The organism is Asticcacaulis sp. P2_B1 (genome assembly GCF_056404915.1).
Genome location: NZ_JBFUDD010000016.1, coordinates 1 through 112986, shown reverse-complemented (window position 1 = coordinate 112986; position 112986 = coordinate 1). Strand labels below are relative to the sequence as shown.

Annotated in this window: 76 protein-coding genes; 29 read left to right on the top strand and 47 right to left on the bottom strand. The window is 60.5% G+C overall.

Going from position 1 to position 112986, the window contains the following annotated elements:
• The 3 genes from AC1DX3_RS22170 to AC1DX3_RS22160 all read left to right on the top strand — a co-directional run.
• The coding region (locus AC1DX3_RS22170; RefSeq protein ID WP_476991530.1) for a HAMP domain-containing protein at positions 1-4476 on the top strand (4476 nt) is incomplete at its 5' end.
• A 37-nt stretch (positions 4477-4513) separates the two neighbouring features.
• Complete coding sequence (locus AC1DX3_RS22165; RefSeq protein WP_476991529.1) at positions 4514-6547, top strand: response regulator; 2034 nt, start codon at positions 4514-4516, stop codon at positions 6545-6547.
• A gap of 69 nt (positions 6548-6616) precedes the next feature.
• On the top strand, positions 6617-10798 hold the full coding sequence (locus AC1DX3_RS22160; RefSeq protein WP_476991528.1) for a hypothetical protein: 4182 nt from the start codon (positions 6617-6619) through the stop codon (positions 10796-10798).
• Between the two features lie 9 nt (positions 10799-10807).
• Here AC1DX3_RS22160 and AC1DX3_RS22155 read toward each other — a convergent pair whose 3' ends face one another.
• The 5 genes from AC1DX3_RS22155 to AC1DX3_RS22135 all read right to left on the bottom strand — a co-directional run bounded on the left by AC1DX3_RS22155 (position 10808) and on the right by AC1DX3_RS22135 (position 16015).
• Positions 10808-12310, bottom strand: coding sequence for a hypothetical protein (locus AC1DX3_RS22155; RefSeq protein ID WP_476991527.1), 1503 nt, complete (start codon positions 12308-12310; stop codon positions 10808-10810).
• A 28-nt stretch (positions 12311-12338) separates the two neighbouring features.
• Positions 12339-13439 carry a hypothetical protein gene (locus tag AC1DX3_RS22150; RefSeq protein WP_476991526.1) on the bottom strand — a complete coding sequence of 367 codons (1101 nt, stop codon included), beginning with the start codon at positions 13437-13439 and terminating at the stop codon, positions 12339-12341.
• The gene (locus AC1DX3_RS22145; protein WP_476991525.1) at positions 13415-13963 is read right to left on the bottom strand and encodes a hypothetical protein; all 549 of its coding nucleotides are present in this window, start codon (positions 13961-13963) and stop codon (positions 13415-13417) included. Before AC1DX3_RS22145 ends, AC1DX3_RS22150 begins: the two co-directional genes overlap by 25 nt.
• Positions 13960-14511 carry a hypothetical protein gene (locus AC1DX3_RS22140; RefSeq protein WP_476991524.1) on the bottom strand — a complete coding sequence of 184 codons (552 nt, stop codon included), beginning with the start codon at positions 14509-14511 and terminating at the stop codon, positions 13960-13962. Before AC1DX3_RS22140 ends, AC1DX3_RS22145 begins: the two co-directional genes overlap by 4 nt.
• A gap of 172 nt (positions 14512-14683) precedes the next feature.
• Positions 14684-16015 carry a tetratricopeptide repeat protein gene (locus AC1DX3_RS22135; RefSeq protein ID WP_476991523.1) on the bottom strand — a complete coding sequence of 444 codons (1332 nt, stop codon included), beginning with the start codon at positions 16013-16015 and terminating at the stop codon, positions 14684-14686.
• Positions 16016-16242: 227 nt separating this feature from the next.
• Between AC1DX3_RS22135 and AC1DX3_RS22130 the strand changes: the two genes are divergently transcribed.
• Entirely contained in the window at positions 16243-17472 is a 1230-nt protein-coding gene (locus AC1DX3_RS22130) for a glycosyltransferase family 4 protein (protein ID WP_476991522.1), read from the top strand.
• A gap of 219 nt (positions 17473-17691) precedes the next feature.
• Positions 17692-32256 (top strand): rhizobiocin RzcA, encoded by a 14565-nt coding sequence (locus AC1DX3_RS22125; RefSeq protein ID WP_476991521.1) that lies wholly within the window; start codon positions 17692-17694, stop codon positions 32254-32256.
• A gap of 102 nt (positions 32257-32358) precedes the next feature.
• Here the strand turns inward: AC1DX3_RS22125 and AC1DX3_RS22120 are convergent, their stop codons facing one another.
• The 10 genes from AC1DX3_RS22120 to ileS form a co-directional block, all read right to left on the bottom strand.
• The gene (locus AC1DX3_RS22120; RefSeq protein ID WP_476991520.1) at positions 32359-33387 is read right to left on the bottom strand and encodes a LacI family DNA-binding transcriptional regulator; all 1029 of its coding nucleotides are present in this window, start codon (positions 33385-33387) and stop codon (positions 32359-32361) included.
• Between the two features lie 208 nt (positions 33388-33595).
• Positions 33596-34519, bottom strand: a complete 924-nt coding sequence (locus tag AC1DX3_RS22115; RefSeq protein ID WP_476991519.1) for a LacI family DNA-binding transcriptional regulator — start codon at positions 34517-34519, stop codon at positions 33596-33598.
• Between the two features lie 115 nt (positions 34520-34634).
• Entirely contained in the window at positions 34635-36137 is a 1503-nt protein-coding gene (locus tag AC1DX3_RS22110; protein WP_476991518.1) for a tryptophan halogenase family protein, read from the bottom strand.
• Between the two features lie 73 nt (positions 36138-36210).
• Entirely contained in the window at positions 36211-39015 is a 2805-nt protein-coding gene (locus tag AC1DX3_RS22105) for a TonB-dependent receptor (protein ID WP_476991517.1), read from the bottom strand.
• A gap of 460 nt (positions 39016-39475) precedes the next feature.
• A complete protein-coding gene (locus tag AC1DX3_RS22100) occupies positions 39476-39796 on the bottom strand; it encodes a hypothetical protein (RefSeq protein ID WP_476991516.1) in 321 nt (106 codons plus the stop codon).
• Positions 39797-39936: 140 nt separating this feature from the next.
• Positions 39937-41832: a DNA mismatch repair endonuclease MutL gene (gene mutL, locus AC1DX3_RS22095; RefSeq protein ID WP_476991515.1), complete on the bottom strand. Its 1896-nt coding sequence runs from the start codon at positions 41830-41832 to the stop codon at positions 39937-39939.
• Between the two features lie 265 nt (positions 41833-42097).
• On the bottom strand, positions 42098-42874 hold the full coding sequence (locus AC1DX3_RS22090; RefSeq protein ID WP_476991514.1) for a methyltransferase domain-containing protein: 777 nt from the start codon (positions 42872-42874) through the stop codon (positions 42098-42100).
• 88 nt (positions 42875-42962) lie between these two features.
• Positions 42963-43523 (bottom strand): DUF3035 domain-containing protein, encoded by a 561-nt coding sequence (locus AC1DX3_RS22085; RefSeq protein WP_476991513.1) that lies wholly within the window; start codon positions 43521-43523, stop codon positions 42963-42965.
• 76 nt (positions 43524-43599) lie between these two features.
• Complete coding sequence (gene lspA, locus AC1DX3_RS22080) at positions 43600-44139, bottom strand: signal peptidase II (protein ID WP_476991512.1); 540 nt, start codon at positions 44137-44139, stop codon at positions 43600-43602.
• Positions 44136-47117 (bottom strand): isoleucine--tRNA ligase, encoded by a 2982-nt coding sequence (gene ileS, locus AC1DX3_RS22075; RefSeq protein ID WP_476991511.1) that lies wholly within the window; start codon positions 47115-47117, stop codon positions 44136-44138. The genes lspA and ileS overlap by 4 nt, the downstream gene beginning before the upstream one ends.
• A gap of 292 nt (positions 47118-47409) precedes the next feature.
• Here ileS and AC1DX3_RS22070 point away from each other — a divergent pair, with 292 nt between their 5' ends.
• The 3 genes from AC1DX3_RS22070 to AC1DX3_RS22060 all read left to right on the top strand — a co-directional run bounded on the left by AC1DX3_RS22070 (position 47410) and on the right by AC1DX3_RS22060 (position 48930).
• Positions 47410-48027 carry a GyrI-like domain-containing protein gene (locus tag AC1DX3_RS22070; RefSeq protein ID WP_476991510.1) on the top strand — a complete coding sequence of 206 codons (618 nt, stop codon included), beginning with the start codon at positions 47410-47412 and terminating at the stop codon, positions 48025-48027.
• A gap of 39 nt (positions 48028-48066) precedes the next feature.
• Positions 48067-48432, top strand: a complete 366-nt coding sequence (locus AC1DX3_RS22065) for a hypothetical protein (RefSeq protein WP_476991509.1) — start codon at positions 48067-48069, stop codon at positions 48430-48432.
• 99 nt (positions 48433-48531) lie between these two features.
• Entirely contained in the window at positions 48532-48930 is a 399-nt protein-coding gene (locus AC1DX3_RS22060; protein ID WP_476991508.1) for a hypothetical protein, read from the top strand.
• 4 nt (positions 48931-48934) lie between these two features.
• Here AC1DX3_RS22060 and ribF read toward each other — a convergent pair whose 3' ends face one another.
• Together ribF and AC1DX3_RS22050 are read right to left on the bottom strand one after the other, a co-directional pair.
• Positions 48935-49930 (bottom strand): riboflavin biosynthesis protein RibF, encoded by a 996-nt coding sequence (gene ribF, locus AC1DX3_RS22055; protein ID WP_476991507.1) that lies wholly within the window; start codon positions 49928-49930, stop codon positions 48935-48937.
• A gap of 1 nt (position 49931) precedes the next feature.
• A complete protein-coding gene (locus AC1DX3_RS22050) occupies positions 49932-50357 on the bottom strand; it encodes a MaoC family dehydratase (protein ID WP_476991506.1) in 426 nt (141 codons plus the stop codon).
• A gap of 239 nt (positions 50358-50596) precedes the next feature.
• On the opposite strand from AC1DX3_RS22050, the gene AC1DX3_RS22045 reads away from it, so the two are divergent.
• From AC1DX3_RS22045 to AC1DX3_RS22035, 3 genes are all read left to right on the top strand, one after another.
• Positions 50597-50983 carry a response regulator gene (locus AC1DX3_RS22045; RefSeq protein ID WP_090644445.1) on the top strand — a complete coding sequence of 129 codons (387 nt, stop codon included), beginning with the start codon at positions 50597-50599 and terminating at the stop codon, positions 50981-50983.
• A gap of 46 nt (positions 50984-51029) precedes the next feature.
• Positions 51030-52013, top strand: coding sequence for a protein phosphatase CheZ (locus AC1DX3_RS22040; protein WP_476991505.1), 984 nt, complete (start codon positions 51030-51032; stop codon positions 52011-52013).
• 122 nt (positions 52014-52135) lie between these two features.
• Positions 52136-52591 (top strand): N-acetyltransferase family protein, encoded by a 456-nt coding sequence (locus tag AC1DX3_RS22035; RefSeq protein WP_476991504.1) that lies wholly within the window; start codon positions 52136-52138, stop codon positions 52589-52591.
• A 260-nt stretch (positions 52592-52851) separates the two neighbouring features.
• Here AC1DX3_RS22035 and AC1DX3_RS22030 read toward each other — a convergent pair whose 3' ends face one another.
• Positions 52852-53727 (bottom strand): TIGR01459 family HAD-type hydrolase, encoded by an 876-nt coding sequence (locus tag AC1DX3_RS22030; protein ID WP_476991503.1) that lies wholly within the window; start codon positions 53725-53727, stop codon positions 52852-52854.
• Between the two features lie 122 nt (positions 53728-53849).
• Between AC1DX3_RS22030 and AC1DX3_RS22025 the strand changes: the two genes are divergently transcribed.
• Positions 53850-54512 (top strand): uracil-DNA glycosylase family protein, encoded by a 663-nt coding sequence (locus AC1DX3_RS22025; RefSeq protein WP_476991502.1) that lies wholly within the window; start codon positions 53850-53852, stop codon positions 54510-54512.
• 3 nt (positions 54513-54515) lie between these two features.
• Here AC1DX3_RS22025 and tipF read toward each other — a convergent pair whose 3' ends face one another.
• The 5 genes from tipF to xseA form a co-directional block, all read right to left on the bottom strand.
• The gene (gene tipF, locus AC1DX3_RS22020; RefSeq protein WP_476991501.1) at positions 54516-55802 is read right to left on the bottom strand and encodes a flagella assembly cyclic-di-GMP phosphodiesterase TipF; all 1287 of its coding nucleotides are present in this window, start codon (positions 55800-55802) and stop codon (positions 54516-54518) included.
• A 133-nt stretch (positions 55803-55935) separates the two neighbouring features.
• Positions 55936-56430, bottom strand: a complete 495-nt coding sequence (locus AC1DX3_RS22015) for a response regulator (protein WP_476991500.1) — start codon at positions 56428-56430, stop codon at positions 55936-55938.
• Between the two features lie 256 nt (positions 56431-56686).
• Positions 56687-57556, bottom strand: coding sequence for a M23 family metallopeptidase (locus AC1DX3_RS22010; RefSeq protein ID WP_476991499.1), 870 nt, complete (start codon positions 57554-57556; stop codon positions 56687-56689).
• On the bottom strand, positions 57553-57768 hold the full coding sequence (locus tag AC1DX3_RS22005; RefSeq protein WP_476991498.1) for a DUF2093 domain-containing protein: 216 nt from the start codon (positions 57766-57768) through the stop codon (positions 57553-57555). Before AC1DX3_RS22005 ends, AC1DX3_RS22010 begins: the two co-directional genes overlap by 4 nt.
• Before the next feature lie 45 nt (positions 57769-57813).
• Positions 57814-59478: an exodeoxyribonuclease VII large subunit gene (gene xseA / locus AC1DX3_RS22000; RefSeq protein ID WP_476991497.1), complete on the bottom strand. Its 1665-nt coding sequence runs from the start codon at positions 59476-59478 to the stop codon at positions 57814-57816.
• 100 nt (positions 59479-59578) lie between these two features.
• Here xseA and AC1DX3_RS21995 point away from each other — a divergent pair, with 100 nt between their 5' ends.
• Positions 59579-61639 carry a hybrid sensor histidine kinase/response regulator gene (locus AC1DX3_RS21995; RefSeq protein ID WP_476991496.1) on the top strand — a complete coding sequence of 687 codons (2061 nt, stop codon included), beginning with the start codon at positions 59579-59581 and terminating at the stop codon, positions 61637-61639.
• Here the strand turns inward: AC1DX3_RS21995 and AC1DX3_RS21990 are convergent.
• Positions 61636-62982, bottom strand: a complete 1347-nt coding sequence (locus AC1DX3_RS21990) for a glycoside hydrolase family 27 protein (protein ID WP_476991495.1) — start codon at positions 62980-62982, stop codon at positions 61636-61638. The genes AC1DX3_RS21995 and AC1DX3_RS21990 overlap by 4 nt on opposite strands.
• Before the next feature lie 142 nt (positions 62983-63124).
• Here AC1DX3_RS21990 and purD point away from each other — a divergent pair, with 142 nt between their 5' ends.
• Positions 63125-64390: a phosphoribosylamine--glycine ligase gene (gene purD, locus AC1DX3_RS21985; RefSeq protein WP_476991494.1), complete on the top strand. Its 1266-nt coding sequence runs from the start codon at positions 63125-63127 to the stop codon at positions 64388-64390.
• Positions 64391-64515: 125 nt separating this feature from the next.
• Here purD and AC1DX3_RS21980 read toward each other — a convergent pair whose 3' ends face one another.
• The 6 genes from AC1DX3_RS21980 to AC1DX3_RS21955 all read right to left on the bottom strand — a co-directional run bounded on the left by AC1DX3_RS21980 (position 64516) and on the right by AC1DX3_RS21955 (position 70972).
• The gene (locus AC1DX3_RS21980; RefSeq protein ID WP_476991493.1) at positions 64516-64827 is read right to left on the bottom strand and encodes a hypothetical protein; all 312 of its coding nucleotides are present in this window, start codon (positions 64825-64827) and stop codon (positions 64516-64518) included.
• A 93-nt stretch (positions 64828-64920) separates the two neighbouring features.
• Positions 64921-66090, bottom strand: coding sequence for a glycoside hydrolase family 5 protein (locus AC1DX3_RS21975; protein ID WP_476991492.1), 1170 nt, complete (start codon positions 66088-66090; stop codon positions 64921-64923).
• A 55-nt stretch (positions 66091-66145) separates the two neighbouring features.
• Positions 66146-67132 (bottom strand): tetraacyldisaccharide 4'-kinase, encoded by a 987-nt coding sequence (lpxK, locus tag AC1DX3_RS21970; protein ID WP_476991491.1) that lies wholly within the window; start codon positions 67130-67132, stop codon positions 66146-66148.
• The gene (locus AC1DX3_RS21965) at positions 67129-68415 is read right to left on the bottom strand and encodes a 3-deoxy-D-manno-octulosonic acid transferase (RefSeq protein ID WP_476991490.1); all 1287 of its coding nucleotides are present in this window, start codon (positions 68413-68415) and stop codon (positions 67129-67131) included. Before AC1DX3_RS21965 ends, lpxK begins: the two co-directional genes overlap by 4 nt.
• Positions 68412-69131, bottom strand: a complete 720-nt coding sequence (locus AC1DX3_RS21960; RefSeq protein ID WP_476991489.1) for a lysophospholipid acyltransferase family protein — start codon at positions 69129-69131, stop codon at positions 68412-68414. The genes AC1DX3_RS21965 and AC1DX3_RS21960 overlap by 4 nt, the downstream gene beginning before the upstream one ends.
• Complete coding sequence (locus AC1DX3_RS21955) at positions 69128-70972, bottom strand: ABC transporter ATP-binding protein (protein ID WP_476991488.1); 1845 nt, start codon at positions 70970-70972, stop codon at positions 69128-69130. Before AC1DX3_RS21955 ends, AC1DX3_RS21960 begins: the two co-directional genes overlap by 4 nt.
• Before the next feature lie 116 nt (positions 70973-71088).
• On the opposite strand from AC1DX3_RS21955, the gene AC1DX3_RS21950 reads away from it, so the two are divergent.
• Together AC1DX3_RS21950 and AC1DX3_RS21945 are read left to right on the top strand one after the other, a co-directional pair.
• Positions 71089-71778 carry a protein tyrosine phosphatase gene (locus AC1DX3_RS21950; RefSeq protein WP_476991487.1) on the top strand — a complete coding sequence of 230 codons (690 nt, stop codon included), beginning with the start codon at positions 71089-71091 and terminating at the stop codon, positions 71776-71778.
• Positions 71779-71865: 87 nt separating this feature from the next.
• Entirely contained in the window at positions 71866-72120 is a 255-nt protein-coding gene (locus tag AC1DX3_RS21945; RefSeq protein ID WP_476991486.1) for a hypothetical protein, read from the top strand.
• A gap of 35 nt (positions 72121-72155) precedes the next feature.
• On the opposite strand, the gene AC1DX3_RS21940 is transcribed toward AC1DX3_RS21945, so the two are convergent.
• From AC1DX3_RS21940 to AC1DX3_RS21930, 3 genes are read right to left on the bottom strand one after another with little or no spacing between them, the layout of a single operon-like run.
• A complete protein-coding gene (locus AC1DX3_RS21940) occupies positions 72156-72395 on the bottom strand; it encodes a DUF4170 domain-containing protein (protein ID WP_476991485.1) in 240 nt (79 codons plus the stop codon).
• A gap of 2 nt (positions 72396-72397) precedes the next feature.
• Positions 72398-73201, bottom strand: coding sequence for an inositol monophosphatase family protein (locus AC1DX3_RS21935; protein WP_476991484.1), 804 nt, complete (start codon positions 73199-73201; stop codon positions 72398-72400).
• Positions 73201-74604 (bottom strand): TldD/PmbA family protein, encoded by a 1404-nt coding sequence (locus tag AC1DX3_RS21930; RefSeq protein ID WP_476991483.1) that lies wholly within the window; start codon positions 74602-74604, stop codon positions 73201-73203. The genes AC1DX3_RS21935 and AC1DX3_RS21930 overlap by 1 nt, the downstream gene beginning before the upstream one ends.
• Before the next feature lie 206 nt (positions 74605-74810).
• Between AC1DX3_RS21930 and AC1DX3_RS21925 the strand changes: the two genes are divergently transcribed.
• Positions 74811-76745 carry a putative bifunctional diguanylate cyclase/phosphodiesterase gene (locus tag AC1DX3_RS21925; RefSeq protein WP_476991482.1) on the top strand — a complete coding sequence of 645 codons (1935 nt, stop codon included), beginning with the start codon at positions 74811-74813 and terminating at the stop codon, positions 76743-76745.
• A 128-nt stretch (positions 76746-76873) separates the two neighbouring features.
• Here AC1DX3_RS21925 and AC1DX3_RS21920 read toward each other — a convergent pair whose 3' ends face one another.
• Both AC1DX3_RS21920 and AC1DX3_RS21915 read right to left on the bottom strand, forming a co-directional pair.
• Positions 76874-78769: a CASTOR/POLLUX-related putative ion channel gene (locus AC1DX3_RS21920; RefSeq protein ID WP_476991481.1), complete on the bottom strand. Its 1896-nt coding sequence runs from the start codon at positions 78767-78769 to the stop codon at positions 76874-76876.
• 142 nt (positions 78770-78911) lie between these two features.
• Complete coding sequence (locus AC1DX3_RS21915) at positions 78912-80447, bottom strand: UbiD family decarboxylase (protein ID WP_476991480.1); 1536 nt, start codon at positions 80445-80447, stop codon at positions 78912-78914.
• Between the two features lie 95 nt (positions 80448-80542).
• Between AC1DX3_RS21915 and AC1DX3_RS21910 the strand changes: the two genes are divergently transcribed.
• On the top strand, positions 80543-81388 hold the full coding sequence (locus tag AC1DX3_RS21910; protein ID WP_476991479.1) for an NAD-dependent epimerase/dehydratase family protein: 846 nt from the start codon (positions 80543-80545) through the stop codon (positions 81386-81388).
• A 50-nt stretch (positions 81389-81438) separates the two neighbouring features.
• On the opposite strand, the gene AC1DX3_RS21905 is transcribed toward AC1DX3_RS21910, so the two are convergent.
• From AC1DX3_RS21905 to AC1DX3_RS21880, 6 genes are all read right to left on the bottom strand, one after another.
• The gene (locus AC1DX3_RS21905; RefSeq protein ID WP_476991478.1) at positions 81439-82641 is read right to left on the bottom strand and encodes a tetratricopeptide repeat protein; all 1203 of its coding nucleotides are present in this window, start codon (positions 82639-82641) and stop codon (positions 81439-81441) included.
• Between the two features lie 6 nt (positions 82642-82647).
• The gene (locus AC1DX3_RS21900; protein WP_476991477.1) at positions 82648-82992 is read right to left on the bottom strand and encodes a VOC family protein; all 345 of its coding nucleotides are present in this window, start codon (positions 82990-82992) and stop codon (positions 82648-82650) included.
• Positions 82989-83666 carry a class I SAM-dependent methyltransferase gene (locus AC1DX3_RS21895; RefSeq protein ID WP_476991476.1) on the bottom strand — a complete coding sequence of 226 codons (678 nt, stop codon included), beginning with the start codon at positions 83664-83666 and terminating at the stop codon, positions 82989-82991. The genes AC1DX3_RS21900 and AC1DX3_RS21895 overlap by 4 nt, the downstream gene beginning before the upstream one ends.
• A gap of 28 nt (positions 83667-83694) precedes the next feature.
• Complete coding sequence (locus AC1DX3_RS21890) at positions 83695-84528, bottom strand: DUF3298 and DUF4163 domain-containing protein (RefSeq protein ID WP_476991475.1); 834 nt, start codon at positions 84526-84528, stop codon at positions 83695-83697.
• A gap of 37 nt (positions 84529-84565) precedes the next feature.
• Positions 84566-85489 (bottom strand): 4-hydroxybenzoate octaprenyltransferase, encoded by a 924-nt coding sequence (gene ubiA / locus AC1DX3_RS21885; RefSeq protein WP_476991474.1) that lies wholly within the window; start codon positions 85487-85489, stop codon positions 84566-84568.
• 235 nt (positions 85490-85724) lie between these two features.
• Complete coding sequence (locus tag AC1DX3_RS21880) at positions 85725-86396, bottom strand: hypothetical protein (RefSeq protein WP_476991473.1); 672 nt, start codon at positions 86394-86396, stop codon at positions 85725-85727.
• A 244-nt stretch (positions 86397-86640) separates the two neighbouring features.
• Here AC1DX3_RS21880 and AC1DX3_RS21875 point away from each other — a divergent pair, with 244 nt between their 5' ends.
• Positions 86641-89553 (top strand): M16 family metallopeptidase, encoded by a 2913-nt coding sequence (locus AC1DX3_RS21875; protein WP_476991472.1) that lies wholly within the window; start codon positions 86641-86643, stop codon positions 89551-89553.
• Positions 89554-89555: 2 nt separating this feature from the next.
• Here AC1DX3_RS21875 and AC1DX3_RS21870 read toward each other — a convergent pair whose 3' ends face one another.
• A complete protein-coding gene (locus AC1DX3_RS21870; RefSeq protein WP_476991471.1) occupies positions 89556-89786 on the bottom strand; it encodes a hypothetical protein in 231 nt (76 codons plus the stop codon).
• A gap of 417 nt (positions 89787-90203) precedes the next feature.
• On the opposite strand from AC1DX3_RS21870, the gene AC1DX3_RS21865 reads away from it, so the two are divergent.
• Positions 90204-93050 carry a TonB-dependent receptor domain-containing protein gene (locus tag AC1DX3_RS21865; protein ID WP_476991470.1) on the top strand — a complete coding sequence of 949 codons (2847 nt, stop codon included), beginning with the start codon at positions 90204-90206 and terminating at the stop codon, positions 93048-93050.
• A gap of 131 nt (positions 93051-93181) precedes the next feature.
• Here the strand turns inward: AC1DX3_RS21865 and AC1DX3_RS21860 are convergent, their stop codons facing one another.
• On the bottom strand, positions 93182-93826 hold the full coding sequence (locus AC1DX3_RS21860; RefSeq protein ID WP_476991469.1) for a GntR family transcriptional regulator: 645 nt from the start codon (positions 93824-93826) through the stop codon (positions 93182-93184).
• Between the two features lie 206 nt (positions 93827-94032).
• Complete coding sequence (locus AC1DX3_RS21855) at positions 94033-94854, bottom strand: hypothetical protein (RefSeq protein ID WP_476991468.1); 822 nt, start codon at positions 94852-94854, stop codon at positions 94033-94035.
• Positions 94855-95003: 149 nt separating this feature from the next.
• Between AC1DX3_RS21855 and AC1DX3_RS21850 the strand changes: the two genes are divergently transcribed.
• From AC1DX3_RS21850 to AC1DX3_RS21820, 7 genes are all read left to right on the top strand, one after another.
• Positions 95004-95597 (top strand): PAS domain-containing protein, encoded by a 594-nt coding sequence (locus tag AC1DX3_RS21850; protein ID WP_476991467.1) that lies wholly within the window; start codon positions 95004-95006, stop codon positions 95595-95597.
• 171 nt (positions 95598-95768) lie between these two features.
• Positions 95769-96560: a polyphosphate kinase 2 family protein gene (locus AC1DX3_RS21845; RefSeq protein ID WP_476991466.1), complete on the top strand. Its 792-nt coding sequence runs from the start codon at positions 95769-95771 to the stop codon at positions 96558-96560.
• A 107-nt stretch (positions 96561-96667) separates the two neighbouring features.
• The gene (locus AC1DX3_RS21840; protein ID WP_476991465.1) at positions 96668-97279 is read left to right on the top strand and encodes a hypothetical protein; all 612 of its coding nucleotides are present in this window, start codon (positions 96668-96670) and stop codon (positions 97277-97279) included.
• Between the two features lie 157 nt (positions 97280-97436).
• Complete coding sequence (locus AC1DX3_RS21835) at positions 97437-99197, top strand: type I secretion system permease/ATPase (protein WP_476991464.1); 1761 nt, start codon at positions 97437-97439, stop codon at positions 99195-99197.
• A gap of 4 nt (positions 99198-99201) precedes the next feature.
• Positions 99202-100611: an HlyD family type I secretion periplasmic adaptor subunit gene (locus tag AC1DX3_RS21830; RefSeq protein ID WP_476991463.1), complete on the top strand. Its 1410-nt coding sequence runs from the start codon at positions 99202-99204 to the stop codon at positions 100609-100611.
• 112 nt (positions 100612-100723) lie between these two features.
• Positions 100724-106396: a hypothetical protein gene (locus tag AC1DX3_RS21825; protein WP_476991462.1), complete on the top strand. Its 5673-nt coding sequence runs from the start codon at positions 100724-100726 to the stop codon at positions 106394-106396.
• 73 nt (positions 106397-106469) lie between these two features.
• Entirely contained in the window at positions 106470-108128 is a 1659-nt protein-coding gene (locus AC1DX3_RS21820; protein WP_476991461.1) for a calcium-binding protein, read from the top strand.
• A 54-nt stretch (positions 108129-108182) separates the two neighbouring features.
• Here AC1DX3_RS21820 and hfaD read toward each other — a convergent pair whose 3' ends face one another.
• The 3 genes from hfaD to hfaA are packed head-to-tail and all read right to left on the bottom strand — an operon-like array spanning position 108183 to position 110950.
• Positions 108183-109451, bottom strand: coding sequence for a holdfast anchor protein HfaD (hfaD, locus tag AC1DX3_RS21815; protein ID WP_476991460.1), 1269 nt, complete (start codon positions 109449-109451; stop codon positions 108183-108185).
• Entirely contained in the window at positions 109381-110454 is a 1074-nt protein-coding gene (gene hfaB / locus AC1DX3_RS21810; protein ID WP_476991459.1) for a holdfast anchoring protein HfaB, read from the bottom strand. Before hfaB ends, hfaD begins: the two co-directional genes overlap by 71 nt.
• Positions 110455-110461: 7 nt before the next feature.
• On the bottom strand, positions 110462-110950 hold the full coding sequence (hfaA, locus tag AC1DX3_RS21805; RefSeq protein WP_476991458.1) for a holdfast anchoring protein HfaA: 489 nt from the start codon (positions 110948-110950) through the stop codon (positions 110462-110464).
• Positions 110951-111177: 227 nt separating this feature from the next.
• Between hfaA and AC1DX3_RS21800 the strand changes: the two genes are divergently transcribed.
• Together AC1DX3_RS21800 and AC1DX3_RS21795 are read left to right on the top strand one after the other, a co-directional pair.
• Positions 111178-111876, top strand: a complete 699-nt coding sequence (locus tag AC1DX3_RS21800; protein WP_476991457.1) for a rhomboid family intramembrane serine protease — start codon at positions 111178-111180, stop codon at positions 111874-111876.
• Between the two features lie 102 nt (positions 111877-111978).
• Positions 111979-112410: a CBS domain-containing protein gene (locus AC1DX3_RS21795; protein WP_476991456.1), complete on the top strand. Its 432-nt coding sequence runs from the start codon at positions 111979-111981 to the stop codon at positions 112408-112410.
• Positions 112411-112986: the final 576 nt, after the last annotated feature.

Genomic DNA, 112986 nt, shown 5'->3' with positions numbered 1-112986 from the left:
GTCAACGCCATGGTCGATCAGCTCAACTCCTTCGCCGCCGAAGTCACCCGCGTCGCCCGCGAAGTCGGYACCGAAGGCAAGCTGGGCGGGCAGGCCGAAGTCCGCGGCGTCGCCGGCACCTGGAAGGATCTGACCGACTCCGTCAACTCCATGGCCGGTAACCTGACGGGTCAGGTGCGCAATATCGCTGACGTTACCAAGGCCGTCGCCGCCGGCGATCTGTCGAAAAAGATCACGGTCGACGTCAAGGGCGAAATCCTCGAACTGAAAAACACCGTCAACACCATGGTGGACCAGCTCAGCTCGTTTGCCTCCGAAGTCACCCGCGTGGCCCGCGAAGTCGGCACCGAAGGCAAGCTGGGCGGCCAGGCCGAAGTCCGCGACGTGGCGGGCACGTGGAAGGACCTCACCGACTCCGTCAACATGATGGCCGGGAATCTTACGGGCCAGGTGCGCAACATCGCCGACGTCACAAAGGCCGTCGCCTCGGGCGATCTGTCGAAAAAGATCACGGTCGACGTCAAGGGCGAAATCCTTGAACTGAAAGACACCATCAACGCCATGGTGGACCAGCTCAACTCGTTTGCCGCCGAAGTGACCCGGGTCGCCCGCGAAGTCGGCACCGAAGGCAAGTTGGGCGGCCAGGCCGAGGTCAAAGGCGTGGCCGGCACCTGGAAAGACCTCACCGACTCCGTCAACTTCATGGCGTCGAACCTGACGTCCCAGGTGCGCAACATCGCCGACGTCACCACCGCCATCGCCAATGGCGAACTGAAGCGCAAGATTACCGTCGACGTGAAGGGCGAAATCCTCGAACTGAAAGACACCATCAACACCATGGTGGACCAGCTCAGCTCATTCGCTTCCGAAGTCACCCGCGTCGCCCGCGAAGTGGGCACCGAAGGCAAGCTGGGCGGTCAGGCCGACGTGCAAGGGGTCGCAGGCACCTGGAAGGACCTCACCGACTCGGTCAATTCCATGGCCGGTAACCTGACCGGTCAGGTGCGCAATATCGCCGACGTCACCAAGGCGGTGGCCGCCGGCGACCTGTCGAAAAAGATCACGGTCGACGTCAAGGGCGAAATCCTCGAGCTGAAAAACACCGTCAACACCATGGTCGATCAGCTGCGTTCCTTCGCCTCCGAAGTGACCCGCGTCGCCAAGGAAGTCGGCACCGAAGGCAAGCTGGGCGGCCAAGCCCGCGTCGAAGGCGTTTCCGGCACCTGGAAGGACCTCACCGACTCGGTCAACATGATGGCCGACAACCTGACCTCCCAGGTCCGCGGCATCGCTAAGGTCGTGACCTCGGTCGCCAACGGCGAGTTGAAACGCAAACTGACCGTCGAGGCCAAGGGCGAAATCGCCGAACTGGCTGACACTATCAACTCGATGATCGATACGCTCGCCACCTTCGCCGACCAGGTTACCACGGTCGCCCGCGAAGTCGGCGTCGAAGGCCAGTTGGGTGGCCAGGCCAAGGTGCCGGGCGCCTCGGGGACCTGGAAGGGCCTGACCGAAAACGTCAACCAGTTGGCTGCGAACCTGACCACCCAGGTCCGCGCCATCGCCGAAGTCGCCACGGCTGTCACCAAGGGCGATTTGACGCGCTCCATCACCGTTGACGCCCAGGGCGAAGTCGCCGTTCTGAAGGACAATATCAACGAAATGATACGGAATCTGCGCGACACGACGCAGAAAAACACCGAACAGGACTGGCTGAAAACCAACCTCGCCAAGTTTTCGCGCATGTTGCAGGGCCAGCGCGACCTGACCAATGTCGGCCGCATGGTGCTGTCGGAACTGTGCCCGGTCGTCGATGCGCAACAGGCAGAATTCTACGTCTTGGACAACCGCGTCGACAGCCAGAAACTGACCCTCCTCGCCAATTTCGCCTCGAAGGGCACGACCGACATCGGCAAACAGATCGATCTCGGCGCCGGCGTGCTCGGCCAATGCGCGCTCGAAAAACGCAAGATCGTGCTCAACAATCTGCCAGAAGACTATATGGGCGGTGATGCCTACGCCATCTCGTCGGGCCTGGGCTCGGCGCCGGCGCGCAGCGTCATGGTCCTGCCGTTGATCTTCGAAGGCGAGGCCAAGGGCGTGCTCGAACTGGCCTCGTTCGAAGGCTTCAATCCGTCCCACCAGGCTTTGCTCGACCAATTGACGGAATCGATCGGCATCGTGCTCAACACCATCGAAGCTAATATGCGGACCGAGGATTTGCTGACCCAGTCGCAATCCCTGGCGCAGCAGCTCCAGACCCGTCAGGAAGAACTGCAGCAGACCAACGAAGCCCTGCAGGAAAAGGCTCGCCTGCTGGCCGATCAGAACCAGGAAGTTGAACGCAAGAATTCCGAAGTCGAACAGGCCCGCCAGGAACTGGAAGACAAGGCCAAGCAACTGGCCCTGACCTCGAAATACAAGTCGGAATTCCTCGCCAACATGTCGCACGAACTGCGTACACCGTTGAATTCGCTGCTCATCCTGTCCGATCAACTGACCAAAAACCCCGAAGGTAATCTGACCCCGAAACAGACGGACTCCGCTAAGACCATCCATTCCTCCGGCACCGACCTGCTGATGCTGATCAACGACATCCTCGACCTCAGCAAGATCGAGTCGGGCACGGTCGTGGTCGAAAGCGGCGAACTGCGCCTCGACGACCTTAACGGCTATGTCAAGCGCACCTTCAACCACATGGCGGAATCGAAGAATATCGAATTCTTCGCCCGCTTCGATCCACACCTGCCGAAGTCGATCTTTACCGACGCCAAGCGTCTGCAGCAGATCATCAAGAACCTGTTGTCGAATGCCTTCAAATTCACCCATCAGGGCCAGGTCACCCTGGCGGTGGCGCCGGTCGACAGCGGCTGGTCGTCGGACAATGAAGACCTCAACCGCGCGCCGGAAGTCCTGGCCTTCTCGGTCACCGATACCGGCATAGGTATCGCCGCCGACAAGCAGATGATCATCTTCGAAGCCTTCCAGCAGGCCGACGGTTCGACCAGCCGCAAATACGGCGGCACGGGTCTTGGTCTCGCCATCTCGCGCGAACTAGCACGGCTGCTCGGTGGTGAAATCCGCCTGATGTCGGTCCCGGGCCGCGGTTCGACCTTTACCCTTTACCTGCCAGCCACCTACGCGCAACGTCCGCGTAAAGCGCTCACCGAAGCCATGGTGCGTATGGAGCTGCCGGTGACAGCCAAGCTGAGCCTGGCTCAGGCCGAGCCGACGAACGCCGACCCGGCACCAGTTGCCAATGAGGTTGGCGATGACCGCGCCTTTATCCAACCGGGCGACCAAGTCGTCCTGATCGTCGAAAACGATCTTGGCTTTGCCCGTTTCCTGCTCGATGTCGCCCGCGAGCGCGGATTCAAGGGGCTGGTGACCTCGCTCGGCGCCTCGGCCCTGGCCCTGACCCAGGATTACAAGCCCGATTGCATCCTGCTCGATATCCACCTGCCTGACATGCAGGGCTGGCGCGTCATGGAGCGTCTCAAGAACGACATGGCCACCCGTCACATCCCGATCTGCATCATCTCGACCGATGAATCGCGCGATCGCGCACTGACTTCCGGCGCCCGCACCTTCGTCACCAAGCCGATCCAGAACCACGAGGTGCTCGACGAACTTATGGTCTCATTGTCGGCGTACCTTAACCGCCGCAAGCGTACCTTGATGGTCGTCGAACCCGACGCCATGCGGCGCGAGCAGATAGCGCGTACTCTGAAGATCGACGGCATTGACCTGATCGAGGCTAGCGGCGCCGCGGCGGTCAAAAAGCTGCGCAAGTCCCCGCCCGACGGCCTGATCCTCGGCTCCGGCGCGGGCGATATCGCCGCCGACTTGATCCTGCACGGCGAAAGAGACGACGCTATCGCCAATCGCATGCCGGTGATCCTGTTCGGCGATGTCAACGGCAGGGGCGGGCTCGACGACGCCATGATGAAGCGCCTGGGTTCGGTCTTCCCGGTCAGTCATGTTCAATCGAACGACCGCCTGCTCGATGTCGCTTCGCTGTACCTGCATCGCCGGGTCGACAGCCTGCCCGGTACGGCCCAGGCGGCCCTGGCCGACCTGCACCAATCGAACAAGCTACTGGTCGGCAAGAAGGTGCTGATCGTCGACGACGACGCGCGTAACATCTTCGCCTTGACCAGTGTCCTGGAAGAGCACGACATGAACATTTTGTCGGCCGACAATGGCCGCGACGCCATCAATATCCTGATGGACGATCCGGATGTCGATATCGTCCTGATGGATATCATGATGCCGGAAATGGACGGCATGGAGACCATCCAGGAAATCCGCAAGGTGTCGCGGTTGAAGAACCTGCCGATCGTCGCCGTCACCGCCAAGGCGATGAAGGGCGACCGCGAAAAGTGCATCGAAGCGGGGGCCTGGGACTATCTCTCCAAGCCGGTCGATTCCGAGCAAATGATCACCGTGTTACGTGCCTGGCTGCATCGCTGATGACATCTTGTACAACCAATAACGCAGGACGTGCGTCATGACGAACCTGCTTCCCGTGACCGGTCCTGCGCCGGAAATGATCCTGCTGGTCGATGACCGGCCGGCCAATCTGCTGGTCTACACGACCGTGCTGGAGGAGTTGGGTCAGACCCTGGTGACGGCATCCTCGGGCGAGGAGGCGCTGAAGCTCGTGCTCAAGCATGACTTCGCCGTTATTCTGCTCGACGTCAACATGCCGACCATGAACGGCTTCGAGACGGCGGCCCTGATCCGCAAGCGGCGCAAGTCGGCCATGACGCCGATCATCTTCCTGACAGCTTTTACCGACGAGATGAATATCATCCAGGGCTACGAATCGGGCGCCGTCGACTTCATGCCGACGCCCGTAGTGCCCCAGGTTCTGAAGGCCAAGGTCCGCGTCTTTATCGAGCTGTCACTCATGCGCCGCCAGGCCGCTTTACAGGCCGAGGAACGGGCCCGGCGTGAGGCGGCCGAAGAGGCGGCGCAGAACTTCGCCTTCCTGGCGCGGGTCAGCGAGGCTCTGGCGCGTTCGCAAAGCCGCGATGAATTGATGCGCGCCCTGGTGCATCTGCCCGTGCCCGACATGGCCGACGCCGCCCTGGTGTGGTTTAAAACGGATGGCCAGCCCGACAGTATCGAGTGGGCTTCGGCGGATGGCACCCTGATCGCGGCGCCGTCCGTGCTGGACCGGTTGGAGCCGGCCGTGACGCGCGCCATGACCGAAGGCCGGTCCGGCATGTTCGCCGACGCCGTCGGCGGTGGCATGGCCTATGCCCAGATATTACCCCTGATCGTACAGGGCGAAACGCGTGGTGTCCTGGTCCTCGGCACGCGCCAGATCCAGATTGCGGTAACGGCGCTGGCGACAGACCTGGCCTATCGCGCCAGTGTGGCGCTGGAAAACGTCATGCTGATGGACAAGATCCGTGAGGCCGACCAGCGCAAGGACGAGTTCCTCGGTATGCTGGCTCATGAATTGCGCAATCCTCTGGGCCCCATCTATAACTGCCTGCAATTGCAGAAGATGTTGCCGCCCTCGGATCCGCGCATGGCCTCGATGCGTGACACCATGGACCGCCAGGTTCGCCACATGGGGCGGCTGATCGACGACCTGCTCGACGCCACCCGGTTGGCCCACGGCAAGATATTGCTGCGCAAGGAACGCTGTGACCTGAATGCGATCGTCGCCGAGACGGTGGAAGATTATCGCAACATGACCGACGCCAATGGTGTTGTCGTGCGACTGGTGACCGGCGACCGTCCGGTCTGGGTCGACGGTGATCCGACGCGGTTGCGCCAGGTTGTCGGCAATCTGCTGCATAATGCCAACAAGTTCAGCCAGACAGATGGCACAATTACTGTGCAGATTTCCGCCGAGGCCGCCGGGATGGCGCGGATCAGCGTCGCCGACACCGGCATCGGCATCGAACCCGCCATGTTGGCCCACGTCTTCGACGTCTTTCGCCAGGCCGACCAGGGGCTTGACCGCGCGCGGGGCGGACTGGGACTGGGGCTCGCTCTGGTCAGGGGACTGGTGCGCCTGCACGGTGGTCAGGTTGAAGCACGCAGCGATGGCCTGAATAAAGGCGCCGAATTCCGCATCCAATTGCCGATGCTGAGCCGCGGCAGCAACAGGCCCAAGCCGTTGCACACGGAAGATACGGCCAACGGTTTGCGCATCCTGGTTATCGACGACAATCAAGATGCCGCCGAAAGCATCCAGATGTTGCTCGGAGAAATCGGCCACGAGGTCGAAATCGCCTTCGAAGCCCTGACCGGACTGGCGGCCGCGCGCAGTTTTGCGCCCGATGTTATCTTGTGCGATATCGGCCTGCCCGAGATGGACGGCTATCAGGTCATCCGCCGTATCCGCGAGGACGCCCAATTGCGTGGCTGTTTCGTCGTGGCCCTAACCGGCTACGGCCGCGACGCCGACCGCGGCCGCGCCATGGAAGCAGGATTCGATCTGCACCTGACCAAGCCGATCGATCTCGTCATGCTGCGCAACGCCCTGACCCGGGCGAAATATTGCCTCGACCGGACGGCTTGAAGAGGAATCAGTCTTTGCGCGGGCCCCGTCTAATGCTACCGTAACGCTACTTTATTATTGGGGGGAGCTATGACGCATATTATCGGCACGACCGGCAATGACAGGGATGATACCGCATTGCACGGCAGCGACGACGACGACCTGATCGAAGGCCTGGCCGGCTACGACGACCTCTATGGCGCCGGTGGCAATGACACCCTGGATGGCGAGACCGGCGTCGACCGGATGTATGGCGGCGCTGGCAACGACACCTACTATGTCGACAATAAACACGACACGGCTGTCGAACTGCACGGCGAAGGCAGGGATACCGTCTACAGCTCTGTCGCCTACACTATCGGCGACAATATCGAAAAGCTGATCCTGACCGGTATCGGCAATACTTCGGCGACCGGCAATTCCGACAACAATATCCTGATTGGCAATAGCGGCAACAACAGGCTGAACGGAGGGGCGGGCGCCGACGCCTTGGGTGGCGGACTGGGCAATGACACCCTGGACGGCGGCAAGGGGGGCGACGTCATGAAGGGCGGCGCCGGCGACGATCGCTACTATATCGACAACAAGCTGGATGTCGTCACCGAATATGCCGGCCAGGGCAGCGATACGGTCTATATCAACGGCACCTATACGCTTGGCCTCAATATCGAGAATCTGACCCTGAGCGGATCCGGCGACCGTTTTGGCACCGGCAATGCACTCGACAATATCATCACCGGCAATGCCGGCAACAATACGCTGGGCGGCGCCGACGGCAACGACGTCATCAACGGCGGCAAGGGCGCCGATACCATGCGCGGCGGTATGGGCGACGACGTCTTCTATGTCGACAATGCTGGCGACACAGTGACGGAATATAGCAGCCAGGGCACTGATTCGGTTTTCAGTTCGGTCAGGTTTGCACTCGGTAACAATCTCGAAAACCTGACTCTGACAGGTGTGGGCAATATCGCCGGGACAGGCAATGAGTTGGACAATAGCCTGAGCGGCAATGCTGGGGACAACGTGCTGGAAGGTGGTCTAGGCAACGACTTGATCGACGGCGGCGCCGGCTTCGATTTCGCCAGCTATGGCGGCAGTACGGTCGGCGTGAGGGTTGATTTGCGTATTGCCGGTGCCCAAAACACCCACGGCGCAGGACAGGATACCCTGACCTCGATCGAAGGCCTGACGGGCTCCGACTTTGCCGATATCTTGAATGGCGGCGACCGGACGCCCGATGGCACGACCCTGGTGTCGGCTAATGCCAGCATTCTGACCTCCGGCGGTATGGTCAGTAATGCCAGGCTTGCGCCGGACGGTGGCAGCGCCTTGTTCAGCACCTCGGTCAAGTTGGTCGCCGGTGATCCAACGGTACAAAGCTATGTCTATGTCTATGTCCGTGACCTGACAGGTGGCGACCTCGTCTCCGTGGCGACCGATTCCGCTGGTCAGGCCATGGCGGGTTACGCCGTTGACGCAAGCTATGGCTCGTCACACCAGGTCATTTTCAGCTTCCATGGTGACTCTGCCGGCGACAGTGGCGTCTACAGCAAGGATCTGGCAACCAGAGAATTGAAGCAACTGATGTCCGGCGGTGCTTATGATGTGACGCTTTCATCCGACGGCACCAAGCTCTATTTCCTCACCTCGGCCAGCCACTCCAGCCATGATACCAACGGTGCCGCGGATCTGTATGTCCGTGACCTGACAACGGGTGCCTACCGCCTGGTCTCGGCGGATGCATCCGGGCAGGCCCATACCGGGTTTCAGCTGACAAGCCCCGAATCCTATACGGTTTCGTCCGATGGAAGCTATGTCGCTTTCTATTCGACGGCGACCGGCCTGGCGGACGGAGACCATACCGGTACGCCCAATATCTTCCTGAAAAACATGGTGACGGGCGATATCAAGGTCATAGCCCCCGGTGGCCAGGTGAGCCCGGTTTCCGCTCTTTATTATTACAGCCGTGCGCCGCTATTTTCACCGGACGGCACCAAGCTTCTGTTCGTCAGTGACAGCCCGAATCTGGACCCCGATCATCCCGGCAACATCATGCGGGCCTATGTCCTGGATGTCGCCAGCGGCGCGATTACTGATGTCAGCGGCGACTTTATAGGTGGGCTGGATAGCGCTGTCTGGGCCGGCGATTCCAACCATGTCGGCCTCATCGGAAGGACCTCCGGCAACGAGAACGTCAATGCCGCGGACTCTTCGGACATCGTCGTTAAGGATCTGACGACCGGACAGTACCACCCCGTTACCTTCGACATCGGTCGCTACGATTACATTTCGCCCTTCCACGGAGGCGTCAGTTTCTCGGCGGATGGCCGTTATGTCATTTATGGTGACACCCAGGTCTATGTCCACGACAACACGATTCCGGCGACCCAATATCACGGCGACGACGTCTTAAATGGCGGCGCCGGTAACGACAAGCTTTACGGCAATGGCGGCGACGACCGGCTCTACGGCGGCGCGGGTAATGACCGCCTGGATGGCGGCGTTGGCCGGGACCAGCTTTTCGGCGGCGCCGGCAACGATACCTATGTGCTCACCCCGACCTATAGTGTGGATGGCCCTATCAACGACACCATCGTCGAGGCGGCGGGAGAGGGCATCGATACCGTCCTGGCCGAGACCAGCTATACCTTGAGTGACAATGTCGAAAACCTGATCCTGGCGCCGGGTCTCTATACCAATTATAACGGCACCGGCAACGAGCTGAACAATGTGCTGACCGGCTCGGACGGGACCAATGTCCTGAAGGGACTGGCCGGCGATGACACACTCTATGGCCTGGGCGGCAACGACACCCTGGACGGCGGGGCCGGGAAGGACATTCTGATTGGCGGGCAGGGCAATGATAGCTATCTGGTTCACGATCTCGGCGACACGATTGTCGAGGGGCCCGGCTATGCCGAAGGCTACGACACGGTCACATCCATCGTCGATTTTACCCTCAGCGATAATATTGAGAACCTCATCTTGCTCGACAGCGATCCCGATGTTCCAGGGGCCGCGGCCCCCATCCACGGCACGACGGGGAATACCGGCGGTAATATAACCGGCAACGCCGCCGACAATATCCTGACCGGCTATGCTGGCAATGATATCCTGTCAGGCAACGACGGCAATGACGTCCTTACGGGCGGCGGAGGTGACGACACACTCTCCGGCAATAGGGGTAATGATGAGTTGCACGGCGGCGCGGGTGTCGACACGCTCGACGGCGGCGACGGCAACGACACCCTTACAGATAATGGTACGGATGCCCCACGTGTCGGCGCGGTCAACGACTATCTGCTGGGTGGTGCCGGCGATGATAGCCTGCTGTCCTACGGCAATGATGACTATCTCAACGGTGGCATCGGAAACGACCATCTCGAAGTCCAGGCGGGTGCCAGCCAGTTGTGGGGCGATGAGGGTAACGACACGCTGATCGGCGGCACCGGCAATGATTACCTGTATACAGGTAATGGCGACGACACCGCTCACGGCAGCGGTGGCGATGACTATATCGAAGGTTATTCCGGCGCGGATACGCTCGACGGCGGCGACGGAAACGACCATATCATCAATACCGCTTTGGGTGACGGTCTCGACACCATCACAGGCGGCGCTGGCAACGATTTGATCGAGCTGTTTGGCGATCATAATACGGTCGATGGCGGCGACGGCATGGATGAAATCCACAGCAGCGGGGGCAATTGTTCGCTGGCGGGCGGTGCGGGATCCGACTTCATTACGGCCGAGTCCGGAGTGAATACCGTCTCAGGCGGTGCCAGCGATGACATCATCTACGGCGGCACGGGTAACGATACGCTGACCGGTGATGATGGTAATGATCTCATCTGGGGCGGCGGCGGCCAGGATGTGGTTGACGGTGGCGCCGGCGACGATGCCTATATACTGACAGCCAACAGCGGCCGTGCCGGCGGCGTCGATAGCGGAGGTAATGACTATATCCTTCTCGGGCCGAATATCGACATCAGCGATCTCCTGATCACAACCGTTGGCGCCCTGACCTATTACGGCCTGAAGGATTCCGGGTCGGCGAATACCGACGCCAGCAAGGCGCAAAACTATGTCAGCTTCGCCACGGGTTCGATCGAAGGCCAAAAAGTGTGGACCGATGTCTTCACGCCGAACGCGGCGGCACAGGACGACGGAGCCGACTCGGCAAAAGCCATCGTTCACGAAACCGCCCACACCACCATCATGTCGACCACCTGGGATTATGTTCAGGCCCACGACTGGCTGTTCGGTTGACGTCTTGCGTCAATTGACGCCGTTGACCTTCAGATCGGGCTTGACCGTTGTCGGCACGATGAGTTGAGTCAGCGGCGGCAGGCTGAACGTCACGGTCTTGCCGAAACGCGGGTCGCTGGCCGGTACGCCTGTGGGAATGACGGTGGCCGTAAAGACCTTGCCGTAGCAGGCTGCATTTTCGGCTACGGTCAATGGGACATCGAAACTGGCTTGTCCGACCGGCGCCGTCATATCTCCCGAGCGCGAGGTGAAACAGGACCGGCCCGCGGCGGAATCGTCGATCTGGTAATGGAAGACCTGACCCGCCCGGGTCGCCTGATACGGTGTGACGATCAGGCGGTGGCTGGAATTCAACCGGCCCACGTTTGGTGAGTAGACGCCCGAGGCCAGGGTCTTGACGCCGTAACCTGGTGTCGATTGCACGATTAGTCGCAGGGCCGATGAGGTTGAACCCGGATTGAGCGCGATCTCCCAGGTGTAGATGCCGACCAGCTCGGTCATGACCGTGACGGGCAGGTTGAACTGGCTGAACCGGCCGTTAATGGCGTGCTCTTCACTATAGGCCAGGCGCGCCAGGGCAGGCCCGGTGCCGGTTTGTGTCAGGCTGACATCCTTCTCGATAAGTGGAAATGTGTCGTCGATGGCCCCGCTGCCTTCGTAGGTATAGCCGGCAATCACCGGACGGCTGAAACAGGTGGCGACATGGCCTGTGCGATTTTGCGGCAGGGTCAGAGTCAGGACGCGCGGATTGAGCCCCGTGCGTGCGCTGCCCAGGCCGTCGATATCGCCGCAATTGCCGATCGTGTTACGGAAATCGCTGCCCCGCAGCCGAGCCGGAAAACTACTGCGCGTATCGCAGGTGGCGCCCATATTGATAAAGGCCGTGCACGCCTGGTTCAGCGTGTCCGCCAGAAAATAGCCGCCGATGCGGCAGATGGTATCGCCGGCCAGCAAGCCTTGCTGACAGCGATTGACGGCGTCTTGCAAAATGGCGGCATCCCGCGCCTGCATCTCCGCCTGGGTTAGTTGCACCCCATCCGTCAAGTTCTGCTGCTCCCAGTCGAGCTCGCTGACCACCAGGGGCACGGCGCGGATCGGCACGGTTTCGCTGCCGATGTGCAAGGTGCCGGAATTTGCCGAGCTCACCGCGGGCAAATGCAGGTCGATGACGACCGAACCGATATTGCCGCAACCGTGCGCTGCGTTGACACCACCGCCGTGGCCGTCGACACGCTTGGCCCAGGCGCCGGAGATCCCGGTGGTACTGGCATTCGGCGAGAAATCGATGCCGTGACCGAAGACTTCATAGCGCACCGTGCCGGAACCGGCGAAGCGGGCGACCGGATCACCGCTACGCCAGATGGCGAACGGGTCGCGTTCCTGGGGTTGGGCGCAGTTGCTGTCGGGATCGCTGCGGGCCGGCGCGATGGTTTCGACGCTGGCCTGGGCGGTGGCGGCGCAGGTCAGGGCGCCGAGGCCTGCCAAGACGGCAAGCAGATGGGATTTACGCATGACTGAGCTCCTTGTGTGAAAAGCGGATTTAGGGCAGCAGCAGGTCTTTGACGATTTCGCCTTCGTCGCGCGGCAGTTCCGGCCACGTCAGGCGCGCGTCCTCGCGGCGGGCGTGGGTGAACAGGCGGGCATGTTCCAGTTGTCGGGTGATGGCGGCCATGTCGCTGCCGGGCGCCACGACCGTGTCCCAGAAAGCGATCAGACGTTCGACCTCGACCGGCCGCGCCCAAGCCCGGGCGGCGAAGGTGCGAACGGGCGACGGCGTCACCAGGATCAAGACGGCGTCGCGCTTGTTGGTGGTAATGCGCTTATTGAACAGGGAGCCGACGATCGGCGCGTCGCCCAGCACAGGCGTCTTCGACAGGCTGGAATCGCGCACGCTTTCCGACAGGCCGGACAGGATCAGGGTCGAACCAAAATCGACCTCGACCGTCGTGCTGACCGTCTGGCGCCAGGTGTTGAGCGACTCGTTGAAGGTGCCGGCGGGTTCGGCGGACAGAAACGACCGCGTCACCTCGATTTTCAACTTGGTCCTCCCGGCGTCGATCTCCAAGGGCGTCACCTTGACGTCGGTGCCGATGTCGATGTTTTCCAACGTCGCGACATTGATGCCGCCGATGGCGACCTTGGCAGAACGGCCGACGAAGAAATCCGCCGGTTCGCCGCGATAGGCGGTCAGCATGGGGCGTGCGACGACCTGGTAAGACTGACCGAAGCGATTGAACAGGTTGAGATTATAGGTCAGTTGCGGGATGGTGATAGCGTCGGTAATGGTCCGTGACACACTGCCGGCGCCGTCCGTGCTCGACTTGGTATGCTGGTTCTGGAAACCATACTGCGCCTGCAAACCGTCGAGCAGATTCATGCCGATGCTGTCTTTTTGCGAGGTCTGGGACAGGATAATGGCGACATCGACCGAAACCTGGTCAGGCGTCGCCGTTGCGATGTCATCCGTGTTGGTGACGGGTTCGCTGTCCTGGGTGCGGGTCAGGTCATTGATCCGGCGCAGGACGGCCGGCGCCTCCGTCGGGTCGAGCGCGCCGAACTCGGTGTACAGCGAACGCGCGGTGTCGGCGTGACCCACCGCGGCATGGGCCAGCACCGCTATGCGCAGAGCGTCCTTTCGCATAGCCGCATCCAGGGCGGCTCGGCGCTGACCGCCGCCAGCTGCGGGTCGCCGGCCATATAGGCGCTGGTCGCCAGGGCCAGCAGGGCGCGGGCGTCCTGCGGACGAGTCAGCACGGCCTGGGCGAAATAGGCTTCGGCGTCGTTATAGCGGCCACGGTCATACGCCGCTTTACCGGCCAGCACCGCCGCCCAATAGGCGTCCTGACCGCCGCGCAGGGCCAGATCGTATCCGGCGGCCGCGATGTCCAGCGTCTCCGGATCGCCGCCGGCCGATCGTTGATAGGCCAGGGCCAGCAAGGTCTGGCGGTTGGCGTCGCTCGGGTTGCGCGCTGCCGCGTCCCCGAAACCGCGCAAGGCGGACGGCGTGTCACCGGCGAGCAGGGCGGTGGCGGCCTTGCGCACGACGTCGCCTTCGTTCCCGGCGATGGCCGAGGTCGCAGCTGGCGGAACCGAGGCGCAGGCCGTCAAGCCGGCCATGACCAGCGCGAATACCGGCAGCCGGACCGAAACAGGGTGTGATGTCATGGTTGGCCCTCCAGGGTCCAGACGGCGCGAAGGCCGGGGGCGTCGAAGCCGAAAGTGTGGGTGCGGGAGTCGTAGTCGCATTGCCAAAGGTTGAAGAACGGATCGCCGGCGATAGCGAAGCGCTGCCCGTTCCCGACGGGCCCCGTGGCAACGGGAGTGGCATTGCCGGCCCCTTGATAGATCTTGAAAAAGGCGGCCGCGCGCGTCGTCCCGTTGACGATTTGATCCAGGCCGCCGGCGGCCGTAATCAAACGGTTGAAATCGACCGGCGCGACGGTGCGTAGGCTGTGCGAGCGCGCCGCCAGCTTGGCCTGATAGATGCCCTTGCGACGGGCGTGGACCTCGGTAGCGACTCCGTTGACAGCCAGGATGAGAGTCTGGATGGTGCCGAAATCGGCTATGGTGCAGATCGCGGTCTGGCCGGATTGGAGCACGGATTTGATAGCGGTATGACCGGTAAAGGCCGGGGCGGCATCACCGTCGGCGGGCAGGCTCGCCGACAAGACCGTCACCGCTCCCAGTAGGCGTCTGCGTGTCCATATGGTCATTTTGCACCCTGCCTTTCCGCTGGCCGGGCCATGTCGCAGCCGGCTTTTCAGCGAAATGAGGGTGGGCGACTTTCGTCCGTTTGCCCATGTTGCAACTTGTTGCAAACAGCGGTTTATCGCCGTCGGGCAGGGTCGTAATTGGCGGCGTCGCAAGTGGCGGCAGGCAGCGGGCCTATTCTATCGGCGGGCTCTTGCGTCTCTGGATCAGGCGGCCGATCTCTTTATCGTCCATCCACAGCCGGGTGATGTGCGCGGTGACCCCGGCGCCGCCCCAGGTTTCATGACGTTGCTCGGCCTTCGTCAGGAGACCCAGGGTCAGCTGGCGATCCTGGGCGACCGAGGCGAGGAAAACCGGCCAGCGATGGGTGCGGCGCGTGCCTTGGGCGATCTCGGCCATCGGCCGCGCCATCAGCAGCCGCTGCACCTCGTCGGCGCCGGCATCGAGGGCGACGCGCAGATCGGTCGCATGTCTGGCCAGGCTTTCGTCATGACGCAGGCGGGCAAATTCCGCCAGTTCCTGGACGTAACCGACATAGTCACCGTCGGCGAGGTGCATGATCCCCAGGGCGTCGTGAATAACGGCAAAGTCGGGATGGCTGCGCGCCAGGTCCTGCAGGCTTTGCCGCGCCTCGACCTCGTTGCCGGCCGACCACTGGGCCCAGGCCAAATCGGTGCGTATGGCTACGGAACCCGGCTCAATCAAACGCGCCGCAGTCAGTTCACGCAAGGCGGAGACATGCTGGCCGTTATCGGACAGGATATTGCCATACCAGAAATGGCTTTGGGCGTCCTTCGGCGCCAGGGCGATGGCCCGGCGGAAGGCCTTGCCCGCGTCCTGGGGTTTGTCCTCCCACCAATACAGGATGAAACCCTGGGCGCGCAGGGCGCCGGGAGATTGCGGATCGAGCCGCAAGGCCTTGTCGACGGCAGCCTTAGCCTTGGGGAAGGCCTGGCTGTCGCTGAGCGTACCGAATTCGCGTGACAACAGATAGGCATCAGCCAAACTGGCCCATGCTGGCGCGAAATTGGGCTCGCTGCGTGTCGTCGCCTCCAGAGCGGTGATGGCGCGTTGCAAGGCTTCTGGGGTGCGTTGGGCGGAATCGTCGCGCGCTTGCAGGTAAAGGGCGCTGATTTTCGGATCGGAGGGCAGGTCGCGCGAGGTCGCGTGGTGAGGCGTATTGATCGTTAGGACCACCACGGTCGCGATCACTGCCAGCCCGAGCGCGGCAGCACCGCCGATCAAGCGTTTGTGGGCGGTCAGATAGGTGCGGATCGGCGCCAGGGGGGCAGGCGGTTCGGAATGACTGTCGTCGTCGAGGCCCGATTGCGTGCCCGCCCAACGATCAAGCTCGTCTTTCAGTGCATAGACGGTGCCGGTCTTGCCACCGGGTAGCCGCCGCACGGGCAAGCCGCGGGTCCGCGCCCAACGCATGACCGTGGTGCGGTCGCGGCCGAAATGGGCGCCGACAGCTTTCCAACCATCTATGCGATTTGACGACGTCATAACGCGGAATCCCCGGATTCACCGCAGGATAGGTTTTGCGTCGAAAAAATACAAACATGAAATCACAGTGTTACCTTTTCGGCCTCCGCACGCAGCGGGCAAGTGCCCGCCGCGCACGTTTGCGCGAGCCATGCGGCATTTGAGCTGAAGAAAAGCGCAAATCGTCATTCTTCATGACGGTTTGTGTAACTTGACAAGGCGGTGAACTCAGGGGCTATTTTCCGCTCATGAAGCTGCTGTTTATCCACCAGAATATGCCGGGCCAATTCAAGCATCTGGTGCCCTTGCTGGTGAATGCCGGCCACGAGATCGTCTTTCTCACCAAACAGAAGACGCTGAAAATCCCGGGCGTTCGCAAGCTGGTTTACACGCCGCACCGCACGGCGCGGGCCTCCACACACCATTATCTGCGCCAGTTCGAGAACGGCCTCCTGCATGGCCAAGGCGTGGCGCGCCTGTGTCAGCAATTGGCGAGGGAAGGTTTCCGCCCCGACCTGATCATCGCCCATCCCGGCTGGGGCGAGACTCTCTTCGTCAAGGAAACGTTTCCCAAGGCGCCGCTGCTCAGCTATTGCGAATTTTATTATACGGCTTCGGGCGCCGATTTCGGCTTCGATCCGGCCAATAAGGTCACGCTCGACGATCAGTGCCGGGTGCGCGCCCGCAACGCCCACCTGCTGCTCAGCCTGGAACTGGCCGACCGCGGCTGGAGCCCGACCAAGTGGCAGAAATCGCGCCACCCGAAAGCCTTCCAGGACAAGATCGCCACCATTTTCGACGGGATCGACACCTTCATCGCCAAGCCCAATCCTGGCGCGAAGCTGCGCCTGCCCAATGGTCGCATTCTGACGCCGGCCGACGAGATCATCACCTATGTCGCGCGCAATCTCGAACCCTATCGCGGCTTCCCGACCTTTATGCGTGCACTACCAGAGCTGCTGAAAACGCGGCCGAACGCGCAAGTCCTGATCGTTGGGGGTGAGGGCGTCTCTTACGGCTCGGCCCCGGCAGAAGGCGGTACGTGGAAAGAGGCTATGCTGCGCGAAACCGGTCCCGTGCCCGATCGCGTCCACTTCCTCGGCCATCTGCCCTATGATGCCTTTATGCGCGTCCTTCAGGTGTCGTCCGCGCACATTTATCTGACCTATCCTTTCGTTCTGTCATGGTCCTTCATGGAGGCGATGGCGGCCGGCTGCCTGATGATCGGCTCGGACACTGCGCCGGTCCGCGAAGTCCTGAAACATGGCGAAAACGGCTGGCTGACCGATTTCTTCGACCCGGCCAGCCTGGTCGAAACGGTCGCCATGGCCCTTGAAAGTCCCCATCGCGCCCGTATCCGCGGCGCCGCGCGCGGCACCATTCTGGGCCGCTACGATTTGCAAACCTGCCTGCCGCAGCAGCTGGAACTGATCGAGCAGATGAGCGGCAAGTTGATCCTGCCGCGCGCCGCCAACTGACCTGCGGGGACATTATACCGTAACGCCGGTTGGCGCGAAAAGCCCGGGAATCCGGCGTCACACCCCCTGTTCAAGGGATGACAAGTCGCCACATTACAGCATTTGTAAAGATTAACACGTTGTTAATCCCCATGAATTTGTGGGATGACAAGGTTACGTCGCGTGTCGGGATACGCGACGAACGCCGCCGTGAGCGCGGGGGATACAGGCAGGGACATCATGGTTGACATCATCGGCACCGAGTTCAACGACAACCTTTCCGGCACGGACCAGGATGACGCCATCCGCGGCAATCAGGGCGATGACCAACTGGCCGGCGGCGCCGGCGACGACGCCTTCATCTTCGCCGTCGGCGACGGTCACGACACCATCATTGTCCAGGACTACGCCAGCGGCGACACCGACGGCATCGTCATCGAGGGCGACCTTACCCTGGCCGACGTCTGGTTCGAACGCACACAGTCCTATAACCCGAACTATGGCACCACCTATTTCGACCTTGTTATTCACTATGGTTCGGCCGGCGACACCATCACCTTGCGTGGCCAGTTCAACAACCAGATCTTCAACACGACCGGCTATAACGCCATTCAAACCCTGACCATCGGCGGCCAAACCTATAGCCTTACCGATGCTCTGAACCTGCGCGGTGACAACAACAACAATCTGATTCAGGGCGAGGGCGGCAATGATACGCTGACAGGCCTGGCGGGCGGCGATCAGCTCTATGGCTATAGCGGGAATGACGTCCTGGACGGTGGCGCCGACAATGATCAATTGTACGCGTCCGACGGCAACGATACTGTGACCGGCGGCACCGGCGACGACAATCTCTTCGGTGGTGCCGGCAATGATCGCTTCATCTTCCACATAGGCGACGGCCACGACACGGTCAATGTCCAGGATGCCAATGGTGGCGATGCCGATGTCATTGAAATCAATGGCGATCTGACCATTGCCGACGTTTGGTTCGAACGCACCCAATCCTACGATCCCAACTATGGCACGGCCTATTTCGACCTGGTTATCCACTATGGTCCGAACGATGACACGATCGTTCTCAATCGCCAGTTCAAGAACCAGATATTCAATGCGACCGGCTATAATGAAATCCACACCCTCATTATCAACGGCACGTCCTACAGCCTGACCGACGCGCTCAATCTGCGCGGCAACGATAGCAACAACCTCATCCAGGGCCAGGGCGGCAACGATACGCTTAGTGCCGGTGGCGGTGACGACCAGGTCTACGGCTACGAAGGCAACGATATCCTGAACGGCGAGGCCGGCAATGATGCCGTCGTGGCGGCTGGCGGCAACGACACCCTGACCGGCGGCACAGGCAATGACGGTCTTTACGGCGGCGCTGGCAACGACCGCTTTATTTTCCATGCCGGCGACGGTCAGGACGCCGTCTACGTCCAGGATGCACTCAATACCGATACCGACGTCGTCGAGATCCAGGGCGACCTGACCATAAGCGACGTCTGGTTCGAACGCGTGCAAAACTTCAACCCCAATTGGGGCACGGCCTATTTCGATCTGGTCATCCACTATGGCTCGAATGGCGATACGATCCAACTCAACGGTCAGTTCAACAATCAGATTTTCAATACCACCGGCTATAACGAAATCCGCACCCTGATCGTCGGTGGGGTCGAATATAATATCGTCGACCATCTGCATTTGCGCGGCACCGACGGCAATGAGCTGGTCCAGGGCAATGGCGGCAACGATACCCTCGATGCGCTTGGCGGCAACGATCAGGTTTACGGCTATGAAGGCAATGACATCCTCAATGCCGGTTCGGGAGACGACAATCTCTACGGCGCCGGCGGCCAGGACACCCTGACTGGCGGCACTGGCAATGACGGCTTATATGGTGGCGCCGGCAATGACCGCTTTGTCTTCCACGCCGGCGACGGCCAGGACGCCGTCGACGTGCAAAATGCCGCGGCCGACGACAATGACGTGGTCGAAATTCTCGGCAATCTCACCATCGATGACGTCTGGTTCGAGCGCGCCCAGTCCTTCAACGGCAATTACGGTTACGCCTATTTCGATCTGATCATCCACTATGGTTCGAACGGCGACACCATCCGCCTGAACGGCCAGTTCAACAACCAGATTTTCAATACGACCGGCTACAATCAGGTGCGCACCCTGATCGTCGGCGGCATCGAGTACAGCCTGACCGGCGACCTCAACCTGCGTGGCACCGAGAACGGCGAGACCGTCCAGGGTAATGAGGGCAATGACGTCCTCAATGCGCTCGGTGGCAACGACTATCTCTATGGTTATGGTGGCAACGACATCGAAAACGCCGGCGCCGGCAACGACGTTATCTACGGCCACGCCGGCAATGATACGATCGACGGCGGCACCGGCAATGACGCCCTCTACGGCGGCGCGGGCGATGACCGCTTCACCTTCCATGTTGGCGACGGCCAGGACTATATCGGCATTCAGGATTTCGCTACCGGTGACGTCGACACGGTCGAACTTCAAGGCCCACTCACCATGGGCGACGTCTGGTTCGAGCGCGGCTACACCTTTAACGGCAATTACGGCTACGGTTATTTCGACCTCATCGTCCACTATGGCAATGACGGCGACAGCATCACCCTGGCCGGCCAGTTCAACAACGACTATTTCAACACCACAGGCTACAACAAGATCGACAATCTCGTTGTTGGCGGCACGACCTACCACCTCAGCGACGGCCTCAACCTGCGCGGAACGACGGGCAATGAGGACGTTACCGGCACCGCCGGCGAAGACACCATTCAGGGCCTCGAAGGCAATGACCGCATGTACGGTCTTGCCGGCGACGACATCATCTTCGGCGGTCTCGGCAACGACAGCCTCTATGGCGGCGACGGCATCGACATAGCGGTCTATGACGGCCAGGAGTCCGACTACACCATTACGGTCAATGGCAATGTAACGACGGTCGTCGACAATCGCGACCATTCGCCCAACGGCACGGATATTCTCTACGATATCGAGGTCATCCAGTTTGCCGAACAGGACGCCGGCACGGGTTCCGTGACACGCATCGGCACTAACGGCGATGACGTGCTCACCGGCGGCAATTTCGCCGACACCATCTATGGCTATGAAGGCAATGACAGCCTGACGGGGCTGGACGGTCGCGACATCATCGGCGCCGGCGACGGCAATGATAGCGTCGACGGTGGCGCCGGCAACGACGTCATCTACGGCCAGGCCGGCAATGATACGTTGGCCGGCGGTGACGGCGACGACTTTATCGCCGACGACGGCGGCCGCAACACGATAACCGGCGGTGCCGGCGACGACGTCATCCGCGCCAACGGCGACATCGACGGCGGCGATGGCAATGACGTCATCAACGGCGCCTGGTACGCCAGCACGACGGCAGGCGATCACATCGACGGCGGCGCCGGTAACGACACCATCACCGGCAACAGCAATAATAGCGACAGCGCCAATACCCTGAGCGGCGGCGACGGCAACGACAATATCACCGGCGGCGGTTACGCCGACTCGCTGGACGGCGGCATCGGCAGCGATACCTTGGCAGGTGGCGCCGGCGAAGACACCTACAGCGGCGGCACCGGCAATGACACGATCGACGACGGCAGCGGCCGCAGCACGATTTCGGGCGGCAGCGGCGATGACCGTATCTGGGCCAATGGCGACATCGCTGCCGGCGACGGCGACGACATCGTCTACGGCAACTATTACGGCGGCACCGGCGCGGCCGGCGACAGCATCAGCGGCGGCGACGGCAATGACAGCCTGTGGGCCAGTACCCATAATAGCGGAGGCGTTAATGCGATTGACGGCGGCGCCGGTGACGACCAGATCAGTGGCGCCGGTTACGGCGACTCCATAAGCGGTGGTACCGGTGATGACGTCATCACAGCCGGCGGCGGCGATGATACGGTCGATGGCGGCACGGGCCTCGATTTCCTCTACATCAACGGCAATCGCAGTGATTTCACCCTTACACGCGATCCCGATACCGGCATGATCACCCTTGTCGACAATCGCGACGGTTCGCCCCAGGGCACGGACACGATGTCTCACATCGAAGTCATCCGCTTCAACGACTCCGATGTCACCTACGAAGGCCGCGTCCTGACCGGCACGACCGATGCCGACACCATCGATGGCTCGGCGGCCAATGATACGATTTCGGGCCTTGACGGCAATGACGTTATCCGCGGCCGCGGCGGTGCTGATTCCATCGACGGCGGGGCGGGCGACGACAATGTCACCGGCAGCATCGATGGCGATACCATCGCAGGCGGCGACGGCAACGACTATATCAACGCCCTAACAGGCGACAACAGCATTGCCGGCGGCGCCGGTGCAGACACCATCTATGGCGACAGCGGCAATGACACCGTGTCCGGCGACGACGGCAATGACTATATCGCGGGCTATTACGGTCACAATGCCCTGAGCGGCGGTGGCGGCAACGATACCGTCTATGGCTCGGGTGTCCTCGATGGCGGCACGGGCGACGACTACCTCAATGCCGATTACGCTGTCGATTTCGGCGCGACCCTCACAGGCGGGGCCGGCAACGACTACCTCGTCGCCACGCAGAACAATACCGCCACGGCCAACAGCCTGGACGGCGGCGACGATAACGACACCCTGATCGGCGGCAACCAGGGCGACAGCCTGTCGGGCGGCGCCGGCAACGACACCATCTATGGCTATGGCGGCAATGACACGGTCGATGGCGGCACCGGCCTCGACATCTACTATGTCAGCGGCAACCGCGCCGACTACACCCTGATCGAAGACGGCGACACCGGCACCATTACCCTGACCGACAATCGCGACGCGCCCAATAACGGCAGCGATGTCCTGACCGGTATCGAGGTCATCCGCTTCAGCGACCAGGACGTTTCCTATCAGGGTCTCGTCATCCCCGGCACTACCGATCCCGATACACTGGAAGGCTCGGCCGCCGGCGACACCATGACCGGCCTCGACGGCAATGACGTGATCCATGGCTATGGCGGCGCCGACAGCATAGACGGTGGCGCCGGCAACGACACCGTCTATGGCGGGCTGGGCAAGGATACCATCGACGGCGGCGCCGACAACGATCAGCTCTTGGGCGAAGCAGGCGACGACTCCGTTTCAGGCGGCGACGGCAACGACTACATTTACGACTATAGCGGCATCAACACCCTGGCCGGCGGCATCGGCAACGACGGCATCTCCGGCGACGGCTCGCTCGACGGCGGCGACGGTAATGACGTCCTGTCCGGCGGCAGCGGCGACGACACGATTGCCGGCGGCGACGGCAATGACGCCATCTATGCCTATGGCGGCAATGACAGCGTCGACGGCGGCGCCGGGCTCGACACGGTTTTTGTCAGCGGATCGCGTTCGGACTTTTCGATTTCGCTCGACGAGTTGACCGGCACGATCACCCTGACCGACCTGCGCGATGGCTCGCGCTATGGCACCGACGTCCTGAGCGGGGTCGAACTGATCCAGTTCGACGACGATGCCATCAGCCTGACCGGTAATGACGGCATAGATACCATGGGCAGCGTCTTCTCCGACACCATCTACGGCACGACCGGCAACGACACCATCAGCGCCGGCGACGGCGGCGACCATGTCGAGGGCGGCATCGGCAACGACCTGATCGACGGCGGTGACGGCCAGGACGTCCTTTATGGCCAGCAAAGCGACGACACGATCAGCGGCGGCGCCGGTAATGACTATATCGAAGGCAATACCGGCAATGACAGTCTGTCGGGCGATGCCGGCAACGACCAGATGCACGGCGGCGACGGCCTCGATGTCCTGGCTGGCGGCGACGGCAACGATGCGCTGTACGGCGAGGTCGGCAATGACAACGTATCCGGCGACGCCGGCGACGACTATATTTCTGATAGTAACGGCGACAATACGCTGTCCGGTGGCGAGGGTAACGACACCCTCCTCGGCACAGGCTCCCTGTCCGGCGGTCTCGGCAATGACACTGTCACCGTCTATTCCGGCACCGGCAATGGCGACGGCGGCAACGACACCCTGACCGGCAGCAGCGGATCCGAGACCCTAAACGGCGGCACCGGCAACGACAAACTGTCGGGCCTGGGCGGCGGCGATCACCTCAATGGCGGTGACGGCAATGACGTCATCCTCGGCGATTCCGGCCAGGACGGCAATGACACCATTGACGGCGGCGCAGGCTATGACGTCGCCTACTATACGGGCGCGATCTCCGACTACACTATCACCACCCTGTCCGGCGTCACCACGATCACCGACAACCGTGACGGTTCGCCCGAAGGCACGGACGTCCTGACCGGTGTCGAGCTGCTCATCATTGGCGATGTCGAATACGACCTGACGGCGCCGGCTGCCGGGCAGTACGTGCCTGGCACCTCGGCCGACGACCTGCTGTCGGGCGCGGGTTATAATCTTGACGGCAATGACACCATCGACGTCCTGTCCGGCTTCGACCACGTCCAAGCCGGCGCCGGCAACGACATCGTCTTCGGCCGCATCGGCAATGACGTCCTCGAAGGCGACTACGGCGCCGACACCATGATCGGCGGCAGCGGCGACGACACCTTGCTGGGCGGTTCCGGCAATGACGTCCTCTATGGCTCCGACGGCAGCGCCGGTGGTTACAGCGACAATGCCGACGGCAATACCGACGGCCATCCCGATTTCGACCGCGACTCGCTGGATGGCGGCACCGGCAACGACACCCTGATCGGCGGCAATGGCGAAGACGTGCTGAGCGATTGGTCCGGCACCAACGCCCTCTATGGCGGGGACGACGGCGACAACCTGGCAGGCACGGGCTTGCTAGACGGCGGCGACGGCAACGACAATATCACCGGCTCCGGCACCCTGCTGGGCCAGGCCGGCAACGACGTCATCGACGGTTCCGGTACGCTGGACGGAGGCTCCGGCAACGACGTCATCTACGCCCGCGCCGGCGCGACCGCCCTGGGCGGCGATGGCAATGACCAACTTTACGGCCATCCCTACTATGGCGGCAATGAAACTTTCGACGGCGGCGCCGGCGACGACACCATCAACGCCTATTACGGCGATGACAGCGTCGATGGCGGTGACGGCAATGACGTCATCGAAGGTTCGTACGGCCACGATACCCTCAACGGTGGCGCCGGCAACGACACCATCTCCGACGTCGATGGCGCCACGATCGATGGCGGCGCCGGCAATGACGCCATCACCGGCGGCTATGGCACCGACTCCATCCTCGCCGGCAGCGGCAACGACACCATCAATGCCCGCGACGGCGATGACAATATCACAGCCGGATCCGGCGACGACCTGATCACGGGCGGCGCCGGCAGCGATATCATTGACGCCGGCGACGGCTACGATGTCGTCACCTTCGCCGGTGCGCGCACCCTCTACAGCGTTGTCAGCGACGGTTCTGGCGGCTATTTCGTCGTCGACAACCGCGGCACGGACGGCGCCGACCACGTCACAGCGGCTGAAGTCCTGCGCTTCTCGGATATCGACTTGGTTGTCACCGCCGCCAATGCCGGCATGATCCTGACCGGTGGCGTAGACGCAGCCACCCTTCTTGGCACCGGCTTCGACGACAGCATTTCCGGCGGCGCCGGCAACGAAGTCATCGGCGGCCAGGCCGGCAATGACATTCTCAGCGGCGGCGATGGCTTCGACACGGTCGATGGCGGCGCCGGTTATGATCGCCTCGATGGCGGCGCCGGCTCCGACGTCATCTTCGGTGGCACAGGCGAAGACACGCTGGACGGCGGCATCTCCGGCCGCGATACCCTGGACGGCGGCGACGGCAATGACACCATTTCCGGCGGCTCGGACAATGACGTGCTGACGGGCGGGGCCGGCGACGACTCCATTATCGGCGGCACAGGGGCGGACTCCGTCGATGGCGGCATCGGTAACGACACCATCACGGCCAATGGCACGGTCCACGGCGGCGCCGGCAATGACAGCCTCGAAGGTGGCGGCGCCCAATCCGGCGACGACGGCAATGACGTCCTGGTCAGCAGCACAAACGGCTCCGACACCCTTGACGGCGGCGCCGGCAATGATGCGCTCTTTGTCTATAACGCCACAGGCTTCGGCGGCGATGGCAACGATACGCTGAGCGGCTATCACGGCTCGACCGGCACGTCGGGCAACGAATATCTCGACGGCGGCATCGGCGACGACGCCCTGTTCGGCTATGGCGGTGGCGATACCCTGATCGGCGGCCAGAACGACGACAGCCTGACCGGCGGTGGTGGCAACGATATCCTTTATGGCGGTTCCGGCTCCGACAAGGGCTACTTCTCCGGCCGCATCGCCGATCACACGGTCAGCGTCGACGGCAATGGTAATGTCCGCATCGAAAGCGCCGACTATGTCGTCAGCTACCATGTCGACGAAGACGGCTTCGTCACCGACGGCGCCCTGGTTTCCGACAAGCGCGGTATCGACGGCCAGGACATCGTCTATAGCGTCGAACTGCTGGTCTTCTCCGACGGCGATCTCGAACTGCGGCCCTATAGCAATGTCGGCCTGACCATTATCGGCACGACCGGCGACGACATCCTCATCGGCGACATCGGCAACGACACCATCGACGGCCGCGACGGCAATGACCGCGTCATCGGCGACGACGGCAATGACAGCCTGACCGGCGGCCTCGGCAACGACGTCCTGTTCGGCGACAGCGGTGGCGACACCTTGTCCGGCGGCGACGGCAGCGACCACATCTACGGCGGCGAAGGTGCCGATAACGCCCAGGGCGGCGCTGGCGACGACACGATCGACGGCGATCACGGCGGCGATATCCTCGCGGGCGGCGACGGCAATGACGTCATCACCGCCGGCACGGGCGACGATTCCGTCACCGGCGACGACGGCAATGACACGATCGACGGCGGTTCCGGCAATGACTCCGTTTCCGGCGGTATTGGCGACGACTATATCACCAGCAACGGCGGCACGGCCGCGGGCGATGGCGGCAACGACTATCTCTACGGCTCGGCCACCCTGTCCGGTGGTGACGGCGCCGATACCATCTACGGCTGGACGCTTGCCCACGGCGACGGCGGCAACGACGCCCTGGCCATTGTCGGCGGCGGCACGGGCGACGGCGGCGACGGCAATGACGTCCTGTCGGGCTGGGATCCGTACAGCTATAGCGACGGCAGCCAGACCCTGAGCGGCGGCGCCGGCGACGACACCATCTACGGCAATTTCAGTGCCGACTCGTTGAGCGGCGACGCCGGTAATGACGTCCTCGACGGCGGCCAGGACGACGACCGCATCGACGGCGGCAGCGGCCAGGACACCCTGATCGGTGGCGGTGGCAATGACAGCCTGGCCGGCGGCGACGACAGCGACACGGCGGCCTATGGCGCGGCTCGGGTCCTCTATTCCGTCATCAAGGACGGCGAGGGCGGCTACATCGTCGTCGCCAATCGCTCCGGCGAAGGCCAGGACGGCCTGACCGCCATAGAGACCGCGTCCTTCAGCGACCAGATCCTGGCGCTGAACGCCTCGACGGCCGGCGACATCCACATTGGCACTACGGGATCGGACTCCTTAAGTGGCGGCGCCCAAGACGACAGCCTGGTCGGCAGCAGCGGTAATGACTCTCTCTACGGCCTGGCCGGCAACGACCAGCTCGAAGGCGGTGACGGCAACGACGTCATCTCCGGCGGCGACGGTTATGACGTTATCTCCGGCGGTGCCGGCAATGACCAGGTCCTGGCCGGCGACGGCGAAGACACTGTGTCCGGTGGCGCGGGCGACGACGCCCTGAGCGGCGAGGGCGGTAACGACACCATCTCCGACAGCGAAGGCTGGAATAACCTGTCCGGCGGCGCCGGCGACGACGTCATCCGTGGCAATGGCGACATTCATGGCAACGACGGCCAGGACCTCATCGAAGGCACCGGCCACCTGTTCGGCGATGCCGGCAATGACGTCATCAATGTCTACGGCGCCTCGACGGCGCTGGGCGGCGACGGTAACGACTCGATCTCGCAGGTCTGGCCTTACGACAGCAACCAGGTCATGTCGGGTGAAGCCGGCGACGATGTGCTCTCGGCGGGTTACGGCTCCGACACCCTGTCGGGCGGCGACGGCAATGACGTGGTCGGCGGCGGTGGCGGTGACGACAGCATCACCGGCGAAGCGGGCAATGACAGCCTATATGGCGGCAATGGCTACGACGTCCTCCAAGGCGGCGACGGCAATGACCGCATGGACGGCGGCGAAGGCGACGACCGTCTCGAAGGCGGCTTAGGCACGGACAGCTTCTACGGCGGCGGGGGTAACGACAAGCTCTACGGCGGCGGGTCGTCCGGCGCGCCCGACACGGCCTATTACAGCGGCAACCGCAACGATTACACGGTCATCGAATCCGGCGGCAAGATCGTCGTCACCGATAATCGCGGCGGCTCGCCGGAAGGCGAAGATACCCTGTACGGTATCTACAACCTGGTCTTTGCTGATGGCGACTATATCGGCACGCCGAACTTTGGTTACAGCTATGCCGGCTCGTCCCTCGGCGACATCATCTCCGACCATTCCAGCAGCGGCGTCACCTCGAACCGCCCGGGCTCGATCGACGTCAGCTCCGGTGATGACATTATCCATGGCTTTGGCGGCGACGACGTCATTTCCGGCCTGGCCGGTGCCGACCAGATCTGGGGCGGTGACGGCAATGACACCGTCTATGGCGGCACCGAACCTGACATCATCTACGGCGAGGCCGGCAATGATGTGCTCGACGGCGGCGACGAAGACGACCTGATTTCCGGTGGTGACGACAATGACGTCCTCACCGGCGGCGGCGGCGAAGACGCCCTGTCCGGCGATGCCGGCGGCGACGTCATTCACGGCGGTGACCAGGACGATCGCATCGACGGCGGCGCCGGTAACGACTCGATCTACGGCGACAACGGCAACGACATCATCCACGGCGATGCCGGCGATGATGTCATCATCGACCTCAGCGGCGCCAATCTCATTGCCGGCGACGACGGCAATGACACCATCACCGCGTCGGGCGATATCTCCGGCGGCATTGGCAACGACGTCATCACCGGTGGTGCCGGAGACGACACCTTGGCCGGGGACGAAGGCGACGACACGATCACCGACCTGTCCGGTGACAACACCGTCAGCGGCGGCGAGGGCAACGACTCCATTGTGGCCAGCGGCACGCTGTCGGGCGGCGCCGGCGACGACACCCTCCAGGGCGCGGCGTCCAGCGACAGCATCGACGGCGGCGACGGGCAGGACAGCCTGATCATCGCCGGCAACCGCGACGACTATTCGCTGATCGCCTCCGGTGAAGGCTATATCCTGGTCGATCACGCCACCGGTGCGGCCGACACGATCGCCAATATCGAAACCCTGGTCTTCGACGACACCACCCTGACCTCGTGGCTGGGCGGCGAGATCATGACCGGCGCCGACGCCTCGGAAAACCTGCCCGGAACCTCGCTCGACGACTCGATCAGCGGCGGCCTCGGCAATGACACGATCGGCGGCGGCAACGGCCACGACCGTCTCGACGGCGGCGAGGGCGATGACGATATCGACGCCGGCGCCGGCAACGACTACGTCCAGGGTGGCGGCGGCAACGACTCTATCGAAGGCGTGGGCGGCAATGACACCCTGGCCGGCGGCGCGGCGACCGACACCGTCAATGGCGGCGCTGGCGCCGACACCATCGACGGTGATGATGGTGCCGATATCCTGCACGGCAATGACGACAATGACGTCATCCACGGCGGCTTCGGTAATGACGACATCCACGGCGACAATGGCAACGATACCGTTGACGGCGGCAATAATGACGACACGATCGACGGCGGCGCCGGCAACGACAACCTGACCGGCGGCCAGGGCAATGACAGCCTTTTCGGTAGCGACGGCGACGATGTCCTCAGCGATGCCTCCGGCAGCAACCGTCTCGATGGCGAAGCCGGTAATGACACGCTCGACGGCTCGGGCGTCCTCAACGGCGGTAACGGCGACGACCGCATCGATGTCCGCAGCGGCGAAGGCCACGGCGGCGGCGACAATGACAGCCTCTACGGCCACGACCTCGCCGACAGCCTCTATGGCGACGACGGTAATGACGTCATCGACGGCGGCGGCGCTGCCGATACCATCTTCGGCGGCAATGGTTCCGACAGCCTGTCGGGCGGGGCTGGAAACGACTCCATCTCCGGCGAGGCCGGCGACGACCATATTACCGGCGGCTCTGGTGACGACACCATTGACGGCGGGGACGGCACGGACACGACCCATTTCGCCGGCGCCCGCGACCACTACACCGTGGCCGCCGACGGCAATGGCGGCTATGTCATCGTCGACAACTTCGCCGACCAGGGCGAGGATCACGCCGTTAATGTCGAGTATCTCGCCTTCGACGACATAACGATCGACCTCGCGACCGCCAATATCGGCATCATCTATAACGGCCAGACGACGCCCGACCACAAGATCGGCACCGATGCCAACGACACCCTGCGCGGTTTCGGCGGCGACGATACGCTCGAAGGCGCCGGCGGCAATGACTCGCTGATCGGCGATGACGGCGCCGACCGCTTGATCGGCGGCGACGGCAATGATCGCCTCGACGGCGGTTCCGGCATCGACACGATGCTGGGCGGCAAGGGCGCGGACACCTATGTCGTTGACGACAGCCACGACGTCGTCGACGAAACCATCGACAACACGGTCGACGACCAAGCGGTCGACACGGTCCTCGCTGATACCGACTACACTCTTGCCGACCGTGTCGAAAACCTCACCCTACAAGGTGTGGCCAATCTTAACGGCACGGGCAATGCCCTGGCCAACACGATCCTCGGCAATATCGGCAACAATATCCTCGATGGCGGGACCGGTGCCGACACCCTGACGGGCGGAGCCGGCAACGACACCTATATCGTCGACACCGGCACGGACGTCGTGGTCGAACTGGCCTCCCAGGGCACCGACACGGTCCTGGCCTCGGCCAGCTACACTCTGGTGGCCAATGTCGAAAACCTGACCCTGACCGGCAGCGGACATATCGACGGCACCGGCAACGCGGCGGTCAATATCCTGCGCGGTAATTCTGGCAACAACGCGCTCGACGGCGGGGCGGGTGCCGACACCATGTACGGTGGCTCGGGCAACGACACCTATTATGTCGACATTACCGGCGACCTCGTCATCGAAGACAGCCAGACCGGCACCGACGATGGCGGCAACGACACGGTACGCTCGCAGATCGGCTACACCCTCGGCGCCTTTGTCGAAAACCTGGTCCTGCTCGGTTCAGCCAACCTCAACGGCAACGGCAATAGCGACGCCAACAGCCTGACCGGTAATACCGGCAATAACGCCCTGAAGGGCTGGGGCGGCAATGACATCCTCAATGGCGGCGCCGGTATCGACATCATGACCGGCGGCCTCGGCGACGACACCTATTATGTCGACGACGTCAACGACAAGGTCGTCGAAACCACCGGTCAGGGTACGGACAGCGTCATCGCCTCCGTCACCTACACCCTGGCTGGCCAGCAGATCGAGAACCTGACCCTCACCGGTGCGGCGGCGCTCGACGGCACCGGCAACAGCCTGGTCAACACGCTGACGGGTAATGCCGGTATCAATCGCCTCTATGGCCTGGCCGGCAATGACACGCTCGACGGCGGGGCAGGGGCCGACATCCTCACCGGCGGTACGGGCGACGACACCTATATCGTCGACAATGCCGGCGACTCCGTCGTCGAAGCCAGTGGCGAAGGCACGGATACGGTCCTGTCTTCGGTAACCTACACCATCTCTGGCGCCCAGGTTGAGAACCTGACCCTGAGCGGCAGCGCCGACATCGACGGCACCGGGAACAGCCTGAACAACCTCCTCACCGGCAATAGCGGTATCAACCGCCTCTATGGCCTGGCGGGCAATGATACGCTCGACGGCGGCTCGGGCGCGGATATCCTGACTGGCGGCACCGGCGACGACACCTATGTCATTGACAATGCCGGCGATACGATCGTCGAAGCTATCGGCCAGGGCACCGACACCGTCATGGCGTCCATCACCTTCAACCTCAATGCCCTCCAGGTCGAGAACCTGACCTTGACCGGCAGCGCGGTCGACGGCACCGGCAACAGCTTCAACAACAGCCTGACCGGCAATGCCGCGGTCAACCACCTCTACGGTCTGACCGGTAACGATATCCTGGATGGCGGGGCAGGGGCCGATGTCCTGACCGGCGGCTTTGGCGACGACACCTACTATGTCGACAATGCCGGCGACAGCGCCGTCGAGGTGAGCGGCCAGGGCACCGACACCGTCTTTGCCTCGGTCAGCTTCACCCTGGCGGGCCAGCAGCTCGAAAACCTGACCCTGACGGGGACGGCGGCGGACGCCACCGGCAACAGTCTGGCCAACAGCCTGACCGGCAATGCCGCCGCCAACCACCTCTACGGCCAGTCGGGCAACGACATCCTCGACGGCGGCGCCGGGGCCGACATCCTGACGGGCGGGCTGAATGCCGATACCTTCGTCTTCGGCCTGAACAGCGGTCTCGACACGATCAGCGATTTCACCGCCGCGCAGAACGACATGATCGACCTGCATGCCTACAGCAATGGCGTGCAGAACGGCGGCGGCGTGGTCATCACCCAGGACGGCAACGACACGCGCATCGATCTCGGCGGTGGCAATGTCGTCGTCGTGGCCCACAGCCACGTCGCCGACCTCACCGGCCATATCGTCTGGTAGGGCCCAAGCGCAATCCAAAAAATGCCTCCCATTTTTTGGAAATATTGCGCGTTAAAACAAGAGATTAGAGCGAAATGACTGCCTATCTAAAGTCATTTTGCTCTAGGACCGCTTGGCGCCGCACGAGGCGCGCACCACGATCTCGGTCGGGATGCGCGTCGTCGTCACCTCTTCGCCCTCGATCAGTCCGGCGACGCTGTCGACCAGAACCCGCCCGGCCAGTTGCGTATTTTGCCGCACGGTCGACAGCGACGGCCATACGGCATTGCCGACCCACAGGTCGTCGAAGCCGATAATTGACACGTCTTCGGGCACCTTCAATCCCTGGCTCATCAGATGGCGCATCGCCCCCAGGGCCAGCATGTCGGTCGAGGCAAAGATGGCGTCGAAGGCCACGCCCGACGCCAGCAGCCGTGCCGCCGCCTCGGCGCCATCGTCCAGGGTCAACTGGCTATCGATTTCCAGGGCCGGATCGTGGGCGATGCCCGCCTCGTCCAACCCGCGGCGATAACCTTGCAGGCGCTCGATGAATTCCCAATGATCGCTGTGCAACTTGCCAATATAGGTAATACGCTTGCGCCCCAACCCGGCCAAATGCTGGACCGCGCTCCACGCGCCGCCCTCATTGTCGCTGACGACACAGACATTGCCGGCCGCCGTCCGGTTCAGCCCCCAGACGACCCAATTGTCGTCGCTATGGTTCTGGCTGCGGAAATTGTGCGCATAGGTCTCGAAATTCTTGGTCCCCAGGAAGATGATGCCCTCGGCCGGCCGCGACAGACTGTAGGCGCCCCACTCATTGTTTTCGTGTTGCAGCGAAATGACCAGCTCATAGCCTTTTTCGGCGGCATATTTGATGATCGACCCGACCATGGGCAGAAAGAAGGGATTGATATTGCTGTCCTGGCTGTCCATGTCTTCGAGGATCAGCAGGGCCAGGGCCTGGATCTTGCTCGACCGCAGGCGCTGAGCGCTGTGATGGATCTTGTAGTGCAGCTTTTCGGCGGCCTCCAACACGCGTTGCCGGACATTGTCGCTGACCAGGGCCGAATGGTTGAGGACCCGCGATACTGTCGATTGCGATACCCCGGCATAGGCGGCGAGGTCGATCGAAGTCGGACGTCTGCTCATCTTACTCCCCGGTACCGCAACAGGATGCAGGACCTGCCATACAGGAACCGCCTCTATTGTCTTCATTATCGGGGAAGCCTAACTCAACGCTTGAGGAAAACAATGAGAATACGTATTCACGGCATGGCGGGCGCGGCTGTCGGGGCCCGTGCACGGATGAGGGCACGAGGTCTGGACGGTATTCGGGGCTAAAGCACGCAACGATAATCTAAATATTGAGATGAATCGGGAAACGCTCGATGGCCCGGCATTGGCCGCCATCTTGCCGTAACAGGTGCGATAACACGCTGCGCGCGGCCACAGTGGTATCGATCGACACGGTGGCCAGACCCGGGACGGCGCGCAGAACCTGGCTGCACACTACGACGGGAACAGCCAGCGCCGGCAGCCGCGCCGCCCATGACGGACCGGGCTCCCGGGCGATAAAGACGGCGTCGACACCGTCGCCCGAAGCCGGCAGGTCGTGCCGCACCAGGCCCGGACTGAAGCCCAGGCCGGCATCGGTCAGCGCCGTCAGATAACCCATGAAGCGCTGTTGCATGACCATACCTGCGATATCGCCGACAAAGGCGATGCGTCGGCAGCCCTGGGCAGCCAGATGCGCCGTCGCCCGGACGCCGCAGGCAAAATCATCGGGGCCGCAACTGTCATAACGCGCGTCGTGGCCGCCACTGCCCCACACCATCACGCGGTGATGGGCCGCCAGGCTGTCCAGGGCCGGACCCAGGTCGTCGCCGAGAAAAAGGAAGGCATCAGCGTCTTTCCGGCGCAGGACATCGGCCAAATGCATGTGGTCGTGCGGCCCCAGGTGCGACAGGAGCAGGTTGCACGTCAGGTCGCCGGCGGCGGCGAAGAGACCGTACAGGATGGCGTGATGGTCGCGGCCGTCGCCGAACGGCACCATGACGGCGACGGTCCGCGTCGCTTCGCGCAAGGCCTCCGGCATGGCGTGGACCGCCGCATAGCCGTGGTCGCAGGCCACCTGCCATACCCGGCCCTTGGTCACGCGGTTGATCAGCGGCGAGTCGTTCAGCGATCGCGATACCGTGGCCACCGACACCCCGGCCAACCGTGCCAGGTCGGACATGCGCACCTTGTGCGCGGTCGCGATGTCGACGGTGTCCACGGACATGGCGGGTGGTATCTCCTCAACAATGAGGGGCCAGTGTCCGCCATACCGGCCCTGGAAAAAACCCTCCCGTGGCTTGTGGGTACGTATTCACGCACGCGCTGAGTACGTATTCACGTCATAACGCTCGGCAATGCCGGGCGATAAACTGTTCATGGCTCGGCAGCCGACGCACCTCATGCGCCAGGATGGTCTTGATATTGTCGAGATAGCCGGCGCGATCGCGCGGTGAAATCGTCTGAACGAAGGGATGCACGGCCTTGGGGACGATGCCCTGGCCCCACAAAACCTGGAGCCAGCTCGCCAGCTGAAATAGGTCGTGCGGTGTCGGCTGGATGACGGCGGCCTCGCGGAACAGCTCGATCTTGTGCATCAGACTGTCGGGTACGGACATATGGCGGCAATCGTCCCAGAAGGCGTCACCCTCGCGCGCATTGGCATGGTAATGCAGGATGATGAAGTCGCGGACAAAATCATATTCCTGAATGGCGTTCTCATTGTAGGATTTGCGTAGCCGATCATTGCTGCCGGCATGGGGAAACAGCATGATCAGCCGTTCGATCGCCGTCTGGATGAGGTGAATCGATGTCGATTCCAACGGCTCCAGGAACCCGCTCGACAGCCCTATGGCGACGCAGTTTTTGTTCCACAATTGCCGCCGCCGGCCGGTGACGAAACGGATCGGCCGGGCGTCGGCCAACGGCTCGCCGTCGACATGATGGACCAGAATATCGTGCGCTTCGTCGTCCGACATATGGCTCGACGCGTAGACGTGACCGTTGCCTGTACGATGCTGCAACGGAATCCGCCATTGCCAGCCGGCCGCGTGGGCCGTTGCGCGCGTATAGGGCGTGAGCGGCCCGGCACTGGCGCAGGGCAGGGCCAGCGCCCGGTCGCACGGCAGCCAGTGCCGCCAATCCTCGTACCCGGTCTTCAGCGCGCCTTCGATCAACAGGCCGCGAAAACCCGAGCAATCGACAAAGAACTCACCCGCGATCACCGTCCCGTCGGCCAGGGTCACCGACTGGATATCGCCGCTGTCACCATCCTGCGCGACATCGACCACCTTGCCTTCGCGCCGCACGACGCCCAGCTTTTCGGCGTAGCGGCGCAGAAACGCGGCATAGAGTCCGGCGTCGAAATGAAAGGCGTAATTCAGGCCGTGCAGCGGCGAATCCGCAATGGCCGGCAACCGGTCGAAACGATTATGCACGGCCGCCTGGTAATTGAAGCTGTAATCCCACAGATCGCCCGGCTTGCCGGCAAAATGGTCGTTCAGCCAATAGTGATGAAACGGGATATAGCCCAGGTCCTTACCCAGCGGCCCGAAGGCATGCATATAGGCGTGGCCCTTATGGCGCCAGTCGCGAAACTCGATCCCCAGCTTGAAGGTCCCGTGCGTTTCGCGCACGAAGTCGTCTTCTTCGATGCGCAGCATGGCGTTGAACAGGGAAATCGGCGGGATCGTGGCTTCGCCGACGCCGATCGTGCCGATGTCGTCGGATTCGATCAGGGTAATCTTCACGCGCGGCCCGAACGCCTTGACGAGACCCGCCGCTGTCATCCAGCCCGCCGTGCCGCCGCCAACGATGACGAGTGATCTGATCTCGGATGGTGCCATGCGGCTCTCGCTTATCAATAAAAAAGGCGCCCGCCGGGAAATCCCGGCAGGCGCCCAAGGCTGAGCGCAACACTCAGTAGAATTTGTAGCCGATGCTCAGCATGTAATCGGCCCCGTAATTCTCGTACTTGATGATGTTCTGGGTCTGGCCCTTGCCGGCATAGATGACAAAGGGTTGATCCGTCAGGTTGTAGCCCGAGAAGTTGACCGAGAAGCCCTTCAACGGACCGTTGTCGAAACTGTAACCAATCTGGGCGTCGACGACCTTTTCGGCGGCGATCCATTGCGATCCCAGCGAACTGTCGAAGTTCGGCACCTGACCTAGCCAGGCGCTGCGTGAGCGTTGGCTGACCCGGGCCGAGAAACCGTGCTTGTCATAATAGACGGTGGTGTTGATGACGCGCGGCGACAGGCCGGGCAGCGGGACCTTATTGACGCCGTCGGGCGAAATCTCCGACTGGTTATAGGCGCCGCTGATGACGATGCCGAAGCCGTCGAGAGCCTCGGTCAGCAACTCACCCGGGATCGAGGCGGTCAGTTCGAAGCCCTGGACGTGTCCGCCTTCGCCATTGGCCTGGGCGCCGGTATAGCCCATGCGGTTGGCGTCGGCCTTGGTATAGGTCGTGCCGCCCTGGGCCGCCGGCAAGGCGACTCCGGCAAAGCTGCTGGCCACATCCTTGTAATAGATGTAGCTGGTCAGCTGCTTGTAGTAGAGCGCGGCCGAGACATAGCCCTTGCGGCCGAAATACTTTTCGAACGAAATGTCGAAAGCATTGGCCTTCCACGGCTTCAGATGCGGGTTGCCGCCGCTGGCCGACCAATAATAGGGCGTCGTCCCCTTGGTGTAGGGCGCGGCCGTATCGCTGGCGACCGAATAGCTGACGCCGCCTGCCATGTAATCCATGGGGGGGCGGGCCAGGGTCGACGCCGCGGCGAAACGCAAGGTCATGTCGTCGGCCAAAGCGAAGTTCAGGTTCATGCTGGGCAGGATATCGGTATATTTATCACCGTCCTTGACCGTCGAAACCGGCAGTTCGTGGGTCACCGGATCGGGACCCGGTGTGTAGCCTTCGGTGACGCGCTGATCGGCGCCTTGCGACTGCACGCCGATATTGCCGGTCAGCGGCACGCCGAAGAGATGCGTGTCGATATCGGCCTTGACGTAGAAGACGCTCAGCTTTTCGTCCATGTCCCACGACTGGGTGATGTCGAATTTCCGGTCACCATCGCTGGCCAAGGGATCGACTCGGGCGTCGGTGACGCTCCAGAAACCGCTGCGGTAAAGGCCGAGCGCGTCATAGGAGATCATGCCGTGCGAATTTCCGAGGAAGTCGGTATTGACGACGCCGGTGCGATAGGCGTCCGGGACCACCATGGCCGGGCCGCCCTTATTGATCAGCATGCCCTGCCACTGATACTTTTTCTTGGCGCGGTCGGACAGGTTGACGCCGAACGTAACGCCGCTGAACGGACCGCTGCCGATGGCGCGCGTCGCCGCCAGTCGAACGGCCTTGATTTCGTCATCGACCGTCGGCTTGCCGAGATAGCCGGCGCGAGTATTCGGACCGCCCCAACCGCCCGGGTCGGTCAGGAACACCTTGCTGAAATCGCTGTAATCGAGCGAGGTATGGACATTGGTGAAACCGTCGGACGAGGTGTCGAAGACGAAATTGTCTTTGACGACCGAGCCGGCGGGACCGGTGCCGGCCGTCGATTCCAGGCGAAGATCGGTGCGGTGGACCTTTGAATCGCTGATATCGGCATCCAGCGACCATTGGTCGTTGAGCTTGTAGGCGATATTGACGCCGAAATTGTCGATCGTGGCGTGGCGCTCGTTGTTGTAGTTTTCGATGACCGTGGTGACGCCGTCGAACTCACCGGTAACGATACGGCCGTCCTTGACCGTATAGCCCGGTGACAACACATTGCCGGACCCCCAAACCGTGCCGTATTCGAGGCGACGAATGGTCTGGATTTCGGTGAAATCGGAATGGAAGGCATCGACCGTGACATGTAACTGGTCGGTGGGCTTTAATTCGAGGGCGCCGAAATAGGAGGTGCGGTCGTAGAAGGACGATTGCTGGCCCGACTTGTCGCCGCCGATAACGATATTGCCATCGCTATAGGTCGGATAGCCCCACGGTTCGTGGGTTTGTGCCTGGTAGGGCGCCTTGGTGTGGGCGACGCCCAAGGCCAGACCGATGGTCTTGTCGGCGAACTGGTCGATATAGGTGATGTTGTAGCGGTCGCCCTGGGTCGGTTGTGTCGGCACGACCGCCTGAGTGCTGTTCTTCTCAATCTTGTAATTCATCGACAGGGCCCGCTTGCCGTAGGCCAGCGGGCGGACGGTTTCCAGGTCGGCCGTACCGGCAATGCCCTGATAGGACATGCTGGCGTCTGGGGTCTTGAACACCTTGACCTGGCTGATGACCTCGGACGGATACTGATCGTACTCGACCGAGCGATTGTCGTTGGTCGAGGCCTGTTCGCGGCCGTTCAGGGTGGTCACCGTGAAGTCGGGCCCCAGGCCGCGGATCGACAGGGTCTGAGCGCGGCCCTTGTCGCGTTGCGCAGCAATGCCGGGCAGGCGGCCGATCGATTCGGCGATCGAGTTGTCGGGCAACTTGCCGATATCTTCGGCCGAAACGGCTTCGATGATCGACGAGCTTTTTTTCTTGGCGGTGATGGCGTCCTGGATCCCTTTGCGGATACCGGTGACGACGACCGTGGTCGAATCGTCCGTCGTCGGCGCATTGGCCGAGGTCGCGTCCTGGGCGAAAGCCGGTGCCGAATAGGCTGTAGCCGCAACCAGTGCCAAAGTCCCCACGCAGGTTAACAGACCGTTCCTGAAGGTCTGTTTAGAGTTTATAATTGTCATAACGTTTTTCCCTTAGGTGTTGATGCGGCAGGAGGAAATCCAGCCGCAATCGTGCGGTTGTTACCGCTAGCGTTGCTCAACCCTTACCTCTCTGAAGCGGAGGTCTATGACGAGTTTTTTACATGGAAAATTTTCGTTTACAATATTACGAAAGATAAAATGATGATCATAATGTAATTTGGCATGTATGAGTGTTAAAAATGTTACAATAATCTGTAAAATCTATTAGTTAGCGCTAACAATATTATATAAATTACGATATTTATGACGATATAGTCGCGTTTACGTGTCGACTATACTGAGTCTCTTGGAGATATATTCGGCAATACGATTCGTAATTACCGAGGCCGCGACAAAGCAAGCCGCTTTGTTCAAACTTATCGAACAAAGTTATGCTTGAAAAAACCCTGTAAATTTTAATGGGTACGTATTCATGACGGTCAGCAGGGCGCCCGCGTACCTAAAGCGCTTGGCCGTGTGCGCCGTATTCGAACGTCTTGGCAAGATAGGCATAGCCGAGCGGCGCCGTCACCGCGGCATTGACCAGGCGGGCGCGGCATTCCTGGTAGGACAGCTGATCGAGTTGGAAATAGAGCAGGTTGGCGCGGACGAAATAGCCGAGCTCGGCGACCTGATAATCCTCACGATGTTTCATGCGTACGGCAATGAATTCGATAATGTCGAGCGCGATATCGTCGCCGTCCAGGCCTTCCATTTTGAAGGTGACCATAAAGGCGGCCATGATGGCGTTGGTGACGTTGGTGTTGCTGTCGACGATCATGTGRCGATGCTCCTTCCCCTGAAGCGTCGCAGAAAGGCGATTAACAAGCCATGCGTTTGACAGAGCGAAAAGAAAGGGAGCTATTAGCGCAAAGTGGCGATCGGGCCGGTGTCTTGCCCGGTTGATCTCTTTCGCGCGTTCTAGCGGCGGCCGAAAAGCCGCTCGATATCCTTGAGCTTAAGCTCCACATAGGTCGGACGGCCGTGATTGCATTGGCCGGAATGCGGCGTTGCCTCCATCTGGCGCAACAGGGCATTCATCTCGTCGGCCGTCAGCCGCCGCCCAGAGCGCACACTGTGCCGGCAGGCATGATCGCCGCAGATTTCCGCCATGCGTTCTTTCAGTGCCAAAAGCTCGCCATGCTCGCTCAGGTCGTCCACCAGATCGCGCACCAATCCGGCAATATCGCAATCTCCCAAAAGCGTCGGCATATCGCGGACCAAAACGCTGGTCGGGCCAAAGGCTTCGAGCATCAGTCCCATGGCTGCCAGGTCGTCACTGCGCGCCATCAGGCGGGTGACTTCCTCGCGCTCGAGATCGACGATTTCCGGGATCAGCAGGCTTTGACTTTGCACGCGGCCTTCGGCCATGGCCTGCTTCATCTGTTCGTAGACGAGGCGTTCGTGGGCGGCATGTTGATCGACGATGACCAGGCCGTCGGCGGTCTGGGCGATGACATAGGTTTCGTGAATCTGCGCCCGCGCTGCGCCCAAAGGAAACGCTTGTGACGGAAAGGCCACCGGCTCGCTGATCATGGGCGGCAGTTGCGTCAGAACCTCGCTAAAGGCTTCGGCCATACCTTGCAACTCATAAGCAGGCATCTCCTGCCTGGGAGGCGCATCGGGCAAACTTTCGACGCGCGCAGTCGGGGTAAACGGCGTCTCCATAACCGGGCTGAGATAGGGACGGACCGCGGCGATCTGCGAAGCGGTAGGTCGGTTCAGACCGAGCAAGGGCTGAAAGACGTCGCTGCGAAAACCGCTGATCGCCTGATGGGCGACGGTGGTTGAGGCGCGGTGGCCGGCCGAGGCGAGGGCGTGTTTAAGCGCGCCGATAATCAGGCCGCGTACCAGGGCTGGATCGCGAAAACGCACCTCGGTCTTGGCCGGGTGGACGTTGACGTCGAGCTCCTGCGGATCGATTTCGATGAACAACGCCGCCAACGGATGGCGGTCGCGCGCCAGGAAATCGGCGTAGGCGGCGCGCAAGGCGCCGGCCAGCAACTTGTCGCGCACCGGGCGATTGTTGACGAAGAGATATTGGTGCATGGCATTGCCGCGCGAAAAGGTCGGCAGGCCGGCATAACCCGTCAACCGCACGCCTTCGCGCGCCTGGTCGATCAAGATGGCATTGTCGGCGAAGTCGTCACCGAGAATCGCCGACAACCGTCGCAGGCGGCCCTCGAAGCCGGGATGTTCACCGTACAGTTTCAGGGTGCGCTTGCCGTCGAGTTCGAGCGAAATGCCGACGCCCTCATGGGCCATGGCCTGGCGCTTGACCTCCTCGGCGATGGCCATGTTTTCCGAGCGCTCGGATTTCATGAATTTCAGGCGCGCCGGTGTGGCGTAGAACAGGTCGCTCAGTTCGATGCGCGTGCCGTGGTCTAGTCCGAAGGCCGCCGGCTTGATGGGAGAAATGGCGCCGCCATCGACGCGGATACTCAGCGCCTGGCCGTCGCGTGGTTTCGACGTGATGTTGAGGCGCGCCACCGAGCCCATCGAGGGCAGGGCCTCGCCGCGGAAACCGAGGGTGCGGATATGTAGCAGATCCCACGTCCCGTCGTCCTGCGGCTTGAGCTTCGAGGTGGCGTGACGCTCAATCGCCAATTCCAGATCCTCCGGCCCCATGCCCGAACCGTTGTCCTCGATCAGGATACGCGACAGGCCACCCATGGTGGCGCGGATGTCGATCTGGCGGGCGCCGGCATCGATGGCGTTTTCCATCAGCTCCTTGACGGCCGAAGCCGGCCGTTCGACGACTTCGCCGGCGGCGATGCGATTAATGGTGTCCTGGGGCAGGCGCTGGATCGAGCTCATGCCGTCAATATAGGCGGAGTCGACACGAATGTCATGCTGAGGCAGATTTTTACCACCGATCGCCGCAGCGACTTTCGCCGCAGCGACTTTTGTCGCAACGTTTCGAACGGCGACGTTTGCGGCAAGAGCTCATTCGGAGCACTGGTGTTCTTGGCTTAAGGCCTCTGCTACTCCGATTCTCGTCAGCAGGTGTGTCGTCGCCATGAAAAACGCGGACCGCCGAGCAGCGATCCGCGTTTATTCGTGTCATGCGTGGCCGTAAACCCTACATAGGTTTGCGGAACACCAAGGCCATGCGGTCGGTCTTGCCGCGTACAGTCGGGTCGAACACTTTCAGCGTATGGTCGTCGGCCGGATTGGCCAGGGCGTCGCTGTCTTCGACCAGTTCGAAACCGGCGGCTTTGAAATCGGCCAGGACAGTGGCTTCCTCAATGCGGTGCAGGCTGTTGGTCTGGGTAGCGCCGGCGCCGTCGACGGTTTTATGGTCGGTCAGGATGATCAGGCCGCCGGGCTTCAAGGTCGAGGCCAGGTCCTTGAGCAGGGCGGCGGAATCGTGGCCCGGCTCGTTATAGGTGTCGTGATAGATGGTGCCGATAAAGATGGCATCATAGGGCTGGGCCGGAACCGGCACCTTGTCAAAATCGACCACCAGCAGGTGCAAATTGGGGCGCGCCGTGGCCAGAGCCTGGCGGGCCGCGTCATCCTTGGGATCGATCCAGGCCGGAGGATTTTGCGAATCGACGCTGCCGCCGCAGACCGCCGCCGACAACAACATGGAAGCATAGCCACCGCCGGCGCCGAGATCGAGGACATGATCGCCGGGCTTGATATTGGCCAGCACGAAGCGTGTTTCGCTCAGGCGCGACTCGTCCTTGCTGCGCTGGCTGTCGGGCCGGTCCGTCTTGGCCATGACCGCTTGAACGCGGGTATCAAGAGTGGCGTCCGCAGCGCATTCTGGAGCGGTAGATTGCGCGAAAGCGGCTGGGGCGAGCGCCGCCAGCGACAGCGCGAGGGTGAGAGCAAGTACACGCGTCGATACCATGGGGCGTCTCCTGAAATGAAAAAAGGCGCCCCGAAGGAACGCCTTTTTCGCCATATCGGCAAGTAAACTAAAGTTAATCTTGCGAGCTCTAAAGGCCAGGCAGCTTGAAGCGCTTCTCGGCCTTTTGCGAAATAATGATCGGTTGATCGCCGGTCAGGGCCTTGACGCGTTCGGCTTCGGCCGCGGCATCGACCGGGGTCGACTCACTGCCGATATTGGTATTGTTGGCGGCGACCGAGGTATCTTCCTTCTTCTTCCAGAACATGACCTTGTCGGCGAAGTTGGGTTCCTTGTAGGTCAGGTCGCCGAATTCATCATCGACGACATAACGGGCCAGAGGGTCGGCCTTGTTACCGCCGGCCTGGGCAACGAACAGCTGTTCGCCCTGGCTGCGATTGACGGCATCGCGTTGACCCAGCAGAGCCTGGCGCGCGGCGCTTTCCGGCTGCAATTCTTGCGGGCGGGGCTCACCTGGTTCGGGCGGACGCAAGGCATAGTCCGGTGGCACAACCAGCGGCGCCTTGGTGACGACGCGAAATTCGTCCGGCACCACCTTGTTAAGGCCCAAGGCATTCTTGGTGGATTGACAACCGGCCAGGCTCAAGCCCGCCAAAACCATCAAACCCACGCTCACGCGTACCGACTTCATCCTGTGCTCCAATTTGCCCCACCAGACTTGCGCCCGGTCAGGGAGTCATAGTTGTTTTATGTCCGCTTGCCAAGACTTAGCTGGCGGTCGTATTTTTGGCCGCCTGCTCAGACCGGATGAAATACCAGATCAGGAGCGCGACGCCGATACAGATGGCGCTGTCGGCGACATTGAAGACCCACGGAAAGACACGCGTCCCCGAAAAGTCGAGAAAATCGACGACAAAGCCCAGACGAACCCGATCGATGGCATTGCCGATGGCGCCGCCAATGATCAAACCGAGGGCCAGGGTCAATAACGGCTTTTTTTGCGTCCGCACGAAGTCAGCGAGAAGGACGGCCATACCGATTTGAAATAGTGCCAGAAACCACCGCCCGAAACCGTCCGAGTGCAGCAAGCCGAAGCTGATGCCCTTGTTATGGACCATAGTGAGATTAAAGAAGGGCAAAATATTGACCTGATCGCCGAGCTCACGAAGATTCAAGGGAAACAGGACCAACCACTTCGATACCTGGTCCAGGACAACGATCGCGAGGGCCAGTAACAGACCGCGGATACCCAGCGGCGTGGTCAGGGGGGTGAAGTGGGCGCGCAGCTTATCCATTATGATGTTCATCCCCCATTCTTCCCTCTACCGTCAAATGTCGCGACAGCTTCCGCGTCTCGCAGGCTGAGATCGGGGTAGCGCGGATCGTGGCCGACCTCGGGCAAAATGCGCCACGAGCGTTGGCATTTTTGTCCCGCAGCGAGGGCGACGTCGACGGCGATCATGGGCACGCCATCGAGACGGAAAGCGTGTTTCGGCGCCGGATCGAGCGTGACACTCGCCTGAGACGTGCGGAATACTTCGGCGGCGTCGATATCCTCGAAAGCTTCGAAGGCCTCATTGTCGGCGATATAGACGGTCGGGTCGGCTTCGAGCGCCGAGCCGATGACCTTGTCGCGGCGCTTTTCTTCCAGTGCGGCGGTGACCACCGACAGCACGCGCTCGATGCGCGACCAGCGCGACGCCTCGGCGAGATTATGCCAGGTCTCGGGCACGGGCTCCAGAACGCGGAACAGGTTGGCGTTTCCGTCACCCAAAACTCCAGCATGGGCGGCCCAGGCCTCTTCCATGGTGAAGGTGAGGATCGGCCCCAGCCACAGGGTGATGCGTTCGAACAGGATATGCATCACCGTGCGGCAGGCGCGGCGGCGCAAGGCCGAAGGCATGTCGCAATAGAGGCTGTCCTTGCGGATATCGAAATAGAGCGCCGACAAGGTCTGGATGCAGAAATCTGCGACCGGACGGACCACATCGGCGTAATTATATCGGCCATAGGCGTCGCGCACCTTGGCGTCGAGCGCATGGACCTCGTTGAGGATATAGCGCTCCAGTGACGGCATGTCGGCATAGTCGACGGCTTCATCGGGCGTGAAGCCGTGCAGGGCGCCCAGCAGGTAGCGCACCGTGTTGCGCAGTTTGCGATAGGCGTCGACCGTGGTTTGCAGGATTTGCTTGCCGATGCGCAGGTCTTCGGAATAGTCGGCAAAGGCCACCCACAGGCGCAGGATTTCGACGCCGGACTCCTTGGCGATGTCCTGCGGCGCCGTCACATTGCCCTTCGACTTCGACATCTTCTCACCCTGTTCGTCGAGGACGAAGCCGTGGGTCAGGACCGCATTATACGGCGCCCGGCCGCGTGTGCCGCACGACTCAAGCAGGGACGACTGGAACCAGCCGCGGTGCTGGTCCGAGCCTTCGAGATAGAGATCGGCCGGCCAATGGGTATTGTTGCGGCCTTCCAGGGTGAAGGCGTGGGTGCAGCCGGAATCGAACCAGACATCGAGAATGTCGATGATCTTCTCATAGTCGTCCGGATTGTAGTCCGCTCCAAGGAAATCGGCATCCGGCCGGGTGAACCAGGCGTCGGCGCCGCCTTCACCTATCAGATCGATGATGCGCTGATTGACGGCTTCGTCCTTCAGCGGCTCGCCGGTTGCCTTGTCGACGAACATGGCCAGAGGGGTGCCCCAGTTGCGCTGACGGCTGATCAGCCAGTCAGGGCGCGTCTCGACCATGCCGCCGATACGGTTCTTGCCCGAAGCCGGGAAGAACTCCGTGTCGTGGATGGCGCGCAAGGCCGTATCGCGCAGGCCACCGGGTTCACCTTCATTGCCCATGCGGATAAACCACTGCGGCGTGTTACGGAAGATGACCGGCGCCTTGGAGCGCCAGGAATGCGGATAGGAATGGTCGACGCGACCGCGCGCCAGCAAATTGCCGGCTTCGATCAGCTTGTTCATCACGGCCGGATTGGCGTCGCCGAACTTGCCGGCCTTCTTGCCTTCGGTTTCCAGCACCTTCATGCCGGCGAAGAGAGGCACATGCGGGAAATAGGCGCCGTCGGGATCGACCGTGTCCGGGATGTCCTTCAGCGAGAAGCCGGATTTCAGCCAGATATTATAGTCGTCGGCGCCGTGGCCGGGCGCGGTATGGACGAAGCCCGTACCGGCGTCGTCGGTAACGTGGTCGCCCGCCAACATCGGAACGGCGAAACCGTAGCCCGGGTCAAGATCGGCCAGGGGGTGGCGCAGGGTCAGGCCGGCCAGCAGGTCGGGGCTTAAGGTCGTGACTTTGCGGGACTCAGTGACATTGGCGGCATTCAGCACGTCTTCGGCCAGCTTTTCGGCCACGACCAGCTTGTCGCCGGCCTTGACCCAGGGTGCGAAACCCAACTCGGCTTCGGATTTCACGCCGGTGACGTCGTAGACGGCGTAGGCGATCTTCGGGTTGAAGCTGACGGCGCGATTGGCCGGGATGGTCCACGGCGTCGTCGTCCAGATAACGACCGCTGCGCCTTCCATATCCTGGATCTGCTGCAGGATTTCGGGCGAATTCGACGCCTTGCCGCCCTTGATCGGGAACTTCACCCAAATGGTCGGGGAAACATGCGGATGGTATTCGATCTCGGCGTCGGCCAGAGCCGTGCGTTCGACCGGCGACCACATCACCGGCTTGGAGCCGCGATAGAGTTGTCCCGACATCAGGAACTTGTGGAACTCGCTGGTGACCTTGGCTTCGGTGGTGAAATCCATGGTGGCGTAGCGCGCTTCCCAATCACCCAACACGCCCAGCCGTTTGAATTCCTCGCGCTGCGAGACGATCCACTTGGCGGCATAGTCGCGGCACGCCTTGCGGAATTCGGTGGCAGGAACCTCATCCTTCTTCCGGCCCTTGGCACGGAACTCTTCCTCGATCTTCCATTCGATCGGCAGGCCGTGGCAATCCCAGCCGGGTACATAGTCGACATCGTAGCCCAGCAGGAACTTCGAGCGGACGACGAAATCCTTGAGGATCTTGTTGAGCGCGTGGCCGATGTGGATATTGCCGTTGGCATAGGGCGGGCCGTCGTGCAGCACGAACAATGGCGCGCCGGCGGCCTGGCGCGCCTTGCGGACGGCATGGAACAGGTCTGCGGCTTCCCATTTCGCCAGCATTTCGGGCTCGGCCTTGGGCAGGCCGGCGCGCATGGGGAAATCGGTTTGCGGCAGGAAGACGGTCTCGCGGTAATCGCGGGTGCTCGTCGGGTTCAGCGTATCGGATTCGGACATGGAGATGAGGTCTTATATAACGGTGTCGGAAAAAGGGCGCGGGTGATTATCCCCGGCACAGGCGCTTGGTTCAGCCCCGTACCGGGCCGGAAATTCGTATCATATAAAGCCCTGACATCATCATGGGTTTGGCTTTATCAGACACGCCCCGCAGTGGCTAGATAAGAATTGGCAGCGTGTAGATAAGAATTGAAAGCACGATCCGAAAACGGCCTTACCGCTTGACCGGAGTCAAAGCCTGCTGGCAGGTTTTGGCGCAGACCGGTCTAAGCTATACAGTGTGGAGGTCAATATGAGCAAAATCGATTTTAAAACCGAATATAAGTCCATGTACAGCGCACCCAGCAGGGACTTCGTCCTGATCGAGGTGCCTTCGTTGCGCTATCTCATGTTCGACGGCCGTGGCGATCCCAATGTGGCGCCCGAATACCGCCATGCCATCGAGGCGTTGTATTCCCTGTCCTATACGCTGAAATTCATGAGCAAACGGGCCTTCGACCGCGACTATGTCGTCGGTCCCCTGGAAGGCCTGTGGTGGTCCGACGACATGGGCAGCTTCGCGTCAAGGCAAAAGGACAAATGGTCGTGGACCATGATGATTCTGCAACCTGACTGGATCACGGCCGAGCACCTTCAGGCCGCCAAGGCCGAAGTCCTGATGAAAAAGGGCCTGCCGGGCGTCGAAACCACTCGGTTGGAGGTTTTGGACGAAGGCCTGTGCGCGCAGATCCTTCATATCGGTCCCTACGATACCGAAGGACCGGTTCTGGCGCGATTGCACACAGAGTGGCTGCCGGCCAATGGATTGCGCGAAACCGGCCACCATCATGAAATCTACCTCAGCGATCCGCGCAAGGTCGCGCCGGAAAAACTCAAAACCATCCTGCGTCAGCCGGTCGCGCGGCTCTGACATCTGGACATGATGCGCGCCTGACGGCATGTTGACGCCATGCGTTTGAATATCCTCCGTACCGTGGTGGCCGTCATGTTCGTTGTGGCCTTCGTCAGCCGGGCCGGAACCGGGACCGATGCCGCCCGTCGTTCGCACTGCGCCGCCATCGGCTATGAGCTCCGGGCACGCGCCGCCGCCAAGGCCGCCGATATCAAGGCCTTTGACAGCCGCAATAAGCTCTCGGCCAAAAATCAAAAGACAGCCGGGCAATGGAAGGTCTATCTCGATCACCTCGATGCCATGGGCAAGGTCCTGATCGATAATTTCAGCGATCCCCATCCGCCGGCCACGGCCGATCGCGCCTGGGCGCAAAATATGGATCTGGTGCCCCTGACCCATGCCGGAGAGGCCTGTACGGGCTAAATCTGGGCGTGGTCCATTACAAATATCGACAGGTCGCAAACGCTGCTCGACGACCGTGAATTCACGTGGCAGGTCTGGCCTACAGCCATGGAGGTCGTTATGCCGAACCCGTTGAAATACACCGTCCTGGGCGCTCTTGCGTCCGCTTGTCTGCTGTTTGCCGCGTTATCAGGGCCGGCCCAGGCCGACCCAGACCTCAGCCCGGCCAACCGATCCCACTGCGTAGCGCTCGGCTTCGAACTGGGGGACCGCGTCGTTGCCAAGCAGAAGATGCTCGCCGACTTCAAGGCCCAGGTCGGCGCCACGCCGACCGACGAGCAAAGCGCGACGATCGCGGAGATCGCCGACTATATCGATGACTTCGACACGATGAGCGGTGGCTTGATCGCCATCTATTTCGACGGGGCAAATTTTCCGTCCGATGAAGATCTTGCAGTCGCCAAGACGCTCGATATCGGCCCGCTTCTCGATCAGGCCACCGCCTGTATCGTGACCTGACTTTCTATTTGAACCACGCTCGCGCCTTGGCGGCGTCATTCTGGATTTCCAACTTCATTTCGTCGAACGAGTCGAACTTCGCTTCTGGACGTATAAAGTCGAGCAAGGCCGTTTCGACAATTTGGCCATAGACCTCTTCATTGAAGTCGAAGAGATAGGTTTCGAGCAATTCGACATCGCCGCCGACCGTCGGCCGTACACCGACATTGCTGACCCCGCTGACAACCCGTCCATCGCCGAAGCGAGTTTGCGTGACATAGATGCCGTAGCGTGGGCGCTGATAGTCCCCGAGCGTCATATTCAGGGTCGGAAAGTCGATCGTGCGGCCCTGCTTGGCGCCGTGGATGACTTCACCGAGATAGGCCTGAGGGCGGCCGAGAATCGTCGCGGCCGTCGCGGCATCTCCTGCTAGCAGGGCGTCCCGCACCGCCGAGGACGATAGCTTGTGGCCTTCGGCATCGGTCTGGCATGGCAGGATGTCCGTGGTGAAGCCGAAGCGTTCGCCGAACGCCACCAAGTCGGCGGCATGCCCCTGGCCGCGCTTGCCGAACTGGAAGTCGAAGCCGGCGCTGACATGCGCCAGGCCAAATCCGTCACGCAGAACAAGGGCCGCGAAATCTTCAGCGCTGAGACCGGATAGCTGGCTATCGAAGCGAATAACCAGAGCATGTTCGACGCCCATGGCCTCAAAAGCCCTCACCTGTTGCGACAGGCGCATCAGGCGGAACGGTTCGCCATCGGGGCGGAAAAAAGCCTGCGGATGCGGATCGAACAGAATGACCGCCGCCGGTACGCGACGCGCCCGAGCGACAGCAATGGCTGATTCGATAACATGTTGGTGGCCGACATGGACGCCGTCGAAACTGCCGATCGCTGCGGCTATATCGCGTGGCGGCGTTACGCCCGCCACGCTCAGGCCGCCGTCACCGCTGACCGTCATCACGGAGGTGGCGATACGGTCGGGGCGCAGGGCAGGGGGCAGGGCGTCGAAGGGAAACACTTTAGGCCGGTCTTTTCGGAGCAATAACCACGGCGGTTCCGTCCAACATGGTCTTGTTGCGGACTTTTACAACGGTCGAAAGCGTCACATGGCCCGATTTGGCATCAATGTCCGTGATGGTGACGATCACCGTGGCCTCGTCGCCGGGCCGTACAGCGCGTTTGAAGTTCAAGGTTTGCGAGACATAGATCGAACCGCGGCCGGGCAGGTCGGACGCCAGGGTTGCCGAGATATAGGCGCCCAGCAGCATGCCATGGGCGATGCGGCCCTTGAATGGTGAGGCGGCGGCAAAGGCTTCATCGACATGAACCGGATTATGGTCGGTCGAAACGTCGGCAAAAGCGCGAATAGCGGCATCGTCGACAACAAATATGCGTGAAGCCGTCTGTTCCAGGGACAATTCGTCGAGATAAAAGGCGTGGGTCATGGCGCATGCTCTAATTCAAGGGGCAGGGCCTGCCAAGCAAATCCATGGCCGTTTTTTTCAACTCACTGCTTATTTTCACTATATTTCGTGGTTAATATAGGCTAAATCATTGATTTAACATAACAAATATTCCAATCTGTCTTAACCTGATTTTATCGTGTTTGTCCCATTATGGGCCTTGTCATTAAGGAAGGGGCTGCGTTTTGCAGACCCGGTGAAAAAAGTGGGGCGTTACACACATGGCCATCGATATGTCCATGCCGGTCCTTGTCGTCGACGACTACAAGACTATGCTGCGGATCATTTCCAACCTGTTGAAACAACTGGGTTTTGAAAACGTCGAAGAAGCGTCGGACGGCACCGAAGCGCTCGACAAGATGAAGAAGTCGTCTTATGGACTGGTCATTTCCGACTGGAACATGGAGCCGATGACAGGCTACGAACTGCTGTTGAAGGTTCGCGCCGACGACGGTTTGAAGCGTACGCCGTTCATCATGGTCACTGCTGAAAGCAAGACGGAAAACGTCATTGCAGCTAAGAAAGCCGGTGTTAACAATTACATTGTTAAACCTTTCAATGCGGCGACTCTGAAGCAAAAGATCACCGCCGTTCTCGGCGATTTCTAAGCAACCGCAATCGTTCGACACGAAGCCTGATACAGTAGGAATATCCATGGCCCAGCCAGCATCAAAGAGGGACGCAAGCGACGACTTCGACGGGTTTGACCCGGCGCAGGTCGGCGAGCTTGAGCCCAAGCTCGTCAATCTGATGCAGCAGTCCGAGGCCCTGGTCGCCCTGATGCGCGGATTCTTCCAACAACTCGACAAACGCCGTTCGGAAGAGTTCAAGATCATTGCCGGCTATATTGCCAAGGCGAAAGAAGAGATCCGCGAAATGCGTCCGCACGACATTTCGCACGAACGCATCCCGACGGCCGGCGCCGAACTGGAAGCCATTACCCGCGATACCGAAAACGCCACGCACACCATCATGAACTGTGCCGAAGCGATTATGGGCGCTGACATCAGCGATCCCAAGGCCTACAAGACCATGGTCGATGACGAGGTCATGAAGATCTTCGAAGCCTGCTCGTTCCAGGACATCACCGGTCAGCGCGTATCGAAGGTCGTCAATGTCCTGAAGCAAATCGAGGAGCGCGTCGGCCGTTTGGCCAATACGCTGGGTGTCGACGACAAACCCGTCCCCATGACGGCCGAAGAACAACGCCGCCACGACCTGCTGCTCAACGGTCCCGCCATCAACGGGCCCGAAACCAAGCAGGACGCCATCGACGCCATGTTCGACGAAGCGCCAGCCTATGCCCCGCCGGTCAAGGCGGACGCCCTGGCCGCCAAGCCAGCACCGGCTCCCGCGCCTGTCGCGGCCGCGCTGGCTCCAAAGCCCGTTCCCGCACCGGCACCCGTTGCTGCAGCTCCGGCCCCGAAACCCGTTCCGGCTCCTGCTCCGGCGCCAGCGCCTACCCCACAGGCCAAGGCCCCAGAACCTAAGGCCCCAGAACCTAAGGCCCCAGAACCTAAGGCTCCCGAACCAGAAGTTTCCAACTCCCAGGACGATATCGACGCCTTGTTCGACATGTCGCCGGAAGAGTTGAACAAGACGAACAGCCAGGACGATATCGACGCCCTGTTCGACTAACGCCCGATAAAAAGCAAAGCCGCGGCAACGCTCGTCAGAAGCGCGTGAGACATTTGTGATGGTGTAAGAGAGGGTTGCAAACTGTGTTTTGCGACCCTCTTTTGCTGTCTGTACTGTGATGCATGACCTTAATCATCCGTCCCGTTGAAATTGCCGATTTCAAGCCATGGCTTGTCTTATGGACCGGCTATAACAAGTTTTACGGCCGTTTCGGCCCGACCGCCTTGCCTGACGCGGTAACGCAGATAACCTGGCAGCGCTTCTTCACACCTTCCGAGCCGGTCTACGCCATGGTGGCCGTGATGGATGGCGAAGTCGTGGGCTTGGCCCACTATCTCTTCCATCGCTCGACCTCGGCTATCGACGACAATGCCTATTTGCAGGACCTGTTCACCGCCGAATCGATGCGCGGTCGCGGCGTGGCGCGCGCCCTGATCTCCGGGGTTTACGCCGCTGTCCAGGCGCACGGCGTCAATCGGCTCTACTGGCACACCCACGAAACCAATCTGACGGCGCAGAAACTGTACGACAAGGTGGCGCAAAAGACCGGCTTTATCGTCTATCGGCATGCGACCTGACGTCCCATCTTCGTAGACACCGCGGGCGAGATTCGGAGTAGATGTGGCCTGATTCACGGGCAAACCGACACTCCGAATAAACTATGGCCCCGCAATCGTCAGTATTATTATACCTTATGGCCATTGGCCGAATTTGAGTGCATGGGCCAGCGGCGACGCCCTGGCGTCGCGAATGCCGGTCGTCTGCAGCCGACCGATCTCCATTCGGAGTGCCGGTTTCGCGGCGAATACGGCCTGAGCTACTCCGAATCACGCCGTCGCTAGGAATTCCAACGCAGGGCATCGGCGACATATCTGGCCTCCGCTGTTTGGACATCCAGCAAGGCCTTCAGCAGCAACGGATCCAACACGCCCTCTGCATTGGTCGCCTCGGCGACATGGATGCCGGCGGCGATAAAGACCAGATCCAAACCCTGGCCGTTGGCGCCCAACACATCGGTTGGCAGGCCGTCGCCGATGGCCAGGATACGCGACTTGTCAGCAGGCTTTCCCAGCTTCGCCAGGGCATCGTAACACAGCTCGTAGATCGGCGGGTACGGCTTGCCAGCCATGATGACCGGTCCGCCCAAACTGGCATAGAGGTCGGCCAACGATCCGGCGCACATGATGATCTTGTCACCACGCTGGACGATCTTGTCGGGATTGGCGCAGATCATAACCAGCTTGCGCGCCGCCGCCAGGGTGAAGGCATGCTGATATTGGTCCAGCGTATCGTTCTCATCATCGAACGGCGACGAACACGAAATAAAAGCGGCAGTCTCCGCCGTGCCTGTCAGGTCGATCTCGATACCGGCATAGAGGTTCTTTTCGCGCGGATCGCCGATGCGCCAGGCCGGGCCTGTCGGGGCGAACTTGCGCAGATATTCGCGCGTCGCGTCGCCCGAGGAGATGATATCGCTGTAACTGTCGTCGTGGATATCGAGGCTGGCCAATTGCAGCACGAGGTCGTCGTGTGGCCGCGGCGAGTTCGAAATCAGAATCACCGGTCCGCGCTCGGCCTTGAACTTTTTTAGCGCTTCGATCGCGGTCGGGAAATGCTGGCGGCCGTTATGGATGACACCCCAGATATCGCAGAACACGGCATCATAATCGGCGGCAATATCGGCGAGGCCGTTCAGCAGGATGGGGTGGGACATTTGGGTTTCCGAACAGTTTCGACTGGCTGTCTAGCGGCTTGCGTTAGTCAGGGAAAGAGCTTTAAAGGCAGATCGGAATTATCTGAATGATTGATGCGCCAGTCCCAATGTAAGAATCATCAATGACCAAAACGGAGGCGACGATGAAAGAGACAAAATTACAGACTTTGACCGACAGAAGAAAAGCCGCTCGTTGGCCAGGGTTCGCGAACATCGGAGATTTTCATCAGGGGAAATATGACTGCAATTTTGTATCACCTTGGACAAAGTCTGCTAGTAACTTTGATAGTGGCATAATGCTTATTGCCCAGGACTGGGCGTCCGCTGATTATTTAAACGGCCCATTCCGGCCCAAAGTTGCAGAACTAGGATATGATCCAAGCTTGGAGACAAATATTAATTTGCAGGAATTAATGGCGCGCCATTTGTCGGTGAAGTTTGCCGATACTTACGCCACGAACTTATTTCCGTTCGTCAAAGTTGGTGGCATGAGTGCCAATATTCCTGCATCGGCTTACCGACGTGCAAGCATTGAATTCTTAGCACCACAAATTGAAATAGTTGCGCCAAGAGTTGCCATTTGCATCGGTTTGCCAGCATTTCGTTGGGCTTGTGAGGCTATGGGTAAGCCACGTCCTATCAACATGGCTGACGCTATTGCAAATCCAATAACAGTGAGGGGAACAAGACTTGTTGCCGTGGCTCACACAGGTCGTCTTGGGATGAATAATCGAGGACGTCAACTCGTTGAACAAGATTGGACGCGCCTAAAAGAGCTACTTTGACTTTTAAGCCCGGCGTCTTGCCATTGGCATGGTCGATTTAATAAAGCCCGCCGGCGGGTCGGTTTCGGCCAGCACCTGCTCCTTGATGGCGCGGGGTTCGCCGAACAGGTGACCCTGAGCATAGCCGATTTCGATATCGAGAATATCGACGACCTGGCGCTCGTTCTCGACCTTCTCGGCGATGACCTCGATGCCGTACCGCGCCAGCAGACCGGCATAGTCGCCGGCATGGATGTCCTTGAGGAACTTCAGCGCCGGCTTGCCTTCGATATCGAGCAGTTGTTCCAACAACAGGTTGGCGCCGATCTTGACATAGCGGACGTCCGAACGATGCAGATCCTGCAGGTCAAAGTCGATGCTGACGACCTTGTCGATCGAGAAGCGGAAACCGAGATCGGCCAACTTGGCCATGTTGCGAGCTTCGATCGAACCGCGCGTCGAGAACGCATCCTGACCCAGTTCGAAGATCAGCGCGCCGGCCAGGTCGCGGTTTTCGCTGAGGAATTCAAGGAACTGCGGGAAGAAGGTTTCGTCGCGCAAGGAGGTCAGAGAAATATTGCAGAAGATGCCGATGCGGCGGTCCTGCTTGGCCAGGCGGCGCACGATCTGGACGCAGCGGAACAGGAGCAGGTTGTCGATCGACGGCACAAGGCCCTCGGCATCGGCGACGGTCAGATATTCCGCAGGCATCAAGACGCGACCGGTCATGTCGCGCAGGCGTGAGAAGCTTTCATAGAAGATGGTCTTGCGCTGGGGCAGGGAAACGACCGGTTGCAGATAGAGATCGACGCGGTTTTCCGTCAACGCCTCGCGGATCGTCTCGATCAGGGCCAGAGCCTGAGCTTCCTTGTGGTTCAGGGCCGGCGAACCATGCAGCGGCACGACGACGGGGCCGGCCTTCCACTCGTTCATGCGGTCTTCGATGCTTTCGCCCAGCTTCTTGACCAGGTCTTCCAGCATGCGGACTTCCGAGGTCAGCTCTTCCGAGCGCGAGGTGCGCTGGTTCTGTACGCGGTCGGCCAGTTCGATCATGTCCTTTTGCGTCGAGTCGATGGCGTCGACCATCAGGCGATGGGCGTCGCGCACCAGGTCGATATCCTTGACGATGCGGCGTTCGGCCAGTTGCTGTGAAGCATAGGCATGGAAAGCCAGGCATAGGGCGAGTGTCCCGACCATGGCGGCAATGGCGGTATTGCCGTCCGAAGCGCCATTGAAGATCACGACACCAACGACGCCACTGATGACGATATAGGTCAGGAAAAGAAATACCGAGGTCGTCAGTTTGCCCATGGGACTTTCCGGTTTGCGCATTCCGCGCAGAGAATCACTGCGTGACTATCGCGTGATTTGAGCGCTGAGCAAAGAGGGGCGTTAAGACTTATGAACAGAAGTTTAAAGTTAACGGTGTGCAGGTCCCGAGAACTTAAAACATACCGTCGGTATTGCGGCGATAGGGACCGGCATAGGCCTTGTCGGTGATACGCCGCCGATCCGGGCCGAAATAGCTCTTGCAGCGAATAAACGGTCGCGGCCGCATGATGACCGAATCGATGCGGCTGAGCAGGGCACGCGCCGTCAACGGCTTGACGACGAATTCATTGACGCCGGAATCGCGCGCCTGCATGACACGGGTCCGCTCGGAATGCCCTGTAATCATGACGATCGGCAGGTAGGGATTGGAACTGTCGCTGGCGTTGCGCAGCATCTTGGTGAACTCGACACCGTCGATCGGATCCATGTTGAAATCGACCAAAGCGATATCGGCAGGATATTGTCGCAACATATCCAGCCCTTCGGCCCCGTCGCGCGCCTCGCGCACGTTACGGATTCCGGACCCCTTCAGGATGGCGCTGACGATTGAGCGCATATGCTGGTTGTCTTCAATCAGAAGGATTTTCAGACTGCTGTAGTCGGCCATGGCTGGATCGGATTTTCGCTTAAGGGCGGAACGCGGGGCACAGGTAAAAGGTGCCGTGGCACGTAATCCTGTTATTGATAGATAACCATACCTTTTCAAGAAAATATTTTCCGTCGCGCGAAGTTTTCCCGACGACTTCCAATTGGACCTTACGGCAAGTTACAGAAAATATTACCTTTGTCGTCTTTGCAAAGGGTTGCAAACGCAATGGAAACGCCCGCCGCCTGACTTCAGGTGTGCGGTATTATAAGGCTATTCAACGAACCATCAAACTGGGGTCCATGTGGCGATCCAGCCACTTCAGTCGCCAGCACAGGTGCGGTCCCGTGGCGCGTCCCTTGGCGCCGACCTGGCCGATGTTTTGACCCTGCACGACCGTGTCGCCCTTCTTTACGCTGAGTTTGGATTGATGCAGGTACATGGAAATCAGGCCCTGACCGTGATCGATCAGGGTCAGGCCGCCTTCAAAAAACATGTCGGGCTCGGCCAGGACGACCAGGCCAGCCTGGGGCGCACGAATCGGTGTTCCGGTCGGCGCGGCCATGTCGAAGCCCATATGCGGACTTTTCGGCACGCCATTCAGCACACGTTGATTGCCGAAATGTCCGGACACGACATATTTGGTCAGTGGATAGATAAAGCCGCCCTTGAAAGCATCGCCGGCCGTGTGGCTGGCAAAAGCGACATTTTTCAAAGCAGTGTCGCGGGCGATCCGCGCCAGGACATCGGGATCGGTCGGCGTCACGGTTTGCGGCGGTAATCCGTCGACACGTTGAACGTCATAGGTCATGGCGGCGATTTTCAGCACCGCAGTCTGTTTGCCCGCGGGACTGCGGACCTCGATCGTGCAGGTCGTACCGGCGTCGCGATCGAACCCGGTATAAAACCAGCCGGCATCCGACGTATAGCCGCGCAGCGCACCGTCGACCCACAACTCGGCCTTGGGCGCAGCCTGGCCAACACAGTAACCGCTTTGGACGAAGCGGCCCTTGAGATTGAAGGGCAGGTTTTTCGTCTGGGCCTGATCGTCAGCCGGTACGGTCTGAGCGAAAACCGGGGATGCGATCCATGCCGCCGCCGCGCCAACTCCAAATGTCAGGACATGACGGCGGTCGTGAGCGTTCACTTATGCGCCGCTTTCCACGCCTGGGTCGCTTCCTCCGGACCGGCATAGGCTTCTTGAGTGCGCGGGTTCCAATAGCGCAAGGCGCCGAGCGGAATACGCTTGCCCGTCACGGCGCACAGGACGAACTTGCCCGGGCGCATAATGGTGTAATCGCCGTCGCCATAATGCAGGACGGCCTGATCGGGCAGGGGCGGAGGAGAGTGCATGTTCATCACGCCAAGTTAGGACGATTGTCGGGCATAATCAAGGCGGGGCGCTTAGAACAGGCTGCCTTGTTGCGGTGAAGGCGGTTTGGGTTTCGGCGGCGCTGCCGGCTTGGGTTTGGTTTCCGGCGGCGGGCCGTCCGTAATCTGGGCGCCGGCATTGCCGTCCTTGAAATGCAGAGAGACCGCGTCGCCGGCGTGCAAGGACTTGGCGGAGGTAATGAGGGCACCATCGGCGGCGTGGATACGCGCAAAACCGAGATCGAGCGGCCGGTCGGGATTGAAACTGATCCGAAGTTGATCGAGATTTTTCAAGCGCTCGGTCTTTTGCGTCAAGCCACGCACCATGGCGTCGCCCAGGCGACGAGTCAGATCGGGTATGGGCAGGGCGCGCAGGTCCACGAGCCGACTGACGCTACTGTGCAGACGGCGACCCAACTCGGGAAGGCGCTCGCCCTTGGTTGTGGCGACGCGCCGCAAAGCCTCCGCCAAACGGTTGCCAAGAACAGGTAGCCGCGCATGACTTTCGGCCTGGGCCAGGTGACGGGCAGCGGCACGATTGAGGCGCGCCGCCAATTGCGCCAACTGATCGCGCTTCAACGTCTGCGGTCGCTCCAGCAGCCCGGGCCGAAACCGCGCGGCGGTACGACCGAATGCGGCGTCGTGAGCATTGAGATTGCTCATCAGCCCGCCACCCAGGCGATGACCGGCATAGTCGAGGCGTTGTTGCGCCGTGTTGATCAGGTCCTGCGGCTTGGGCAGGGCGCGTGCCAGCATGGTCAAGCGCTCGCGCCGGTTCTCCAGCCATCGCGACATGGTTGCCTGGCGCCGGCGTTCCAGATCGGCGGTGAAAGCGCGCAACTCCCCGATCACCGGTGTGGCGATTTCAGCGGCACCCGTCGGAGTCGGCGCCCTGCGATCGCTGACATAGTCGATCAAGGTGGTGTCGGTTTCGTGCCCGACGGCCGAGATGATGGGAATGGTGCAGGCGACAACGGCGCGCGCCAAGGCCTCGTCGTTGAACGGCCATAAATCTTCGACACTGCCGCCGCCGCGCGCCACAATCAATACGTCAGGACGGGGCAGGGCCGGGTCGTTCTGAAATCCACGTAGAGCCRCAATCACCTGGGGCGCGGCGGCGTCGCCCTGGACGACGACCGGCCAGACGATGACCCGACACGGCCAGCGGTCGCGGATACGGTGCAAAATATCGCGGATCACCGCGCCGGTCGGCGAGGTGATGACACCAATGGTGCGTGGCGCGAACGGCAGGGGCTTTTTCAGCCCGGGCGCGAACAGGCCTTCGCCATGCAGCTTTTGCTTCAGGCGTTCCAGCTGCGCCAAAAGTGCGCCAACACCGGCAACCTCCATGGCTTCGATGACGATCTGATATTTCGACGAAGCAGGAAACGTCGTGATGCGGCCGGTAACGATGACCTCCAGACCGTAGTCGGGCTGGGTCTGCAACCTGCTGATGTTGCCCTTCCAGATGACGCCATCAATGGCGGCCTTGTCGTCCTTGAGCGTGAGATAGACGTGGCCCGAGGCATGGCGCGTCACCTTGGAAATCTCGCCGCGCAGCCGAACGTGGTCGTAGGCGTTTTCGAGGGTGCGCTTTAGCGCGCCGGCCAGTTCCGAGACGGAATAGGCGGCGGCATTGCTGGTATTGGGACCGCCATCGGCGGGCGAATCGATGGGTGTCAAAAGGTCGTCGGACATGCGGCGGAGTTTACCTGATTTTTGCGCGCCGTTCAGGCTTTCTTTATCGCCTTGAGGTAAAGTGCACGCCAGTATTACGTGTGCCAGCCAGGTTCAAGCCATGCCTTTGTCCTCTTCCGACGCCAAACGCCGCCGCGCGCTCCAGGAACTGGCCATTCTCGATACCGACGCCGAACCGGCCTTCGATCAGATGACGGCCTTGGCGGCCGACCTGTTTGACGCGCCGATCGCTTTAATCTCCCTGATCGACGACGACCGGCAGTGGTTCAAGTCTCGCGTCGGCCTGGACATCCCGTCGACACCGCGCGACGTCTCGTTTTGCGACCACGCCATACGCCACAATCACGTCATGGTCGTGCCCGACGCGGCGATCGACAAACGCTTCTTTATCAATCCTTTAGTCACTGGCGAGCCGCATATCCGCTTTTATGCAGGGGCGCCGTTGCGGTACAACGACGCGCTGATCGGCACCCTGTGCATCATCAGCCCGAACCCGCGTTACGATTTCGACGACACTCAGGTGCGCCGCCTGAAGAAGATCGCCGAAAGCATATCCGCGGCCCTTGTCTTGCGCCAGGAAGCCATGGCCAACAAGGCCGCCATTCGCAAATTGCAGGAAACCCAGCGCAAGCTGGAGCTGATGGAAGAGGCCGCCGGCGTCGGCTACTGGCATATCGACCTCGTGCGCAACGAAGCCTTCTGGTCGCGGGGTGTCTACGCTATCCACGGCCTTAGCCGCGAAAGTTTTCAGCCCCAGATCGCCACCGGGATCGAGCTCTTCCATCCCGACGATCGCGCGGAACTATCACGCTGCATCGGCGAAGCGGCGGCCAATGGGGGCAATTTCACTTTCAAGCTGCGCCTGATGCGCGCCGATGGCGAAGAACGCATCGTCTTCGCCACCGGTGGCGCGGAATTAGGGGAAGATGGCAAGCCGGAGTTTCTCTTTGGCACCCTGGAAGACGTCACCGAAAGCAGCCAGATCGAGAATACCCTGCGGGCGGCCAGCGAAACCGCTGAAGCGCACCAGCAGGCCAAGTCCGACTTCCTGTCCAATATGAGCCATGAAATCCGCACGCCTTTGACGACGATGATCGGCTATTCGAACCTGCTGACCGGCGTCAAGGACCTGCCCAAGGACGCCCAGCACTATATCGGCCGCATCAACAAGGCCGGCAAGGCGCTGCTCGCTCTGGTCAATGACGTGCTCGACTTCTCCAAGCTCGAGGCCGGTCAGGTGACACTGGATCCCCAGCCTACCCAGATGAAGACGCTGACGACCGACGTGGTCGAGGAATTCCAGATCCTGGCCCAATCCAAGGGCTTCGCCATCGAGCTCGACTATGACGCCGCCTCGCCGGTATGGCTGTCGATCGACGACGTCCGTATCCGCCAGGTCCTGTACAATCTGGTCGGCAATGCCTGTAAGTTTACGCGCCAGGGCCACGTCAATGTCGCGGTCACCGCGGCCGGCGGCCGGCTGCGCGTCGAAGTCCGCGACAGCGGCCCGGGCCTGACCGAAGACCAGCAGGTTCAGCTGTTCAAACGCTTCAACCAGGTCGACAACAGCATCAACCGTAAATATGGCGGCTCCGGTCTTGGCCTGTCGATTTGCTACGAAATCATCCAGCTGATGCAGGGGCGGATCGGTGTCACTTCAGAAATAGGCCACGGCAGTTGCTTCTGGTTTGACATTCCCGTCGCCCTGGCCGCGGCGCCGGCCGTCGTCGCGTCGGCGGAATATCTTCAGCCGGTCTTCCTCGAAGACCGCCGCGTGCTCATCGTCGACGACCACCCCATCAATCGCGAACTGATTCGCCTTTTGCTGAAGGACTACGGTCTCGAAATCTACGAAGCCTGCGACGGGTCCGAAGCCGTCGACCTGTGCATGCGGATGCGGTTCGATCTGATGTTCATGGACATCCAGATGCCGGTCCTGGACGGTATTGCGGCGACCCGGGCCATTCGCGAGCAGTGTCCATTGAATGCTCGGACGGCCATCGTCGCCCTGTCGGCGCGTAACCAAACCAAGTTGTCGGAAGACATTCGCGGCCAGGGCTTTACCCACGCCCTGTCCAAACCGATCGACATGCCGCAATTCTACGCCACCCTGCATCGCTGCCTGGAAGGCGACCAGGAGGTTGAACGCTACGCAGGTTAGGCGCGTGTAATCTGATAAAGCCCCGATGCGTGCGGGGCCAAGTCGAGGCCGAACTTGTCGGAAAATACGCCCAAATCCTTGTGTGCCCACAGGTCGCGGACGCGCCACTTGCCCTTCAAACCTAATTCCCACCACAAGACATAGCGATTGCGCACGGTATCTTCGGTGTTGAACAGGGCGAGATAATAACTGCCCGGCTTTTGCGCTCTGGCCGTCCAGAAGGTATATTCGTCTCCATCGTTTTTCTGGGCATGGAAACGGTTATGAGAACTGGTCTGGTTGACCGCCAGGACCTCGTCATTGGTCAGCAGGTCGAGCGTCGGCTGATCGAGCACGCGCAGATCGCCCCCCATGATCAACGGTGACCGCGCGATCGACCACAGGGTCATCAGGGTGCGCTGTTCATCCGGTGTGAACTTGGTATCGCGCTGCCCGAGCGCCAGCCGTCCCAGCGGCAACATATCGGCATCCGGCCAGTGACCGGGAATGCGGTATGGGTTCCATTTTTCCAAACGCCCGAATTGATCGCGGAGCAACTTCCAGTCATCCCAGAAATCGTCGGAAATTCGCCACATCTGGGCGTATTGCTGGACGTGTTTTGCCCACTTGATATCGGTCTCGCCTGGAGACAGGCTGAGCACCATTGGCCGGCCGGAAGCCGCGATCGCCGCATGCGCCGCCTCGATTTCACGATAGTGGTCGGCGTAAACGCGGCTCATATCGTCCATCTTGACGAAATCGACACCCCAGGATGCAAACAGGGCAAAGACGGAATTGTAATAGGCTTGGGCGCCGGGCTTGGTCATATCGACACCGTACATGTCGGCGTTCCAGGCGCAGATACTCGACGTATCGACGATGTCCTTGGCGTGCAGGTCGGTGCCCAGGATCGGCAGATTCTTTTCGACCGCCAGACGCGGAATACCGCGCATCAGGTGGACGCCGAATTTCAGTCCCAAGGCATGGATCTGGTCGGCGAGCGGCTTAAACCCGGCGCCGTCGGCGGCGGAGGGAAAGCGATTGGGCGCTGGCAGCAAGCGGCCATTGCCGTCCATAGTCAGGGGGGCGCCACTGTTGTAATCGTAGCCTGTCGCCGTCGGCTCGTACCACTGGATATCGACGGTGAAGACGGAATAGCCATGCGGCAGCAGCTTATCCGCCATGATATGCGCGGTTTCGAGCGCTTGAGCTTCGGTAATGGTTGTGGCGAAGCTGTTCCAGCTGTTCCAGCCCATGGGCGGCGTCGGTGCCAAAACGGTGGACGGCGCGGCAAAGGCCGGCAAGGCGGTCGCGGCGGTGAGGGCGGCTGTGGCTTGCAGTAGGCGGCGGCGTGTGGCGGTCATGGCGTTTCCCTGGATATTGTCAGACTATTACCCGTTGTGGCGGGGAAAGCAAGACGGGTTATGACTTTGGGAGCCGCGGTCGGGCAGGCTACGTGACCATATAGTTGTGGATTTTTCGGTCGATTCTGGCTAACGCAAGCCCATGAACATTCTGCTGATCGGTTCGGGCGGCCGCGAACATGCCCTGGCGTGGAAGATCCAACAATCGCCCCTTTGCGACAAGCTGGTCATTGCGCCTGGCAATCCTGGCATGGCAGCGCTTGGCGAATGCTGCGACATCAAGGCGACCGATGTTGAAGGCCTGGCCAAGCTGGCGCGTGAAATGATGGCCGGCCTGGTCGTCGTCGGTCCGGAAAACGCCCTGGCCGAAGGCATAGCCGACGCCATGGCGGTCATGAACATCCCGTGTTTTGGTCCCAAACGTAAAGCAGCGCAGTTGGAATCATCCAAGGCCTTCACCAAGGCTTTTTGCGCCCGCCACAGTATCCCGACCGCTCAATCGGAAACCTTCGACAATGTCGCGGAAGCGCGCGCCTTCCTCAAGACCTATGCGCCGCCCTATGTCATCAAGGCTGACGGTTTGGCGGCTGGCAAGGGCGTTGCCATTTCGCCGGATTACCAGGACGCCGTCGCCGAGGTCGAGGCGATGCTGGGCGGCCGTTACGGTCCGGCCAGCTCCCATATCGTTATCGAAGAGTTCATGACCGGCGAGGAGGCCTCGGTCTTCGCCCTGTGCGACGGCGAAACCGCCATGCTGTTCGGCTGGGCTCAGGACCACAAACGCGCCTTCGACGGCGACACTGGTCCCAATACCGGCGGCATGGGCACCTATAGCCCCGCACCCGTGGTGACCAAGACCGTCCTCGACTTGACCCAGAACGAAATCCTCAATCCAACTATGGCGGGCATGAAGGCTGAGGGCATGCCCTATACCGGCGTTCTCTATGCCGGTCTGATGATCGAGGAAGGTTTTCCGCGTCTGGTCGAATATAATGCTCGTTTCGGCGATCCGGAATGCCAGGTGCTGATGCTGCGTCTGAAAAGCGACCTCGTGCCCTATTTGCTGGCGGCCGCCAAGGGCGGGCTGAAGTCCATGCCGGCGCCAGAATGGTATGCCGATCCAGCCGTCTGCGTCGTTTTTGCCGCCAAGGGCTATCCCGATAGTCCGCTGTCGGGCTCCATCATCCGCGGCGCCGATCAGGACTTCGGCCGCGACGTCACCGTCTTCCACGCCGGCACCAGCCGCGATGAAAAGGGCGTGCTGCGCGCCGCCGGCGGCCGGGTGTTGAACATCTGCGCCCGTGGCAAGACCCTGCAAGAAGCCCGGGATAAGGCCTATGCCGCCATCAGCCAAATCGACTGGCCGGGTGGGTTTTATCGCACCGACATCGCCTGGCGCGCCCTCTAATCTCTCTCTTTTGGCGATAGGCGTCGCAGTCGTCGCTAGCGGGTATGAAGTATACCCGCGTCGCTAGCCGACTAGCCTCTCATCCAAAATAGAGGCTTAGAGACGACGGTATAAGAGGAATTCGCCTAAGCCTCGATCATGTAGGTGTAGGGCTTGCCGCGCGACTCCGGTTCCCAGCCATCAGCGATAGCCTTGGCGATCTGGACGGCGACATCTTGCTTTGACACCTTGGGGCGCTGGGCATGGCGGCTCGGCTTGGGGAAGGGATATTCCAGCAGAAGCGTCTTCTGCGGATTTTCCTCATGCTGGACGGCAATGCAAAGTCCCTTGGGACCATCGACCGACGCCCATTGGGGCTCGCGGTGAATGTGCCAGCGGTAGGCGACACCATCGACCTTGGCGACGTCTTCCATCGATCTTTTAGCTTTTGCGACCATGCGGGGCTTATCTTCCGTCAGGCTCGACCTGTCCAGCCGAAATGCAAAAAAGGCGCCGAAATGGCGCCTTTTTCACGGAGTTTATTGCCAAATTTACGGATTGACGACGGCATTCTTGAGCGGTTCGACCCAGCCCTTGCCAGCGTCGTGGATGCCGAAACCCTCGCTGCCTTCGTAAACCCACAAGGCTCGGGCGAAGCCGCGATCCGCGGCCGCCTTTGACACGGCCTTGGTCCAGGCGACGCGGTCGTCCATATTCTTGTTGATCTTGGCATAGCTGCCGTATTCGCCAAGGAACATCGGCCGGTTATTGGCCTTCGACCAGGCAGTCACCTTATCGAACACGGTGTTTATCGCCGCCATCTGATCGGCCGTTCCGGTCCAGCGCACATCATGCATTTTTTCAATTTCCGGCCCAGCCCAGTTGGCGCCCTGATGGGTGAATTCCATTGGCGAATAATAGTGGAAGGTGACGATAAGGTGCTGATCGGTCGCCGGCAGTTTCAAGGTGTCGAGCTGATCGGCGCTGTTCCACATTACGGGACCGACAATGATGTTACGCGTCGGATTGGTTTCGCGCACCATGGCGATCAGATCGGGCAACCAAGCGTTCCAGATTTCGGCGTCGACCTTACCATTCGGCTCGTTCAGCAACTCGAAGATGACATTGTTGGGCGCGTTACGATAACGTTGCGCCAAATCGTACCACACATTTGGCAACAGGACGGCGCAACCGTCGGCATCCTTGGCGCATTCGTTATAATTGTGCTCATCGAGAATGATGTTGAGGTGATTGGCGGTCGCTAGGTCGATCAGGTGATCAAGGCGTTCCAGGTAGCGCGGATCGAGATTGCCCTGGGTGTCGACGATGTGGGTAAAAGCAAACAGGGGCACGCGGATGGTGTGGAAGCCGGCCTGGGCGATCAGGGCGACGTCGGCGTCGCTGAAACGGCTCTTCTTGCCGGCCCAGTAAGGATCTTCGCCTTCGAACAGATTGACGCCGGCGCCCATTTGCGCGACCTGGTCGGCGGGGGCGATCGGCGCGAACTTTACGTCATTCGTGTAGGGCTTGAAGGTCGAGGCGTCGGCATTTTCGGTAAAGCCATTATAGCCTTTGATCTGGTCCATGGCATTGTCCGCTTCGCGGCCAGCCGAAAGTCCCGGGCCATCCTTGGTGATCGGATTGCCGACATATTGCGCCATAGCGGCAGGGGCCAAGGCGGTGGTGGCCAGAAGGGCGGCCACGGTCAGGATTTTGAACATTATCTTCTCCACTGATTATTTCTTGTTTCGTTAAAACCTAGCCGCAAGTCTCGACTTAATCAAGGCTGCCAGCCTCTCTTAACGTGCGCTGGAAGCCATCTCCGTCGTCAAACCGCGCTGTAATCGGCAAAAAGGCTACTTTTTGCCGCCATTCGGCATCCAGCTTGACCCAATCCTTTTGCGTCGTGATCATGGGGAGGCCCAGTTTTTCCAACGCTTTCAGTTGCGATACCGGTACGGCAGCGTGGTCGGGAAACGCCTTGAAATGGACCACGGTAAATCCCTGGCCTTTCAGGGTGGCTTCGAATTTCCACGGTTTGGCAATGCCGGCGAACGCCGTGACAACGCCTGTTTGAGTGGGCTTTTCAACCGCCAACCGAGCGATGAAGACCGGCTTGTCGCCGAGCAGGGCCAGCAGGTCCGGATCCGGTTGCGTCTCCTTGTCCGGCAGCCACAGGACGCAGATATCGGCGCGCGCCAGGCCTTCGTCCAGGGGCTCGCGCATAGGACCGTAAGGGACGATGCCGCCATCGCCGAATGGCCATGCCTCGTCCGCCTTATCGCCGTCGATGACGAGAATATGCAAATCTTTGGCGATCTTCAAATTCTGGTGAGCGTCGTCGACGACGACGACCGGCATGTCGCCGGCTTCCAGTGCGCGTAGTCCCGCGGCACGATCCTTGGCAATCATGAAGGGATAGTCCTGGGCCAGCATCAGGGCTTCGTCGCCGACCTGACGGGCGTCGTCAGTCGCTGCCACGCGAGCTGGGCCTTCGACCGACCCGCCATGGCCTTTCGACAGTCCGACGGCCTTGGGCGCCAGCAAACGCAGGATCTCGCCGGTCACTGGCGTCTTGCCGGAGCCGCCTAGGGTGAGATTTCCGACGCTGATGACAAAGAGTGACGATCTGTAGGGCGTGGCATGACGCTGTTTAGTATCGTTGACGGCCTGCCATAGCCAGGCCAGTGGCTTGAGCGCCGGCCGCCACCATGGGGCGCCACGGGCCTGTTTGCGGTAATACCAATCGGGCGTGCGGATCATCTGGCGTCCACCTTCGGCAGCAGGGGCTCAAGCGCTTGCCATATTGTATCGAGCGTGCCGGCCTCGCGCTGGCTGACGGCAAAGGCGCGCCTATCGGCTTCGGTGACGGCCTGCGGATTTTGCCGGAGTTGGCCGATGAGGAATTTCAGCTCTTCCGGACCCTGGACGCGGAAGGCGGCGCCATCCTGCAGCAGGTCGGCGAAAATGCCTTCCCAGTTACCGATGTCGGGGCCTGTCACAACGCACTTGCCGACGCGGGCGGGTTCAAGCGGATTATGACCGCCGATACCCTGCATGAAGCTGCCGCCCATGATGGTCAGGTCGGCGCGAGTGAAAAACAGGCCCAGTTCGCCCAAGGTGTCGGCGAGATAGATCTGCGTGTCTTCGGTTATCTTGTCGCCATTCGTCCGCTGAGCCGGACGGAAACCGATAGCTTGCAGATCGAGTCGGATATCATCGGCGCGTGCCGGGTGGCGCGGTACGATGATCAGCAGGTCGCCGGCGATCAGGAAAGATTCCAAAGATTTGGAAATAATGACTTCCTCGCCTTCGTGCGTGCTGGCGGCGAGAAAAACATAGCGTCCTGTGGTGGCTGCACGCAGGGTGTCGAGGTCGGTGGCCTTGACAGGCAAGGCTTTGCCGATGGTCTTGAGGTTGGCGCGGGCACCCAGGCGTGCCGTAACGCTGTCGCCCATGGCGCGCAGACGGCCCTCGCTGTCGCCGTCCTGAGCCATGATCAAGGCATAGCCCGTCAATAATCGCTTCATGGAATTGCGAAATGTCTGCCACCCCCTGAAGGTCTTTTCGGTAATGCGGGCGCTCAGCAGAACATGCGGGACATGCCGGCGTTCCAAGTCGCTCAGGAGAGTCGGCCAGATGTCGCTTTCGATAAAGATGGCGAGGGACGGTCCCCAGTGATCGAGGAAGGCGGCGACGGCCTGGGGCGTATCGATGGGCGCGAACTGGTGGGTGACACCAGCCGGCAGACGCTGGGCCAATATGTCGGCCGAGGTCGTCGTCGCCGTCGTGATCATAATCTTCAGGTCGGGCCGTTCGGCGCGGAGGCGTTCGATGACGGGCAGGGCGGACAGGCTTTCACCGACACTGACACCGTGAAACCAGACCAGGGCGCCATCCGGCCGTTCGGCGCCAGTCTGGCCCAGCCGTTCGCCGACGCGTTCGGGATGCTCCTTGCCCTTGGCGACCCGGCCGGCGAGCAGGCGCGGCGCGAAACCATGGACGATGGCCATGACTTTTCGATAAAGCGCCAGCGAGAAGGTCATTGCGGTGTCAGGCCCAGCAACCGGTCGGCCTCCTGGGTGACGCCGGTCAGTGTTTGCTCTGCCTGCACACGCAGGATTTCCATCTGGTCTTCATCGGTATCAGCCGGTATCGCCGGCAGAACGCCCCAGACCATGGCGCCACGGGTAAAGGGACGAGGGATACGCATGCAATCCCAGGTCTTGAATTCGATGAAGTCCTTTGTCGATTGCCCCAGTACGACTAGCGGCGCGCCACTCATTTGCGACAATTTCAACGAGCCTTCGGTCATGACGCGGGCGGGGCCGCGCGGACCATCAGGCGTCATGGCGACGCAACGGCCGCCGGTTTCGGCCGTGCCGCGGATCCAGCGGATGAGATCACGGAAGGCGGCCGCACCGCCTTTTTGCTTTGTCGGATCGGACTTCTTGGCCGACGAGCCGCGGATGGAGTGGTAGCCGAAACGGGTGTTGATCTTCACGCTGACGTCGCCGCTCTTCGACATCGAGGCCAGGACGCAAACAGGCTGGGCGCGGTCGCGCGGCCAACTGGCGTGGCCAAGATGCAGACGTCCGTGCCAGAACATCAGGACCACCGGTCCCTTGCCGGCCCAGATGGTTTCGACGGCGTCCTGGCCGATGATTTGCCAACGTGTCGTGCTGTAACAGAATTTGAGATAACCGACGATGATCGAGGCGATCAGGGTCTGCATGAAATCGGATTCGAGCAGCTTTTTCACAGGACCACCTCCGGTACGACGATCGGCTGTTCGAATTGGGTTTCCGCGAGGCGGGCATAGAGGCCGCCGGCCTTGACCAGGTCGTCGTGCCGGCCCCGCTCAACGATCTCACCACGATCTAGGACGAGGATTTGGTCGGCGTGGCGGATGGTCGACAGGCGGTGAGCAATCATGAAAGTCGTCCGCCCTTGCATCAGGCGTTCCAGGGCATGTTGGACCTTGATCTCGGATTGGGTATCGAGTGCCGATGTGGCTTCATCCAGCAAAAGCAGCGGGGCGTTTTTCAAAAAGGCACGGGCGATGGCAATCCGTTGCTTTTGCCCGCCGGACAGGCGGGAACCGGCCTCGCCGGCGCGGGTATTGTAGCCGTCGGGCAGGGCGGCGATGAAATCGTCGGCCGCGGCATCCCGGGCGGCCTGTTCAATATCGGCCTGACTGGCGCCGGGGTTGCCATAGGCGATGTTGGCGCGAATGGTGTCGTCGAACAGGAACGGATCCTGGGTAACCAGGGCGATGCGGCTGCGCAAAGAGCGGATGGCGATATCGCGATGGCTCAGCTCATCGAAGCGGATGTCGCCACTGCTGAGGTCGAAAAAACGCGGGATTAGATTTAGCAGGGTCGACTTGCCCGAACCCGATGGTCCGACCAGGGCAATGCTTTCCCCGGCGCGGGCGGTAAACGAAACGTCCTTCAGCACCGGCGCATCGCCATAGCTGAAACTGGCATGCTCGAACGTGATGGCCTTGAACGCACGCGGCAGGACTTTAGCATCCGCGACTTCGGTGATTTCCGGCTGGATATCCAGGGCGATAAACAATCGCCGTGCCGCTGTCATGCCCTGGGTGAAGGTGCCCTGGACGCCGGCCAATTGGCGCAGGGCCTGGCTGGCCGTGCCCAGCGCCATGATAAAGGCGAACAGGCTGCCGGCGGTGATGGCACCGCTTTGCGCCCGCCAGCCGGCATAGGCCAGCAGGCCGGCCAGCAGTAGTCCCGTCAGGACCTCGGTGACGATCGGCGCCATGGATCGGGCATTGGCGCCCTTGATCATATGGCCTTGCCGGCGGGCGATGACCGAGTCGACACGCGCCTCTTCGGAGGCTTCCTGGTTGCTGATCTTGACAATCTTGACCCCGTCCAGGCTTTCCATGATCGCGGTCGACAGGCTGGAGGTTTCGGCCATGGTGCCTTGGGCCGCCTTGCGTGTCAGTTTGAGGTAGCGTCCCATGACCGAAGCGACGATGGGGCCGGCGATCAGGACGGCAATCGTCATGGTCCAGTCATAGATAAACATGGTGGCGATGCCGCCGACCACGATCAACCCCGCCTGGACATATTGCACCACACCGGTCGAGGCGGCGTCGCGCACCAGGTCGGCATCGTAGAGAACCGAAGACAGATACTGTCCTGAATGGGCCGTTTGCAACCGTCCGAGATCGGCCCGGACCAGGCGGGAAAACAGTTGTCCCTGGATTTTGCCAACCAGCGAATTACCGAGCTTGTTGAGCGATCGCGTCAGGCCGATCTGGCCACCGCAGCGAATCAAGGTGGCGATGATAATGACCAGCGGCACGACCCAGAGCGGATGGGCCTTGAGATAGGCCCGCAAGCCTGTGGAAAAGAGCTTTAGCGATGCGTCGGTCGACGAGGCGTGAAACAACAGGTCGATCGACGGCCCCAGCCACCATGCGAGAAATGAGGTCGTTACGGCGACGATGACGGCACCCAGGACGGCCATACCCAGCAGGCTCTTCTGAGGCGCCAGATATTGCGCCCAGACGCGGGCGATCAGCGCTTTCGTGCTCATCTCGGGCGTTAGGGAGGCTGGCGGCGTGTCGGTCATACAGTCTGTCTGGAAAAAGCTTTGCGAGCGTTTATATAGGCTTATGCGGCAAATGTGTAAGCATGTCGCCTATTTATGTGTTAACAGCCCACGCCTAAACAAGTCCTGAGGTCCCTTTGAAACTGCTGCCCAAAAAATCGCATAAAAAGCCGTTCAAGACGGGGACGGCCTGGGAGCGTTTCGGCACCTATCTGCACTACCTGTGGGCCGACCACGCTTATTTGCGATTAGGCTTCACCAATGCCCACTGGATCGACAAGGATATGGTCCGGACCAACCAGCCGTGGCCGTTTCAGTTGGAAGAGTGGAAGAAGCAGGGCGTCAAGACTGTTATCAATCTGCGCGGCGGCAAGGGCTCGTTCTACTATCTCGAAAAACACGCCTGCGAAAAACTCGGTCTGGTCATGGAAGATTTCGGCCTGACTTCGCGCAGCCTGCCGACCGCCGTCGAGATCAAGGCCGCCAAGGATCTATTCGACCGTATCCAATATCCGGCGCTGCTGCATTGCAAGTCGGGTGCCGACCGCGCCGGTATCATGAGCGTGCTCTATTGCCACTTCCATCTGCATCAGCCGATTGCCCAGGCCAAGGAACAACTCAGTTTCAAATATCTGCATATGAAGGGCGGCCATACCGGCGTGCTCGACTATCTGTTCGAAGTCTATCTCCACGATATCGAGCCGACAGGTGTGTCATTCTTCGACTGGACCCAGGGGCCGGACTACGATCCCGTGGCGCTGAAAAAGGCCTTCAAACCCGATTTTTGGGGCACGCTGATGAGCGACAAGGTCTTGCGCCGCGAATAGCTTTCTTATCTTCCGCCGCTAATCGCGTACGGCACCCTTGCAGCCGATCGGTTACCGTTGTGTCACGATCACACAAGGAAACGTGACATGGCCACCACTCTCAATCAACCCTCATCGGGCAGCAACGGCGTCGTTATTATTCTCGCCGTCATTATCATTGCGATCGCCGCCGTCGCGGCGGTCTGGCTGATGCAGGATCACCGCAGCGGCGCCGAGCGCGTCGGCGACGCTATCGCCATCGCACCGCAAGGCCTGGGCAAGGCTGCCAAGAAGTTGGACGACCAACCGCCGGGCAAAAATGTCGAGCGCAATCTCGACGATGCCGCGCAAAAAGTTCAATAAAACAAAAGGCCGGTGCGAAAACACCGGCCTCCGTATTAATGGGTATGGTCGTCCGGGTGATCAGGGTCGATCAGCTTGTGGGCATGGATGACGAAATAACGCATCAAGGCGTTGTCGACCGTCGATTGCGCCTTGGCGCGCCAGGCCCGGACGGCCTCGGCATTATTGGGGAAAGCGCCGACGAATTCGACCTTTTTCAGGTCCTTGAAGGTGGTGCCGGACAGGTCGGTCAGTTCGCCGCCGATGACAAGATGCAGAAGTTGTTTTTGGCTCATATTCAAACTCTCAGTGGGGTCTTTAAATGCGCACAGCGTCTGATAATATCCGGAAATAAGGCTGGGCCGGAACAGATCAGGCTGGGTTTCAGGCTGTCGATAGCATTGAATCCATAAGGATTGCCTAAATGGTCGGAGACGATGGCGCCGGCTTCCTGAGCGATCAAGGTGGCGGCGGCGACGTCCCAGTCGCGCTTCGGCGTCAAGGCTATGGTGAAGTCGGCGCGGCCGCAGGCGACCGATACCATGCGGTAGGCGACCGATGGCCGCGAATGGACCGACAGGCGCGGCCACGGCATGGCCCAGATGTCCTTGCCGAAGACGCGTGAGTCGCCGAGGACCTCGGAATCTTCCAGCACGGTCCGATCGCTGACCTGGATGATCGCCTCGTTGAGATGGGCGCCGGTCCCAAGGCCGGCGCTGAACATTTCGCCGGCGTCCGGCGCATAGACCACAGCCGCCACCGGTTTGTTGGCCTCGATAATGGCCAGGGCGATGGTCCAGTAAGGGCTGCCCTTGGACAGGCCCATCGTGCCGTCGATCGGATCCAGCACGAAGGTCCGCATCGAGGTCAGGCGCTCGGCGTTGTCGGCCTCTTCCTCGCTTTGCCAGCCATAGTCCGGACGCGCTTCCAGCAGGGCTTCCTTCAGCCACAGATTGACTTCGGTATCGGCATTGGTGACGATCGAGCCGTCGGACTTGTAGCTGGTGATCAGGCCGTGCGCCTTGACGTGCTGCGCCAAGGCGCCGGCACGGCGAACCTTGTCGATGATCAGCGCAAGATCGGACACGGCGTGAAAGCCCATTATTTGCCACCCAGGCTTAAGCCATCGATGAACAATGAAGGTACGTCGAGCGAGCCCTTGATTTCCAGGTCGTTGGCCGGAACCAGGCGTTGGTATATCTCGATCAGGTTGCCGGCGACGGTCATTTCGTTGACCGGAAAGGCGATGACGCCATTTTCGAACCAGAAGCCCGAGGCACCGGCGGACCAGTCGCCGGTATCGGAATTGACGCTGGGGCCGAACATCGAGGTGATGACGACGCCTTTGCCGGCTTCGGCCATCAGGGTTTCGGGCGATTTCGTACCATTGCTCAAGGTGACATTATGCGTTGAGACGCCCGGCGCGCTGGCCAAGCTGCGCGAGGCATTGCCGGTCGAAACCATATTCAGTTGTTTGGCGGCGGCGGTGTTGAGCAACCAGGTCGTCAGGACACCGTCCTGGATAAGGGCGCGTTTTTGCACGGCCACGCCTTCGTCGTCGAACAGGCACGAGCCCAGGCCGCGCAGGCGCAGCGGATCATCGACGATCTGAACCGACGAATCGAACAGTTGCTGGCCCAGCTTGTCTTTTAAAAAGCTGGAACCGCGAGCGATGGCGGAGCCGGAAATGGCGCCGATAAATTGACTGATCAGCGAGCGCGATACACGTTTGTCGAAGATCACCGCGGCTTTTTGCGTATCGATCTTGCGCGCGCCCATGGCGGCCAGGGCGCGTTCGGCACCGATGCGGCCGGTATCGGCGACATCGGGCAAGTCGGCGGCATGGCGGACGCTGCGGCCTTCGCCGTCGCGTTCCATATTGCCCTCGGCATCGGTGGCGATGAAGCGCCCGGATTGATAGAACAGGCTGGTCTTGTGCGAGCCCGAGAACCCGCCTGACGTGAGCATGTGCCACATGTTTTGGGCATAGCCGGTGCTGGCGGCATCGCTTTGCAAGGCGCCGCCCTGGGCCAAGCCGCTGGCTTCGATGTCGAGGGCGCGTTGCTGCAGGGTTTCGGGCGTCATGGTCGAGGCGTCGAACAATTGCAAGTCGACAGCGTCGCCGCGATAGAGCAGGGCTGGGTCGGCGAGGTCGGCATAGGGATCGTCGGGCGCCAGGCGCGCCATGGCGACGGCGCGTTCAACCAGGCGGTCCAGGGTCGGTTTGGAGAATTCGGAAACCGAAACAACCGCCTGCTTGCGGCCGACGAAGACGCGCAGGCCGAGGTCGCTGTTTTCGTCGCGTTCGACGGTCTCGATCTCGCCCTTGCGGACGCCGACACTGAGCGAACGCGACACGGCGAAGACGGCTTCCGCGACATCGGCGCCGGCCGACTTGGCGGCGCGGATCAGGTCGTCGAGACGTTGAACATCGGCGTCCTTGACGAGGTCGTCGGCGTTGGCGGATCGAGGGGCGGATTCGGGGTCGTTTCGCGTTTGCAACATGAAAAATCTATAGGCCCGCGCAAGCTATCAAGGCAAGTCTCGTTTGTGACAAATTGATAGCGCTTTCGCGTGACGGCGATCTTCGGAAAATGCGAATGAAAACCCTGACAGGTCTGAGCCGTTTAGCGAAATGTTCAGGTGTATGGGCTAATTCTACCGGTACTCCGCGTTCAGGAGACGACCCAGTACCCGACCAGGAATTGTCTATGTTGTCGATTGTCCGCTCGCTTCTCAACAAGGCGAACGAAATCAGGGATGTCGCGGCCGGCGGATATCGCCTCAGTATCCAGGAGGAAGTGCAGGCGCTCGGCACGGTCAACCGCCGCTATCTCCTGGTCGTCGGCAGTTATTTCAGCCTGATGTTCGGCTACCGTTTCCTCAGCGAAACCGGTATTAACCTGGCTATCATGGCAACGGTCACCGCGGCGACGGCCCTTGCCTGTTTCGGCTTCTACCTGCTCTATGTCCGCAAGACCGAGGATCTGTGGCGGTTGGAATTCGCAAGCCTGATCGTCAACCTGCTGATGCTGGCCAATCCCGTGGCATTCCAGACCCTGCATTACGAACATCAGCGCATGGTCTATTTCCTCTTCCTCTGTGTCATGTACGCCATATCCGGTGTATCGTTGCGGGTCCTGATCCCCAGTGTGCTGATGGCCGTCATTGCGGGCGTGGGCCTGGCCTGGGTCCATGAGCAGGCCAATATCACACGCTATTTCTGGCTATCGATGGGCGGGGCCGCGACGGCGCTTGGCATGAGCGCCATGGTGCGGCGCACCCTTTTCCAGGCGGTGCGTGCCCGCGCGACGGCCGACCGGCTGCGCGCCGAGGCCGAGATCATGGCGGATTGCGATGTCCTGACCGGCCTGCCCAATCGCCGCAGCTTTTTCCGTGAAATGGAGGGCGCATTAGCCGGCGTTAAGATCGGTCAAGCCTTCGATCTGGCGCTTATCGATCTCGACGGTTTCAAGCCGATCAATGACATTTATGGCCACAGCGTCGGCGACACCCTGCTGATCGCCGTCGGCGACCGCCTGCGCCTGGTGTGCGGCAAGCGGGCCTTTGTGGCCCGCATGGGCGGCGACGAATTCGCCATCATCCTGAAAGGCGCCGCCGACCAGGACGAGGTCAAGGACTTCGGCGCCCATGTTTGCGACGCCCTGCGCGAAACCTATAATCTGGGTGGTGTGACCGCCAATATTTCCGGCAGCGTCGGTTTTGTCAGGTGTGATTCGGCCGAGCTGACGGCCTCGCAACTGCTGGAGCGTGCCGACTATGCGCTCTATTTCGCCAAGCAGAATCTGCGCGGGGCGCCGGTGGTTTTCACCGAGCGCCACGAAGCCGAGATGCGCGATTTCAGCCTGGTCGACCAGACCCTGCGCAGCAGCGACCTGCACAGCGAGCTATCGATCGTCTTCCAGCCACAATTCGACGTTGTCGACAATTGCACGATCGGGTTCGAAGCCCTGGCGCGGTGGGACAGCGCCCGCCTGGGTCCGGTGCGCCCAGACATCTTCATCAAGGCGGCGGAACGGTCGGGCCTGATTACCCAGATCACTATCCTGCTGCTGGAAAAGGCATTGCATCTGGTCAAGCGGTGGCCGGAAGATACGCGCGTTTCGTTCAACCTGTCGGCGCGCGATTTACGGTCGGGCATATCGATCGCCAATATCTGCAAGACCGTGCGCGAGTCGGGCATCGATCCCCGCCGTATCGAATTCGAAATCACCGAAACCGCCATGCTGACCGATTTCGAGCAGGCCTGCGAAGCCCTGATCAAGCTGAAGGCCATGGGATCGCGCATCGCCATCGACGATTTCGGCTCGGGCTATTCGTCGTTTTCCTATATCCACCGTCTGCCGGTCGACAAGATCAAGATCGACCGCAGCTTCGTCATTCAATTGTTGAAGCACGACTCGGCGCAGAAGATCATCAAGACGATCATCGACCTGTGCCACAATCTCAATCTCGATTGCGTTATCGAAGGCGTCGAAACCCAAGCCGAACTGGCGAAGCTGCGTCAGGTGCGGGCGCGTTATATCCAGGGTTATCTGTTCAGCAAGCCGATTCTGGCGGATGATGTCCTGGCCTATATGGCCGCGGAAACCATGCGTTTGGGCGAGGCCCGGCGAGCGGTTTAAGCGATCGCCTTATGCAGTAGTCAAGGCGCTGCATAGCACTACGGATCTCGTTGAATTTGTTAATTTTTCCAGGATTAATGCAGTGCCGTGCCTAGCGGTAATAGGGTGCCTCATACCGGCACCTGTTGTCAGTCCTGAGCCAGGACGATGATCTTGTCTTGGGCGGTATAGGTATGCGTGCCTGATTTGGTTGGATTGATGACCACACCGCCCATATTGCGCGGATCGTCGGCGCCGGCGCGCACGCAGCGGTGACCGATGGCGACTTCACCACGGCGCCGCGCCGCTTCGGTGATCGTATAGAAGCTTACCGGCGTGCCGAGCGCGACATAGTCGGAGGCGTCGCGCATATAGATTTCGGAACCGTCTTCGTCGAGCAGATCGTCGAAAATCGCCGCCATGTTGCGATTTTCCGACGCCTGGGCCAGCATCAGGCTGATCAGCTTGTTGCTGACGACGAAATCGTCGGCGCGCGTGACTTCAGCGAGCTCGCGGTTGCGTACGTCGATCATTTCGCTGACGACGCTGATGTGACGCTTGGCCGATTCGGCAATTTTGCGGATATGCAGCAGGGTCACCAGGGTGCGGGTATCCGCGGGTTGCGGCGCCATGGTGTCGCTGTAGCCGAGCACGAGGACGTGGTCGAAGCCGGCTATGTCCAGGGCGTTGAGGGCGGCGCGGTTGCCTGTGTCGACAAGGCAGAATTCGAGTTTGAGATTCTCGCTGACCTTGATGTTGGGGTAGCCATGCAGCTCGGGTGTGTCGGCGGCGATGACCAGGACCGAGCCCTTGGCGACATAACGCGACAGTTCATGGGCAATGATGGCGCCGCGGCGGTTCCAACCCAGAATCAGGGTGCGCTCGGGTTTCTTTTCGATCGGAGCGGGTTGGGCGATGGCGGCCGGATCGGGTTCGGCGGGGGCGCTGAGGCGGATAGAGGCGTCGTCTTCGGCGATGATGATCAGCCGCTCATCGGCGGCTATGACGGTGTTCATGTCGGGGTTCAAATGCACGACGCCGGCGGTATTGCACAGGCCGATGGGCGTGCAGGATTCATAGGCGGCGACGATCTCGCCGAAGGTTTTGCCGACCGCAGCCGGTTGTTCCATCGTATAGATTTCGCAGCCGTCGAAATCGAGCAATTCCGAATAGACCGCCGACAAACCGGATTGACGGCTGCTGTGGACGACGATGCGGGCGATCAGGTCGTCGGCCAGGACGACTTGCAATTCGTCGCCGCCTATGGCGCGCGCCACCTCGACATTGGCGGCTTCGCGAATTTCCGCGGCGATCTGATACGGCGCCTGGCGCCGTTTTGGGTGGTTGACCAGAGCGAGGACGGACTTGATCACCTGGCTGTCGGGATCGTCGCCGTCGGGGGACAGGACGATGACGGAGCGGCAGGTTTGGGGGTTGACGATGTCGAGATCGTAGAGGTCCGTCGGATCGCCGGAGCGGCAGATAACACGCGTATTGCCGAGATCGGCCAACTTGGTCTTGATCTCGTCTTCCATCACGACCTTGTCGATATTGGCCAGGATAACGATCGACGGACGGCGGCGGCTGCGGTTGGCAACGACCAGTTCGGCAATGATATCGAAGATTGACGACGACCAGTTGAGAATGATGGTCTGGTCTTGCTCCAGCACACGCGAGCGGCCCTTGCGCAACTCGTCGAGTTTGCTTTCAATGCCGGAACTGAGCACGCCGATCAGGGCGGAGAAGACGAAGATGCCGCCGATCGTCACGGCAAGGGAGACCAGGCGGAAGGGCCAGCCGACATCGCCGCCGATCGTGCCGGCATCCATGGTGCGCATAAGGAATTGCCAGGCGCCTTCGACGAAGCCGAGCTTGTCGCCGCCGTCGGGGTGGATGCCGGTGACGACGAGCAGCGCGGCCGCCAGGACGATGATGAAGGCGGAAATGACAGCCAGCCAGCCGATCAGAGCGATCGGGCCGGCCGCCATGCTTTTGTCGAATGCGTAACGCAGGCGCTCGCGCAACCCATAAGAGCGATGTGGCATATTGTGTCCCCGGTCATGATGGGTACGCGACGCGACCCACTGTTACAGGGTTAGGGCCTACAGCAGTTCCCGATCCTCGCGCAAGGGGCGTCGTTATTTTATAGCGGCCGGGCGGCTTTTGAATTGGTTGAGCTTTTTCGCTCTATTTCGACCAAATCGGCGCGCCGTTGCCCGGCAGGCCCATCTCGGTCCACTTGGCCGAAACGCGGTCGATAACCGCCTGCTCCATATAGAGTTTCTCGCCCCATTCGCGGTGGGTTTCCGGCGGCCATTTGTTGGTGGCGTCGAGGCCGATTTTCGAACCGAGGCCCGATTCCGGCGAGGCGAAGTCGAGATAGTCGATCGGTGTGTTTTCGACCACGGTGATGTCGCGCGCTGGATCCATGCGCGTCGACAATGCCCACATGACGTCCTTCCAATCGCGGGCATTGATGTCGTCGTCGACCACGATAATCCATTTTGTGTACATGAATTGGCGCAGGTAGGACCAGGCGCCCATCATGATGCGCTTGGCATGGCCGGGATAGGCTTTCTTCATCGAGATGACGGCGATGCGGTAGGAGCAGCCTTCGGGCGGCAGCCAGAAATCGACGATTTCCGGGAACTGCTGCTGGATCAAGGGGATGAAGACCTCGTTCAGCGCTTCGCCGAGAACACTGGGCTCGTCGGGCGGACGGCCGGTAAAGGTCGAGAGATAGATGGGATCGCGGCGCATGGTGATGGCGCTGATCTTGAAGACCGGGAATTTTTCGACGGAGTTATAATAGCCGGTGTGGTCGCCATAGGGGCCTTCGTCGGCATAGTCGTCGAGCAGGACATGGCCTTCGAGAACGATTTCGGCGTGAGCCGGCACCAGCAGGGGCACGGTCTTGGCGGGGACCAACTCGGCTTTCTGGCCGCGCAACAGGCCTGCGAACTGATATTCGCTCAAGGTATCGGGCACGGGCGTGACGGCGGCGAGAATCAGGCCGGGATCGGCGCCCAGGACGGCGCAGGCGGGCAGGGGTTCGCGCTTGCCCTCTGCTTTCCAGCGGCGGTGATGTTGGGCGCCGCCGCGGTGGGCCAGCCAGCGCATGATGGTGGTGTCCTTGCTTAGCACCTGCATACGGTAGATGCCGAGATTATAGTCGTCCTCGCGCTTGTCCGATGGCCCCTTGGTGACGATCAGCGGCCAGGTGATGAGCGGCGCAGGTTCGCCGGGCCAGCAGCCCTGGATCGGCAGCTTGGTCAGGTCGATCTGATCACCCTTGAGCACGACTTCCTGCACCGGCGCGGTTTTCATCGTCTTGGGGCGCATGCTCATGACGGTCTTGGCGAGCGGCAGCATGTCCCAGGCGTCTTTGAGGCCGCGCGGCGGTTCCGGTTGGCGGAGGAAGGCCAGCAGTTCCCCGACTTCGCGCAAATCGGAGGGCAGGCTGCGTTCCTTGCCATCCATGGTGACGCCCATGGCGACTCTTTTGACGTTGCCGAACAGGTTGACCAGGACTGGCATAGGGGAGGGGGTGCCGTCGGCCAGGGTGACGTTTTCGAACAGGACGGCCGGGCCCTTGTCGCGCAGCAATCGCGTCTGGATCTCGGTCATTTCGAGATGGGTCGAGACGGGGGTTTTGACCCGCACCAGCTCGCCGGCGGCTTCCAGCTTCGTCATAAATTCGCGGAGGGATTTGTAGGCGGACATGCTGAGACTCTGATCGGTTGGATTGCGAGATGACATACGGGGGAAATGCTTTTAAGACCAGAGACAAACCGACGCAGCAAAGGGTTTGGACACGGATGGACGATAAGGCCGGCATGTTGGTTATCGGTGCGCGGTCGTTGATCGGTCGGAGGCTGCGGGAGATGGCGCCGGAAGCCGTGTTTACGTCACGCAAAGCGTTGGATGGTCGCAGCCTGGTCTTGGATACTGAGCATCCGGAGGCGTTTCAACCTGGAACGAAGTTCGACACGGTGATCATGTGTGCGCCGGTGTGGCTGATGACGGCCGATTTACTGGAACGCTTGTACTTGCTTGGCATGCGGCGGTTGGTGGCGTTTTCGTCGACCAGCGTTTCCACCAAGGGGGAGTCGGCCGAGCCTGCTGAGCGCGAGGTAGTGGCGAAGCTGTTGGGCGGTGAAAACGCGATCAAGGCGTTCTGCGCGGTCATGGGCGTGGCCTATACCATCCTGCGGCCGACCCTGATCTATGACGAAGGCCTCGATGAGAACGTATCGGCGATTGCCGCAACGATCCGCAAGTACGGATTTTTCCCGGTGTGTGGTCAGGCATCCGGGGTGCGGCAGCCGGTTCATGCGCTGGACCTGGCGGGAGCGGCTTTGCAGGTTGTCGGGGTGAAAGCAAGTTATAATAAAAGTTATAACTTAAGCGGCGGGGAGAAGTTGGCTTATCGCGATATGGTCATACGTGTGTTCAAAGCTATGGGAAAACAACCGTTTATCGTGGTTGTACCGGAAATTTTGTGGCGCCTGGGTTTTATCGTTCGCAACCTGCTTGCCCCGCGCAACGCGTTGAAGCGCAACATCCATATGGTGTTGCGGATGAACCAGGACTTGCGGTTCGATCATGGCGAGGCGACAAGGGACTTCGGTTATGCGCCTGGGAAGTTCGAACCGAAGTTTTAAAAAGGTCTTTTGCCGACGCTACTACCAACGCTGGCAGTCGGGCAGGAAACTCAGCGCTTCCATTTCATTTGCAGGCGCAGGATCTTGCCGGCATAGCGGGCCTGCCAGTCGGTCTTGTTGCCGGAGTTCTGCAGCTTATTGGCCGCGAACATCAGGACGGCACCGAAGCCAAGGCCAGTGGGGCTTTCCTGGACCAGGACGCAGTCGTCGAATTCGCCGATCTTGGTAAAGCGGCACTCGGCTGTGGCTTCACCGTCCTTGCCAGCGTCCTGCGCCGCTGCGGGATAGGAATTGCTCATCAAGGTGTTGAAATAGCCGGCCATGTCCTGGGTCAGGAAGCGCGGATCGACGCCGTCGACGGCGTAGAAGATGGTGTCGCGCGGGATCTTGGCTATGGTAATGATATTGGCGGCGAGATCCGAGCGTTTGACGTCAGGATGGCTGTCGAACCAGGCTTTTGCGTCGGCGTTGCCGTTACGCGCGGCGATATCGTAGAGCCGGGCGGCTTCTTTTGCATCGGCGTCGACGCCCTTGCCGGTGTCATAGGCCGCGGCCATGGCCATCACCGCCGGCATGGAACCGGTCTTGGCGGCCTTGCGGTTATAGTCGAAGGCGGTGGCGTCGTCTTCGGGGACGAGGTCGCCAGTGGCATAGATGGCGCCCAGCTTTTCCTGGGCCGGGCCGCTGCCACGATCGGCGGCATAGCCTAAATATTTCAACGCCATATCGCTGTTGGGCATGATGGTCAGGCCGTCGGCATAGGCCAGGCCGACGGCATAGATGGCCGGCAGATCGCCCTTGCGCGTCGCTTTCCAGCAATAGGGCAGGGCCTTTTGCCAATCGGGATCGACGGTCGGATCCTGGGTATAGGCATTGCAGATATAGGCGATGGCTTCGACGCGGCCCTGATCGGCGGCCTTTTCGGTCCACGCCAGCGCCTGGGCGAAATCGGGATTGACGCCGCGGCCGAGGCGATAGAACTGCGCCAGGTCGTATTGCGATTGGGCGTCGCCGGCCTCGGCCGCCTTGGCGATCCAACGGGCGCCTTCGGCCTCGTTCTTTTTCTGCTCGAGATCGCCGTTCATATAAGCCCAACCGAGTTGCGCCTCGGCCGTGACCTCGCCATCGGCGGCGCGTTTACTCAGGTCGGCGAAGATTTCCTTGGGCGTCGGCGCGAGATTGGCAATGGCGGGCGTAGCGGCGACGAAGACCGCAGCAAACATACCGAGAGACAGGCAGGTTTTACCCAACATGGACGCCTATTTATCCGACCAGACGGCCAGTTCATTACCGGATGGATCGCGAAATTGAAAGCGGCGGCCGCCGGGGAAGTCGAAAATCGCTGCGGTGATTTCGGCGCCTTGGTCGGTTACGGCCTCGAGCGAGGCTTCGAGATCGTCGCTATAGAGGATGACGAGCGGCTTGGCCGGGGCCGCCATGGGATCGGCCTGGAAACCGCTGTCGATCCCGGCATTGGTCGGCACGGTATAGTCGGGACCGTAATCCATGAATTCCCAGCCGAAGGCCTTGCTATAAAAGTCCTTCAGGGCCGAAGTATCGCCCGCTGGAAACTCGATATAGTCGATTTTGTGATGCGTCTTCATGGATTTAACCTCCAAACGCTGGCCGGTTTATGGGCGGCGTCCTCTATATCGGCATTGGTCAGAATATCGTAGTCCGCGACGCGGGTCAGGCCTGTCTTCGGGAAGTAGCTGCGATGCGGGTCGCCGATATAGACCTCGATACCTTGCTGAGCGGCGCGGCGAAAATATGTCAGCATGGCTTCGGTCATCGCTTTTTCGTAGCAGATGTCGCCGGCCAGGATGATATCGGCGTCGGGGAGCGGGCCAGCCAGCAGGTCGTCGCCGGTGAAGGACAGGGTGGCGTGGTTGAGGCCGCCATTGAGGGCGACGGCGGCGGCGCAATACGGATCGATGTCGTTGCACAGCACCGTGGTGGCGCCGGCCTGGAGGGCGGCTATGCCCACAAGGCCGGACCCGCAGGCGATATCGAGCACGCGGCGGCCGGCGACAAGCGATGGGTTTTCGAGGATGTAGCGGCCAAGCGCTTGGCCGCCTGACCAGGCAAACGCCCAGAACGGCGGGGCCAGGCGTTCGCGCGCCAGATCCCGTTCGGTCATCAGCCATAGAGGTGTGACCTCGTCAGCCTGGTAGAGCTGGATGGATGGGAGTGAGGGGACGGCTAAGGGGCGGGTATTGGCAACGATAAAATCCCTGTGTTCGGGTATGGCGGAGGCGGGGTTTTGGATGGAAACCAATTGGTTCTCCTTATGCCTCAGCACCTTGCTATCTCGCCTGGTCGCTGCCGGGATCGGGCAGGGCGACGTCCTTGACGGCATCGCCGGCGAATTGGTCGGCATAGTCCGGGGCGATCAGGCCCTGAAGCTGCGCCTGCGGGACGCGGATTTCGTACGGCCCTTCGGCATAAGGAGCAATCTCGGACGGCGCGAACAGGGCGTCGATGGCGCCGATCTTGCCGGAGACGGTCGAGGGAATCAGGATGATATGGCTATCGGCGATCTTGGGGCAGGAGAGGCCGTCATTGGCCTGGCTGACCGGTTGTCCGGCGCGTTTGGAGCGTTCGGCCTCGATCTGTTTACAAACGTAGGTGTCGACACCGCGCAGGTCGGCGCCGGAAGCGAAGAGCTTGCCGGTATTGATAAGGTCCTTGGCGGTTTTGTCCCATAGAAGGGCCTGGAAGGTGCTGTTGGGGTGGGCGCCGCCCTGGAAGTCGTCTTCCTCCGCATAGAGGGACAGGAAGCGCGGGCTTTGGGCCGAGATTTTCCAGCTGATGGCATGGGAGTAGGCGGGGACGTCGATGCCGTCGGCGCTTTGTTCGGCGCGGTCCTTATGGGCGGCGTCGATAAAGGTGGTCAGGGTCTGGACGCCGTCATTGTAGAGGCGGGTATGCAGGTCGGGGTAAAGCTTGATCGGTTCGGGCAGGGTCAGGCTGACCTGGGCGTCAGGGTCGCTCTTGGCGAAGCCCAGCGGTGCCACGGTCGCCGGCGGCGTATTGCTGGCGGTCTTTTTGTCCTTCTTGTGGTCGCAGGCGCCGAGCGCCAGGACGGCCAGGCTTAGAAGCGCCAGACTGGGGACAAATATCGACTTCGTGTGCGCCATAGGGCTACCTTAAAAGCTGATGTTCAAAAGCTGACAATCAAAAGCTGACATGAGCGACCAGAAGGCTGAAGAGCCAAAGCAGGCCGGCGGTACGGTTGGATTTGAACAGGTTAAGGGCCAGGCCGTTGTCCCCGAGTCGCAGCCGCAGAACCTGCATGACAAGATGCGCACTCACCAGCAAAAGTCCACCGAAAAACAGCCCTGAGACGTGCGCTGCCATGCCTGCTGTTGCCGTAAGGACAACAGCGATGGCGTAGAAGACGGCGATGCCGGGGCGGGTGCGGTCGCCCAGCGCTCGAGCGCTCGATTTGACGCCGATCATGGCGTCGTCCTCGATGTCTTGCAGGGCGTAGATGGTATCGTAGCCGATCGTCCAGAAGATCAGGCCGATATAGAAGACGACGGCGGGCCAGGTAAGCGTGCCGGCCACGGCGGCGACGCCCATGGGAAAGCCCCAGTTGAAGGTGATGCCGAGCCAGGCCTGGGGCCACCAGGTAATGCGCTTCATGAAGGGATAGGCGGCGACGAGGCCGAGCGAGACGAAGCCCAGTATGATGGCGAGGGTGCCGAGTTGAATGAGGATGCCGAGGCTGATTAGCGAACAGAGGGCGACGAAAAGCAGGGCTTGCTTCGGGCTGATCTGGCCGGCGGGAATAGGGCGGGAGCGCGTGCGCTCGACCTGGGCGTCGAAATCGCGATCGACGAAATCGTTATAGGCACAGCCAGCGGCGCGCATCAGGGCTGAGCCGATGGCGAAGAGCAGGAGCTTGTAGAACGGGAAATCGTGGAGGTCGCCGGTGGCGAAAGCCAGGCCCATGGCACCCGGCAGAAAGAGCAGCCAGATACCGATGGGACGGTCGAAACGGCCCAGGCGCAGCCAAGGCCGCAGAGGCGGAGGGGCGTAGCGATCCACCCAGTTGAGGGCGGCGGCATCGGGGAGAGGGGCAGCGGACTCGGTCATGGCGGTGGTTTAAGCCGCGTTAAGCTAAAGGTCGAGGGGGAAATGCGGTTTTGGTCTTGAAGCGCCGGCGCTTCTGGTTGGCTTTAAGTAAGAGGTTTATCCACAGATTAGCACAGATAAGTGGGACGCTACCGCGTCCCTGCCGTGGCACGGCCGGTTGGTGTCGATGGTCGTGCCGACGACTTATCAACGCTGAGCTTGTCAATACCCTAAGAGGGTAAGCCGGCAGATGCGGTCATTCTTTTGCGCTCAAAAGTTCGACGACCGCTTGCTGGTCTACGCCTAAGAGGTCGGCGATTTCGGCGTAAGTGATACTCGGCCTTTCTCGTTTCAGGTCGTGAGCCGTCCAGATTAAGGAACGCGAAAACGGATCGGCAAAGCGACAGGCCTTGCCGAGTTGAAGACCGTGTTTGAGAACGCTTTCGTAGCTCAGAAAATCAGCGGGCCATGAGTGACGCTCGATTATATCGCGCACCTCTTCGTCGTTGAGTCTTTTGAGGAAGTAATCGTCGTAGATGCGCTCTTCCGCGGCCATCACCCAGTATTGTCCACAGGTCTTGCAGCGCTCCAGCGACAGCCACCAGAGGGGCGTGCTGTGGCGATGGACTTCACAAACACTGGCAAAAAATCTCTTTTCCTGGCCATCCATTCCCATGGGAATGATGGCTTTATCGGCTACAGCCAGGCATTCGCAGGTAAGCGCCGGGCGAAGCAGGGCCTCCAAATCACGAGAAATATCAGCAATGACGAAAGGTTTGCGATAGTCGGCGGATAGCAGTACGAGGCTTAGTTCCGGGCCTAAAAGGGCCTCCGGTGCAGTATGAGCGTAAAGCCAGGCTTCGAACTCGGGAACCTCAAGATCGCCACGGACAAATCGCCAGAGGGTTTCGTGTTCAATAGCGTTCATGGGCAAGGTTTATCGTTTTTCGCCAAGCCAAACCAGCGCCAATTGCGACCTGAAGGTTTGCAAGGAAGGGGAGGAAGTGGGAGCCGCGTCCCCGCCTGAGCTTAGCGTGAACCGGCGTTCGAGAGCGTCAGTTTCGGGTCCAGGGCCTGCGGCCCTGGTTAAGGAAATTTAATTTTTCGGGTTTGGCCTTTATTACGTCGCGGAAATGGGCAAGTGTCGGCGTCTGAATTTGGAGCCGTCATCTATGTCGCTGAAAAAGCCGTTCGTTTCCGCCCTGATCATTGTCGCCCTTTGTACGACGGCCTTGACGCCGATCGGAGCCTGGGCCCAGAGCTTTACGCCGCAGACGCCGGACGTCAGCCAGGGGCTCGATTTCGCGCAGAACCATTCCGACATCAAGCCGGATCCGGCGGTGCGCTTCGGCAAGCTGCCCAACGGCATGACCTATATCATCATGCGCAATGCGACGCCGCCGGGGACGGCCAGTATGCGGTTGCGCATCAATGGCGGCTCGATGATGGAGAATGACAGCCAGCAGGGTCTGGCGCACTTTTTAGAGCACATGGCGTTCAACGGTTCCAAGAACGTGCCCGAAGGCGACATGATCAAGATTTTGGAGCGCCACGGCTTGGCATTCGGGCCGGACACCAATGCGCATACCGGTTTCGGCGAGACGGTCTATGAGCTGGACCTGCCGCAGGTCGGCGACGACGATGTCGATACGGGGCTATTTTTGCTGCGCGAGACGGCGGGCAATCTGACCCTGGACGACGGGGCGATCGACCGCGAGCGCGGGGTGATTTTGGGCGAGGAGCGCACCAGCGCCAGCCCGGGACTGCGCGCCTATATGAAGTGGTCGGCCGACAGCTTCGGCGATCAGGTCTATCCGCATCGTCTGCCGATCGGCAAGGTCGATGTGATCAATACGGCGAAGCGCGATCGGTTCGTCGATTTCTACACCAATTTCTATCGCCCGGAGCAGTCGACCCTGGTGGTTGTCGGCGATCTCGATCCGGATGCCGTCGAAGCCAAGATCAAGGCCAAGTTTTCCGATTGGAAGCCGGCGGCCGGGCCGATCCGCGTCACGGATTTCGGCGCCTATAAGCCCAAGGGGCTGATGGCGGATACCTATGTCGAGTCCGGGTTGCGCGACAGTATCAGCATGACGTGGGAACAGCCGATCGATAATCATTACGATACGCTGGCCAAGTCGGCCGAGGACCTGAAGGATTCGATCCGCCTGGCCATCGTGAACGATCGGTTGGACCGCCAGTCGAAGCTGGCCGAGACCAGTTTTGCGGTGGCGGGTGTCGGACACGGCGATATCGAACATACGTCGACAGAAACGCAGCTGGATATCACGCCCAAGCCCGGCAAGGACAAGGCGGCGCTGACCGAGGCCTATACGACGGTGCGTCAGTTCGTCGAGTTCGGCGCCGATCAATCGGAACTGGACCGGATACTGACCAATTACGAGGCGGCCTATAAGGCGGCGTTGCAGGGCGAAAAGACGCGCGCCAATCGTTCGGTGGCCGAGGGGTTGGTCGATTCGGTGGCGGAAAACGATGTGTTTACGTCGCCGACCCAGGACTATGCCTATTTCCAGCAGTTGAAGCCGTCCCTGACCCTGGCGGCGATCAATGAGGGCATCAAGCCTTTGTTCAGCGGCGACGGCCCGTTCCTGTGGCACGAAAATACCGAGCTGGGCGATCTGGACAAACAGGGATTGCTCGACACCTATAATGCCGTGCAGTCGGCGAAGATGACGGCCGCCGAAGCGCGCGCCGACAAGCCGTGGCCCTATACCGAGTTCGGCAAGGCGTCGGCCGTGGTCAAGCGGGTGGAACTGAAGGACATCGGGGTCACGCAGCTGACCTATGCCAATGGTGTCGTGGCGACGATCAAGCCGACCAAGTTCAAGGAGGACGAGGTCAACGTGACGGTGAGCTTTGCCGGCGGACTGAAGGCGCTGTCGCCGGCCGCCAATCCGCCGGTGTTCGCGGCGACGGCGGGCGATATTTTCGATGGCGGTTTGGGCAAGCTGACGGCGTCGGAAGCCAAGGACAGCCTGACCGGCAAGATTGTCGGCGTCAGCTATGGTTTGGGCGAGGACGCGGCGACCTTGTCCGGCGGTACGACGCATGGCGATTTCGCCACCGAAATGCAGGTTTTGATGGCTTTCACGACCGATGCCGGCTATCGCGCCGACGCCTTCGAGCGTTTGAAGTCGTTCATTCCGAGCTACTATACCCAGCTCAATTCATCGCCCCAGGGTGTGTTCCAGATGAATTACGGCAAGATCATGCATGCGGGCGATCCGCGCTTTGTCATGCCGAGCCAGGACGATTTCCTCAAGACCAGTAATGATCAGGTCAAGGCCTTGATCGATCGTCAATTGAAGACAGGCCCGGTCGAGGTCACGATCGTCGGCGATATCACCGAGGCCGAGGCCGAGCTGGAAATCGCCAAGACCTTCGCGACGTTACCGCCGCGCAAGGACACGCCGTTGCCGGCGGACGGTCCGGTGGTCAAGTTCCCGACGACGAACCTGACCCAGGTGTTCGAACATCATGGCCGCGCCGACCAGGACCAGAGCTTTATTGCCTGGCCGACCGGCGACCTGTTCTCAGATATGCAAAGGGCGCGGACAGCGCAATTGCTGTCGGATGTCCTTACCTTGCGGTTGACGGACGTGGTGCGTGAAAAGCTGGGCATCGCCTATAGCCCCTATGCCACCAGTTCGGCGTCGCTGGCCTTCAAGGGCTATGGTTATATTGCGGCTTCGGCCGGGGTGAAGCCGGAGAACGACCAGGCGTTTTATGACGCCGTGGCGGCGATCGTCGCCGATCTCAAGGCCAATCCGATMAGCGACGACGAACTGTTGCGGGCGCGCAAGCCGGAGCTGGACCGTCTGGCCAATGACGTGACGACCAATGCATATTGGGCCGGCGTCTTGCCGGGCACGGCGCGCGATCCGCGCCGTATCGAGGCGATCCGGACACGCAAGGTTCAGTTGATGGCGGTGACACCGGCGGACCTGCAGAAGCTGGCGGTGGATTATCTCGACATGGCCAAGGCTGTGCGTATTCAGGTCAAGCCGGCAGCCGATGCGACGCCGGTCGATCCTTCGGCTCCGGCAGAGCCCGCGGCACAATAGGACTACGGTTTTTCGAGTGTGGGCTTGCCTTCGGAGGCGATCGCAGCCCTCGTGGCCTTGACGCGATCGCTTTCGCTTAATGCGCGGGGCCGGTTGTTGCCGGTTTCCAGCAGCTTTTCGTCCGTGCCTTCAGGCGGGAAGGGATCGGCATGGCCGGCGTTGGCTTGATGTTCGCCGGTTCGCGCGACCTCTATGGCCGTGTCTTGGGGCTTGGTGTTATGGCTGTCGTTCATGATCGCCTCCTGCGCCCTAATGTAGCGGCGTAAGCATAAGAAGCGCGTTGCCAATTTCACCCCACATTGCAAACAGCCGGTAAGCCGGTTCGGCAAAAACCCCGTCTGCGGATGCAGGCGGGGTTTTGCATTAGCGCCGCCGGAAATGGCCGGGCAAGGCGCAAAAGCGGTCGATACGGTACGAATTTGTGGTATAATTGATACATTTTAAATCATCGTATACAATATCATATTCATTCGTATACGATACGTTTGACTCTCCCGATCATCCCTGCTTCACATTGTTGTCATGTTTCGCAAGCGCGAAATTGGTCATTTTTTGTGTTTGTTGTGTGAAAAGGGATAAATATGTCTAAGACGTACAAACTTCATGCCTTTAGATGCGGTGCAGCATTGGCGGCCATGATGGCGGGCTTGATGTCCACGGGCGCCTACGCCGAAGAAACGGCGCCTGCCGCTTCGCCCGAGCCGGCTGCGGACTCGCCGACTGAAGTCGTCGTCACTGGCACACGCATCAAACGCCCCAATCTGAAGAGCTCGAGCCCGATTACCTCGATGGATTCGAAAGAGGTCCAGCTGCAAGGCGCCCTGCAGATCGAAAACGCGCTTAACCGCCTGCCGCAATTCCTGGCCGACGCCAATGAAAACGTCTCGAACGGTTCCAACGGCACGGCGCAGGTCAATCTGCGCGGCCTGGGTTCCAGCCGCAACCTGGTCCTGATCGACGGCCAGCGCTTCCTGCCGACCGAGGCGGTCGATCTGAACTTCATCCCGTCCTACATGGTCGAACGTACCGACATTCTCACCGGTGGGGCGTCGTCGGTCTACGGCTCGGACGCCATTTCCGGCGTCGTCAACTTCGTCATGAAGAAGGATTTGGACGGTTTCCGCGTCGATGCCCAGGTTGGCGGTGCGCAAACCAATAACGACAATACGGCCCTGCGCACCCTAGTCGGCGACCGCGGCTTCGATGTGGCGCCGGCGAATGTCTGGGATGGCGCCAAGGAGAACTTCAACCTGGCCTATGGCAAGAATTTCGGCGACGGCCGGGGTAATATCACCGCCTATGCCGGCTATTTCCATGCCGACGCCGTCACCGAAGCCAGCCGCGACTATTCCGCCTGCGCGCTTGGCCTCGACGACACCGCGGCTTCGGGCTTCTTCTGCGGCGGTTCGTCGAACAGCGCCTATGGCCGTTTCATTCTGCTCAGCGGGGACAATTCCGGCTCGAGCTACGCCAACAATCCGGACGGCAGCAAGTCCTTCGTGCCGTGGTCGAGCGCCTACCAGTTCAACTATGCGCCGACCAACTATATCCAGCGTTCCGATAATCGCGTGACGGCCGGCGCCTTTGCGCACTACGATTTCAGCGACAAGTTCCAGCTGTACGGCAGCGTCATGCTGATGCAGGATCACACCTATTCCCAGATCGCGCCCAGCGCCATCTGGCTGGGGACGACCTTCGACATCAATTGCGATAACCCGCTAATGAGCGACGCGCAAAAGACGACGATCTGCGGCTCGACCACCTCCACCGACACGGCTCAGTCCCTGATCGGTTACCGCATGGCCAATTCCGGCCTGCCGCGCCGTGACGACCTGATCCACAAGGACGCCCGCCTCAATATCGGCTTCAAAGGCGACCTGACCGACAATATTTCCTACGATGTCAGCTACATCCAGTCGGCGATGTTCTATAACGAAACCTTCCTGAACGACATCAACCAGGAGAAGGCCGCCAAGGCCTTGCTGGTCAAGACCGTCGGCGGCGTCGCCACATGCGAGTCGGTGATCGACGGTACGGATCCGGACTGCGTGCCGGTCGATATCTTCTCGACCGCCGGGCCTTCGGCGGAGTCGCTGGCCTATCTCTCCGACCCCAGCGAGACGCGCGATACCCAGCGCCTGAACGTCCTCAGCGCCAATATCAATGCCGATCTGACGAAGTACGGCATCAAGTCGCCCTGGGCCGACGACGGCCTGGCCGTTGCCTTCGGTGCCGATCGCCGCATCGAGACCCTGAACTTCGTCGCCAGCGAACTGGCCCTGCAGAACGGCTCGCAAAACTCGGACGGCTACACCGAAAGCAAGGAAGCCTATACCGAACTCAACTTCCCCATCATCCAGGACAAGCCGTTCGTCAAATCCTGGCTGATCGACGGCGCCTACCGCTACACCAAGTACGCCGCCCATTCCTCGCTCTATGAGTCGCCGGAAAAGACCCTGGAGACCTACAAGATCGAAACCCAGTACGCGCCGGACAATAATGTCATGTTCCGCGCCAGCTTCAACGTTGCGTCGCGCGCGCCGAACATTTCCGAGCTGTTCACCCAGCAGGGCCAGAGCCTGTTCTCCGGCCAGGATCCTTGCGGTTCCGCCATGACGGCTACCCAGGCCCAATGCGAATTGTCCGGCGTCACGGCGAGCCAGTACGGCAGCGCCGTCCTCGATTGCCCCGCCGACCAGTGCAATTACCAGTATGGTGGCAATCCGAACCTGGACCCGGAAAAGGCCAAGACGCTCACCGTCGGCGTGGTTTATACGCCGACCTATATCAGCGGCCTCAGCGTCAGCCTCGACTATTTCAAGATCAAGGTCGACGACTATATCGGCATTGTCGATCCGTCGTTCAGCCTGGATCAGTGCCTAACGACCGGCAGCAGCTTCTATTGCGGCATGGTCCATCGCAGCTCGATCGGCCTTATCTACGGCACGGACGGCTATATCGTCGCTACCAACGTCAATACGGGCTATCTGAAGACCTCGGGTGTCGACCTGACCGCCGATTATCTGTGGCACAGCCCGATCGGCAAGCTCGCCTTCTCGTTTGGCGGTTCCTACCTGATCGATCAGATTACCCAGCCCCTGCCGGGTGTCGACACCTATGACTGCAAGGGGCATTACGGCGATGTCTGCGGCGATCCGCGTCCGGAATGGCGCCACAATCTGCGCACCACCTGGTCGGTGCCGAACAGCCCTGCCACGGTTTCGCTGAACTGGCGTTACACCGGTTCCGTGACGCTGTCGGAGCCGCTGGGCTCGGTTAACGACAAGATCGACGCCTATAATTATTTCGATCTGGCGGCGACCTATACCCTGAAAGACCGTTACAAGCTGCGCGCCGGCATCAACAACATGTTCGACAAGACGGCGCCTGCCATCGCGTCGGACGTTCTGACAGGCTTCCAAAATGGCAACACCTATCCCGGCATCTATGATCCGTTGGGCCGTACCCTGTTTATCGGCCTGACCGCCGACTTCTAAATATTATTGCGCCATCCAAAAGGTCGGAATCGATTTTTTGGGTGGCGCTCCGGGCAACCCTTCTCCGGGGTGAAACTTCAGTACGGCGGCCGTTTTCGCTCCGGTTGCCGTACTTTTTTATGTGCGGGTGTTTAGGCAGCAAATTGCCGGCGCAAATCTTCCAGCGCGGTGGCGATGTGTTTGCGGGTCAATTCGGCCGCCTCATCGGTACGGCGTTCCAGCCAGGCTTCCAGGATAAGGGCATGCTCCTGGGTGGAAACGTCCTGACGGCCGGGCATTTCCAAATTCTTGCTGATATAGCGTTCCGCTATGACATTGAGGCGTTCGAGCATCTGCATGGTCAGCGGCTTTTGCGCCGGCCGCACGAGGGCGAGGTGAAAATTGCGATTATGCTTGGCGATCTCGTAGATCGATTTCCCCGCGGCGTAATCCAGGGCCTGCAGGGCTTCGCGCGCCCGCCTATGGTCGTCGTCATTGGCGGCCATGGCGGCCATGGCAACCGCCTCGGGCTCCAGCCGGAGGCGCAATTCGTAGACCTCCTCGGCTTCGGCCGCGGACATCGGGCGAACGAAAAAACCGCGATTGATCTGGGAAATCAGCAGGCCTTCCTGCTCCAGGCGAACAAAGGCTTCACGCAAGGGGATCTTGCTGACGCCGAATTCCGCCGCCAGGGCGTCCTGACGGATGGCGACGTCCTGGGGAAGTTTCCCGGTGACGATGCGCTCGCGTACGAGAACGAAAATCTGATCGACTAGGGTCTGAACGATGGGGGTCATGAAAGCCGCTGATGCAGGATCGTATACATATCACCTATCATCTATCGCCATATTTGGCCGCCAACTCAAATTACAATTAATTCAGATTGGTATTATTGGGCACGTATAGGTAGTTTTTAAAAACCAACTTGACGGGTTTCAGACAGCAAAACCCCCGCCTGCGGAACAGGCGGGGGTGCCGGAATGCTTGATTTTAAGCGAAAGGCTTACTGAACGAAACCGCCGACGCCGCCATCGAACACCATGTAACCCGAGCTGGACGAAGATTGCTGGCTGGCGATCTGGCGCTGCTTGGTGATGGTTTCAGTGCGGGTCAGGGTCAGGATCTTGATGCCGACGCCGAAACGACGCAGCAATGAGCGCTCATTGCATTGGCGTTGCGGGATTTGCACCTTGCAGCTCAGCTGGCCGTGCTCGAACCACAGGGCTTGGTTCTTGTCGCAGGTCATGTTCTTGCCGCCGTCGAAATTGATGTCGGTGCCGTTATAGTCGGAATAGGTCCATTGCATGTGCGTGCCGGCGATACAGCGATAGACTTCGCCGATATAGGCGTCTTCGATGTCGCGGCCCTGGAAGACCTGCGAGGCCGGGTGCGGCACGCCGGTGTCGTCGATGCACGAGGCTTCGATGATGGTCTGCTTGGTGAAGGACTGTTGTTCACTGTAGGATTCGAAGCTGGCCGCGGCATTACCGGTTTCGACAGCCAGGCCACCGACATTCTGGACATTGCCCGGGGTTTGCGACCAGTTGCCGTAGCCGCCGCCGTAGCTGGCGCCACTGCCGAAGCCGAAGGCCGAGGACGACGCGCTGGACTTGACGTTGACATTGACATTGACGTCGGTTTTGCCGCCACCACCGTGGTGACCGCCGCCGCCGCAGCCGCTATTGCAGGGGGGATGCGGGTTGTGCGGCGGAGTCGGCGGCGGAGGGGGCGGGCAGCCGGTGTTACAGGCGAGGGCCTGACCGGCGAGGGCCATCATGCCGGCGGCGAGCACCGCGGTGAAGATCGATTTAAAAACTGCGCGCATTCGGACGCTCCTTAGTGGCTTTCGTCGCCAGTCAAGCAAGAACCATACCGCTGCAAACTTGCCGTAATCTTAAGTTTTCCTCAGCTTTCAGGAGAATTTGAGCGTTTTCGGCAGCGATCTTGCCTCTGGAAGGCCAGAAGGAGATCGAGTTGCCCCATTCCAGCACAGTTTCATTCCTCAGCTATTGGCGCGGCCTGCAGACCACTTCTGACCGGGCGCCGTCGCGCGACCGCTTCGATCCGGCGCGGCTGAAGAGCCTGATACCGCAGATGATTATGATATCGACAGCCGAGCCGGCCTATCGCTTCCGCTTGTCGGGCGGCTTTCTCGTTGCCCTGCATGGCTATGAGCTGAAGGAAACCTCGTTCATGGGCCTGTTCCGCTCGCCGTTTCACGGTACGGTCGAGGCGGCGATCCAAATGAGCATCCGCCGTCAGCAACCGTTGATCATGACGGTCACGGCGCCGTGGCAGACCTTCCAGAGCGCCGACGGGGAGGGGCCGGCACAGTTGTCCCAAAGCGAGACGGTTTCGCTGGAAATTTGCCTGTGCCCCATGTTGAACCGTGACGGTCATGTCGATCGCCTGGTTGGAATCTATCAAACCTTGTCGCCGATGCCACAAAATCCGCACGGTACGATCGGACGCTATACCTTGATGGCGTCGCGTCTGCACGAACAGCAGCGTCATGTTCGCGCCGCTCACCTGCGCCTGGTGGTCTCCGAAGGCCTGCGCATAGCTTAGTTTTCCCTCAGGCCAGCGGGCCCGCGCAAATGTGCGCGGCGGGCGCTTGCCCTTGCCAACCGCTGGGGCCGGCGGAAGTTTGCCTTCATGCCACCTGGGCGGCTGGATATGGCTATTGCTTTTTAGCGCAATTCCGCGTCACGTCGGCTGTTCAGCAGCAGTGAGGCGCCCATGTCCAAATCCGAAAAGCCCAAATCTGAAAAACTCAGCAAGAAGCAGGAAGCCGAAGCCCGGCTGGAAAAGCTGCAGATCGCCCTGGTTGACACCCAGATATGGACCATGCAGAACGGCACCAAGGTCTGTATCTTGCTGGAAGGGCGCGACGCCGCCGGTAAGGACGGCGCCATCAAGCGCCTAACCGAATGTCTGTCGGTGCGCAACACCCAGATCATCGCCTTGCCCAAGCCGACAGATTTCGACAAGGGCGCCTGGTGGTTTCAGCGCTATGTCAATCACCTGCCGTCGACCGGACAATGGGTCGTCTATAACCGGTCGTGGTATAACCGCGCCGGTGTCGAACGGGTCATGGGTTTTTCCACCGCCGAGGAGCAGGAAATCTTCATCCGGGATGTGCCGGATTTCGAGGCGATGATCGTGCGCAGCGGCATCATCCTCATTAAGCTGTGGCTCGATATTTCGCGCGAAGAACAGAAGGAGCGCCTCGACGCGCGCCGCAACGACCCGCGCAAGCGGCTTAAGGTCAGCGATCTCGACCAAGTGGCGCAGGACCGTTGGAGCGATTATTCCGCGGCGCGCGACGACATGCTGCGCCGATCGCACCATGAAAAGGGGCCGTGGATCTGTGTGGCGACCGACAGCAAGACGAAGGCCCGGGAGCACATCGTCAGGCATGTGCTGAAGGTACTAGCCTGTCCTCGCGACGAGGACATTGCCGCGCCCGACCCCGATATCGTCTTTTCCTATGACGAGGTCATCGAAGGCCGCAAAAAACTCGAAAAATAAAGTGTTAAAGTAACGGTTTGTTGACCCTGATTTGTCACGATTCGCGCCTGTTCCGGTAAATTGCCGGAGCCTGAGACCACGAGACGAACAAAAGGTTCAGCATCGCGATGACGACCGCTACGCCGGCGACGGCCCTGATAGCCTCCAGGGATACGCGCCACCCCACAAAGCGCGCCGATCTCAAGGTATGTGGCGATTGTACCCTGTGCTGCAAGGTCTACGATGTCGACGACCTGGAGAAAAAGGCCGGCACCAAATGCAGCCATGTTCGCCCCGACGCCGGTTGCGGTATCTGGGGGCTGCATCCCAAAACCTGTCAGGACTTCAAATGCCTGTGGATCCGGCACGACGATATGAACGCCATGTGGCGGCCCGACCATGCTGGTTTCGTCCTGCGGCTTGAACCCAACGGCACGACCCTGGCCGTCGATGTCGACCAGGACCGTCCCACGGCCTGGCGCCAGCCCTATTATTACGACCAACTCAAGTTGTGGTCGGAGGTCATGCCGAAGAACGAAGGCCTGGTCATCGTCTACGCACCGGAAGGTATTTATGTTATAACGCCGATGGAAGATCTGTTCCTGAAATCGCCGAAGCGCGGGGATATCCTGGAGACCGGGATGGAAAACAGCCTGTTCGGCCTGCGTCCGTTCGCCCGCGTCATTCCGGCGCGTGAGGTCAAGAAGACCTTTACACATTCGCAAAAAAAGCGTGCCTGACAAAGCCGATTTGTGGCGTGCATAACAAAGCTGATTTACTATATGCATTCTGGGTAGTATAAGAATTTCGTAAGGATCGGCGGGTCGGCTGCGCACCGCCGCCTTTTTGTTGTGTGCCTGGCTTATTTTTAAATCATCCTCTGTTATAACGTAATTTATGAGCAATCCCGCAGCCAGACTGAAAATCAGCCCCGTCATGGCGAAGGCGTTGGCGCAGTGCCGCCCGCATTTTGTCAACGCGGCCATCTTTTCCTTCTTTATCAATATGTTGCAGTTGGCGCCGACCCTGTACATGTTGCAGGTCTACGGCCGGGTCGTGCCGACCGGCGGGATGTTGACCTTGGTCTATCTGACCATCATTCTCATCGTTTCGCTGGCCACCATGTCGTTCCTCGACAGCCTGCGCGGCCGGCTTTTGATGCGGTCCGGCCTGCGAATCGACAAGATATTGGCCGGGCAGGTGCTCAACCACCTCTATGCCCGAATCGGCAATACGCGGATGAATCAGGGCAGCACCCTGTTGCGCGAATTCGACGCCTTCAAACAAACGCTCAGCGGCGCCGGCATGGTAGCTCTGTTCGACCTGCCGTGGATCGTCATCTTCCTCGGCCTGGCCTTCTTCCTCAATGTCTGGCTGGGCGTTCTGTCCCTGGCCGGTGGCATCGCCCTGGCCCTGGTGACCTGGCTGAGCGAGCGTGCCTCTTATAAATATATCACGACCTCGGCCGAGGCCATGGCCAAGGCCTATCAGCGCCAGGAAGCCACCAGCCAGCGCGCCGACGTCGTGCGCGCGCTTGGTATGCGGCGTGCCCTGGTCAATGTGCAGTTGAAAGAGCGCCACGGCGCCATGGACGACCAGATTCGCGCCAATCTCAGCGTGTCGGGCTTCTCGACCATGTCGAAATTCCTGCGTCAGTTCCTGCAGTCGGTCGCCCTGGGCGTCGGCGCCTGGCTGGCTATCCATCAACAGATTTCGGCCGGCGCCATTTTCGCCGCCTCGCTTTTGATGTCGCGCTCGCTGACTCCGATGGAGCAAGTCATCAATTCGTGGCGTAGCCTGATCCGCGGCTACAATGCCTTCAAGGCGGTGGACAAAGCTCTGGGCGAAAACGAGGCCGCGCTGCCGTTGACGCAATTGCCGCGCCCCAAGGCGCTGATCGAGGTCGATGGTCTCAATATCGCTCACCCCGAACAAAAAGCCTATATACTGCAAGGCGTCAGCTTCAAGGTCATGCCCGGCGAACTGGTCGGTGTCGCGGGGGCCAGTGGCGCCGGCAAGTCGACTCTGGCGCGTGTCATGGTCGGCTGCGATGGTTACGATGTCGGCACGATCCGTTACGACGGCGCCGAACGCAAGGATTGGGATCCGGAAGTCCTGGCGCGCTATGTCGGTTACCTGCCTCAGGAAGCCTCTTTGTTCGCCGGCACTGTGCGCGACAATATCTGCCGCTTCGAAACCAATGAAAACGGCAATGACGACGATATCGACGAAGCCGTCATCGCGGCCGCCAAGATCGCCGGCGTTCATGACATGGTGTTACAACTGGCCAAGGGCTATAACACCGTCCTCGGCCTGAACGGGCAGGGGCTCTCGGGCGGTCAGGCCCAGCGTGTCGCCCTGGCGCGCGCGCTCTATCGCGACCCGCCGGTCCTGGTGCTCGACGAACCCAATGCCTATCAAGACAGCCAGGGCGAAGCCGCCCTGGTCGCCGCTATGTCGTCGGTGTGCGCGCGCGGCGGCAGCGTAGTCGTTATCGCCCACCGGACCAGCGTGCTGGAAAAGGCCAACAAGCTGCTGATGCTGGCCAATGGCCGCGTCCAGTTCTTCGGCACGCCGCAGGCGTGGGCCGAACTGCTGCACAAGCAACGCGCCGGCGGTGCGACTCTGGCCCCCATTCCCGGCGGCAAGGTAGGTTAAGACCATGCAATCGATCGATACCTTGCCCGAACCAGATGCCACCGGGCCGAAAGAGATCAAGCCGTGGAACCCGTTCGCCGGGCGCAAGCCGGTCGACGCGCTCGATAGCGCCGATGCACCGGGCGCCGACATCCGTCTGGGCGCCATCATCGTGTTCCTGTTCTTCGTCATCTTTCTCGGCTGGGCGGCTTGGGCGCGCGTCGATTCCGCCGTCTATGCCCACGGCACCATTGTGGTGACCGGTAATCGGCAGGAAGTGCAGCACAAGGAAGGCGGCACGGTGACCAGCCTGGCTGTTCACGAAGGCGATCACGTCACCAAGGGGCAGATACTGATGACCCTGGCCGGCGCCGAAACCGAAGCCAATGCCAATGCGCTGATGGCGCAATATATCGACCTGAAGGCCAAGGAAGCGCGACTTCTGGCCGAACAGGGTCAGATGAACGACTTCGCCACGCCGGCGGAGTTGACCGATCTCGGTCCGCAGTTCCAGCCCCTGGTCGACAGCGCGCTGCTTCTGCAGCACAAGACCATGACCGCCAACCGCAACTTCATGACGACGCAATTGGGTGTGCTGAATCAGCGCGTCCAGCAGACCCAGGAGCAGATTACCGGCAACCAGGAGCAGATGGCGTCCAACCTGAAGCAACAGGACCTGACCAAGGACGAACTGGTCGGCGTTCAGGATCTGCAGACGAAGGGCTTCGCGCCGATGACGCGCGTGCGGTCGCTGCAGCAGACGGTCGCCGGGCTTGAGGGCGATTATGGCCGCCTGCAAGCCAATGTGGCGACGGCGGGCGCCCAGATCGGCGAAACCAAGATGCAGGCCGTGTCGGTCCAGAAGCAGTTCCTCGACCAGGTCATGTCGGATCTCAGCGACACCCAGACCAAGCTCAAGACTATGGAGCCGCAATTGATCGCGGCCCGTTCCGCTTTCGAACATCTTCAGGTCCGCGCCACGGCGACCGGTAAGGTGATGGGGCTGTCGATCTTTACGCAGGGTGGCGTCATCGCGCCGGGCCAAAAGCTGATGGATATCGTTCCCGACGCCACGCCCCTGGTCATCAATGCCATGGTCGAAACCAAGGACGGCAACGACGTCCGCGCCGGCCAGGATGCCCAGGTCCGCTTTACGTCCTTGCACGAACGGGACGTGCCGATCCTTAAAGGCAAGGTGCTCGACATTTCGGCCGACAGTTTCAGCGACAAGGACACCAACAAGTCCTTCTATATGGCGCGTATCGAGATCAGCCCGGAAACCTTCGCTACGCTGGCGCGGATCATCAAGAACCCGCAGACGCTCAAGCCCGGCCTGCCGGTCGAGGTCGTGGTGCCGCTGCGTAAGCGCACGGTCCTGCAATACCTGCTGGAACCCTTGAATCAGTCGCTGTGGAAGACATTCAGAGAGAGCTGATAGGGCTGGCCGTGAGCGTTCATAGCATTTAAGTTGTAAATTGACCGTCATTGCCGGACCAGATAGTCAAAGGCACCGAGGCGTTTAGACACAACGGTCTTTGAGTTGGGGGATGACATTGGCTGGCACCATAACGGGTACAAGCTATTCGGACGTACTGGCGGGCGGGGCCGGCGACGATACACTTTACGGATTAGGGGGCGCTGACCGGCTTGACGCCGGCGCAGGCGGGACGGACACCATTGACGGCGGCGACGGCGACGATACCGTAACGGTCAGCTATGTGTCGGGCGGCAATGCGACCGTTACCGCCGGCACCGGCAACGATCGCATCAATCTGGATATTGATTATTCGTCCAGGGCGACTGTCGACGGCGGCAGCGGCAACGACTTTATTTCGGTACACGGCGTGGGCGCGGTCAACCTGACCCTGGGAACGGGCACGGATATCCTTGACCTGGCCGGGGGCCGGGAAGGCGTCATAACGGTAACTGATTTTCAGTCGGGCGACGGCGGCGATGTCCTCGACCTCACGGCCTGGCTTGCCATAGCCTTGCCGGGTTGGGACCAGACGACGAATCCATTCTCGCTTGGTCTCGTCCGTATGGTCATGTCGGGTGGCAATGCCGCCCTGCAGATCAACAATGTCGGCTGGCGCGATGTGGTTGTTCTCGACAATGTCAATGTCGGCGATCTGACGGCCTATAATCTGTCCGGGTGCGACGTGAACGGTGGCCCGCTGACAGGTCAATTCCTGACCGGGTACTATGTCAACGGCACGATCGGTGGCGACACGATTCAGGGAACCGACAGCGGCGACACGCTCAATGGCGGTGCCGGTGACGATGTCATCGACGGCGGTTACGGTATCGACACCCTGACCGGCGGCGGCGGTCGTGACACCTTCCTCATTTTTGCTATCGACGTCTATGGCGACCACATTACGGATTACCATGCGGGTGAAGACACCGTTGTGGTGCATGCATCGGCGATAACCAAGTCGGTTGAGGCCCGCGTTGAAGGTCAGTGGCAACTCACCCTGACCTTCGATAATGGCGAGTCCGTGGTGTTGGACGGCTTTCGTGTCGCCGATATCGGCAGTTTGAACATCGAGTTCCTGAGCAAGGATTTGCCTGCGGCGCCGGTGATATCGACATCGGTCGCCGCCACCGATAGCGTGGTTTTGACCAATGCCGACACCGGTTACAGCCTGGACGCCGGTTCTACCCTGCACGTCGTCAATGATACGGGCTACGCCATTGGCCTTAATGCGCCTCTGAAGACTGAAAATGTCACGATTGCCGGTACGCTGGTGGCGGAGAACGATGTCGTCATCCGAGGCATGAGGAACCAGGCGCCTTCGGGAACCAGCGGCCGTTCGAATGTGACCATCATAGCCACGGGGCATGTCCTCGTCCATGGCGGCTCGGGCGCCTACGGCTATGACGGCAATCTGTGGAATTTCAATAATGCCGGTGACATGACGGTTGTCGCCGATGCAATCGACGGGATTGCTATTGGGGTCAGTGCGTTCGAGGTCGACGGAACGGTGGGCTTCAACAATACCGGGCATATATTTGTTTATGGTACGCAGTCCGCGGTCGGATTTTCATCCCAATACTATAATCCTGCCTTCAGCAATGCCGGGACGATCGAGGCCTATGGCGGTACGGCAACGGCGATATCACTGGGCGTGGTAAAGGGCAATATTGTAAACTCAGGGACTATCCGTGCCACTGCCAGCCATGAAACCAGTTTCGGAATCCAGTTCGGCACGATCGGCGGCCAGAATAACGGACATTTCATCAACTCCGGCACGATCGACGCGGATGTCGCTATTTCCGTCATCTACGACATCCAGGCACTCGGCCAGGCCAATATGTCAGCGCAGACTATCGACAACACGTCTTCGGGCAAGATCTTCGGCGACATCGACCTGAATTTCGGCAAGGACGTCGTCAATAATGCCGGCCGCATAGAAGGTTCGATCGATCTAGGCGATGGTCAGGACAAGCTGACTAACGCGGGCACGCTGGTCGGAACGGTAAGTCTGGGCAGCGGTAACGACACCTACAACAGCCTGACCGGGCATCACGACAACGGCGCCGTGTACGCCGGGTTTGGCGACGATATAGTCCAAGCCGGTAGCGGAACACAGTATCTTTTCGGCGAGGATGGCAACGACCATATCGACGGCGGCGCCGGCGACGACTGGATCGATGGCGGGCGCGGCGACGACACGCTGGCCGGCGGTGCAGGCAGGGACATCTTGTCCTACAGGTCGTCGACGGCGGGTGTAACCGTCGACCTAGTATCGGGTTCGGCTGCTTCGGCGGCCGGCAACGACAGCCTTTTCGGTTTTGAAGGGGTGATCGGAAGCCGATACGGTGACGTGCTGCGTGGTGGAAGCGCGGCCGATGCCTTACAAGGGGACGGCGGCGATGATGTGATCGCCGGTCGTGACGGCGACGATGTGCTCGCCGGCGGCCACGGCAATGATACGATTACGGGCGGCGCGGGCAATGACACGATTATCTACAATGCCGGCGATGGCCAGGACGTCATAACGGATTTTATCATCGGCCAGGATGTTTTGCACATAGGCGGCTATTCCAGTTTTTCAAGCTTGGCCCAGGATGGCAACGACGCGCGGATGACATTCGCGGACGGCGGCTCCATCCTGCTGAAGAACGTCCAGGCGGCCAGCTTGACCTCGGCCAGCTACAGTTTTGGCGCCAGCACGACCCAGGCCCTGGCAGCCGATCCGGGCACGCCCGTGGAAGATGGGCAAACCATCGCCTTTTTGGAAAATTTCACGATTAATGCCGATGAGGTCTTTGATCTCTCGGGTAACGAATACGGACTTGTGTCGCGGTTGTCGGGCAGCCTTTATAACGCTGGGTCCATCAACCTGACATCGGCGGGTTATGCCTTGGGTGTCGCTATGGACTCGCCGGCCACCGGTCCATCCGGCGCGATTTTCGTCAATGAGGCGACGGGACGTCTTCATGTCGAAACCACTCAAATCGGTGGCGGAACGGCTACCGGCGTCTATACGCCTGACCGGACCATGGATGTGGACAATCGTGGCCTGATAGAGGTTGTTTCGGTCAATAATGCCTTCGGGCTATCCCTGAACGGGAACCACACGCATATTACAAACAGCGGCACGCTGCATGTGCGGGCGGATGGGGCGGCGCTCGGGGTTGATGCCTACGATACCGATGCGATTACCAACAGCGGCACAATCCTTGTTGAGGGGCGTACCGAAGCCTACGGCATCAATACCTCGGCCCAACATGCCTCGACCATTGTCAATTCAGGTGTGATTTCGGTCTCCGCCAATCCGGGCGTTGTTACCTACGGCATTTTCACAACAACTTATTCGACTTTTGGGCTGTATATTACCAATAGCGGTTCAATCCATGCCGTGGTGGCGATCGATTCTACAGTTTTGCTGCTCAACAATTCCGGCAGCATCCAGGGAGATATGCGCAGTGAAAGCGGCCAAGCCGACAGTTTCGTCATCAATTCAGGGATCATCGCCGGTAATATCACCCTCGCCGCGGGCAACGATCTTTTCGACGGCCGGGCAGGCACGCTAAATGGTTCGGTTAGTGGAAACGCCGGTAACGATATCTTCTACGGCGGCGCGGGTACCAACCAATTCCTGGGCGGCGACGGCAATGACACCTTCCTTACGGGGGGCGGCAGCAATAGCTTTGACGGCGGAGCCGGCAACGACCTGTTCCTGGCCCACGGCGGCGCACTGAACGCCACCTTTACCGGCGGTGCTGGCACGGACATTGCCGATTTTTCGGAAGGCATGATGGCGATCTCGCTCACGCTGGGGGATGGTGCGCACGCGATGTCAGGCTTTGGCACCGTAACCTTTACTGGTGTCGAAGGCGCGATCGCTACCCGGTACAATGACCAACTCACCGGTTCCGCCGGCGCCGACATCTTGGCGGGGGGGCTGGGTGACGACATGCTGACCGGCGGTGGTGGGGCTGATACCTTCCGCTTCAAAGCGGGCGACGGCCATGACGTCATTGCCGATTTCAGTGCCGACGACACGATCGATTGCAGCCTGTCGCAAGGCTTCACCGGTTACAGCGCATTGGATCAGGTTGGCGACGATACGCGCGTCACCTTTGCCACGGGCGATACGCTGACGTTGCGTGGCGTCCAGGCATCCACCTTGACCGCGGCCAATTTCGACCTCTTCGTAGCGGATGCCATGCACGTATTTTACGGCAGCGGGGCGAACGATATTCTTGTCGGAGGGGCCGGAGACGATACGCTCTACGGCTGGACCGGCGATGACGTTCTATTTGCGGGCAACGGTCAGAATCGTCTCTATGGTGGTCCCGGCAACGACGTCCTGCACGGCGGAGATGGGACGGTCTTTTCGACCCTTTATGGCGAAGCGGACAATGACGTTTTCTTCGGCGGAGGCGGAAATAATATTTTTTATGGCGGCGACGGCGTCGATACGGTGAACTACTCCGACCAGGAGGCTGCGGTGGTGGTCTTTTTGGGAACCGCGACACAACCCGATTTGGGGGACGCGACCAAGACCGGTGGAATGCAGGACGGTCTGCATTCCGTTGAAAACGCAATCGGGTCGGCGTTCAACGATTCCCTGACCGGTTTCTCCGGTAGCAACCGCCTGGAAGGCGGCGACGGTAATGATGTGATCGACGGAGGCGCCGGTGCCGACACCATGATCGGCGGCAATGGCAACGACACCTATTACGTCGACAACAGCGGCGATATCGTCACCGAAATGCATGGCGGCGGCAGCGATACGGTCGTCAGTTCGCGGACCTATGCGTTGAGTTCCGAGGTCGAGAAGCTGACCTTGACCGGCACCGGCAATACTGCCGGCACCGGCAACACCCTGAACAACACCATCATCGGCAATGACGGCAATAACAAGCTGATCGGCGGCGAGGGCAATGACAGCCTGGGCGGCGGCCTGGGTAATGATACATTGGACGGCGGCAAGGGGGGCGACACCATGAAGGGGGGGCAAGGCGACGACCGCTACTATGTCGACAACAAGCTCGATGTCGTCACCGAATACGGCAACTCCGGCAATGATACGATTGCGATCAACGGCACGTACACCTTGGGCGCCAATATCGAGAACCTGATCCTCACCGGCTCCGGCGTGCGCTTCGGCACCGGCAATACCCTCGACAATCACCTGACCGGCAATGTCGGCAACAACACCCTGGGCGGCGCCGACGGCAATGACGTCATCGATGGCGGCAAGGGCATGGATGCCATGCGTGGCGGCAACGGCAACGACACCTTCTATGTCGACAATGCTGGCGACACCGTGGCCGAATATTCCGGCCAGGGCGTCGACAGTGTCTTCAGCTCGGTGAGCTTCGTCCTCGGCAACAATGTTGAGCACCTGACCCTGACCGGAGCCGCCAATCTTAACGGAACCGGCAACGGCCTGGCCAATATCGTAGTCGGCACCAAGGGGAATAACAGCCTGACTGGCGGCGCCGGCAACGATACCCTGACCGGCGGAACGGGTGCCGACACCTTCGTCTTCGGCGTCCATAGCGGCGTCGACACTGTCACCGATTTTTCGGCGGGCGAGGGTGATAAGATCGATGTCACCGCCTATACCCACGGCACGCCGCACACGGCCTTCATCACCCAGGTGGGACTCGATTCAGTGATCGACCTGGGCGGAGGGAACGTCATCACCGTGCAGAACACGACATCCACAGATGCCGCCTTCCTCAGCCATATCGTTTGGTAACTCAGATTTGTAAGAAGCGAAATTAATCTCTCATGATACCGTTCCGGACATAAAAAAGGCGGAGGACGTAATCATGGCTGACATCATCGGTACCGACGGCAACGACACACTGACCGGCACGACCGGCTCGGACCAGATCACCGGCTTGGGTGGGAATGACACGCTGGACGGTGACATCGGCGCCGACGACATGGCGGGCGGGACAGGTGACGACAGCTACTATGTCGACAATGTCGGCGATGTCGTTAGCGAGGCTGTCAATGCAGGGACCGATAGCGTCTTTTCGCATATCAGTTATACCCTGACGACCAATTTCGAAAAGCTCACCTTGCTGGGCGACGGCGACTTCTCGGCCACCGGCAACGCCCTCGACAACCGGCTGACCGGCAATTTCGGTGATAATTGGCTGGATGGCGGAATCGGGGCCGACGTCATGATCGGTGGACCGGGGGCCGATACCTATATTGTCGATAATGCCGGTGACCTGGTTGTTGAATATGGCGACAAGGGTATCGATACGGTTAGGGTGGCCTTTTCCTACACCCTGAACGACAATGTCGAAAATCTCACCCTGACCGGAACGACCGGCCGCCAGGGCAGCGGCAACGCCATGGCCAACCTGCTGACCGGCACAGTGGGTAACGATGTCCTGCGCGGTAATGCCGGCAATGATGTGCTCAAAGGCGAAGGCGGCGCCGATGCCATGTACGGCGGCCTGGGTGACGACACCTTCTGGGTCAACAGCGCCGATGACAAGGTCTACGACTATACCGGCCAGGGGACGGATACAGTTATGTCGTCCGTGACCTACGGTCTCACCGGCACCAGCATCGAAAACCTGACCCTGGTCGGTTCCGCCGCCATCAATGCTTCGGGCAATGGCCTCGACAATGTCCTCACCGGCAATGACGCGGCAAATGTTTTCAGCGGCGGTGGTGGCAATGATGTCTTTGCCGGTCATGGTGGGGATGACCTGTACTGGGTGGACAGTGCTGGCGACAGCGTGGTCGAAGCCGCCGGCGGTGGTAACGATACGGTCATGTCGTCGATCGATTACGACCTGTCGGGAAGTTTCATCGAGAATTTAATTTTGACGGGTTCAAGCGACCTTTCAGCGACAGGCAATTCGCAGGCTAACCATCTGGCCGGCAACGGTGGTAGCAATGTCTTGGATGGCGGCTTTGGCAACGATTTTATCGACGGTGGCGCCGGTGCGGACCGCATGCTCGGTGGCAAGGGTGACGACGCCTATTATGTCGATAATACCGGCGACGTGATTTATGAGGACGATAATCAAGGCAACGACACCGTTTACTCGTCCGTCTCCTATAGCCTGCATAGAGGGCTGGAGACCTTGGTGCTAACCGGAACGGCCGACATCGACGGTACCGGTGACGGCTATGGCAACACGTTGATAGGCAATAGCGGCGACAACCATCTCGCCGGAGGGCGGGGAACCGACTATTATACCGGCGGCTTCGGTGCGGATACCTTTGTCCTGGGACCTCTGCCTGGGCCAGATTACATCTTGGATTTTTCCGCTGCCGAAGGTGACATGATCGACTTGAGTGCGAATACTCATGGTCATTTTCCTTCGATTATCATTTCAACTTACGTGAGCATTAATGGTATCAATTATCTCGAACTTTCATTCAACAATCTGTATGTAAACACTATTTTTCTAGCGAATGTAACTGACAACAGCGATTTCCGCAGCCACATCATCTGGTAACAAAAAAGCGCCGGGCGATGAACCCGGCGCTTCTTCATCTGAAATCGTTAGATATCAGTGGCTCGAACCGCTGACATAGTAGGTCGCGCTGTTGCCAGTGGCGCGCGCCGTCGAGACGATCGAGCGGCCTTGACCGACCGTCGCTGTCGCCGTGGCGTTGACGTCGGAATTGTTGACCTGGTTGCTGTTGACACCCATGTCGGCGCGGCATTCGGCGCAGGCATAGGCCAGGGCCTGATTGCCGGTCGCGTCGGCCGAGACATAGCCGTCATAACCGCTGGTGCCGTCGAACGAGGCCGAGACGTCGACGCCGCCGGACGAGACCTGGTCGTTGTCGATGCGGACATAGATGTCGTTGTCGCCGGCCGCCAATTGATTACCGATACCTGTGGCCGAAGCGTAAGCTGAACCGTATTCGTAGGACTGCACGACCGCTTGGGATTGGACGGCGCCGTTTTGAACCTGGTGGTTGTCGACAACCAGGGAGCCGCCCTGGTTTTGCAGGTTGTTGTTATTGGCAACCGCCGTGGCGGAGCCCGACACATCCCACATATTGCCGCCGAAAACTTCGCTGCGCGCCATGGTGTCGCCATTGGCCGTTTGGGTCACCGTATGCTCTTGCGAGCCGCGGTCGCCACTGTAGGAACCATAGTAGTTATTGGTGGCGCTGGCATTATAGGCGTTGGGCGAGGGCGAATAGTGCACGATCGCCGAGGCATTCGACTTGGCGTCGGTGTCCGAGGTCTGCACAGCCGTCGAATCGAGGCGGCCATTGGTCACTTCGTAGGCCATGTGGTTGACCTCGGTCGTGGCGTTGCCTTCACCGCTGATATAGATGGCGTTGTTCGGCGCGTTGATGGCGCTGGTCGCGATAACGGCGTCGGCCGTGGCCGTCTGGGTCGTATTGGCGCTCAGATTGCCCTGATCCGCTACGAAGGCGCCGTAATTGCCGACGGCCTGGGTCGTGACATAGACGGGCGTGCCCAGGGACAGATCCTCGGCGCCGGTATTGGTGCCGTTGACTTCGGCCACGGCGCGAATGGTGCCGCGGACGATCTGGGTCGAATGCAAGGTGGCATCGACGTTTTGATTGCCGCCCATCATGGCATTGCCAGTGGCAGCGCCCTGCGCCTGGGTCAGGCCGTCGTTTTCGACAACATTCAAGGTCTGGATCGACGACACGGCGCCGACCTGGTCCTGATTGTTGTCGACGGTCAGGCCCGGGACAGTGGTGTCCGGGACGTCCTGGGCGTTAGTAGCGTGAGCCGTCAGCAGCAACGCGGTCGTCGCCATGAGCGCGACGGCCAGACGTGTTGCCGACATCCTGCCAGCGAGTGGGGTCCGCGCGCGTAACAGCATTGTTGCTCTCCAGATTGTCGTAGGCCGGGGTCAAGCCGCCCGTGGCGCCGATGGTGGCGTTATTGAGGAAGTCGTTTTGCGGATCGAGGCAGACCTCGGGACCGGAGACGCCGTACAGATTGGCCATGAATTCCAAAGTGGCGCGTTCGATCATCGAACGGACCGCCAGTTGCATGGGTTCAAGCGCGCCCTGGCCGCCGGAAATGTCGAAGATATTGCCGTTCAGGATGTCGAAAACACCGGCCTTGATTTCGCGGCCGACGATCTGCTTCTGATAGGAGATGACATCGACGACTTCGAGCGTGCGGGTGTCGACCAGACGCAGGTCGATGGCGACGTTCATGACATAGGTGCGGCCCGAGAACAGGCCCTTGACGCCAGCATCCTTGACTTCGCCGGCATAGGCGTCGACGCCCGAGGAGCGGATATTGTAGTTCAGCTCGGTGATGCCGCCGACGATGAAGAAGTCGGAACCCGCAACCTGACCGGCCATGATCTTGCGGTAATCGGCAGGCACGTTCGGATTGGCGACCGGAGCGTCGGTGATCAGCTTGTTATTGGCGTATTTCAGTTCCAGCTCGCCGACCGAGGTATCGAAACGTTCGACCTGGCGGGCGCCGGACTTGGCCAGGGCGGTCATCGCCATGAGCGAAGCGCCCTGGGTAATTTCACGGCCGCCTTCCAGCGACACCTTGCCGGTGTAGTCGGAGATACGGCCGACGGCGATGCGTGGCGAGGCCAGGCGGTGCGAGCGGGCATAGCCGCCGAGGCAGACCAGCGCGTCGGAATAGGCCGTCGCATTGGCCGTCACCGGCGCCGTGCCGATCGGGTTCTTGTAGAGGCCATTGTCATTAACGCCGGGCGTGGTCATACAGCCCGTCAAGGCAACGCTCATGGCGGCCAGGCTGATAACGCCGAGGGTCAGTTTCCGGAACGCCGGCTTTTTGGCCGTCTTTGCGTTTTGCATGTGTGTCTCAGAAGCCATTGAGGTTAACCTGTCCGTTTAAAGAGGAATCCGTGGTGGTCGTGCCCGTCGGCGCCGTAACGGTCGTGCCGTTGGACGTTGCGGTGACGTTACCGTTGTTGGTTTGGGTCGAGTGGATGACGACAGTGTTGTAACTGCCGTTCACCGTGACCTGTAAATTGTTGCCGATGGCCGTGGCGCCGCCCAGCGCGCCGGCGCCGGAATAACTGTCGCCCGCACCCATGGTCTTGCCGAAGGCATAGACGCTGTTGTCGGTGCCGGTGACCATCATGCCGTCGATGAGGATGCGATTGCCGTTGGCGTCGCGTGTCGACGGGTCGATGGCATTCTGCATTTCATTGCGCGCCAGGCCGTAGCCGGTTTCGAAAGAAGCGGCCTTCGTGTTCATGGACTGAGCATGGGCTGCGCCGGAAATTGCACCCGTAACAACGCCGAGGGTCAAAACACCCGCCAGTACCGATTTCGTCGTTAACGACATAAGACGCTCCTTGTGCCCTGGCCAAAACGCCTGGGACAGGCGGTCTTCCAGCAATTCAGGTGCCAATGTCGGTGAGAACCTTAAAAATTAGGTGTATTTCAGGGATTTGCAGGCATTAATTTGATTTTTACAGGCTTTTTGCCAGAGTTGGGCCGCCCCGAGACGGCGTAAAAACGCCCGTCGAGGGTCATATATGACCAATTTGGTGCAGGGAAGAGTCTCAAAATATGACAGATACGCGAAATCCGCCGCCCGGACGTCCGGAAGGAGCGGGACATGAACCGGCCTTTAATGTGCCGCTGATCGCTATATGTCTGCCTGTCGTCATTGTCGCGGCGTTTGCCTGGCTGGCTTCGGTGGGCCACAACGAACAGATTCTGATGATCGCTTCCTTCGGCCTCAATCCGGTCACCGTGCGCTCGGGCGGCTGGGAGCTGCTCTTTACCTATATGCTTCTGCATGGCAGCTGGTCGGGCGTCCTGGTCAATGCGGTTTTTATATTGGTGTGCGGCGCTTCGCTGGCGCGCGCCATGGGCCGACGGGTAATGTCGGTCGTCTCCTATCTTGTCTTCTTTCTGATTTGCGGCGTGGCGGCGGGCCTTGGCTTTTGCCTGTTGCACGCCTTCGACAATATTACGGTCATCGGCGCGTCAGGCGCCATGTGCGGCTTATTGGGTGCCGCCGTACGTCTTCCGGTGTTCGACGACAAGCCGGGTACGTTCAAGTCGTTGATYCATCCGCGCGTGGTCGGCATGACGGCGTTTATATGTATATATAGTGCAATCGTCGCACTGACCCACGGCGGCGCCCGGCAGCCGAGTCTGGAGATGGCGTGGGAAGGGCACCTGGCCGGTTACTTCGTCGGCTTGTTACTTGTGGAACCGTGGTTAAAAGTCTTTCACCGTAACGACTTCACGACAAGTTGACGTTGGGAATTGTCCATCCTTGTTGCTTTTTTGGCGAAGCAGGACGACCCTCACTATGCGAGGTCTTTCATAAAGACAACATCCATATGGGAGGATGCCATAATGCTGATCAATCAGCTTCTCAATGCCAAGGGACGCCAGGTTTTTACTGTTACGCCCGATGATACATTATCCGCCGTCGCTGCGTTACTTTATACGCGCAAAGTAGGTGCGTTCGTCGTCACCGATCGCGTCGGGCGCGTGGTCGGCATTATTTCGGAACGCGATATTATCCGCGCCATTGCCACAACAGGCGCTGAATCCCTGACCCAGGCGGTCAGCACGATCATGACGCGGGACGTCGTCTCGGCCAATCTCGGCGAAAGCGTCGAGGTGCTGTTGGGCCGCATGACCGACCGCCGCATCCGCCACCTGCCGGTGATGGAAGGGGCGCGCCTGGTCGGAATCGTTTCGATCGGCGATCTGGTCAAGGCCAAGATCATGGTGACCGAGCAGGAAGCCCATAGCCTCAAGGCCTATATCGCCGCCGGCTAACTCCCTGTCTCTATATATAGGCGGCGGATGAAGCGGGCAGGGCGTTATCTTGCCTCTTATATAACCGTGCTCGGTGAGAAAAATGCGGATTGTTGAATTTAGGGGTTGCGACTCTGATCGTCAGCCACTAGATACCGCCCCTCGCTGTTACGCACCTTACTCCGGTTCGCGACGAAGGCGGTTTTTGAGTTTGTAAAAATTCAATTAACGCTTGATGCCGGTAGGAAAAGGGACTAGAACAGCGCTTCTTCTGATTCCGACAGGATCCCGAAGGATTATCACCTAAGATAATCCGACGTGAATTTGTTGTCTCTGCTTTTCAAAATGGTCCTAAACGACCCTGTGGAAAACAAAGAAAAATTGGTTGACACGAAATTGGCGCTTCACTAAAAGGGCGCCTCCTCTGACGACTAGGATTTAAGTTGTTCCCGCGGCCAACTCGGTTGGCCCGGTGTCGGTCTTTGACATTGTAGTTATGGAAAGAGAATCGCAGGCGGCGGTGTTCTGGCGAATATGTTGAGATACATATTCAAACGACATTTGTGTTTGCGGTCTTTTTATAGACAACCATTAGGT

Coding starts and splice junctions, on each gene's coding strand:
- AC1DX3_RS22165 (WP_476991529.1), top strand. CDS start 4,514: ATGACGAACCTGCTTCCCGTGACCGGTCCTGCGCCGGAAATGATCCTG.
- AC1DX3_RS22160 (WP_476991528.1), top strand. CDS start 6,617: ATGACGCATATTATCGGCACGACCGGCAATGACAGGGATGATACCGCA.
- AC1DX3_RS22155 (WP_476991527.1), bottom strand. CDS start 12,310: ATGCGTAAATCCCATCTGCTTGCCGTCTTGGCAGGCCTCGGCGCCCTG.
- AC1DX3_RS22150 (WP_476991526.1), bottom strand. CDS start 13,439: ATGCGAAAGGACGCTCTGCGCATAGCGGTGCTGGCCCATGCCGCGGTG.
- AC1DX3_RS22145 (WP_476991525.1), bottom strand. CDS start 13,963: ATGACATCACACCCTGTTTCGGTCCGGCTGCCGGTATTCGCGCTGGTC.
- AC1DX3_RS22140 (WP_476991524.1), bottom strand. CDS start 14,511: ATGACCATATGGACACGCAGACGCCTACTGGGAGCGGTGACGGTCTTG.
- AC1DX3_RS22135 (WP_476991523.1), bottom strand. CDS start 16,015: ATGACGTCGTCAAATCGCATAGATGGTTGGAAAGCTGTCGGCGCCCAT.
- AC1DX3_RS22130 (WP_476991522.1), top strand. CDS start 16,243: ATGAAGCTGCTGTTTATCCACCAGAATATGCCGGGCCAATTCAAGCAT.
- AC1DX3_RS22125 (WP_476991521.1), top strand. CDS start 17,692: ATGGTTGACATCATCGGCACCGAGTTCAACGACAACCTTTCCGGCACG.
- AC1DX3_RS22120 (WP_476991520.1), bottom strand. CDS start 33,387: ATGAGCAGACGTCCGACTTCGATCGACCTCGCCGCCTATGCCGGGGTA.
- AC1DX3_RS22115 (WP_476991519.1), bottom strand. CDS start 34,519: ATGTCCGTGGACACCGTCGACATCGCGACCGCGCACAAGGTGCGCATG.
- AC1DX3_RS22110 (WP_476991518.1), bottom strand. CDS start 36,137: ATGGCACCATCCGAGATCAGATCACTCGTCATCGTTGGCGGCGGCACG.
- AC1DX3_RS22105 (WP_476991517.1), bottom strand. CDS start 39,015: ATGACAATTATAAACTCTAAACAGACCTTCAGGAACGGTCTGTTAACC.
- AC1DX3_RS22100 (WP_476991516.1), bottom strand. CDS start 39,796: ATGATCGTCGACAGCAACACCAACGTCACCAACGCCATCATGGCCGCC.
- mutL (WP_476991515.1), bottom strand. CDS start 41,832: ATGAGCTCGATCCAGCGCCTGCCCCAGGACACCATTAATCGCATCGCC.
- AC1DX3_RS22090 (WP_476991514.1), bottom strand. CDS start 42,874: ATGGTATCGACGCGTGTACTTGCTCTCACCCTCGCGCTGTCGCTGGCG.
- AC1DX3_RS22085 (WP_476991513.1), bottom strand. CDS start 43,523: ATGAAGTCGGTACGCGTGAGCGTGGGTTTGATGGTTTTGGCGGGCTTG.
- lspA (WP_476991512.1), bottom strand. CDS start 44,139: ATGAACATCATAATGGATAAGCTGCGCGCCCACTTCACCCCCCTGACC.
- ileS (WP_476991511.1), bottom strand. CDS start 47,117: ATGTCCGAATCCGATACGCTGAACCCGACGAGCACCCGCGATTACCGC.
- AC1DX3_RS22070 (WP_476991510.1), top strand. CDS start 47,410: ATGAGCAAAATCGATTTTAAAACCGAATATAAGTCCATGTACAGCGCA.
- AC1DX3_RS22065 (WP_476991509.1), top strand. CDS start 48,067: ATGCGTTTGAATATCCTCCGTACCGTGGTGGCCGTCATGTTCGTTGTG.
- AC1DX3_RS22060 (WP_476991508.1), top strand. CDS start 48,532: ATGCCGAACCCGTTGAAATACACCGTCCTGGGCGCTCTTGCGTCCGCT.
- AC1DX3_RS22050 (WP_476991506.1), bottom strand. CDS start 50,357: ATGACCCACGCCTTTTATCTCGACGAATTGTCCCTGGAACAGACGGCT.
- AC1DX3_RS22045 (WP_090644445.1), top strand. CDS start 50,597: ATGGCCATCGATATGTCCATGCCGGTCCTTGTCGTCGACGACTACAAG.
- AC1DX3_RS22040 (WP_476991505.1), top strand. CDS start 51,030: ATGGCCCAGCCAGCATCAAAGAGGGACGCAAGCGACGACTTCGACGGG.
- AC1DX3_RS22035 (WP_476991504.1), top strand. CDS start 52,136: ATGACCTTAATCATCCGTCCCGTTGAAATTGCCGATTTCAAGCCATGG.
- AC1DX3_RS22030 (WP_476991503.1), bottom strand. CDS start 53,727: ATGTCCCACCCCATCCTGCTGAACGGCCTCGCCGATATTGCCGCCGAT.
- AC1DX3_RS22025 (WP_476991502.1), top strand. CDS start 53,850: ATGACCAAAACGGAGGCGACGATGAAAGAGACAAAATTACAGACTTTG.
- tipF (WP_476991501.1), bottom strand. CDS start 55,802: ATGGGCAAACTGACGACCTCGGTATTTCTTTTCCTGACCTATATCGTC.
- AC1DX3_RS22015 (WP_476991500.1), bottom strand. CDS start 56,430: ATGGCCGACTACAGCAGTCTGAAAATCCTTCTGATTGAAGACAACCAG.
- AC1DX3_RS22005 (WP_476991498.1), bottom strand. CDS start 57,768: ATGAACATGCACTCTCCTCCGCCCCTGCCCGATCAGGCCGTCCTGCAT.
- AC1DX3_RS21995 (WP_476991496.1), top strand. CDS start 59,579: ATGCCTTTGTCCTCTTCCGACGCCAAACGCCGCCGCGCGCTCCAGGAA.
- AC1DX3_RS21990 (WP_476991495.1), bottom strand. CDS start 62,982: ATGACCGCCACACGCCGCCGCCTACTGCAAGCCACAGCCGCCCTCACC.
- purD (WP_476991494.1), top strand. CDS start 63,125: ATGAACATTCTGCTGATCGGTTCGGGCGGCCGCGAACATGCCCTGGCG.
- AC1DX3_RS21980 (WP_476991493.1), bottom strand. CDS start 64,827: ATGGTCGCAAAAGCTAAAAGATCGATGGAAGACGTCGCCAAGGTCGAT.
- AC1DX3_RS21975 (WP_476991492.1), bottom strand. CDS start 66,090: ATGTTCAAAATCCTGACCGTGGCCGCCCTTCTGGCCACCACCGCCTTG.
- lpxK (WP_476991491.1), bottom strand. CDS start 67,132: ATGATCCGCACGCCCGATTGGTATTACCGCAAACAGGCCCGTGGCGCC.
- AC1DX3_RS21965 (WP_476991490.1), bottom strand. CDS start 68,415: ATGACCTTCTCGCTGGCGCTTTATCGAAAAGTCATGGCCATCGTCCAT.
- AC1DX3_RS21955 (WP_476991488.1), bottom strand. CDS start 70,972: ATGACCGACACGCCGCCAGCCTCCCTAACGCCCGAGATGAGCACGAAA.
- AC1DX3_RS21945 (WP_476991486.1), top strand. CDS start 71,866: ATGGCCACCACTCTCAATCAACCCTCATCGGGCAGCAACGGCGTCGTT.
- AC1DX3_RS21940 (WP_476991485.1), bottom strand. CDS start 72,395: ATGAGCCAAAAACAACTTCTGCATCTTGTCATCGGCGGCGAACTGACC.
- AC1DX3_RS21935 (WP_476991484.1), bottom strand. CDS start 73,201: ATGGGCTTTCACGCCGTGTCCGATCTTGCGCTGATCATCGACAAGGTT.
- AC1DX3_RS21930 (WP_476991483.1), bottom strand. CDS start 74,604: ATGTTGCAAACGCGAAACGACCCCGAATCCGCCCCTCGATCCGCCAAC.
- AC1DX3_RS21925 (WP_476991482.1), top strand. CDS start 74,811: ATGTTGTCGATTGTCCGCTCGCTTCTCAACAAGGCGAACGAAATCAGG.
- AC1DX3_RS21920 (WP_476991481.1), bottom strand. CDS start 78,769: ATGCCACATCGCTCTTATGGGTTGCGCGAGCGCCTGCGTTACGCATTC.
- AC1DX3_RS21915 (WP_476991480.1), bottom strand. CDS start 80,447: ATGTCCGCCTACAAATCCCTCCGCGAATTTATGACGAAGCTGGAAGCC.
- AC1DX3_RS21910 (WP_476991479.1), top strand. CDS start 80,543: ATGGACGATAAGGCCGGCATGTTGGTTATCGGTGCGCGGTCGTTGATC.
- AC1DX3_RS21905 (WP_476991478.1), bottom strand. CDS start 82,641: ATGTTGGGTAAAACCTGCCTGTCTCTCGGTATGTTTGCTGCGGTCTTC.
- AC1DX3_RS21900 (WP_476991477.1), bottom strand. CDS start 82,992: ATGAAGACGCATCACAAAATCGACTATATCGAGTTTCCAGCGGGCGAT.
- AC1DX3_RS21890 (WP_476991475.1), bottom strand. CDS start 84,528: ATGGCGCACACGAAGTCGATATTTGTCCCCAGTCTGGCGCTTCTAAGC.
- ubiA (WP_476991474.1), bottom strand. CDS start 85,489: ATGACCGAGTCCGCTGCCCCTCTCCCCGATGCCGCCGCCCTCAACTGG.
- AC1DX3_RS21880 (WP_476991473.1), bottom strand. CDS start 86,396: ATGAACGCTATTGAACACGAAACCCTCTGGCGATTTGTCCGTGGCGAT.
- AC1DX3_RS21870 (WP_476991471.1), bottom strand. CDS start 89,786: ATGAACGACAGCCATAACACCAAGCCCCAAGACACGGCCATAGAGGTC.
- AC1DX3_RS21865 (WP_476991470.1), top strand. CDS start 90,204: ATGTCCACGGGCGCCTACGCCGAAGAAACGGCGCCTGCCGCTTCGCCC.
- AC1DX3_RS21860 (WP_476991469.1), bottom strand. CDS start 93,826: ATGACCCCCATCGTTCAGACCCTAGTCGATCAGATTTTCGTTCTCGTA.
- AC1DX3_RS21855 (WP_476991468.1), bottom strand. CDS start 94,854: ATGCGCGCAGTTTTTAAATCGATCTTCACCGCGGTGCTCGCCGCCGGC.
- AC1DX3_RS21845 (WP_476991466.1), top strand. CDS start 95,769: ATGTCCAAATCCGAAAAGCCCAAATCTGAAAAACTCAGCAAGAAGCAG.
- AC1DX3_RS21840 (WP_476991465.1), top strand. CDS start 96,668: ATGACGACCGCTACGCCGGCGACGGCCCTGATAGCCTCCAGGGATACG.
- AC1DX3_RS21835 (WP_476991464.1), top strand. CDS start 97,437: ATGAGCAATCCCGCAGCCAGACTGAAAATCAGCCCCGTCATGGCGAAG.
- AC1DX3_RS21830 (WP_476991463.1), top strand. CDS start 99,202: ATGCAATCGATCGATACCTTGCCCGAACCAGATGCCACCGGGCCGAAA.
- AC1DX3_RS21825 (WP_476991462.1), top strand. CDS start 100,724: ATGACATTGGCTGGCACCATAACGGGTACAAGCTATTCGGACGTACTG.
- AC1DX3_RS21820 (WP_476991461.1), top strand. CDS start 106,470: ATGGCTGACATCATCGGTACCGACGGCAACGACACACTGACCGGCACG.
- hfaD (WP_476991460.1), bottom strand. CDS start 109,451: ATGTCGGCAACACGTCTGGCCGTCGCGCTCATGGCGACGACCGCGTTG.
- hfaB (WP_476991459.1), bottom strand. CDS start 110,454: ATGCAAAACGCAAAGACGGCCAAAAAGCCGGCGTTCCGGAAACTGACC.
- hfaA (WP_476991458.1), bottom strand. CDS start 110,950: ATGTCGTTAACGACGAAATCGGTACTGGCGGGTGTTTTGACCCTCGGC.
- AC1DX3_RS21795 (WP_476991456.1), top strand. CDS start 111,979: ATGCTGATCAATCAGCTTCTCAATGCCAAGGGACGCCAGGTTTTTACT.